Raw genomic sequence first — 113,286 nt, 5'->3', positions numbered from 1 at the left:
CGCATCGGGCTTGGCGCGGTCGAGGAAGGCGTCGAGCAAGGCCGGGCGGTCGCGTTCGGACACCAGCTGCGCGGCGTGGTCGACGCCGAGCACGACCACCGTAGTCGGCGCGGCCGCCGCGGCGTCCGCTGCGGCCAACGCCGCGGGCGCGCCGAGCGCGGACATTGCCAGCAATAGTCCCAGCCACCCACTCTTCATGCCCGCTCCGCTGCGCCGTTCGACGCCGCCACGATGGCACGGCCGGTTCTGTCTTACCCGTGCCTGTGGTTGTAGTCAGGCGGCCCAGGGCGTTGTTTCGGGGGAGGCAAGCGACGTCGTGCGGCTTGGCCGCCGCTCCTGGGCCGGACTCTCCACACTCGTCATTCCGGCGAAACCCTCACCCGTCATTCCGGCGAAACCCCCACTCGTCATTCCGGCGAAAGCCGGAATCCATTTCGCTGTTGCTGCTGCCTGCCGCAGGAAGGCAGACGCAAAGGCAAGATCAAGATGGATTCCGGCTTTCGCCGGAATGACGGGGTGAGGTTTCGTCGAGCGCCGTCGCGCGGCCTACTGCTGCCGCAGCGCCTCGATCGGATCCAGCTGCGAGGCCTTGCGCGCCGGGTAGTAGCCGAAGAACAGGCCGGTCGCGATCGAGAAGCCCGCCGCCAGCGCGATCACCTGCCCGTTCAAGGCCACCGGCAGCGCGCCGATGCGGCCGACCAGCAAGGTGCCGACGATGCCGATGGCGATGCCCAGCGCGCCGCCGATCAGCGAGATCAGCATCGCCTCGGCCAGGAACTGGCGCTGGATGTCGCCCGGCCCGGCGCCGACCGCCATGCGCAGGCCGATCTCGCGGATGCGCTCGGTCACCGACACCAGCATGATGTTCATGATGCCGATGCCGCCGACGATCAGCGAGATCGTCGCCACCGCGCCGAGCAGCAGCGACATCAGCCGCGTGGTCTGGGTGCGGGTGGCCACCACTTCGGCGATGTTGCGTACGCTGAAGTCGTCGTCGCTGCCGGGTTGGATCTTGTGGCGCTGGCGCAGCAGGCCCTCGATCTGCTCCTGCGCGTAGGACACGTCCTCGGCGCGGCCGACGCCGACCGCGATCTGCATCACCGCGCCGTTGGGCAGGCCCATCGCGCCGAGCATGCGCCGGCGCCCGGTTTCCAGCGGCACCAGCACGACGTCGTCCTGGTCCTGGCCGAAGCCGCCCTGCCCCTTCGGGTTGAGCGTGCCGATCACCGTGTACGGCACCCGGCCCAGGCGCACGGTCTGGCCGATCGCGTCCTCGTCGCCGAACAGCGAGCGGCGCACGGTCTCGCCGAGGATCACCGACTTGGCGCCGCTGCCGTAGTCGCGCGCCTCGAAGTTCGAGCCCGAACCGATCGTCCAGCCGTTGATGTCGAAGAAATCCGGCTGCACGCCCTGCCACTGGGTCGACCAGTTGTTCTCCGCGTACACCGCCTGGGTGCCGCCGCGCAGCGAGGCGGCGACGTACTGCACTTCCGGCACTTCGTTGCGGATCGCCTCGGCGTCGGCCTCGGTCAGGGTGAAGAAGCTCGACGAACTCAGGCGCACGCCGCCGGTGCCGCGCCCGCCGCCGCCGGAACTGATGTCCAGCCGGTTGGAGCCCAGGCCCGAGACCAGCTTGTCGATTTCCGACTGGGTGCCCTGGCCGACCGAGACCATCACGATCACCGCGGCGATGCCGATGATCACGCCGAGCGAGGTCAGCGCGCTGCGCAGCCAGTTGCCTCGCAGAGCGAACACCGCCGTGCGCAGCACTTCGAAGAAGTTCATCGCTCCAGGTCTCGCTTTTGCTGTTGCTCCGGCTCCCGCTCCTGCTCGTGCAGTTCGCCGTCGCGCATCACGAAGATGCGGTCGGCGTGCGCGGCCACGTCGGGATCGTGGGTGATCAGCACCACGGTGTGGTCGCGCGCCTGCAGGCTCTTGAACAGCGCCAGGATCTCCTCGCCGGTGCGGGTGTCGAGCGCGCCGGTGGGTTCGTCGGCGAGCAGGATCGGCGGGCGGTTGATCAGCGCGCGCGCGATCGCCACGCGCTGCTGCTGGCCGCCGGACAGCTCGCTCGGTCGATGCCCGGCGCGCTGGCCCAGGCCGACCGCTTCCAGCGCTTCTTGCGCGCGCTGCGCGCGTTCGTCGTGGCGCACGTTGGCGTAGCCCATCGGCATCGCCACGTTCTCCAGCGCGTTCATGCGCGGCAGCAGGTTGAAGCCCTGGAACACGAAGCCGATCTTGTCGCGGCGCAGGATCGCGCGCTCTTCCTTGTCGAGCGTGGCGACATCGACGCCGTCGCACAGGTAGACGCCGCTGGTGGGCGTGTCGAGGCAGCCGATCAGGTTCATCAAAGTCGACTTGCCCGAGCCCGACGGGCCCATGATCGCGACGAACTCGCCGCGCGCGATGCGCAGGTCGACGCCGTGCAGCGCGATCACTTCGGCCTCGCTGCCGGGCGAATAGACCTTGCCCAGCGCGCGCGTCTCGATGACCGCGGCGGCCGGCGTGGCGGCCACGGCGCTCATTTCGCGCCGCGTCCGGTGCCGACGACGACCTCGTCGCCTTCCTTGATGTTGCCCGAGACCTCGGTCCAGCTGCCGTCGCTGGCGCCGACCCGCACCGTCACCGCCTCGGGCTTGCCGCCGACCAGCTTGTACAGCGGCGCGCGGCGCGCGCTGACCAGGGCGCCGACTTCGCTGTCCCACTTCTGCTTCTGTTCGTCGCTGAGCAGCGCGCGGAACGCGCCGAACTGCTGGTTGAAGCGCTCCAGCATGCGCTGGCGCGCGGCGCCGGAGACCGCTCCGGCGGCGCGGTTGCGGTTGTTGTTGCCGCCGCCACCGCCCGGTCCGCGCCCGCCCATGATGATGTTGGGCGCGCCGCCCGCCGGCGGGCCGCCGCTGGCGCCGCCCGCGGCCGCGCCGCCGGCGCGCGCGGCCATGCGCTGCTTCATCTGCTCCAGCGCGGCGTCGAAGGCGGCGCGCTGGTTGGCGTCGAGCTTGAGCTGTTCGGCCACGCGCGGCAGGTCGCCGCCCAGGCCGCCGCGCTGTCCGCCGGCGCCGCCGGCGGGCGCGCCGGGCGCGGCCGCGGCATCGTCGTCGGGCTTGTAGCGCAGCGCGGCGTTGCCGACCCGCAGCACGTCGTCGCGGTGGCTGACCTCGATCTCGGCGTTGGCGGTCATGCCCGGCAGCAACACGCCGTCGGCGTTGTCGACCGCGACCACTACCGGATAGGTGATCACGTTGCTGGTGTTGGTCGCCGACAGCCGCACCTGCTGCACGGCGCCGCGGAACTTGCGGTCGGGGAAAGAATCGACGGTGAAGTTGACCGCCTGGCCCGGCTTGACCTGGCCGATGTCGGCCTCGTCGATCGCCAGCACGATCTCCATCTTCGACAGGTCTTCGGCGATCTGGAACAGCACCGGCGCCTGCAGGCTCGCGGCCACGGTCTGGCCGGGCTCGATGCTGCGGGTCAGCACCACGCCGTCGACCGGCGCGCGGATCACCGTGCGCTGCAGGTTCAGGCGCGAGGTCTGGGTCGAAGCCAGCTGCTGCTCGATCTGCGCCTGCGCGCCGTTGAGCTGGGCGCGGGCCTGGTCGAGCGCGGCGCGGGCCAGGTCGGCGTCGCTGCGCGCGATCAGCTGGTCCTTCACCAGCGAGGACTTGCGCTGGTAATCGAGTTCGGCGTTGCGCAGCGTCGCCTGCGCGGTGGCGAGCGAGGCGCGGGCGTTGGCGACCTGGGCGTTGCCCTGGTTGATCTGCGCCTCGTAGGTGCTCGGATCGATGCGCGCGATCACCTGGCCCTTGGTGACGTGATCGTTGTAGTCGGCCAGCACATCGATCACCTGGCCCGAGATCTGGCTGCCGACGTCCACGGTGGAGATCGCCGACAGCGCGCCGGTGGCGGAGATGGTCACGCGGATGTCGCCGCGCTCGATCTTGGCGGTGCGGTACGCGCCGGCCGCTTCCTCGGCGCTGCGCTGGCTGTAGAAATGCCAGCCGGCTCCGGCCAGGACCAGCACCGCCACGACGATGGCGGCGCGCTTGGGCCAGGGCGACTTGCGCGGGCGCAGGGAAGACGCGGGGCGGGGCGTGGACGGCTGGGCTGCGCTCATGGGTTCGGGACAGTGGGCTTTGCGGGTGCGAACGCGCGGGACTGAATGGGGTTGACAGCGAATGCGGCGGTTTCGCGGAGCGCGGTGCCGATGTTCAGTTTGGGCGAGGGCGCGAAGCGGCGGCAAGCGGCGTCGGTTCATGGATGCCGCGGCGAAGCGGAGCGTCGCATCGCTCTTGTGGGAGGGCCTTCAGGCCCGATGCTTTTGTGTCGGATCGCCGCGATCTGGGCGGAAAGCATCGGGCCTGAAGGCCCTCCCACAACAGCCGGCTGCGGCAGGCGGCGTCCCGTGCCCGCGCCCGAACTCAGGCCTCAGGCACCCGCGGCACCGGCGCGGGCGGCGTCATCGGCGCGAGCGGCGGCGGCAAGCCCGGCTTGAACCGGATCACCGCGGTCGTGCCCTGCCCCGGCGCGCTGGTCAGGGTCACCGGCCAGCCGAAGCGCTCGCCGAGCCGGCGCACGATCGACAGGCCCATGCCCTTGCCGTCGCCGGCGGAAAAATCGGCGCGGTAGAACGGGGTGAAGGCCTTGGTCAGGGTTTCCACCGACATGCCGATGCCGGTGTCGCGGATCTCGATGCCGTCGCGGCTCAGGCGCACGTCGATGCGGCCGCTGTCGGTGAAGCGCACCGCGTTGCTGAGCAGGTTGCCGATCATCACCCCCAGCGCGTGCGGCGGCGCGGTCAGGCGCGGGCCGCCCTCGTCGTAGAGGTGCAGCTCCACCGGCTTGCCGTTGAGCAGCGGCAGGATGCGTTCCATCTCGTTGTCGACGATGTCGCGCACCGCGAACTCCTCCGACTGCGGCTCGACATCGGATTCGCGCGCCAGGATCAGGAAGGCGTCGATGACCGCCTCCATGTCGCGGCCGGCGCGCTGCACCCGCAGCAGCGAGCGTTGCGCGCGCACCGGCGTGTCCGGGTCGGCCAGCATCAGGTCGGTGGCGACCCGGATCACAGTCAGCGGCGTGCGCAGTTCGTGGCTGGCGTCGCGGGTGAAATCGCGCTCGCGCTGGACGAAGTCGCTGACGCGTTCGGCCAGGCCGCTGAGCGCGCTCGACAGCCGGCGCACTTCGCTGCCGGGGTCGTAGGGGAATTTGATCGGCTCGATCAGGCTGGTGTCGGGATCGCGCGGGTCCCATTGCGAGACCACGTTGGCCAGCCAGCTCACCGGCGACACCAGCCGCTTGGAGGTGCGGTAGGTATGCCAGGAGATCAGGTACGTGGTCAGCAGCGAGAACAGCAGCGAGAACAGGCCGGTGTAGAGGATCGCCTCGTCGATCAGCGAGGTCGCATAGACGAGATAGAAGCTGCCGGCCTCGCGCCGGTCCACCAGCACCACCTTGCCGCCGCCGGGCAGGTTGTGCAGCCCCGAACCGACCGCGCGCATCTGCGCCGGCAGCACCGAGTCGCTGGCGCCGGTGGGGACGAAGTGGCCGCGCGTGGTCGAGGTGCGCGGCAAGGGGTACTCCGGGTCGCGCTTGCGCCCGTCCCAGTAGTCGTCGGCTTCGCGCTGCATGCGCTGTTCGAGGACCACATGGCGCACCGCCAGACCCGCCAGGAGGATGCCCAGCGTGATCGCTATGCTGCCGATCAAGGCCTGCAGAATGAACGCAAGCTTGATCTTGCGCGGTAGCCCTTGCGGCATGGCGGTGGCGGCGAACCGGTCCAATCAGTCCGGCGGCTGCGAAATATCCGCTACCCGGTACCCGGCGCTCTGCACGGTGTGCAGCAACTGCTTGTCGAAGGGCTTGTCGATGGTCTTGCGCAGGTTGTAGAGGTGGCTGCGCAAGGTGTCCGAATCGGGCAGGCCGTTGCCCCAGATCTCGCGCTCGATCTCCTGGCGGCTGACCACGCGCGGCGATTCGCGCATCAGGATGGTCAGCAGGCGCAGGCCGATCGGCGAGAGCTGCAGTTCGCTGCCGCCGCGGGTGACCCGCAGGCTGGCCGGGTCGAGCACCAGGTCGGCGACCTTGAGCACTTCGCCGCCGACCTGGCGGCGTTCGCGCCGGATCAGGGCGCGCAGGCGCGCTTCCAGTTCCTGGATCGCGAACGGCTTGGTCAGGTAGTCGTCGGCGCCGGCGCTCAGGCCGGTGAGCTTCTCGTCGAGGGTGTCGCGCGCGGTCAACATCAGCACCGGGGTGGACTTGCGGGCCTCTTCGCGCAGCTTCTTGCACACCTCGATGCCGTCCATGCGCGGCAGCATCAGGTCGAGCACGACCACGTCGTAGCTGTTCTCCGTCGCCAACCGGTATCCGTCGAGGCCGTCGGCGGCGTAATCGACCTCGAAGCCGCGGCTTTCCAGGTACTCGCCGACCATCTCGGAGATATTGCGGTTGTCTTCGACGATGAGGACCAGGCCCCCGTCTCTCGTACCCTGCATGCAGCCCCTCCGGCGTCCTTCAGTTTTGTGAAGAGTGCCCTCCACAAGGTGGACGGTTCGTGAAGGCGATACTGTAGGGCCATCACACACCACCCCTTCCGGCCCTTGCATGCCCGCCGATCGCCTGTCCGCCCTGGTCTACCCCGTCCTGCTCCTGCTCGGCTCCAACATCTTCATGACCTTCGCCTGGTACGGGCATCTGAAGTACAAATCCGCCCCGTTGACGGTCGCCATCGGCGTCAGCTGGGGCATCGCCCTGTTCGAGTACTGCCTGCAGGTGCCGGCCAACCGGCTCGGCAGCGCGGTCTACTCGGCGCCGCAGCTCAAGGGCATGCAGGAGGTCATCACCCTGCTGGTGTTCGCCTGCTTCTCGATCTGGTACCTGGGCCAGCCGCTGAAGTGGAACCACTGGGCCGGGTTCGGGCTGATCGTGGTCGCGGCCTGGCTGATCTTTCTGGAGTGATCTTCCTGGAATGACCTTCCTGTATTGATCGTCTGGATCGACCGTTCCGGATCGATCTTCCCGCGTTCCAACCCGGACGGACCCAGCCGACGATGGCCAACAAGGACGCTTCCATCCCGCCGCTGCGCACCGGCCTGAGCCTGCAGGCGGTGATCGAGGAATACCTGCAGCACGGCCGCCTGCGCTCGACCGCCGCGTTCGGGTTCGCCCCGGACCAGTCCCTGCAAGAGCTGGTCGCCGGCGATTTCAAGCATGCCGCGATGCGCCCGGCCGCTTACGAACAAATCGAACGCGACGTCCTGCTGCGCCATCGTGGCGGGGTGGTGCCGGCCAGCCTGCGCTCGACCTACCTGCGCGGCCGCTACCTCAACAGCGAACTGGACCTGTTGCCCGGCCCGCCGCTGGCCACGATCCTGCGCTGGCTGTCGCGGCGCCGGCCGGCGCCGCGGGTGGAACTGTTCGAAACCTTCAACGCCGAGTACGGCGCGGTGCTGGTCGACCGGTCGGTGAAGTTCTGCTTCACCCGCAACGGCGACCGCTATCGGGTGACCTCGCTGATGCCGCGCATCGTCGGCAGCGGCGACGACCGGATAGCGCTGGAGGAACTGGACTGCACCCTGGTCGGCATGCAGCCCTGCGAGCGCTCGGCCGATTGGCTCGCGCGGGCCGCGCAGAATCCCAAAGGCCGGCAGCGGCGCGCGGCGTTGCGGGCGGTCGAGGGGATCGCGACCTTGTTGCCGCCGTGACCGTGCCCCATTCGACCGCGCCGCCATCGCCAATCCCGCTGAGCCTGCACGCGCTGCTCGCCGAATTCGCCGACCACGGCCGGCTGCTCTCGACCGCCTCGTTCGGGCTCGACCCGCAGTGGGACCTCGACGCCGCCCTCGCCCACGGCTGGCAGCGTTCGAGCCTGCAGCCCGGGCCGGTCCAGCAACTCGAACGCGACGCCCGACTGCCGCATCGCGGCGGCTGGCAGGCGCTGACCCTGAAGCCGTTCTATCTGCGCGGGGCGTACCTGGCGGCCAGTCTCGCGCCGTGGCCGCGCACGCTGCCGCTCGCCACCGTGCTGCGCTGGCGGGCACGGCGGCGGCCGGCGCTGCGGATCGAGTGGTTCGAGTTCGGCGGCGCCGACCAGGGCGCGGTGTTGCTCGGCGGCCGGGTCGGCGTGCATTTCCTGCGTCGCGGCCGGCGCTACTTCGTCGAATCCGTCGAGGCCGGCGCCGCCGCGGCGGCCGACGATCCCGACCTGCCCGGCGGCTTGGACGCGGCGCGCTGGCTGCGTCGCCTGATGGCGCCGTGCGACGGCCTCGCCCGCTGGCGCGCGCTGGCCGCGCAGGATCGCCACCCGCGCGCCGCCGCGCAGGCGCTGCGCGAGATCGCACGCCATCTGCCGCAACGCTGAGCGCGGCGGTTCGGCGCGCGCTGCCGCGCAACCGGCCGCGCGGTCATGGGCCGCAGATCGAGACCACCTCGACTTCGCGCTCCCAGCGGCGGCCGCGCAGGTCCAGGCTGAGCCGGCCCTTCCAGACCGTGCGGGTCGGATCCTCGCCCTGGCGCGCCTGCGCGGCCCGCCCGGGCGACACCGGCCGCCAACCTTCGCCGGTTTCGACGTACAGACGCGGCGCCTGCAACAACAACCGCGCCGAAACCCGCTCCGCCGGCGCCGACCAGCGCAGCGCCGGGCCGCGGCGATCGCGCAGCGACTGCGCTTCGACGTCGGTGGCCGCGCCTTCGCGGCGCAGCGCCAGGGGCCGCCCGCCCAGCGACAGATACAGCGCAGGCCACGCGGACGGATCCGCTGCGTCGTCCTCGCGCGCGAGCCAGACGGTCGCCACGCGCGCGGACGGCGCGTTTGCGGCGCGTCCCGCCTGTCCGGCGGCGTCGACCCGCACATCGACCAACGGACAGGTCTTGCTGTCCATCGCCTGCTCCAGCCACGGCGAAACGCGCAGCGGCAGGTCGGGCGCCGCCGGCGCGACCGCGCCGGCCGGCCCGAAAGCGAGGAACAGGCCGGCGATCAGGCCGGCGAACGCGCCGACGAACGCGACGGTCTTCAGTGCGGCTTTCACGCGCGAGCGTCCTTGCATCGGAACCGGCGCCGCGCGGGCGCCGCCGGCGGGCTCAAAACTTGATCTTGCCGGTGAGGATGTCCTTGAACATCACCCAATCCCCGGCGAAGGAATACAGCGGATGCTTGAAGGTCGCCGGCCGGTTCTTCTCGAAGAAGAAATGCCCGACCCAGGCGAAGCCGTACCCGCATACCAGCGCGGCCAGCAACAGCCACGGCCGCCCCTGCGCGATCGCCAGCGCCAGCAGCGCCAGCACCCCGCAACTGCCGATGAAATGCAGGCGCCGGCTGGTGCGGTTGCTGTGTTCGCTAAGATAGAACGGGTAGAACTCGCGGAAGCTGGCGAAGCGGTTGGACATGGCCGAATCTCCCTGATCGCTGCGCGCCTCGCGGCACGGCCTTGCGCACCTTAGCCGGCGGCGCCGGCGCGGAATGTCGCCCTCGCGACACTCCGACCGCCCCGGTCGCGGCGATGCGCTCCAGACCTGCGATCCTCGCGCCGTTGCCGGCGCCGATCAAGCCGGTGGCCGGCACGGCCGCGCCGGCGTCAGCGTGAGCCGGGCACCGCGCCGTTCCCGCCGAACCATCCCTCATCTTTCAGCGCCGCCTGCTTCTTGAGCTCGAACAGCTCGCGCAGGGAGCTGCCGGTGAGGCAATACGCGCGGTCGCCTTCGATACGGAAATCCCGACGCGGATAGCTCTTCGCATCGAGTTCGCGCGGGCGCTCCGGGGACAACCGCAGATAGGCCTCCTCGGCGAACGCGACCGGCTGCGCCTTGGCGAGGTAGCGACGGCCTTGGTCGTCGCGATTGCGTACCGGGCCGCAGCCGTTCCATTCGCCGCTGCGGGTCCGGAATACCGGCACGTATTGGTACTTCAGCTGCACGAACCCATCGTCTTGTCGCAAGACGAACAACAGCGAATGCGGATACTCGGCGAATCCGGGGACGCCGAAATGATCGTAGGCATCGAACTCGATGACCTCATCGTCGTAGCGGCCGTAGACCACCTGGCGCACGCGGAACTTCGCCTTGAACACGGCGTCCATCATCACCGTGTTCGGCGGCAGTTCGGGCTTGAACTCGGCGACCGACATCTTTTCGCCGACGAAGACGAGCAGGCGTTCCTCTTCGCCCGCGTGCGCGGAGCCGAAGCCAAGAAGCGCCAGGGTCAACACGGCGATCCATCCGTTGAGCTTGCGCATGTCCGCCTCCTGCGTGCGATGCGCCATGCTGCAACGGCGCGACGGGCGCTTCAACTGTGGGAGGGGCTTCAGCCCCGACGCTTTCGGGTCCGGTCGCCGCGGACTGAAACAAGAGCGTCGGGGCTGAAGCCCCTCCCACAGGGCTCCGGTTGCAGCGACCTGGAGCGACAGCAGCGGGGCTGAAGCCCTCCCGCAGGGCTGCGGTCGCAGCGACCTGGAGCGACAGCATTGGGGCTGAAGCCGTCCCGCAACCACCCAGGCCGTGCGCGTCAGGCCGTGCGCGGCGCGAACATGATCACCGCCATGCCGGCCAGGCACAGCCCGGCGCCGAGCAGGTCCCATCGGCTCGGCTTGACCGCATCGACCCACCACAGCCAGAAGATCGCGACGGTCACGTAGACGCCGCCGTAAGCCGCATACACCCGGCCCGAGGCGGTGGGATGCAAGGTCAGCAGCCAGGCGAACAAGGCCAGGCTGGCCGCGGCCGGCAACAGCAGCCAGATGCTGCCGCCCTTGCGCAGCCACAGATACGGCAGATAACAGCCGACGATTTCGGCGACGGCGGTCAGCAAGAACAGCAACAGCGTCATGAGCATGGCGGCGACCGGAAAGGAAAGCGTCGGGCCTGAAGGCCCTCCCACGAAAGCGCGGGCCACGGGGGATGCATGAACCGGGCTGTCGTCGGGACTGAAGGTCCTCCCTCGAAAGCGCGGGCCATTGGGAATGCACGAACCAGGCTGTCGTCGGGCTTGAAGGCCCTCTCATAAAAGCGCGGCCCCGCGGGAAATGCACGAACCGGGCGGTTGTGGGAGGGCCTTCAGGCCCGAGGCCTTTCGCTCAGGTCGCCGCCCGCCGCGCCGCGCTCACTCGCCGCGCTCGGCGCGCTTGGCCTGTTCCCAATAGTCGTCCTGCCTCTCCAGCGGCAGTTCGGCCAGCGCCATGCCGTCCTGCGCGGCTTGCAGTTCCATCGCGCGGAAGCGGCGCTCGAACTTGAGGTTGGCGCGGCGCAGCGCGGCGCCGACGTCGACCTTGGCGTGGCGGGCGAGGTTGGCGCAGACGAACAGCACGTCGCCGATCTCTTCCTCCAACCGGTCGCGCGCGGCCGCGTCGTCGGGCGCGGCGGCGACCGCGTCGAATTCGACCCGCACTTCCTCGATCTCTTCGTGCAGCTTGGCGATCACCGGCGTCGGCGCCGGCCAGTCGAAGCCGACCGTGGCGGCGCGCTTTTGCAGCTTCACCGCGCGCTGCCATTCCGGCAGGCCGCGGGCGATGCCGGCCAGGGCCGAGGCGTCGGCCTCGCCGGCGGCCTCGCGCTCGCGCCGCTTGAGTTCTTCCCAGGCCGCGGTCTGCGCCTGCGCATCCTCGACGCTGGCCTCGCCGAACACGTGCGGATGCCGGCGCACCATCTTGTCGCTGATCGCCGCGACCACGTCGTCGAACCCGAACGCGCCCTCTTCCTGGGCCATGCGCGCATGGAACACCACCTGCAGCAGCAGGTCGCCGAGTTCGTCCTTGAGCGCCTCGCGGTCGCCGCGGTCGACCGCGTCGGCGACTTCGTAGGCTTCCTCGATGGTGTACGGCACGATCGTGGCGAAGGTCTGCTCGACGTCCCACGGGCAGCCGCGCTGCGGATCGCGCAGCCGCGCCATGATCTCGAGCAGGCCGGCGATGCCGGGCGGCAGGTTCAGCACCTCAGCCATCCTGCCAGGCCCTCCACGGCAGCGAGGCGTCGCCCAGGGCGATGAAGTCGCCGTTGAGCAGGCTGTCGCGCTGGTTGTAGCGGAACGGCCGGCCTTGCGGATCCAGCAGCTCGCCGCCGGCGGCCTCGAGCACGCACTGGCCGGCCGCGGTGTCCCACTCGCTGGTCGGGCCGAAGCGCGGATACAGGTCGAGCGAGCCCTCGGCGATGCGGCAGAACTTCAGCGACGAACCCAGGCTGACCATGGCGATGCCGCCGGGCGCCTCGCGGTGGGCGCGGGCGAGGAAGTCGTCGCTGCGCTGGCTGTGGTGCGAGCGGCTGGCGGCCACCCGCAGCGGCTGCGCCGGCGGCGTCTGCACCTGGATGCGGCGCTCCTGCTCGCCGTCGCGACGATAGGCGTGGCCGCCGCGCGCGCCGTGCCACAGCGCGCCGCCGACCGGCGCCAGCACCACGCCGAACACCGGTTCGCCGCGCTCGATCAAGGCCAGGTTGACCGAGAACTCGCCGTTGCGCTTGACGAATTCGCGGGTGCCGTCGAGCGGATCGACCAGCCACAGCCGTTCCCAGCCGCGGCGTTGTTCGACGCCGACTTCGTCGGCCGATTCCTCCGACAGCACCGGGATGTCCGGAGTCAGCCGGGCCAGGCCGGCGAGGATGGCGTGGTGCGCGGCCAGGTCGGCGGCGGTCAGCGGCGAGGCGTCGGCCTTGCGCTCGACCGCGAATTCGCCGTCGTAGATGTCCAGGATCGCCGCGGCCGCGACGCGGGCGATGGCGATGGCGCCTTCGACCAGGGCGGCGTCGGCATGGAAGGCGGGAGCGGCCGGCGCGTTCATGGCGCGATCTCCGCGCCGGCCGCCGGATCGACGGTCTCGGCCGGCGGCGGCGCGGGCTCGCCGTGGCGGAGCCACTCGCGGGCGATGAACAGCGCGGCGATGCTGCGGCCTTCGGAGAAGTCCTCGCGCAGGATCAGTTCGTGCAGGCGGTCGAGCTTCCACGGAATCACGTCCAGTTCCTCCGGTTCGTCGCCGGGCAGGCGCTCGGGATAAAGATCGCGCGCCAGCACCAGATAGGCCTGGTGGATCATGTAGGTCGGCGCCAGGCTCAGCGAACGCAGCACGGTCAGCGAACGCGCGCCGTAGCCGGCCTCTTCCTTGAGCTCGCGGTCGGCGGCCTCGACGGCGCTCTCGCCGGCGTCGATCCGGCCCTTGACCAGGCCCAGCTCGTAGCGGTGCACGCCGGCGGCGTACTCGCGCACCAGCAGCACGGTCTCATCGTCGAGCATCGGCACCACGATCACCGCGCCGGGGCCGGCCGCGCGCGGGCGGCCGAGCAGGCGCTCGTAGCGGCGGCGTTCGCCGTTGGAGAATTCCAGGTCGAGCGATTCCATCCGGTAGCCGGAGGCGTCGTGCTCGACGACGTTGTGGACGATCGGCAGCCGCCGGCTCATGGCGCGGCTCCGGGCCCGGACGGCGCGCACGGGCGCGCGATGAGCGGAAGGCGAAAAGGCACGATAATGGGAGGATGCGAGAGATCACTCACGACCCCCAGATGCTAGCAGAGCCCGGCAACGCTGCGGCGGACGCCTGGCGCGAACGCGACTTGAACGTGCTGTGGCACCCGTGCACGCAAATGCGCGAACACCCGCACACCCTGCCCTTGCTGCCGGTCGCCAGCGGCCGCGGGCCCTGGCTGATCGGCCAGGACGGCCACCGCTACCTGGACGCGATTTCCAGTTGGTGGACCAATATCTTCGGCCACGCCGAGCCGCGCATCGCCGCGGCCATCGCCGAGCAGGCGCGGACCCTGGAACACGTGATCCTGGCCGGCGTCTCGCACCCGCCGGCGGTGGAGCTGGCCGAGCGCCTGCTCGCCATCGCCCCGCGCCAGGCCGGGCGCGCGCCGCTGGCCAAGGTGTTCTACGCCGACAACGGCTCGGCCGGGGTCGAGGTGGCGCTGAAGATGGCGTTCCACTGGTTCCGCAACCGCGGCGAGGACCGCCGGACCAAATTCGTCGCCCTGGAGAACGGCTACCACGGCGAAACCCTCGGCGCGCTCGCGGTCGGCGACATCCCGCTGTACCGGCGCATCTACGCGCCTTTGCTGATCGAGTCGCTGTTCGCGCCCTCGCCCGACGCCTACGAGTGCGAACCGGGCCAGAGCCCGGCCGAGCGCGCGCGCCAGGCCGCCCAGGCTTTGCGCGAACTGCTCGAACGCCATGCCGGACAGGTCTGCGCGATGATCCTGGAGCCGCGCGTGCAGTGCGCCGGCGGCATGCGCATGCACGATCCCGAATACCTGCGGCTGGCGCGCGAGATCTGCGACGAGCACGGCGTGTTCCTGATCGCCGACGAAATCGCGGTCGGCTTCGGCCGCACCGGCACGATGTTCGCCAGCGAGCAGGCCGGGGTCATGCCCGACCTGCTGTGCCTGTCCAAGGGCCTGACCGGCGGCTCGCTGCCGCTGGCGGCGGTGCTGGCGACCCAATCCATCTACGACGGCTTCCTCGACGACTCGCGCGAACGCGCGTTCCTGCATTCGCACAGCTACACCGGCAACCCGCTGGCGTGCGCGGCGGCGCTGGCGAGCCTGGCGATCTTCGCCGAAGACGATGTGATCGAACGCAACCGCGCCACCAGCGCGCGCATGGCCGAGCTGGCCGCGCCGCTGGGCGCGCACGCGCACGTGGCCGAACTGCGCCAGGCCGGGATGATCGTCGCGTTCGAACTGACCCGCGGCGGCGACAAGCGCACGCCGTTCGATCCGGCCGCGCGCATCGGCCTGCGCGCCTACCGCGCCGCGCTGCAGCGCGGCGTGCTGCTGCGCCCGCTCGGCGACGTGCTGTACTGGATGCCGCCGTACTGCGTCGACGAAGACGCCCTGCAACTGCTCGCGCGGACCACGCGCGAGGCCATCGACCACGCCATCGCCGAGGCCGACGCATGAGACTGACCCGCGTGCACGTCGAAACCGATCTGGCGCCCGGGCGCGAGGTGGCGTTGCCGGAAGGCCCGGCCACCCACTTGGCGCGGGTGCTGCGCCACGAAGTCGGCGACGCCTGCGTGCTGTTCAACGGCGACGGGCGCGATTACCACGGCCGGATCAGCGCGATCGGCAAGCGCGAGGTGCGGGTGGCGATCGACTCGGCGCACGAGATCGCGCGCGAATCGCCGCTGCGGCTGGTGCTGCTGCAGGGCGTGGCGCGCGGCGAGAAGATGGACCTGATCCTGCAGAAGGCGACCGAACTGGGCGCGAGCGCGTTCCATCCGCTGTGGTCGCAACGCAGCGAGGTCAAGCTCGACGCCGCGCGCGCCGACAAGCGCCTGGCGCACTGGCGCAGCGTGGTCGCCTCGGCCTGCGAGCAGAGCGGGCGCGCGGCGGTGCCCGAGGTGGCCGCGCCGCTGGCGCTGGCGGCGGCGTTGACGGCGCTGGCGCCGGGCGGACTGCGGCTGATCCTCGACCCGGACGGCGAACTGGCGTTCTCGACCTTGCAGGTGGACACGACCGCGCCGGTGCTGCTGGCGATCGGGCCGGAAGGCGGCTGGTCGCCGCTCGACCGCGAACAATTGCGCGCCGCGGGGTTCCAGGGTTTGCGCCTGGGGCCGCGAATCCTGCGCACCGAGACCGCGGGGCTGGCGGCGATCGCGGCGTTGCAGGCACGGTTCGGCGATCTGGCTTGAGGGGCTGTCGCGCCTGACAGGAAAGCGTCGGGCCTGAAGGCCCTCCCACCAAGCGTGGGACTTGAAGTCGTCGCTGGGCGCGGCAGCGCCCTATGGGCGGGAATATCGCTTGGTGGGAGGGCCTTCAGGCCCGACGCTCTTCGCTCAGCTCTCCGCGAACCTCACCCCGGCGGCCACGCGATCCGCACCTCGGTCGAACGCCCCGGCACGGTCACCAGCGACACCCTCGCTTGCAGGCCGCGCAGCCGCTCGACCGCGTTCGGCAGTCCCAGGCCGTGCCCGCGCGCGCCCTCGGCCTGCATCGCCGTGGTGACGCCGGGTTCGAATACTTTCACGATCGCCTCGCGTTCGCTCAGCCGCGCCGCTTCGGCCGGCGTGCAGGCGCCGCCGCGGACCAGCGCGTCGCGCAGCCGCGCCAGGTCGACGCCGCGACCGTCGTCGCGCACGCAGAACAGCCAGCCCTCGCGTTCGTCGAAGCCCAACGTCAGGCGGACCGCGCCGACCGGGTCCTTGCCGAGCCGGCGCCGCGCCGACATCGGCTCGATCCCGTGCAGCACCGCGTTGGCGACCAGTTCCATGCCGACATCGCGCAGCATCGCCGCCCGCTCCGGCGGCAGGCGCGGGAACGGATCGAGCACGGCCTCCACCCGCACCGCCTTGCCCTGCGCGCCGGCGAGGCGCCGCGCCAGCGCGGCCCAATCGACGAAGGCGGCCCGGTCGGCCGGCAGCGCGGCCTCGCCGTCGCCCGACAAGGCCAGCAACGGCACCAGCGCGAACGGATCGGCGGCATCGGTCGAAGCGGCGGCGAGCGCGTCCATGGCCGGGGATGGCGATGCGGGAAGTTCTTCAGGCCCGATGTCGTTCGGCCCGCTCGCATCGCGATCGCCGCTGCGATTCGAAACGTGCGCGTGCATTTGCGCTGCTTCGCTGCGCTGCGGCGACAGCACCAGCGCAGCGATGGCCGCGTCGGTCAGCCGTGCAGGCGACGGCGAAACCGAAACAGGAACCGGTGCGGCGATCTTGCGTTCGGCGACCGGCGCCGGCGCGATCCCGGCGGCCGGCGCGGACGCAGGCCGTGGCGTCGCCGTTGTCGGCGCGGCTGAACTTGCCCGCATCGCGAGGGCGGGGGCGTCCGTCGTCGGCATCCGCCCGGTCGCCGGCGTCGTGTCGGCCTTCGCCACGACCGCCGTAGCGACCGCCGATGCCGACGCCGCCGTCGCGGCCGCCACACGTGCATCGTGCGCGACCGCCTGCGATCCCGGTTCGTCGGCGGGACGACGCAGACGTGCTACGAACGCGGCCGCCGGCCCGGGTTCGGCTACCGCCGCCGACGCTGTCGGCGCAGGCAGCGCCGCGGCCGTCCTCGGCGCCGGACGGGCGAGCGCCGCGCCGCCGGCTGCGCCGCCGTCCGCCGCACCGCCGTCCGCGCGCTCGCCACCGGCTTCGCCCGTGCGTTCCTCGGCATTCTTGCGCGCGGCGCGCGCGTCGAGGCCGACCACGAAATCGCGCACCATCGCGATGCGCTCGAACAACAGTTCCAGGTGCCCGGTCAGGCGCGCGCCCTCGTCGCCGGCTCGCGCCGCGGCCGCGCTTTCGAGCAGGTCGAGCAGATCCAGCTCCAGATGGTGGGCCGGCGTCTCCAGCAGTTCCAGTTCGATCTCGGCGGCTTCGTGCTTGATCGTGCGCGCCTCCTGCAACAGGCTGCGCAGCGAGGCCTCGCGTTCCGCCGCGCCGACGGCGGCGCACAGGCGCGGCAGGCGCACGCGCGCGCGTTCCAGCGCGGCGTCGGCGTGACCGAGGCAACTGCGGATCTGCAACCCGTCGCGCAAACAGGCGCGCAGCAAGCCGTCGATCTGCGCGCGCAGGCGCATCCGCGCGCCGGCCAGTTCGCGGGCGATGCGCTGGCGCTCGCCGATGTCGGTCGCGATCACCAACAGGTAAGCGACGCGTTCGCCGTGGCGCACCGGTTCGAAGCGGAACCCCCATTGCGATGGCCGCGACGGCGGCCCAGGAAACGTCGCCTCCTGCAGCGGGTTGCGCCCGGGCGCGGACGCGCCGGCGCGCGCCGCGAAACACTGGCGCAGGTACGCGCGCAGGGCCTCGACGGTCTCGGCGGCGAGCAGCGGCCGCAGCGTCTCGACCAGATCCATGCCCGGCCACAGCTTGCACCGCAGCGCCGCGGACAGCGACGGCGACACCGGTTCGCGTACGATGAAATCCGCATCGATCAGGCACACGCCATCGGGAAAGGCGTGCAGCAGGTCTTCGCAACGCGCGCGCCATTGCGCCCGTTCGGCCTGCTCTTCGCGCTGCCGGCGCAACGGCCCCAGCGCCAGGAACGCGACCGCGCCGACCGTCACGGCCGCGCCGGCGAGCGCGGCCAGTCCCAGGCTGTAACGCACCGACGCCAACCGCACCGCGCCCGCCAGGCCCTCGGCCGAGTACGCCGTCAGCGCCGCCGCCGTCAGCGCCAGCCCGAGCGCGGCGACGGCGAAGGCCGCCAGCGGCGGCCGCGAGCCGCCCTCGGGATCGTTCGCATGTTCGCTCATCGCCTGCTCCTTTCGCGCCGCGGCGACCGCGCGACGGCGGCGCGGCGGACGCGAGCGCCGCCGCAGCCGCTCTCCCGCTGCGACGTCCATCGCCGCGGCGCCACCGCCGCGACGCAGTCCACCAAAGCGCTCGCCGCGCCCGCATCAGATCGCGAAGACCGGCCCCGACCGCACCGCACGTTCCAACCCCGTTCGACGCGGCGCATCAGGGGGGATTCCACCCGCCGACGGGTGTGCGGCCGGAGCCGGCTCCGCGAAACCGCCCGCGGCTTATTCCAGCCGCTCGATATCCACCACCAGCGAAGCGCTGTAGGTCTTCCAGCTCACCATGATCACGTAGGGCCGCTTGCGCGAGCCGGAGCCGCCGATCGCGCCGGCCGCGGTGCGCGGCACCGAAATCTCCATCTCGCCGCCGAAGTGCTTGCGCGCGTTGCCGGCCAGGGTGTTGGCCAGCTCGCCGATGGTGTCGCGCAGGTTGGCGTCGGACTGGTCGCTCTCGTTGAGCGCCAGCAGCAGGTGGCGGATCATCGCCCGCGGCGCCGACACGGTGATGGTGCCGCGGAACTGGCCGCTGACCGCGATCTGGCCGCTGTAGTCGAACACCGGAGCGGTGCCGCCGTTGTCGTCGAGGAACGCGCCGCGCACGTTCGCCGGTTCCTGGGTCAGCTGGTTGAAGTAGTTGGTGACCGCGTCGATGAAGACCTTGATCTCGGTTTCGTTGAGGTCGCTCATGTAGGCAGCATCTCCAGCAGGGCCTCGACCAGTTGGTCTTCGGTGAAAGGTTTGTAGAGGAATCCGCGCGCGCCTTTCTTGAGCGCGGTGATCGCGGTGGATTTGTCGCTCAGCGCCGACACCACCAGGATGTTGACGTTGTCGTCGATGGCGACGATCTGTTCGGTGCATTCCACGCCGCCCAGCTCCGGCATGGTCAAGTCCATGGTCACCACGTCGGGGCGGTGGCGCACGAACAGGCTCAGCGCCTCGGCGCCGTTGCGGGCCTGGCCGACGATCTCCAGGTTCGGCAGCCTCGCATCGCCCGCCAGTCGCGCGATGCGTTGGCGGATCACGTTGGAGTCGTCGACGATCAGCAGTTTCATCAAGTTCTCCCGGTCAGAAAGTCAGCTGGAAGTCGCCGCCGTCGGCGGCGGCGGCCGGCGCCGGCTTGGCCTCGGCCACCGGCAGGCGGATGCGGAACTCGGTGTAGGCGCCGACCTTGGTCGACATGGAAATGGTCCCGGCCATCGCCCGCACCTGCTTCATCACCACATCCATGCCGACGCCGTGGCCGGCGTCGCGGTCGCCGCCGTCGGCCGCGGTCGACACGCCGGGCTCGAAGATCTTCATCATCGCGTCGCGGTCGCTGAGCGCTTCGATCTGCTCCTGGGTGTAGCGCCCCGACGCCGCCAGCGCCGCGCGCACCCGCGCCACGTCGATGCCGCGGCCGTCGTCGCGCACGCTGAGCTCGATCTGGCGGCTGCCGGCGTCGGCGCTGCGGAACGCGATCGCCCCGGCCGCCGGCTTGCCCAGCGCGGCGCGCTCCTGCGCGGGCTCGATCCCGTGCGCCACCGCGTTGCGCAGCAGTTGCAGGCCGATCGCGCGCAAGGCGGTAAGGGTTTCCGCCGGCACCCGTTCCAAGCCCTCGAGCTGCATCTGCAACCGCACCTGCTTGCCCTGGTCGTGGGCGATGCGTTCGGCCAGCCCGCTCCAGCCTTCGACCAGGCGCTGCGCCGGCGTCGTCGCGGCCGGCGCGCGCGCGGCGTCGCCGCCGATGCGGTCGAGGAACTCGCGGATCGTCGCCGCGCACTCGAACATGTCGTCTAGGTGCACGGTCATCTTGACCATGTCCGAACCCTCGACCTCGCCGCGGTCGCGCAGGCCGATCAAGTCGACCTCGAAGTTGTGCGCCAGCGCCTCCAGCATCTCCAGATTCAGCGCCGCCGCCTCGCTCTTGAGCGAATGCACGTCGCGGAAGATCGCATGCACCAGTTCCAGGTAGTCGGTGCCGCCGCGGCGCGCCGCGGCCTGGCGCAGATCGTCGTTGATGCGTTCGAGCACCACGCCGATGCGGTGCAGGAAGAAGCGCACCTCGGCCGAATCGCGGCTGAGCACGCGCAACAGGCTTTCCATCTCCTCGCGGGTGCGGGTCTTGGCGGCGGCGATTTCCTGGGTCAGGCGCACCCGCTCGGTCGCATCCGACACCGTCACCAGCAAGTGCACGGTGCCCTCGCCTTCCTGCACGCTGTTGAACTGGAAATTGAGGTAGCGCGGCTGGGCCTGGCCGCGTCCGTCGCTGCCGCCGGCCACCGGCACTTCCGACAGCGGGTTGAGGCTGGCGACCAGGTTTTCCTTGACCCGCTTGCCGAACAGCAGGCCGAGGTAGTCGCGGGTGGCTTCCAGGGTCGAGGCCGCGACCATCGGGCGCAGCACTTCGATCAGGCTCATGCCCGGCTCGATCCGGCGCTGCATCACCTCCGGCAACGCCCGCGACATCTGCGCGCCGATGGAAAAGTCGCTGGACACCAGGAACAGGCCTTCCTTCACCGTCGCCAGGATGTCGTCGGTCTGCTTGTGCGACTGGGCGACCGCGCGGTCGCCCGCGCGCAGGCGGCCCAGGGCGACGAAGATGGTGAACAGGAAGTTCAGCAGCAGCAGGCCCGCGCCCACGTTCTGGACCAGGGTCAAGTCGTGGCTGTCGACTTCGTTCTGGGTCTGGGTCTTGTCGACCAGGGTGGTGAACTTGCTCTGCAGTTCGACGATCGCGGTGCGGCCGTAGCTGATCGCCTCGGCGAGCAACGCCGGATCCGGGGCCGGCGCTGCGAGCACGCGCTGGATGCGTTCGTTGTAAGGCCGCCAGATCTTGTCGATCTCCTGGTTGGTCCTGACGATCTCGTCGGAGAATCCATCGGGCTCCAGCGGCTTCTTGCCCGCCTCTTCCGGGATCGTACCGCCCTTGTAGAAGGCGTTGATCGTGTTGTTGATGCGCGTGGTCCTGTCGCGCAGTTCCTTCATCAGGTCGGGCGAAGGAACCTCGCCGTTGCGCAGATCGCGCTCCATTTCCAGCATCACGCGCAAACCGATCTGCGACGCGGTACGCTGCTTGCCGCCGACGTCGCGGATCACCACGCCCTGGCCGATGCGCTCGCCCAGGCGCACGCTCAGCACAGTCATCACCGCGGCGATCAGCAGCGATACCGCGAGCGCGGCCAGCAACGCCGAATAACGCTTCCAGAAGCTGTCAGCATTCTTGTCTTTCATAGCCTCATCCCCCTGTGAATGCGCGTCGGCGGAGCCGGCGCGATAGCGCGCGACTCCCCGTCGGCTCAGAAATAGACTTGTGCGCGCAACTGCGCGATTTCCGGATCCAGCTCGACGCCGCGCCGCGCCGCGTCGGTCCACACGTAGTTGAACTGCAGCCTGAAGTGCTGGCCGATGTACCAGTTGGCGCCGAAGGTCCAGTCGCTCTGGCGGCCGCCGAGGGCGACGCCGGCGTCGTCGAGATCGATGCGCGAATAACGCGCGGCCAGTTCCACCGCGCCCCAGGCGCGGCTCGGCTTGACGTTGCCGAACGCGCCGCTCTTGTAGCCGCGCTTCTCGCCGGTCGCCACCCACGAGGCGGCGAGGTAGTAACCGTCGGCGCTGTAGTCGGCCACGCCGTAGCGGTCGACGCCGATGCGCAGGTATTCGCTCTGCAGCAGCAGCGGGCCGCGCTGCCAGATCGCTTCCAGCCCGTACCGCGAAATGCCTTCGACCCGGTTCAACGCACCGGTGTCGACCAGCCGGCGCGCGGTCAGGAACGCTTCCGGGCGCACCTGCAGGCGCAGGGTGTCGTCGTCGCGCTTCTCGTTGGAGGCCGACAGGCCCAAGTGAAGCACCTGGGCGTCGTCCTTGACCGGATTGAACACCGCGCGCGCGCCGAGGGTGCGCCCGTGGTTGTCGCCGAGCAGATCGCCGCCCGCCTGGACGGCGGCGTTGAGATACCAGTTCGGGATCTTCTCGTACGTCCAGTCCACCCCGAGGCGGCGGCCGGCGTAGAACGCGGTCACCGGCAGCGCGCGCTCCATGAACGTGGTCGCGGTGGTGCCGACCGCGCTTTCCTCGTAGCCCACCGGAGTCTTGAACTGGCCGATGCGCAGGTCGCCGGCGGCGCCGGAGACGCGCACGAAGTTGTCGAGCCAGACCTCGTTGTGCAGGTCGTAGCCCAGGGTCAGCTCGAACACGCCCGGCTTGCGCACGTAGGCGTTGAGCTCCTGCCGGCGCCAGGCGTCGCCGTCGGCGAAGCCGGGCGCACCGTCGAAGCGCGCGACGTCGTAGCTGAAATTGCCCTTGAGCCCGGCTTCGATCCCGGATTCGCTCACCACCTTGACCGGCCAGTCGCCCAGCACGCTGTAGCCGCCGTCGGCAGCCCACGCGGGCGATAGCGCCAACCACGACAGCGCGCCCCAACACACTCGTTCGAATCGCATGCAGCCTCCCGGGCCGTAACTGGAAATCGAAGCCGGCGGGCTGGAACGATCGCGTCGGGCGCCGCGTCGACCGGATCGACGCGGCGCCTTTCGCACGGTGCGGCCGACGTCCGTCGCCTGTGCGCCGTCGCCGTGCCGCTCCCCCTCCCCTTGCCCCCTGTGTTTCGCGATGCGTTCCGTGCTCCCCGTCGCATCGCGAGACATTTGCTTGCGGGGTCTTCGATAGCGAGGCGAAATCGCCTTGTCCAGCAGGAAAAAATCGCGATGCGCTGCGGATACGCAGGGTTGGCATCGTTTACGCGTGCGCGTACGGCATGCGTGGTGCCATCGGCACATCGGCGGCGTCGCGTCGGACTTGCATACTGCGGCGTGCGGTCGAGCGCGCGAAAAAAGGCCGAGCCTCAATGCGCCACCGCATCGATGCCGGACGCCGCCACGGCGCCGTGGCACACGGGCCCAACGCGGCCGCAGCGTATGCGGCACCCACGAATCCGCCGCCCGGCACGCGAAAGCGGTTAGGACGTGTTCGAGCGAAAAAATCTCTCGGCAATGGTTGCAGCGACAACCAAAGCGTGACGAAGATCACTTAGCGTTCATCTTGAGCGCGGGCTTCCGTGCCCGATTGCTCGCCCTATGGCACTCGCGATCAGTAGATCCGCCGCAGGCCGCGGCGAAGCGCGCGGCCTAGATCTTGAAGTAGATCCGTCGCGCATCCAGCGCGCGCACCACCAGCCACCACAGCGCGACGAACGCGAGCGCGAACGCCAGCGACGGCAGGTAGGGGCCGAACCGCGGCGTCATCCAGTCGGCGAAACCGTGGCGGTAAAGCGGCTCCAGCCAGCCCAGCGCCATCAGCAGGTACAGCAGCAGCGCCGAACCGGCGTACGCGGCGATCGCGTTGACGCCGAACGCGCGCCCCAGCGGCGGCCAGCCCCTGCGGTCGACCAGCACGTGGCACAGCGCCAGGATCCAGCACGACCAGCCGCCGGCCCACAGCACGTAGGCGGGCGTCCACAGGTTCTTGTTGATCGGCTGCAGCAGGCCGAGCGCCCAGCCCGCGCCGAGGCAAATCGCGCCGGCGACCCACAACTCGCGCATCCGGCCGCGACGCAGCCAATCGCCGGCGCGCAAACCGAGCAGCGTGGTCGCGAGCGCGCCGAGCGTGGAGACCAGTCCTTCCGGATCGTGGCCGCGGCCGCTGGCGGGGTCGATCTGGTAGACGTGCGCGCCGAAGATCGCGAAATCGATGCGGCTGGCGATGTTGACGAACGGTTCGTAGCTGCCGCCCGCGGCGAGCAGGCCGAAATAGCCCAACAGCAGCGCGCCCCACAACGCCCATTGTGCGCGCGCCGGCAGGTACAGGGCGATGCACGCGGCCGCGGCGAAGCACAGGCCGATGCGTTGCAGCACGCCGGGCACGCGCAGGAACTCGCGATCGACGACCCACATCGCGATCAGGTGCAGCAGCAGGCCCAGGCCGAAGATGCGCAGCGCGCGCCACAGCGCCGGTCGCAGCAGCGCCGGCCTCGGCGTGCCGGCGTCGAGACGCGGCAGCATCGCCAGCGCGATCGACACGCCGACGATGAACAAGAACATCGGGAAGACCAGGTCGGTCGGAGTGAAGCCGTGCCAGTCCGAATGCAGCAGCGGCGCGTAGACGTGGCTCCAGTCGCCGGGATCGTTGACCAGCAGCATCGCCGCGACGGTCAGCCCGCGCAGGGCGTCGACCGAGGCGTAGCGTTTGGGCGACGGCGCGCGCGGCGCGGCGGCGGACGCCGGGCCCTGCGCCGGCGCCGCGCTCACGCGGCTTGCGCGAGGGCTTCGCCGATCATCGCCTCGACCGCTTCCAGATCCGGCAGCAGCGCGGCGTCGTCGTTGAGACGCACCCGCGCCTGCACGCCCAGCGGCAGCGCTTCGTCCTCGCGGCTCTGCAGGTACAGGCCCGACGCGGACACGGTGACCAGGCGCGGGAAGCCCTGGGTCAGCATCGCGAAGTACGGCAGGCGCGAGGCCGCGCTGAGCGCCTTGAGCACGACCACCTTGCTGCCCAGGCCGCCAGGTTCGCGCGCCAGGCCCGACAGTTCGCCGAAGGCGATCATCGGCAGGCTCCAGCCGCGCCAGCGGATCTGGCCGAGCAGCCAGCGCGGCGCGTTGGCGATCGGCGCCGGCGGCGCGTACGACAGCACCTCGGCGATGGTGGCGTTGGGCAGCAGCAGGCGCGCGCCGGCCACCTGGATCATGACCCCGCGGATGTCGTTGGCGGCGCCCTGGGCGAGCGCGCCGTCGTCGGGCGCGCCGTCGTGGGCCGCGGCCTGCGCGACCTCGTTCGTGGCGGCCGGGTCGGCCGCGGCGTCGTCGCGATCGGGAGTTTCGTTGGACATCGCGCGGTTCCTCGCCGCGTCGCGCGCGGCCGTGTGGCTGAAGCTCCGCCGGGCGGAGCCGTGTGGACGGTAGCGGCGCGCGCGCGCCGCCGGGGTGTCGCCCGCGCGCCGCATCGCTGCGGCGGCGGTGAAGGCCGCAACGCGGGACGCGCGTCCCGCGTGGATCGCCGGCGGCGATCGCGGCCGGCGATGCCGGGCCCGCGCATCCGCGCGCCCGTCAGCCGGCGCGCGAACCCGCGCCCGCGATCACTGGCGCGACCAGCGCGCCGCCAACCGCGCCGCCAGTTCGGCCGGCTGGCCGCTGCCGGCGCCGCGCGCGATCGCGGCGCTGGCCGCGGCCGCGTCGTAGCAACCGTCCGGCGCCTGTCCGGCGACCATCGCGCCGTTCGCCGCCAGCGCCATCGCCGCGTCGACCTGGGCCGGTTCGGCGCCGCTGAACAACAGCACCGCGCTGTCGCCGGCCGGCAGGACCTCGAGCACCTCGCCGCCTTCGGCGAACTGGATGCCGCTGTCGGAGACCTCGATGCCGATCCCGGCGGGCAGGATGTAGATCACCCCGGCGATGGTGCGCGCACCGGCTTCGGCCAGCTTCACCAGCACCGGCGTGGCGCGCTGCATCTGCGCCACCAGCTTGTCGTAACGGCCGCCGTCCAGGCGCTGTTGCACCAGCACCGGACGGTCGAAGTTGTCCGGCAGCGCGCCGAGCAGCTGGCGCACTGCGTCCGGGCCGCCGATGCCGGCCAGCACCAGCACCGCGCCGCCGCGGCCGCCGCTGGCGACGGCGTCGGCTTCGGCCGGGCCGTCGGCGACCAGCTCCAGGCCGGAGATGCGCCGTTCGATCTCTTCCAGGTCGTGCCGCGGCCCCGGCGGCGCATGCGCACCGCTCTGGCCGGTCGCGGCTTCGACCAGGCTGGTTTCGTCGGCGAACGACCAATCCGGCACCGACGGCGCGACCGGGGCGGGACCCTTGGGCTGCGCCGGCGCGGGTTCGTCGCTGGCGAACTCCAGCGTGCTGTCGAAGCTGCGGGCGGGCGTCGCCGGCGGCAACGGCGGCGGCACGCTGCCGTCGTCGAAGTCCAGGCCGGCGCCGGCCTCGTTGCCACTCGCGGCGAACGTCGCGTCCAGATCGACCAGTTCCTGCACCTGGCCGGGCGCCGGCGCGCGCCACATTTCCATCTCGCCCAGACCGGCCTCGTCGAGCGGCGGCAATCCGGCGTCGGCGCCTTCGGCCTGCCAGTCGTGGCGCTGGCCGTTGAACGGCTGCGCTTCGCCCGGCACCTGGGTCGAGTAATCGCCGGCTTCCAGGGTCAGGTTGGAGAAGTCGAATTCCAGATCGTTGCTGTCGCGCGACGCGGCCGGCGCGCTCGCGCCGATGGATTCGTCGCCGGGGCCGAGCGCCTGGCGGGCGAAGAACTCGCGCGCCTCGTCGGGCAGCGGCGGCGGCTCGGTCAGCACGCGGTCGCCGGCCGAACCGGTCGGCGCGACGCGGTCGAGCTCGCCCAGCGATTCGCCGCCGAAGGACAGCGGATCGGCCGGCAATTCGGCCGAAACAGGATCGAAACTGGCGTGCGCCGCGGGCACCGGCGGCGGTTCGTCGCCGGGATCGAACGCGGGCAGCGCTTCGACCGCTTCGATTTCCTCGATCTCGCCGAAATCGGCGGCATCGAAGCGAGCAGCGGCGTGGCTGGAGGGCTCGCTGGCGGGCGCTTCGAAACCGGCGGGCTCGAAGTCGATCGAGTCGAGGCGGGCCGGGTCGAGATCGGCCGCGTCCAGATCGGCCGCATCCAGATCGGCCGCGTCGAGCGCGGTCGAGTCGAGCGCGCTCGCATCGAGCGCGCCCTGGTCGAAACCGATCGAGTCCAGGCCGGCGGCATCCGGGTCCGGCTGCGCCGCGGCCGCGGCCGCGGATTCGGCGGCGTCGAACTGCACCCGCGCGGCGCCGTCGTCGAACTCGACGTATTCGGCCGCCGGCTCGGCGATGTCCAGGGTGTATTCGGCGGCCGCGGCATCCTCGCGCGACGACGGCGCATCGACCGAGAACTCGGTCGATGCCGGCGCGAACTCGGCGGCGGCCAGCGCGGCCGCGGCGCCGGGGCGCACGAACGCCAGCACGTTGTCGCCGGCGGCCGGCGCCTGGGTTTCGGCCGGTTCCTGCGCCAGCGGCGAGCCTTCCTGCAGCGGCCGCTGGAATCCCTCGGCCTGCAGCGCAGGCGGCGCCGGCTGCTCGGGCTCGCGGCCCGGCGGCAGCACGTCGCCGTGGCGATGCAGCTTGGCGGTGAGGTGGCGCGCCCAGCGCGCCGCGTCCCAGCCTTCGCGCGCGGCGGCCAGTTCGGCCTCTTCGAAGATCACTTCGATCGAGGGATCGACCAGCAGGTTCTCGAACCGGTCCAGCGCATCCTCGGCGGCCGGATCGAGCACGACCACGACCACGTCGGGGTCGGCCGCATCCAGCGCCTTGGGGTCGAGCACGGTCGGATCGCCTTCCAGGACCAACTGCGCGCCGGCCTCGACCAGCGCATTGCGCAGGCGCTCGCAGGCCACGCCCGCGCGCGCCAACAACACTACACGACGATCGCCGTCAGCCATGGTGACGCGCGATTCCCAACAGTTCGAACACGTTCCGAATCAATTCCGGCTCCTGGTATGGCTTGCCGAGATAGCGTTCGACGCCGATCTCGAACGCGCGCTGGCGGTGTTTCTCGCCGCTGCGCGAGGTGATCATCACGATCGGCACGTTGCGCAGGACCGGATCGGCCTTCATCTGCGTGGCCAATTCGTAGCCGTCCATGCGCGGCATCTCGATGTCGAGCAGCATCAGGTCGGGCACGCGCTCGGCCATGCGCTCGAGCGCGTCGATGCCGTCCTTCGCCGCGACCACTTCGAAGTTGTGGCGCTCCAGCACGCGGCCGGTGACCTTGCGCATGGTGACCGAGTCGTCGACCACCATCACCAGCGGCACCTTGCGCGCCTCGACCGGCACCGCCGGCGGCGGCGCGCTCTGGGCGAAGTCCAGCAGCTGCGCGGTGCGGCGGCGCACCAGCGGGGCGACGTCGAGGATCACCACCACGCGGCCGTCGCCCATGATGGTGGCGCCGAAGATGCCCGGCACCGAGGCCACCTGCGGGCCGACCGGCTTGACCACGATTTCGCGGTTGCCCACGACCTGGTCCACCGACACCGCCGCGCGCAGGTCGCCCGAGCGGATCAGCAGCAACGGCATCTGCAGCTGGCCTTCGGCCTTGGCCGGCGCGTGGCCGACCAGCACGCCGAGGTCGTGGACGTGGTAGTCCTCGCCGCCGTAGCGGTAGGCCACGTCGCCCTGGTCGAGCAGGTCGCGCGAGAGCCGGCCGACGCCGCGCACGGAGGCGATCGGCACGGCGAAGGTGGTGTCGCCGATGCGCACGAACACCGCCTGGGTGACCGCGAGCGTCTGCGGCAGGCGCAGGGTGAAGCGCACGCCCTGGCCGGGCGTGGACTGGATGTCGAGCGCGCCGCCGAGCTGGCGCACTTCGCTGGCGACCACGTCCATGCCGACGCCGCGGCCGGCCAGGCGGCTGACCTCGTCGGCGGTGGAGAAGCCCGGCTCCAGGATCAGCATGTCCAGGTCGGAGTCGGACAGCACCGCGTCGCTGCGGACCAGCCCGCGTTCCTCGCCGCGGCGGCGGATCGCCGCGCGGTCCAGGCCGGCGCCGTCGTCGGCGACTTCCAGCACCACTTCCGAACCTTCGCGGCGCACCGCGATGCGCACCGTGCCTTCGTCGGCCTTGCCGGCGGAACGGCGCTTGGCCGGGGTTTCCAAGCCGTGCGCGACCGCGTTGCGCAGCATGTGTTCCAGCGGCGCGGTCATGCGTTCGAGCACGTTGCGGTCGAGTTCGCCCTGGGTGCCTTCCAGCTTCAGCGCGACCTGCTTGCCGAGTTCGCTCGAGGCCTGGCGCACCACGCGGCGCAGGCGCGGCAGCAGCGTATCGAACGGCACCATGCGCGTGCGCATGAGGCCTTCCTGCAGCTCCGAGCTGACGCGCGACTGTTGCAGCAGCAGGGTTTCGTACTGGCGGGTCAGGTCGTCGAGGGTGATCTGCAGGCTGTTCTGGTCGGCCGCCGATTCCGACAGCGCGCGCGAGAGCTGCTGCAGGGTCGAGAAGCGGTCCAGTTCCAGCGGATCGAAGGAATGCTCGCCGGCATCGCCCTCGCGCTGGTAGCGCGCGATGATCTGCGCCTCGGTTTCGATTTCCAGGCGGCGCAGCTGGTCGCGCATGCGCAGGTTGGTCTGCGCCATTTCCGCGATCGCGCCGCGGAACGCGCCGAGCTGCTGTTCCAGGCGGGCGCGGTAGATCGCGACCTCGCCGGCGTAGTTGACCAGGCGGTCGAGCAGGTCGGCGCGGATGCGCACCTGCTCCTGCGGGGCGCGCACGCCGATGTCGTCGTCGTCGGCCAGCGGCGCGGCGTCGACGATCGGCGCGGACAGCGGCTTGAGGCCGGTGTCGTCGACAACCGCTTGCTCGGGCGCGGCGACGGCGGCGGGCGCCTCGATCGTGCCCAGGTTCAGTTCGCCGCGCGAACGCGCCTCGAACATCGCGATCAACGCCGTCGGCATCGCGATGGCCTTGCGCTGGCCGACCCGGGTGACCATCGCATGCAGGCGGTCGAAGCCGCGCTCGAGCAGGACCACGCTGTCGCGGCCCAGTTCGGTGCGGTGGTCGACCACCGATTCCAGCAGCGACTCCATGACGTGGCCGAGTTCGCCCACGGCCATGATGCCGGCCATGCGCGCGCCGCCCTTGAGCGTGTGCAGGTCGCGCTGCAGGCCGACCAACAGTTCGCGCTCGCCCGGCGTTTCGCGCAGCTGCGCGAGCAGGCCGTCGGAGTGGTCGAGCAGGTCGCCGCCTTCTTCGACGAAGATGTCGACCAGTTCGGGATCGAGCTCGCTCAGGTCCAGCGCCTGGTCCGGATCCGGATCGGCGTTGGCGGCCTTGGCGAACGCCGCAGCCAGCGCGGCGGACACGCCGGCGACGGTGCTCGCGGCGACGGCGGGTTCGGCTTCGTCGTTGGCGGCGGGCGCCTGTTCGTCCAGGTGCGCGGCATCGTGCAGGTAGGCCGGCTCCAGCGCATCGGCCTGGGCCTGATCGCGGGCCAGGCGCTCGGCCGCGTACTGCGCTTCCAGGCGTTCGTATTCCTGGCGCTCGGCTTCGGCCTGCTCGGCGGCGAGACGCTCGGCTTCCAGACGTTCGGTTTCGGCCTGCTCGGCAGCGAGGCGCTCGGCTTCCAGTCGTTCGGCTTCGGCCTGCTCGGCGGCGACGCGCTCGGCTTCCAGTCGTTCGGCTTCGGCCTGTTCGGCGGCGAGGCGTTCGGCTTCCAGGCGTTCGGCTTCGGCCTGTTCGGTGGCGAGACGCTCGGCTTCCAGACGCTCGGCTTCGGCTTGCTCGGCGGCGAGGCGTTCGGCTTCCAGGCGTTCGGCTTCCGCCTGCTCGGCGGCGAGGCGCTCGGCTTCTGCTTGCTCCGCCGCGACACGCTCGGCGGCCAGACGTTCGGCCTCCGCCTTTTCGGTCTCGGCGCGTTCGGCTTCCAGACGCGCGGCTTCGGCCTCGGCGGCGTACTGCGCTTCCAGGCGCTCGTATTCCAGGCGTTCTTCTTCGGCGAGGCGGTCGGCCTCTGCCTTTTCCGCCGCGACACGCTCGGCTTCGGCCTGTTCGGCGGCGGTACGCTCGGCTTCCAGGCGTTCGGCTTCGGCCTGCTCAGCGGCAATGCGCTCGGCTTCGAGACGTTCGGTCTCGGCTTGCTCGGCGGCAACGCGTTCGGCTTCGAGACGCTCGGCCTCGGCTTGCTCGGCGGCAACGCGTTCGGCTTCGAGACGCTCGGCTTCGGCTTGCTCGGCGGCAACACGTTCGGCTTCGAGACGTTCGGCCTCGGCCTGCTCAGCGGCAACGCGCTCGGCTTCGAGACGTTCGGCCTCGGCCTGCTCGGCGGCAACTCGTTCGGCTTCGAGACGTTCGGCCTCGGCCTGCTCGGCGGCAATGCGCTCGGCTTCGAGACGCTCGGCCTCGGCCTGTTCGGCGGCAACGCGTTCGGCTTCGAGACGTTCGGCCTCGGCCTGCTCGGCAGCAATGCGCTCGACTTCGAGACGCTCGGCTTCGGCCTGCTCGGCGGCAACACGCTCGGCTTCGAGACGTTCGGCCTCGGCTTGCTCGGCGGCAACGCGTTCGGCTTCAAGACGCTCGGCTTCGGCGTGCTCGGCGGCAATGCGTTCGGCGTCCAGGCGCTCGGCTTCGGCCCTGCGCTCCGCCGCTTCGCGCTCGAGCGTCGCGTCGCTCTGGCCGAGCGACCCGGCGAAGGAGGCGAAGTCGATGGTGAACTCCGACGTGCCGCGGCCGTCGCTGCGGCCCTCCGGCACTTCGGCGCCGCCCGGGCCTTCGCCCTGGAACGCGCTGAGGTCGGTGGCGCTGAGCTCGCCCGCGACTTCGCTCGCCGGCTGGTCGAAGCCCGCGTCGAACTCGTCGGCGATCATCGGCAGGCGCGCGTCCGGCAAGCTGTCGCGCAACGCGGCGATGCGCTCGGGCAGGCCGAGGAACAGCGGCACGTGCGGCGTCGCCGACTTCAGCGCCTGGATGGTGGTGCGGATCGCCGCGGCGACCGCGTCCATCGCGGCCACGCCCTCGGCGCTGGCCGGCGCGCCGCTGGCGAGCAGGCGCTTGACGTAGGCTTCGGTCGGTCCGGTGACGTCGGTGATGACCGGCACTTCGGTCATCGCGAACGCGCCGTTCATGGTGTGGATGGAGCGCTGCAGCGCGTCGTTGGCCGGCTGCGGGCGCACGCGCGCCGCGGCCAGCCACGATTCGATCGTGACCAGGTGGCCGGCGACTTCGCCGTCGAGGATCTCCAGCAGCACCGGGTCGACCGAGGCCGGCACGTACGGGCCGTCGGCGACCGGCGCCGCGGCGGCTTCCTCGACCGCGGCCTCGACCGCGGGCACCGGCGGCTGATAGAAGGCTTCCTCGCCGCTGGCGAGCAGGTCGGCGTGCGCTTCCAGGCCGGCGACGTCGACGCTCAGCGGCGCCTCGTTGCGCAGCGCGGCGTAGAAGGCCGGCATTGCGCGGTAGGCCTGATCGACCAGGTCCAGCACTTGCGGGCTGGCGACGCGGCCATGCTCGCGCACGCGGTTGAGCAGGTTTTCGATCTTCCAGCTGAACTCGCCCAGGGTCTTGGCGCCGACCAGGCGGCCGCTGCCCTTGAGGGTGTGGAACACGCGGCGGACCGGCTGCACCCGGGTCAGGTCGTCCGGCGCTTCGCGCCAGGCCGGCAACAGCTGTTCGAGATTGCCGATCTCTTCCTCGAATTCCTCCAGGAAGATCTCGCGCACTTCGTCGTCGATGTCGTCGACCTGTTCGAAGCCGCCGTGGGCGCCTCCGGACGGGGTCAGGAACGACGGCGGCGCCGACGGCACCGCTTCGACCAGCGCGGTGTTGACCAGCCCGCCGGACACGCGTTCGGTGAGGTCGGCCGGTTCGGCCGCCGGCGCCTGCGAGGGCTCGGCGTCGAACGCGGACGCGTACTGGGCGGCGCCGTGTTCGGTATCGATCGACAGCGGCTCGCCGTCGGCGCGCTGCGGCGCTTCGATCTCGGCCAGGCCCCATTCGGGTGCGACCGGAATCTGCGGCGGCAGCGCTTCGGCGGCCGGCGGCTGCGGCGCGGCGGCGGATTGCGCCGGCGCGCTCGTGGCCGACGCGCTCGCGTCTGGCACGCCCGCGACGGTCTCGGCCGGCGGCTCGATCCGGATCACGTCCGGCAGCGGCCAGTAGCGCAGGGCTTCCAGGCTCTGGCGGGCGATGTCGAGGATGTCGTCGCGGTTCGGGCGCTGCTCGCGCAGCGCTTCGAGGTAGTACTCCAGGCTGGCCAATGCGTCGGCCAGGGTGTCGAGCTGCTGGCCGCTGGGCACGCGGCGGCGGCCGATCAGCTCGACTTCGGTGTAGCGCTTGACCCCGGTGAGGTAATCGGCGGCCAGCGGCAGTTCGATCATGCGCAAGGCGCCGGCGACTTCGTCGAGCACGCGCGGCACTTCGCTGAGTTCCTCGTGATCCCACTTGGTCTCGACGAAGGCGACGAAGGACTGGCGGGCGTCGCCGAAGTTGGCGATGGCTTCGCGCGCGACCACGTCGAGCACCTTGCGCGCCTCGCCGGCGAGCAGGTCCTCTTCGGCCTTGTCCTCGGGCAGGCCGAGACGGCTGACCTGATCGTCGAGCGAGGCGTCCACGTACAACAGCGCGCCGGCGACGTCGAGCAGGGTGCCTTCGTCGGCGGCGCGGCGGCCCTCGACGATCTCGTTCATGGCGTCGCGCTGCTGCAGCACGACGGTGCGGGCCATGCCCAGGCCCATCATGCCGAGGGTGTCGCTGACCCGCGCCAGCGCCTCGACCTGCGGACGCAGTTCGCCCGGGTCGGTCTGGTTGGTGCGCAGGTGCAGGTCGAGCGCGTCCTTGACCCGCAGCAGGTCTTCCTTGATCGCCGCCGCGACCGTGTCGAGCAGCGCGCGGTTGCGACCGCTGAGGCTGCCGCGGGCGTGTTCGAGTTCGGATTCGCTCGGCAGCTGCGAGGCCAGTTCGAAGGTCTGGCGCAGGTCGTCCAGGGCCGGATGACGGCCGTCGCTGTGGGCCACGTGGTAGAGCAGCTGGCGGGTCGGCTCGGCCGCGGGTTCGCCGCGCGGCGCGCTGAAGCCGTCGTCGGACAGCAGCTGGCGCGCTTCGCGCTCGACCCCGCCGAAGGCCTGGCGCAGCGCGCGGGTCGGCGGCAGCGCGCCGTCGCGCACCGCGTGGGCCACGGCCGAAGCCACCCACAGCATGCGCCGCACCGGTTCCAGCACGGCTTCGGCGAGCAGGCCGTCGATGGCCGAGGCCAGTTGCACGACCTTGCCCGGCGCGCCGTCCTCCGGCCACGCGGCCAGGGCTTCGCGCAGCGAGGCCAGGTGCGGCGCGCTGGCGTTGCGGCCGCCGGCCGCGCCGACCGGCAGCGGCGGCGGCAGGTGCGCCGGCAGCGGACGGTCGAGGTTGGGCGCGAACAGCACGCTTTCGTTGAGCCCGGACTCGCCGCGGGTGGCGCGCAGCTCGTTGAGCAGCGGCAGCAGCACGATCGGAATGTCGCGGTGGCCGCCCTGCAGGCGTTCCAGGTAGTCCGGCAGCAGCACCACGCCGCGCATCAGCGCCGCGCAGGCTTCGTCGCGGTCGTGCACGCCGCCCTGTTGCAGCGCCAGCGCCAGCCGCTCCATTTCCTCGGCGACCATCGCCGGGGCGTACAGCTCGACCATGCGCAGGGTGCCATGCACCTGATGCAGATGATTCGCGCACACGCGCATGCGCGCGGCGTCGGCGGGATCTTCGGCAAACGCCTCGATCTCCTGCCGCGCCTGGCGCAGGGTTTCGTCCAGCTCGGGCTTGATCCAGCCCAGCGTGGTGGTGTCGATGGCTTCGCGCAAGGCGGTCATGGCGCGCTCCGCCCGTCGGCGCGGCCGCGTCGCGGACGCGGTGCGTGGCTCAGCCAGCGATGTGTCGGACGCTTCATCCTCGGTACAACCCTTTCGTATGTCTGTATCGGAGCCGCTGTCTGCCTTGCAACAACCGTGCCCGCGCTTCCTGCGGCTCCTGCCCGCGTCAGGCCGGCAGCTTGAAGTCGGCCACCGAGCGGCGCAGGTCCGCCGCCAGCTGCGCGAGGTTTCCAATCGACGCGGCGGTCTGGTTGGCGCCCTGCGAGGTCTGCGAGGTGATCTGCTGGATGGTGTTCATCGTCTGGGTGATGTTCGAGGCCGCGCTGGACTGCTGCTGCGCGGCGCTGGAAATGCCCTGAATCAGGTTCGACAGGTCCGACGACACCTTTTCGATCTCGCCCAGCGCGGTGCCCGCGTCCTCGGCCAATCGCGCACCGGCGACCACTTCGGAGGTCGTCTGCTCCATCGAGCTGACAGCTTCGTTGGTGTCGGACTGAATTGTCTGGACCAGCGTCTCGATTCGCTTGGTTGCGTTGGACGCGCGTTCCGCGAGTCGCTGCACTTCGTCGGCCACGACCGCGAAGCCGCGGCCCGCTTCGCCCGCCGACGCCGCCTGGATCGCCGCGTTGAGCGCGAGGATGTTGGTCTGCTCGGAGATGTCGTTGATCAGTTCCACGATCGAGCCGATTTCCTGCGAGCTTTCGCCCAGGCGCTTGATGCGCTTCGAGGTCTCCTGGATCTGGTCGCGGATCGAGTCCATGCCCTGGATCGTCTGCCGCACCACGCCCGCGCCCTTGGTCGCGATCTGCACCGAGCGCTGCGCCACGTCGGCCGACTCGGCCGAGTTCTTCGACACCTGGTCGATCGAGGCCGCGATTTCGCTGATGCGGTCCGACGCCGAGTTGATCTCCTGCGCCTGGTGTTCCGCCGCTTCGGCCAGGTGCATCGCGGTGGCCTGGGTTTCCTGGGCGCTGGAGGCGACCTGCACCGAGGTGTCGGTGATCGTCTGCACCAGGCTGCGCAGCTGCTCGACCGCGAAGTTGATCGAGTCGGCGATCGCGCCGGTCATGTCCTCGGTGACGGTGGCCTTCACCGTCAGGTCGCCTTCCGCGAGCGAACCCATTTCGTCCAGCAGGCGCATGATCGCCTCCTGGTTGCGGTCGTTGAGTTCCTTGGTGGTCTGGTAGCGGCGCTGCTGGGCGTAGTTCAGCGAGAACAGCAAGCCGGCGATCGCGACCAGCGCGCCCAGGCCGGAGATGATCGACAGCCAGATGTTGCCGAGGAAGCTGGAGTCGCTGAGCGAGCCGAACGAGGTCAGCGCGGTGAACAGCGACTGGCTGTCGGCGAGCATCTTGTCCGAGCCGCCGGTGATCGATTCGGCCGCGGCCTGGGCCTGGAACAGGTCCTTGGAGCTGGCCGAGATCGCGTCGAGGTCCTTCTTCATCTCCAGCCACAGCGCCTCGGCCTGGCCGAGCGCGGCCAGCGCGCCGGAGTTGCCGAGCGCGTTGACGCCGAACGACGAGTCGCCCTTGCGCAGGCCGGTGAGGATGTTGCCGAACACGATCGCGTCGCGGCCGAGCGCCTCGCCGGCCATGCCGGCGCCGCTGCCGCCGGCGCGGATTTCGGTGATGCGGCGGGCCATCGTCGCCGACAGCACCACCTGGCGCAGGGCGATGTAGACCTGCGAGGACGGCGAACCGGAGGCCGACATCGCGCGTACCAGTTCGTCCAGGCGCGCCTGCAGCTGCGGCACGCGGCCGGCGAAGCTGTCGGCGTTGCCGGCCAGCGCCAGCACCGCCTTCTCCGAGGCCAGCACCTGGTCGGCGCTCTTGCCCATCGGCTCCCAGGTCTTGGTCGCGGTCTCGATCGGGGTGGCCACGCCGGTGGTGCCGCCGTAGTTGTCGTTGAGCGACTTGACGTCCTCGTCGATCGCCGCCTTGGTGGTCTTGAACGCGGCGAACGCGTCCTTGTTGCCGCCGACCGCTTCGCGCGCCTGCACCGCGAGCTTCTGCGAGTTCACCTGCAGTCGCGAGGCCGCCGAGCTGGCGCCGCCCAGGCGCGCGGCCTGCCAGGTCGCGTAGCCGGTGTTCACGCCGAACACGAGCACCGATATGCCCAGCACGATCAGCCAGGTATTGGCGCCCAGCATGCGGCTCTTGCCGGCGTTGTCCATCACAGTGCTCATGGTTCGGGAACCTCGGGTGTACGTGCGTGCGGTCTTGTTGGAGGAAGCGGCTGCGTCAGGCCGCTGCTTGTCGGAATTCGGGGGTGCGGGCCAGGCGGTCGAGATTGAACACGCCCCAGGCCTGGTCGTCGACGCGGTAGGCGCGCTCGACGAAATGGGCGTAGCGGCCGTGCACCAGCGCCTCGGCGTCTTCCAGCGCCAGCAGGTTGTGCTCGTGGAAGCTGCGCTGGCCGTAGAGCTCGTCGATCAGCACGGCGACGTCGCCGCCGGGCTGGCGCACCAGCAGGATGCGCTGGCCTTCGTGCAGCACGGTGCGCTCGCCTTCCAGGAACTGCTTGAGGTCGACGATCGGCAGCAGGCTGCCGCGCACGTTGGCCAGCCCGAGCATCCACGGCTGCGCGCCGGGCACCTGGGTGAGCTGCGGCAGCGACAGGATTTCCACCACCTCGGCGAAGGTCGAGGCGAGCCGGCGCGCGCCGATGCGGTAGCCGACCCCGCGCCACAGGCCCGGCGCGTCGAGCTGTTCGGGCAGACCGGCCACGTGCGCCAGCGAACGGCGCTCGTAATCGCTCAGCACATCGAACGGCGTCTTCAAGATCATCGGTTCACTTATCCAGCAGTTCTTTGATCCGCGCGATGAGGTCGTCCTCGCGCGGGGGTTTGACGATGTAATCGCGCGCGCCCTGGCGCATGCCCCAGGCGCGGTCGGTCTCCATGGCCTTGGTGCTGACGATCAGCACCGGGATCTGCTTGGTCTGCTCGTCCCGGCTCAGCGCGCGGGTGGCCTGGAAACCGTTCATGCCCGGCAGCACCACGTCCATCATCACCAGGTCGGGCAACTCGCGCTTGGCCGCCTCGATGCCGTCCTCGGCGCTGCCGGCGGCGAACACCTCGTGACCGTTGCGTTGCAGCAGCTGGGTCAGGACGGCGGTGTCCGTCGCAGAGTCCTCGATAAGCAGGATGCGTGCCATGGTGCCCTACCCCCCGGTCAGGCGTGTACGTGCTTGCGGATCGCGTCGAGGAGCTCCTCGCGCGTGAATGGCTTGGTCAGGTATTGCTCGGAACCGACGATGCGGCCCCGCGCCTTGTCGAACAGGCCGTCCTTCGACGACAGCATGATGACCGGCGTGCCCTTGAACAGATGATTGTTCTTGATGAGCGCGCAGGTCTGATAGCCGTCCAGACGCGGCATCATGATATCCACGAAAATGATTTGCGGCTGTTGGTCGGCGATCTTCGCCAACGCCTCGAATCCGTCGATGGCCGTGACCACCTCGCATCCCTCGCGTTTCAACAGCGTCTCGGCGGTTCGACGGATGGTCTTGGAATCGTCGATCACCATGACCCTGAGACCATCGAGGCTGCCGCTACGAACCTCGTCGAGCATTCTTTGTATCCCCCATTGCAAACGCCTTGAAATCCCCGGGGCGTTGCGAAGCCGTCTTTATTTCAAGCCGCACGCAGGCTGTCAAGCACGCATTCCGCGCCCGGAAACTGAATACGCAAGCCGATCGGATCGCAGGACGAACTTGCCGGCGGTCACGCTGTCGCCGGCGGCCGCTCCCTCGACCTAAGCCATCGTCCCCTTCCGCGCAAGGCGGTCGCCCTGATCGCTGCGTGTCGCAAATGGACGCTGCACGGCCGTTTGCGACCCCTACATCATGACAGATACCGGTGACCTGCCTGCTACCATCCCGTCAATCTTTGAGGATTCCGTTGCCATGCCGTTGGACATCGTCGTCGTGATGGACCCGATCGGGTCGATCAAGATCGCCAAGGACTCCACCTTCGCCATGTTGCTGGAAGGCCAGCGCCGCGGCCACCGCCTTTGGTACGTGAAACCCGGCGGCCTGAGCCTGGACGGCGGCCGCGCGCTGGCGAACGTCGCGCCGCTGCGCGTGCGCGACGATAAAAACGGCTGGCACGAATTGGGAGATTGGTCACAGATCGAACTCGGCAGCGCGCACGTGATCCTGATGCGCAAGGACCCGCCGGTCGACGCCGAGTACCTGCACGACACCCAGATCCTGTCGGTCGCCCAGCGCGCCGGCGCGTTCGTGGTCAACGATCCGCAGGGCCTGCGCGACTACAACGAGAAGCTGGCCGCGCTGCTGTTCCCGCAGTGCTGCATCGACACCCTGGTCAGCCGCGACGCCGGCGAGCTCAAGGCCTTCGTCCAGCGCCACGGCCAGGCCGTGCTGAAGCCGCTGGACGGGATGGGCGGGCGCTCGATCTTCCGCGCCGCCGCCGGCGAGCCCAACCTCAACGTGATCCTGGAAACCCTCGGCGACGGCGGCCGCCACCTGGTGATGGCGCAGAAGTTCCTGCCCGACATCAAGGACGGCGACAAGCGCGTGCTGCTGGTCGACGGCGTGCCGGTCGACTACGCGCTGGCGCGGATCCCGCAGGGCGACGAGTTCCGCGGCAACCTCGCTGCCGGCGGCCGCGGCGAAGGCCGCCCGCTGAGCGAGCGCGACCGCTGGATCGCCGCCCAGGTCGGCCCGGAGATGCGCGAGCGCGGCATGCTGTTCGTCGGCCTGGACGTGATCGGCGACTACATGACCGAACTCAACGTCACCAGCCCGACCTGCATCCGCGAACTCGACGAGCAATTCGGCCTCAACATCGCCGGCCTGCTGTTCGACGCCATCGAAGCCCGTCTGTCCGCCGCATGAGCGCCGGCGTTCCGCACCTGCCCGGCGGCGGCCTGGCCGAGCCGCAGCGCTTCAGCGCGACCATGGTGCTGTCGGTGCTGGTGCACGGCATCTTCCTGCTCGGTGTCGGCTACACCCTGGAAAAGGCCGCGCCGGTGGTGCCGACGCTGGACGTGATCCTGACCCAGACCCAGACCGCGCTGACGCCGAAGCAGGCCGACTTCCTCGCCCAGGCCAACAACCAGGGCGGCGGCGAGCACGATAAGAGCACCCGCCCGCGCGACAACCAGTCCGGCCCGTCGCCGCAGGCCGAGGCCGGCGTGGCGCAGATGGCGCTGCGCGCGCAATCGCCGGCGGCGCAGCCGCAGCCGACCGCGCGCGTGGTCAGCAGCACCCGCGGCGAGACCACGACCGCGCGCGAGCGCATCGCCCAGACTCCGGCCGAGCGGCCTTTGCCCAACGGCCAGCGCAAGATCGAGCACGACATCGAGATGGCGCGGCTGGCGGCCGAGATCCACATGCGCTCGGAGCGCTACGCCAAGCGCCCGACCCGCAAGTTCGTTTCCGCCAGCACCACCGAGTACGCCTGGGCCGGCTATCTGCGCGAATGGGTCGACAGGGTCGAGCGGGTCGGCAACCTCAACTACCCCGACGAAGCGCGCCGGCGCCGGCTCGCCGGGCAAGTGGTGATCAGCGTGGCGGTGCGCCGCAACGGCAGCGTCGAGCGCGCCGACATCGTGCGCAGCAGCGGCGTCCGGCTGCTCGACGACTCGGCCCTGCGCATCGCCCGCTTGGCCGAGCCCTACCCGCCGCTGCCGAAGACCGAAGAAAACCCGGACATCCTGCACGTGACCCGGACCTGGAACTTCCTGCCGGGCGGGTCGTTGGTCGACGAGTAAGCGCCGCGCGTTACCGGTCCGCCGCGTCCCGCGCGCGCGAGGCCGACGCGGCGCGCTTGCGTTCGCGCCGGGCGTCCCACTCGTCGGCCATGATCCGCAGGTGGACGCAGAAGCCGATCGGCACCAGCGGCAGCGCCGCCAGGATCAGCGCCGCGGCGACGATGGGCCAGGCCCGGGCGATGCAGAACGCGCCGGCGGCGATGGGAAAGAACGATGCGCCGATGGCGATGCCGAACCACCGGCTGGCGGCCAGGGCCCGCAGCCAAAGCCACCTGCGCTCGCTGACGTCCATGCTCCGGTCTCCGGTTCGCTCGCCCCGGACCACGTTATCGCACCCGCGGCGCGGCCGTAACGAAGCGTTCGGCGCGCGGCCGCGCGCAGGCCGGTTATTTCAGCGCCGGGCCCGGATGCTGTTCGACCTGCTTCCACGGCACCAGCGACCAGTCCGGATATTCGCAGGCGCGCGCGACCCGGGCGAAGTACGGGCCGAGGTAGAGGCCATCCGGGGTCAGGTACCAGATCGAGGTGCCCCACACGCCGGGGTCGGAGTAGTCGCAGCCGTCTTCGTCGTCGCCTTTCGGCGGCATCATCTCGCGCGGGTGCAGGCCGGCCAGGGTCTTGAGCGTCCACGGCACCAGGGTCGATTCGCGGTACTGGTCCAGGCGCTTGTAGCCGGGGCTGTCGTAATCGCCCGGACCGGTGCGGCGCGGCGGCGCGCCCTTGCCGAGCCACAGCACGTCTTCCAGCGCCAGTTCGCGGCCCTCGCGCACATCGATGGTCAACGGCGAGTCGCCGAAGTCCGGATGCGCGCCGCCGCAGTAGTAGCTCGTCATCAGGCTGAGGCTGAGGAAGCGGCGGTCGAACAGCCGCGGGGTGACGGTGAGGTCGAACTCGCTATTGGCCGCGGAGGTGCATTGCAGCGCGTCGATGGCGGTATGCCACAGGCGCTGGCTGAGGATGCGGTTGACGCGGGCGCGCGCCGGCTCGTCGAGGCCGGCTTCGACGGTGAACAGTTCCACCCCGGTGCGCGGTTCGCGCCACCATTGCAGGCGATGGCCCTGGAACTGCTGGGTCTTGGTTTTCTCCAGGTTCAACTCGCCGATGCGCAGCGCGTCGAACCCGGACACGTCGTCGCCGGCGCGGCGATAGCGCTCGCCGTCGCGGCCGGCGCGCAGAGCCTCGGCGTCCACGCGCTGCAGGCGCACCGGCAGCGTGCGCTTGCCGGCGCGCCACTGCCCTTCCAGGGCGCCGTCCTTTTCGCTCAGCTCCCAGCGCTCGGCGACCGCGTCGTCGCGGCTGCGCACTTCCAGGTGCAGGCCCTGGCCGTCGCGCTTGCCTTGCAGTTCCAGGTCGCGCAGGTGCTTGAGGTAGAAATACTGGCCGTAGACCTCGGCGCCTTCGCCGCGGCTCAGGCTCATCGCCACCGGCAAGGCGCCGACGGTCCCGCGCCAGACCTCGGCCGGCTCAGCGGCGGACGCGAGCGGCGCCAGCACGGCGCAACACAACAGCGGAAGCAGGCGCAGCGATTTCATGGTTCGTCCTCGGGGGCAGGATGCGGCCGGGAAATCCGGGCGACGACGCGCGGCGGCGATCGATGCGGCGCGCGCCGGGTTACGAAGAGCGCGCGCGCAGCGCGGCTTGTTCGGCGATGGTCAGCGCGACGTTGTTGCGCAGGTAGGCCGGTTCGATCCGCTCGGGCGCGATGCTTTCGCCGCGCGCGTACGCGGCGGCGGCCAGGCGGGCGAGATCGGCGGCGTGCGGCAGCGCCTCGGCGTCGATCGCGGCGAAGCGCGCGCCGAGGCGCTGGCGCAGGGCGCCGTCGGCGGCGGCGAAGCCGGTGCCGACGCCGAGCCAGCCGTCGGCGGGCGCGCCGTCGCCGGGCAGTTGCGCGGCGGCGGGCGCGAGCACGGCTTCGCGGTCGAGCGCGAACGGCTCGCCGTCGCGCAGTTCGAAGGCGGCGGTGTAGACCTCGCCCATGCGCGCGTCGATCGCGCTGAGCACGCGCTGCGGGCCGGCGCCGGCGGCCAGCGGTTGCGCGCGCAGCGCGAGCACGGCCAGGGTCGAGACCGCGATCGCCGGCACGTCCAGCGCCAGCGCCACGCCCTGGGCCAGGGCGATGGCCAGGCGCACGCCGGTGAACGCGCCCGGGCCGCGGCCCAGCGCCACCGCGTCGAGTTCGCGGCGCTTCACCCCGGCCTCGGCGAGCAACTGTTCGGCCCAGGGCAGCGAGAGTTCGGCATGGCGGCGCGGCGCCAGCTCGAAGCGCTCGCGCACCTCGCCGTCGAGCCACAGGGCGACGGAGCAGGCTTCGGTGGAGGTTTCGAAGGCGAGGAGTTTCATCGCGGCGATTATCGCGCGGATGGGCGCGTGTGGGAGGGCCTTCGCCTGGTGGCTTACTGTGGGAGGGCCTTCAGGCCCGACGCTCTTGTTTCAGGCCGCGGCGATCCGAGACAAAGGCTTCGGGCCTGAAGGCCCTCCCACAAAGGGCTCAGTACCCCGGCGCCGGCTGCCACAGCTCCAGCAGGCCGCCTTCCGGGTCCAGCGCATAGCCGAACTTGCCCTGCTCGGATTCCTCGTACCGGTCCAGCACCTGGCAGCCCTCCTCGCGCAGCCCCTGCAAGGTCGCCTGCAGGTCGTCGACGCGCAGGTTCAGCATGTAGGGCTTGTCGCTGGGCTTGAAGTACTCGCTGTCCTCGCCGAACGGCGCCCACACCGTGACCGCATCGCTTCCGCTGTCGGCGCGGCGCCAGCGCAGCAGCGCGCCGCCCCAGCCCTGCACGTCCAGGTCCAGATGGCGCTGGTACCACTGCGCCAGCGCGGCGGGATCGCGCGCCTTGAAGAACACTCCGCCCAATCCGTGCACGCGCGGCTTGCGCGCCGGCTCCTGCTCGCTCATGGCCCACCTCGTTGGCGACGACCGCATTCAGCGGTAGTAATAGTCCTCGCCGTCGGCCGGCGCGGACGAGGCCGATTCTAGGGCCAGCGGGCGGCCGGCGAAGAAGTCGGCCACGTCGTCGACCCGGCGCGTGCGCGGCAGCGGCGGCAGCGAGTCGAGGAAGGTGCGGCCGTAGCTCTTGCTGTGCAGGCGCGGGTCGCACAGCACCAGCACGCCGCGGTCGGTCTCGCTGCGGATCAATCGGCCGGCGCCCTGCTTGAGCGCGATCACCGCCTGCGGCAGCTGTTCGTCGCGGAACGGGTTGCCGCCGCGGCGGCGGATCGCGTCCAGGCGCGCCTCGAACACCGGGTCGTCGGGCGCGGCGAACGGCAGCTTGTCGATCACCACCACGCTCAGCGCCTCGCCGGCCACGTCCACGCCCTCGCGGAAGCTGGCCGCGCCGAGCAGCACGCCGTTGCCCGAGGCGCGGAAGCGCTCCAGCAGCACGTGCCGCGGCGCTTCGCCCTGGACGAACAGCGGCCACGGGCCGTCCTTGAGCAATTCGGCCGTCTCGCGCAGCGCGCGGTGCGAGGCGAACAGGACGAAGGCGCGGCCGCCGGATGCTTCCAGCACCGGCCGCAGGCGTTCGACCAGGGCCTGGTTGTAATGGCGCACCGCCGGGTCGGGCAGGCCCGGCGGCAGGTACATCAAGGCCTGCGTGGCCCAGTCGAACGGGCTCGGCGCGAGCAGGGTCTTGGGCTCGAACAGGCCGAGCTTGCGCGCGTAATGCTGGAACTGGCCGCCGACCGCGAGCGTGGCCGAGGTGAACACCCAGGCCGCGCGCGAACGCTCGCGGTGCGCGGCCAGCGGGCCGGCGACGTCGAGCGGGGTGCGGCTGAGGCGGAAGCCGCGCGCGGTCAGTTCGTACCACAGCACGCTGCCGTCGCGGCCTTCCTCGGGGATCGCCGCGGGGCTCGCCTCGGCCTGCGCATTCGCGTCCTGCGCGGCGGCGACGGCGTCCTGGTTTTCGGCCTCGGTCGCGACCTCGCGCCGCGGCGGCGCGAAATCGTCGTCCTCTTCCGGTTCCGGCGCCGGCCGCGGCACCGCCGCGCCGCGCCAACGGCGCAGCCGCTCGATGAATTCCTCGGCGCGCGCATGGCAACTGTCGAAGCCCGGCGCGGCGCCGCGCAGCGGCTCCAGCGCGTCGCGCAGGTTGGCCAGCGCGGCATCGAGGTTGTCGAACGCGTCCTCCACCGCCGGCACTTCGCCGGCGCGGCGGCGGGTGCCGCGCACCGGCAACTCGTCCATCGCCGTGCGCAGCGCGCGCACCGAATGCTCCAGGTCGCGCGAGGGCACCTGCAGGCTCGCCAACGCGCCGGTCACGCTCTTGCATTCGGCCAGCGCGTCGCGCGCCAGCTCGACCAGCGGGCGCGCGCTGATCGCCTCGCCGAAGAACTGCGCGGCCAGCTCGGGCAGCTGGTGCGCCTCGTCGATCACGAACGCCTGCGCGCCCGGCAGGATCTCGCCGAAGCCTTCCTGCTTGAGCGCGAGATCGGCCAGCAGCAGATGGTGGTTGACCACCACCACGTCGGCCGCCTGCGCGCGCTGGCGCGCCTGCACCACGAAGCAATCGGCGTAGAACGGGCATTCGCTGCCGACGCAGTTCTCGGCGGTGGACGTCACCATCGGCAGCAGCGGCGATTCTTCCGGCAGCGCTTCCAGTTCGGCCAGATCGCCGAGGCGGGTGCGCCCGGACCAGGCGACGATGCGCTGGAACTGCGCGGCGAGGTCGCGCGAAGAGAACTTCGGCTCGCCCTTGGCCTGCTCCATGCGATAGCGGCACAGGTAGTTCGCGCGGCCCTTCAGCAACGCGGTCTTGACCCCGACGCCGAGCGCGTCGCGCACCCGCGGCAGGTCGCGGTGATAGAGCTGGTCCTGGAGCGCGCGGGTGCCGGTGGAGACGATGGTCTTCAGGCCCGACAGCAGCGCCGGCACCAAGTAGGCGAAGGTCTTGCCGGTACCGGTGCCGGCCTCGGCCAGCAGGGTTTCGCGGGTTTCGAAGGCGTCGGCGATCGCCGCCGACAGGTCCTGCTGGGCGGGACGCGGGGCGAAGGTTTCGAGCTTGCGCGCGATCTCGCCGCCGTCGCTCAGCGCGGCCCGACTGGCGACGCCGAGGCGACTGGGTTGCATGGAAGCGTCAGTACCTGGCGGGCGCGGCGACGGTGCAGGCGTCGATCTTGTCCTGCGCCTGCTTGCGCGACCTGATCAAACCGTCGCGCTGCGGCACCAGGGCGTCGTAGTGGTCCTGGCGCTTGGCCAGCTTCATCGCCGCGTTGACGCCGTCGAGCCGGCCCTGGCGCGCCTGCGCGATCGCCGCCCAGTGGCGGCGGCACAGCGGGCCGACCTGGGAGCCGCCGTCGTAGGCCTTTTGCGCGAAACGCTCGGCGTCGTCGAGCCGATGCAGCAACAGCGCGGCCTCGGCGCGCTCCTGCAGCAGCGCCGGATCGTCGGCGTTGACCTGCAGCGCCTGGTCGAGCGCGGCCGCGGCCTCGGGGTACTTGCGCGATTTCTCCAGCACCTCGGCCTTCTGCCGCAGGTCCTCGACCTGGCTGTCGCGCAGCGGCTGCACGTCCAACTCGCGCGCGGCGGCGCCGCCGGCGGCGCGCACCTGCGCCACCGCGGCCTCGCCGTTGAAGTTGGCCTCGGCCAGCGCCGAGGGTTGCGGCGGCGCGACCGAACAGGCCGCGGCGAGCGCGGCCAGGACTGCGGCGGTCAGGGCCGCGAGGACGGCGCCGCGGCGAGCGGCGCGCTGAGTCGTGCGGATCATCGATTACTGCTCCGGAGACGGGGGAGTGGGCGCCGGCTCGCGCGCAGACTCGTCCTTGTCCTTGCCGATGCCGAACCATTCGCGCCAGCCGCCGCCGGATTCCTCGGCCTGCGGCTCCGGCTGCGGGCACGGCGCGTATTGCGGGGCGAAGCCCGCCACGAACGGGAACCGGCGCGCGCCCGGGCAGGCCGCGTCGGTGCTGTTGCTGCCGACCACCGGCTGCCAGTCGATGCCCTTGTCGGTGACCTGCAGCGGCGCGGTCGGCAGCCGCGAGAAGATCGCCGACCACACCCGCATCGCGCCGGTGGCGCCGTACAGGCCGGTGGTCTGGTTCTGGTCGTTGCCGACCCAGATCACCGCCAGGTGGTCGCCGGTCCAGCCGGCGAACCAGCTGTCGCGGCCGTCGTTGCTGGTGCCGGTCTTGCCGGCCGGCTGCAGCTTGCCGAGGCCGTCGCCGATCAGCTGGCGGCCGGTGCCGTTGGTGACGGCCTGTTGCAGCGCGATGGTGATCAGGCGCGCGGCGATCGCGTCGCCTTCCTGCGCCGGCGCGGGTTCCTTGTCGTAGCGCTTGACCGCCTTGCCCTGCGCGTCGAGCACGCCGCGCACCGCGTGCAGCGGCTGCACTTCGCCGCCGGACGCGAGGAACTGGTACAGCTGCGCCATCGCATACGGGCTTTGATCGACCGCGCCCAAGATCAACGAGGGATTGTTCGGCGCCTGGATGCCGGCGAGCTTCTGGGTCAACTCGCCGACGGCTTCCGGCGAGACCTGCATGCCGATGCGCACGGTGGCCTGGTTGTAGGACATCGCCAGCGCATCGACCATGCGCACCAGGCCGTGGCTGCGGCCGTCGGAATTGCCCGGGTTCCAGTTGCGGCCGCGGCCGAGCTTGACCGTCACCGGCGAATCGTCGACCCAGGTCGACAGGTTGAACTCGCTCGGCCGCGCCAGCGCCAGCAGGTACACGAACGGCTTGAGCAGCGAACCGACCGGACGCTGCGCTTCGACCGCGCGGTTGAAGCCCGGTTGGGTGAACTCGCGGCTGCCGACCACGGCCACCACTTCGCCGTTGTGCACGTCGGTGACCACCAGGCCGGCCTGCAGCGGCGGCCGGCGCTTGTTGTCCAGGCTCTTGAGCGTGCGCGCGACCGCGCCTTCGGCCTGCGCCTGCGCCGAGGGCTGCATCCCGCTCATCACGCTCAGGCCGGCGCCGGCGAGCGCGTCGGCCGGATAGTCGCGGGCGAGCTGGCGGCGGATCAGGTCGACGTAGGCCGGGAAGCGGTTGGCGGCGATGTTGCCCGGGTTCTGGCTGATCTCCAGCGGCGTCTTGATCGCGCGCTGGTATTCGGCTTCGGCGATCAGCCCGGTCTCGTGCATCTCGCCGAGCACGAAGTTGCGCCGCGACAGCGCGCGCTCGGGATTGCGCCGTGGGTCGTAATAGGACGGGCCGCGGACGATGCCGATCAGCAGCGCGATCTGCTCGGTGTTGAGGTCGCGCAGGTCGCGGCCGAACCAGAACTCGGAGGCCGCGGCAACGCCGTGGATGGCCTGCGAGCCGCGCTGGCCGAGATAGACCTGGTTGAAGTACGCCTCCAGGATCGTGCGCTTGTCGTAGCGCGCCTCGATCAGCAGGGCGTAGATGATTTCCTTGCCCTTGCGGGTCAGGGTCTGTTCCTGGCCGATGCCGAGCAGGCCGCTGCGCGCGAGCTGCTGGGTCAGGGTGCTGGCGCCCTGCTTGGCGCGGCCGGCGGCGACGTTCTTGAACGCGGCGCGCGCCATGCCCGACAGGTCGATGCCGAAGTGGTGGTTGAAGTCGCGGTCCTCGACCGCTTGCAGGCCGGTGACCAGCAGCTCGGGCACTTCCTCGATCCGCACCAGCCGCCGCTCTTCCTGCTTCTGGCCGTACAGCGTGGCGATGCGCGCCGGGTCGAGGCGCGCGGTGCGCAGCGCCTTCTTGCTGGTCAGGTCGCGCACCGCGGCGACGCGGCCGCCGGCGATGCTGACTTCGATCCGGCGCGGCTGCACGGTGCCGTCGACGTCGTCGAAGCCGCGGCTGGCGATGGTGAAACGGCCGCCCTCGCGGGCGTAGGTGCCCGGGCGCTCGCCGCCGTCCTCGCGATAGGAAGCGGCGTCGAGTTCGGTCTTGAGCGTGGCCGCATCCAGCGCCGCGCCGGGCGCGACTTCCAGCGGACGCGCGTAGACCCGGGTCGGGATCTGCCACTGCAGCTGGCCGAAGCGCTCGCCGACCTCGTGGTTGAGGTAGAGCGTGTACGGGATCAGGAAGCCCAGGCCCAGGCCGCCCGCGGCCAGGGTCCAGGTCACCAGCCGCCGGCGCCAGCCTGGCTTGGCGCCCTGCCCGTCGTTGTCGTCGCGCTCGTCTTCGTCGTAATCGATTCGGGCCACGGAGATGCTGTGTCTTGAGTCGCGGGCAAGTCTAGCGCAGGCGTCCGGAGCGCGCGCCGGCGGCGCCCGGGATGGGCGACCTGGGGTCAGACCCTGCGATTGGGGTTTGGTTCAGGCCAGGAGGCGGAATCGGCAAAGTCGGGGGTGGTCGGCTGCCGGGCGAGACGCATGGGCCGGGTGGCCGGTTGCGGCGCTATGGCGATGGCGGCGGCGCCCCTGTGCTCTGGACGGACGCCAGGATCGTCCTTCGCCGCATCGTCGATCAGTGCCGTTGCCTTTGCTGTTGCTGGCGCTCGCCTCCGAGCCGTAACGTCAGCCCCACAGCCCCGGAGGGCGCGCGCATGGATGCGCGCGTGCGCCATGGGACAGGATGTCCCTTATGGCGCAGCCCCGCGTCGGGTACTGGACTTAGTGGCTTTTGACCTTAAACAAGCGTTTTTCTTTGGCTGCTGGTCTCTAACCTCAAGTGCATCACCTCAGTGAGGCACTGTGAATGGGCCAGCAGTATTCGCATCTGAGCGCAGAAGAGCGCGGGGCCATCATGGTCTTGATCGCCCAAGGGGCGAGCGGACGGCAAATCGCCCAGACGTTGGGTCGGGCGCAAAGCACTATTGCTCGCGAGTTGCGCCGTAATGGGTTTCGGTCCCATTCGGGGCCGCCGCTGCGCGGACGCCCCCGTTTCGATCCTGGCTACGATGCGACCCGGGCGGGCCGGCGGGCCCAGCGACTGCGGCGACGGGCGCGGGTGCGCCGCAAGCTGCGACGCGACACCGTGCTGTGGCGACGCGTGCGCTATTGGCTGGAACGGTGCTGGTCGCCGCAACAGATTGCCGACAAACTGCGCGATCTGTACCCGGACCGGCCCTGGCTGCGCGTGTCGCACGAAACGATCTATACCGCGATTTATGCGATGCCGCGCGGCGAATTGCGCCGCCAGGTGACCCGTCTGCTGCGGCAGGGGCGCAAGTCCGGCCGCCGCACGCGCCAGGGAAGCGACGCCCGCGGCCATCTGCCGGATCTACCCAACATCCGCCTGCGGCCGCCGGCCGCGCATGAGCGCCTGATGCCGGGGCATTGGGAGGGCGACCTGATCGTGGGCGCGCACAATCGCTCGGCGATTGGGGTATTGGTCTGCCGCCGCACCTTGTACGTCAAGCTGGTCAAGCTCGCCGACGCGACCGCGCACACGGTGCTGGAGGCCTTCAGCTCGGCGTTCGAAGGCGTGCCGGAAAGTTTGAAGAAGACCTTGACCTACGACCAGGGCAAGGAAATGGCATCGCATCGGCAGTTGAGCGAACGCACTGGTTTAGCGATCTACTTCGCCGACCCCCATAGCCCGTGGCAACGCGGAACCTGCGAAAACACCAACGGCTTGTTGCGGCAATACTTTCCCAAGGGCACCGATCTGTCGGTGCATTCTGCGCAGCGCCTCAAAGAGGTGGCGTGGGAAATGAACAACCGCCCCCGCCGTAGCCTGGGCAGGCGCTCGCCCGTCGAGGTGCTCTATGAGGAACTCAAAAACCCGCGGGCGCAGGGTGATGCACTTGGACATTGACTCCGCCGCTACTTTCTTTTGTCGCGCTGACAAAAGAAAGTAGCTCGGCCGCTTGCGGACGAAAGCTTTGGATGGTGGCTTGTCGTCACACGACACATTGGTAGCGGCGAAAGCAGCAGCAACGTCAATATGGGTTCCGGCTTTCGCCGGAATGACGGTTATGAGGGTGCGTATCCGACTGTAGGAGCGGCGCGAGCCGCGACCGCGGCAACGCAACTACGACGCAACTTTCGTAATCGCCGCGATGGCGCGGTCGCGGCTTGCGCCGCTCCTACAGGGGGCGTGCCGCGGTGCGATTCGTCTTTACGTGTGCGTGCGCTTGACGACAAGCGAAACATCAAGAGCTTCCGTCCGCAAGCGGCCGGGTCACTTTCTTTGTCTTAAGCCACAAAGAAAGTAACCAAAGAAAAGGCCTTGTTTTTTCGGATCAAGAGCCACTAAGGCTCATCGTGGCGCGGGGCCGCGCCATAAGGGGCATCCTGCCCCATGGCGCGCGTGCGCATCCATGCGCACGCCCTCCGGGGCTGCGGTACATGGGCTTTGCGTGGGGTTTCGTCCCAGCGAACAGCAACAGCAACATCAGAATAGGTTCCGGCTTTCGCCGGAATGACGAAGCAGGTAAACGATCATCGCCCTGGACAGAGGAGTAGCCGCGTCGCTGCCGTGACTTGCGCAGGCGCGGAAATTCGAATCGAGTTTCGCGGCGCCATCGCTCAGCGCCTCAAGCGCTCAATCCCGCGGCATCGGCCCATCGCGCCCGGCGATGCCGTCGCGCAACCCGCGCAGCATCGCCCGCAGGTAGCCCAGCCGCGGCCGCAGGAACACCGCCGTGCCGACGAACTTCAGCACCAGCCGCGGCAGGTCCTGCGCGGCCCAGCGTCGCGGCACTTCGGCGCGGCGGTACAGCAGCACCCGGTTGCGCATCATGTAGTACAGCCGGGTCGGGCTGTGCACCACCAGCTTGCACGAGGGCAGCAGGCCGCTGATCGGCACCAGCTCGCCGATGCGGTGCTGCATCTGCGCGTCGCAGATGCCGTAGAGCTTGTAGCCGCGATGGCGGGCGCGCGAGCTCCATTCGATGTCGACGTTGTCGATGAACAGTCCTTCGTCCATGCCGCCGACGCGGTCGAGCGCGTCCAGCGGCAGCAAGGTGCCGGAGGTGATCAGGAAATCGCAGTCCACCGCCTGCCCCGGGCCGCCGAACAGCTTGCGGTTCATCGGGAAGGCGATGCGCACGAACGGCGCGATCTCGCCAGTGCGCTGGTCGCGGAACTGCGGGCCGACCGCGGCCACCGGCCCTTGCGCGCGCAGTTCGCGCAAGGCGCGCTGCAGGGTCGCGACCATGCCGGCGCCGACCTGGCTGTCCTGGTCCATCAGCAGGATCTCGGCGAAGCCGGCCTCGCGCGCCAGCCGCGCGGCGTGGTTGATCGCGCTGCCCAGGCCGACGTTGCGGTCGCTGCGCAGCACCTGCACGCCCTGCGCGCGCAGTTCCTCGAACAGCGCGGCGACGTCGGCGCCGGGGCTGGCGTTGTCGAAGATCTGCACCCGCCCGACCTGCGGGCGCACCGCGGCGACGACGTCGCGCAGCAACTCGATCTGCGGGTGATAGGTGACGATCGCCGCGCAGACATCGGCGCAGGCGGGAACGACGGGAGCGGTCATGTCAGCGCGGCTCCGCGGCGCGGCGGCGCTGGGTCGGGAAGGTGGGGATGGGGCGGGAGCGATGGGGCATGCGCGCATTATCGCCCAGGCGCGGGGGCAGGTCTTGGAGGCGTCCGGCAACCTGGGAGAAGAGCGTCGGGCCTGAAGGCCCTCCCACAAGCGCAAAAGCAGGCCGGTCAAGAGCCAAGGCGGCCCGGTCCGGCGAGGAAGCCCCCGCTGCTCGCTCTTGTGGGAGGGCCTTCAGGCCCGACGCTCGTGTACCCGATCGCCGCGAGCTACCGGTTCAATTGCTCGCCGCCCCCGCCGCCTGCACCCGCGCGGCCAGTTCGGCCAGCCCGGGCGCATTGCCGTCGAGCGAACGCGCCGCCTGCAGCGCGGCGCGCGCGGCGTGCAGTTCGCCCGCGCCGAGGCGTTCGCTGCCGACGCCGATCCAGCGCTGGGCCAGGCGCGCGGACGCCTCGCGCACCGCACCGCCGCCGCCCTCCAGTGCGCGGCGCGCGTCCAGGCATTCGCCGGCGCGCGAGAGCCGGTTGCCGCCGAGCTCGCGTTCGAAGCAACGCTTGGCCGCCGGCAGCAGCCGCGCGGCGGCGGCGCGCACCGCCGGGTCGGCCGGGGCGATGGCCTGGGCCGCGCGCAGTTTGTCGTAGGCGCTGTCGCCGGGCGGGGTCAGCAGGTCGCCGCGCTGTTCGGCGGCGGCGGCTTCGGTCAGCAGGCGCTGCAGCGACTGGCGCCGGCGCAGCGGGGTTTCCTGGTCGAAGCGCTTGCGCGATTCGCGCGCGCGGTCCAGGTGCTGGCGTGCCAAGGTCACGGCCGGCGCGGTCGGGGCGACTTCGCGCGCCAGCGCCAGTTCCTGCTCGGCGTCGGCGAAACGGAAATCCGCGGCCAGCCGCTCGCTGCGCTCGGCGTGCACGCCGGCGACCGCGAGCAGGCCCTCGCGCGCGGCGCCGTCGTCGGGCCGCACCGCCAGCAGGTCGCGGTAGCCGGCCAGCGCGGCGTCGGGCTTGTTCCGGCGCAGCGCCAGAGCGGCCTCGGCGCGGCGACGCTCCAGCCGCGATTCCAGCAAGGTCAGGCTGTCGGGCAGGTCGGCGTGGCCGGGGTCGGCCTCCTGGACGCGGGCGATGCCTTGCGCGCCGCGCACCAGTTCGCCGCCTTCCAGCGCCTGGCGCGCCTGCTGCAGCAGGTCGGCGAGGGTGTCGTCGCGGCCTTCCAGGGCGTCGTTGCGCTGCGGCTGCAGCTCCAGCACGCGCAGGTACAGCGGCAGCGCCGCGTCGGGCGCGCCATCGAGGCGGCCCTGTTCGCGCGCCGCCGCGGCGGCGACGATCATCCGGTCCAGTCCGGCGTGGACGGCTTGGCGCTGGCGCAGCAACTGCGCCAAGGGCTCGACCCGGGCGCGCGGCACCGCCAGATCGCGGGCGAGGTCGATGCGCTGGCGGGCGAATTCGAAATGGCTGCCGTCGATGGCCTGGCGCGCCTGCTGCAAGGCGACCTCGCCGGTGCGGGCGAGGCCGGCGCGGGCGTCGCTGCGGTCCGGGTCCAGGGCCAGCGCGGCCTCGTACAGCTCGCGCGCGCCGCGGCCGTCGGGCGAGCTCAAGCGGCCTTCGGACAGCGCCTGCCCGGCTTGTTCGCGCAGGCGCTGCAGGCGGGTTTCCGGCCACACCCATTCCGACAGCGGCTGGCGCCAGACCGCCAGCGCCGCGACCACGCCCGCGGCGGCCAGTCCGAGCGCGATGCGCAGCCAGTGCCGGGACAGCCACAAGCGCAACGCCGAGGGCGCGGCCGGCGTATCGCTCGCGCGGCGGGGGGCGTCGAAATCCAGTGCGGTCCAGTCGCCGGCCGCCGGCTCGATGCGCGCGCCGCCCGGGTGGACCGGGGCGAGTTCGGGCGTGGCGGGCGGGCGGGGATTCACGGCGCACAGGATAGCGCCGTGCGCATGACGATCGTGACAGGGGTCGCGCTTGTGGTGCGGGTTTTGAAGGGCGATGTCGGCGGGGCGCGAGGCGACCGGAGCGGAAAGCATCGGGCCTGAAGGCCCTCCCACGACAGCAGGGGCCTGAAGGCCCTCCCGCAGCAACCGCTATTTGCGTTGCGCGTACTCCACGCCGGGCAGGGACGACAGTTTGCCGAGCAGGTTCGACAGTTGGCCGTAGTCGCCGACCCGCAGGCGGAAACGCAGCCGCACCTGCGAGCCGTTGCGCTCGACGTCGCTGCGGATGCTGAGCACGTGCGCGTTGCCCTGGGCGATGACGTTGGTGACTTCCTTGAGCAGCCACTTGCGGTCCAGCGCCAGCACTTCGATGTCGACCTCGTAGCTGGAGCCCTTGCGCCCCCACTCCACCGGCAGCACCCGCTGCGGCTGGGTCGCGGCCAAGCGTTCGAACGCGGCGCAGCCGGGGCGGTGCACGCTGACGCCGCGGCCGCGCGTCAGGTAGCCGACGATGGGCTCGCCCGGCAGCGGCTGGCAGCAACGCGCCAGTTGCACCAGCAGGTTGCCGACGCCTTCGATGGTGAAGTCGGTGGCTTTGCCGGCCGGCTTGCGCGCCGACACCGCCATCAGGCTGGTCGAAGCCGGCGGCGCGGCCGGTGCCGCGGCGGCGCGCTCTTGTTCCAGCAGCGCGCGGCCGACCTGATGCGGGCCGAGGTAGCCCAGCGCGACCTGCACGTACAGATCGCCGTCGCTGGCCAGGCTGAAGCGCTCCAGCACCGGCGCCAGTTCCGCGCCGAGCAGGCCGAGCCGGCGCAGTTCCTTGTCCAGCAACTCGCGCCCGGCCGCTTCGTTGCGCGAGCGGTCGAGCTTGTGGAACCAGGTGCGCACCTTCTCGCGCGAGCGGTTGCTGGCGAGGAAGCCGTTCGCCGCCACCAGCCAGTCGCGGCGCGGCTCGCCGGTCTTCGCCGTCAGAATCTCGACCCGGTCGCCGCTGCGCAGCTTGTGGTCGAGCGGCACGATCCGCCCGTCGACCTTGGCCCCGCGGCAGCGATGGCCGACTTCGGTGTGCACGTGGTACGCGAAGTCCAGCGGCGTCGCCCCGGCCGGCAGATCGATCACCTCGCCCTTGGGCGTGAGCACGTAGACGCGGTCTTCGATCAGTTCGGTATCGAGTTCGCCGGCCAGCGCCTCGTCGCCGCCGCCCTCGGCCTTGGTGTCGAGCAGGCGGCGCATCCAGGCGATCTTGCGGTCGAACGCGGCGTCGGCGCTGTGGCTGCCGACTTCCTTGTACTTCCAGTGCGCGGCCACGCCGAGCTCGGCCTGACGGTGCATCTCGTGGGTGCGGATCTGCACCTCCAGGGTCTTGCCTTCCGGCCCGACCACGGCGGTGTGCAGCGAGCGGTAGTCGTTGCGCTTGGGCCGGGCGATGTAGTCGTCGAACTCGCTCGGGATCGGCGTCCACTGCGCATGGACCACGCCGAGCGCGGCGTAGCACGAGGCCAGGTCGTCGACCATCACCCGCACCGCGCGCAGGTCGTAGAGCTCGCCGATCGGCACGTCCTTGCGCTGCATCTTCTTCCAGATGCTGTAGATGTGCTTGGGCCGGCCGGCGACCTCGGCCGTCACTCCCTGCGCGTCCATCGCCTCGCGCAGCACGCGCTTGACGTTCTCGATGTAGCGCTCGCGGTCGACGCGCTTCTCGTCGAGCAGGCGCGCGATCTTCTGGTAGGTCTGCGGCTCCAGGTGGCGGAAGGCGAGGTCTTCCAGTTCCCACTTGAGCTGCCAGATGCCGAGCCGGTTGGCCAGCGGCGCGTGGATGTCGCGGGTCAGCGCGGCCAGTTCGCGCCGGGTCTGCGGCGGCAGCCGGTCGGCGTGGCGCAGCCGCGCGAGCTGCCGCGCCAGCAGGATCGGCACCACCCGCAGGTCGCGCACGATCGCCAGCAGCAAGCGGCGCAGGCCTTCGCTGCCCGAACGCCGGCCGGGCTCGGCGTGCAGCGCCCAGACCTGCTCGGCGGCGCGCTGGCCGTCGAGCAGCGCGGCCAGCACCGGATGCTCGCGCTCCCAGCCCGGCCCCAGCGCCGCGGCCCAGCCCGGATAGGCGTGCAGCAACGCCGCGGCGACGGTGTCGCCGTCGGCGCCGAGCAGGGCCAGCGCGTCCAGGGTCGCGGCGACCACCACCGGCGCGTCCAGCGCGGCGTCGCGCGCCTGCGGCGCGTGCGCGGCGGCCAGCAAGCCGGCGCGCAGCGGCGCGGACAGGGCCGCCGCCGCGGGCAGCGCCAGGAGGTCGGACAGGGGCGGTTCGGGCGGCTCGGCGGAAGCGTTCACTGCGTGGGGGGAGTGGAGAAGCGGGAGGAGCTAGCGTCTACACTAGCGAGCATCCGTCCCGAGGAACAGCACCGAGGAACCGCACGAATGTCCGCAATCGCCGTCCCCCTGCCGCGCCGGCTCGCCGTCGCCCTCGCCCTGACCGCCTGCCTGGCCGCGCCGGCCGCGCTGGCGCAGCAGAAGATCCAGCAACAGATGAGCGCCGAGCAGTTCAAGAGCGCCGGCCTGAACAAGCTCGACGATCAGGAACTCGCCAACCTGAACGCCTGGCTCAACCGCACCCTCGACACCGAGACCAGCAAGGCCGTGGTCAAGGCCCAGGAAGAGACCGCGCACGAACGCCGCGGCTTCTTCGACAAGAGCCCGTCGCGGGAACCGGTGGTGGCGCGCATGACCGGCCGCTTCGAGGGTTTCTCGCGCGGCCAGACCTACGTGCTCGACAACGGCCAGGAGTGGCGCCAGGACGACAGCGCCGACCTGCCGGGGGTGAAGCTGGATTCGCCGCAGGTGCGCATCGCGCCGAGCGTGATCGGCAACGCCTGGTACCTGTCGGTGCAGGGCTACAACACCCGCGCCAAGGTAGTCCGGGTCAAGTGAGTCCGTCCGTCCCCGCCGCTTTCCGTCATCGCCCTTCGCTCCGGAGTTCCGTCATGCGCGTGCTGTCCCCGTCGGCCCTGGCCGGCTCGCTCGCCCTCGCCGTCTCGTTCGCGGTCCTCGCTCCCGCCGCCCACGCCGCCGAGCGCCACTACGTTCCGCTGCAGCAGCGCCTGAGCGCCGAGCAGCTCAAGGCCACCGGCCTGGATACCCTGTCGCCGCAGCAGATCCAGTTGCTCGACCAGTTGCTGGCGCAGGACCAGGATGCGCAGGTGCAGGAGGCGGTCAAGCAGATCCGCGCCGAGCGCCGCGGCCTGCCCGAGGAAGCCGCCGCGCGCGAGCCGGTGGTCGCCCAGCTCAAGGACGGCGCCTTCCGCGGCTGGTCGGTGGGCACCGTGCTGGAGCTGGAGAACGGCCAGCGTTGGCGCGTGATCGAAGGCTCGCTCTATCTCGGCAAGCCGCTCGCCGCGCCCAAGGTCACCATCGCGCCGGGCATGGTCGGTTCGACGTGGTACCTGCAGGTCGAGGGCCAGTCGCCCAAGGCCAAGGTCAGGCGGGTGGAGTGAGCTGCGCCGCCGCATAACGGCGGCCGGCGGTATGCGACGAAGGCGGCCTCAGGGCCGCCTTCGTTTTTTGTGGGAGGGCCTTCAGGCCCGATGCTTTCCGCTCAGGTCGCCGCGACCTGAAAAAACAGCATCGGGCCTGAAGGCCCTCCCACAGCCGCCCTCCCACACCAGCTGTTCGGCAACGGCGCGGTTCAACCGCGCAACGCCGCCAGCCGTTGCGCCAGCTTCTTCGGCGACACACCGCCGCGCACGCCCAGTTCCTGCGCGAACAACGACACCCGCAGTTCCTCGATGTCCCAGCGCAGCGCCTGCCAGCCCGCGTCGCCGCCCTCGCCCGCCGCCGTCGCCGCGTCCAGCGCGTCGACGAAGGGCTTGAGTTCGAGCATGCGCGCCTGGTCGCGCACCGGATCGCGCAGTGCGCGCTCGCCGCGGGTCGCCAGCGCCTTGAGATAGCGCGGGTACTCGGCCAACACCGCGGTCGGCGCGTCGCGCAGGAAGCCCGGCGGAGTCAGCCGCGCCAGCTGCGCGCGCATGTCGTCGAGGTTGCCGCTGGCCCAGCCCATCAGCGGCGATTCCAGACGCGCGCGCACCTCGGCCACCGCCGCCAGGATCGCCTCGGCCTGGCGCAAGCGCTCCATCGCCTCAGGGAACAATTTGCGCGCGACCTCGTCGCGGCGTTGTTCGAACGCGGCCGCATCGCGCACCTGCACCAACTCGGCGTCCTCGCCGAGCAGCGACTGCACCGCGCCGTCGACCAGATCCTCGCGCAGCCGGTCGCCGTCGCGCGGACGGTCGAGCGCGGCACGGCCGGCGGCGTTGCCGGACTGGGCCCGACGCAGCAGCGAATCGCGCTCCTGGCGCGGCGCGGCCGATTCGATCGCCGCATACAACAGACCGATCTTGGGCTGGATCGGCAACTGCTTGCGTGCCTGCTTGAGCTTTTCCACCAGCGCCAGCGCCAGCAGGCGCCGCACCCCGCGCGGGTGCGCGCGCAGCGCCGCGTCGCGCTCGGCATGCACGCGCAGCGACACGCTGTCGCCGTCGTCGTGCAGCGCCGGGAATGCCGGCACGCCGGCGGCGCCGGGCACCGACATCGGAATCGGTTGCTCGGGGAACGTCGTCAAACCGCGCTGGCCCAGGCCGTCGGCGGCGCGCGCGGCGAACGCGCGCGCGGCGCGTTCGCCGAAGCGCGCGCGCAGCTCGTCGAGGTCGCGCGATTCGGCCAGCACCACCGGCTCGCCCTTGGGTTCGCCCTTGCCGCGGCGACCGTCGCCGCCGGCCGGGTATTCGAGCAGGCGCAGGTTCATGCGCAGATGCGCTTCGATCGAAGCGGCGTCGAAATCGGTCGCCGCAATCTCCACCCCGCCGAGCTTGCGCAGGAACCGCGCCAGCGTGCCGACGAAATCGTCGGCCTCGGGCTTGGGATGGGCCTCGAAGAACGCCTTGGCGAAATCCGGCGCCGGCACGAAGTTGCGCCGCAGCGCTTTCGGCAGCGACTTGATCAGCGCCGCGGCCTTGTCGGCGACGAAGCCCGGCGCCAGCCACGACAGCTGCGCCGGGTCGAGCGCGTTGAGCAGGTGCAACGGCACCGCCAACGTCATGCCGTCGTCGGGCGCGCCGGGTTCGAAGCGATAGCCCACCGCCAGCCGGGCCTGGCCGAGCTGCAGGTACGGCGGGAACCGCGCGGCCTCGCTCTCGCCGCCGATCATCAGATCGTCGGCGCTCCATTCCAGCGCGGCCTTCTCGTTCGCCGGCAGCTTGTTGTACCAGGCGTCCAGCGCCTGCGCGTTGTGCAGCTGCGCCGGCAAGCGGTCGAGGTACCACTGCGCCATCCATTCCTCGTCCACCACCAGCCCGGCGCGGCGCTGCTTGGCTTCCTCTTCGCGCGCTCGGGCCAGCGCGGCGAGATTGCGCGGCAGGAACGCGGCGCGGGTGTTGATCTCGCCGGTGACCAGCGCGTCGCGGGCGAAGATCGCCCGGCTTTCCTCGGGATACAGCGCGCCATAGTGGATCGGCCGCTTCGGCGCCAGCACCAGCCCGAACAGGCTGATCTGCTCGCTGCCGACCACCCGGCCCTGCGAACGCGACCAACGCGGGTCGTGGTGGCGGCGCGCGAGCAGGTGCGGCAGCTCCTGGATCGCCCACTCCGGCTCGATCGCGGCGTTGGTCATCGACCACACCCGCTCGGTGTCGAGCAGGGTCGCCGACAGCAGCCACGGCGGCGGCTTCTTCGCCAGCGGCGAACCGGGGAACAAGGTGTACTTGCGCCCGCGCGGGCCGTCGTAGACGCCCTTGTCGCCGCGGAAACCGATCTGGGTCGGCAGGCCGGCGATCAGCGCGCGGTGCAGGCGAGCGTAGGCCTCGGGACCGGGGACCGGGGACCCGGGACCCGCGGAGTCCGCGATTTCCGGTCCCGGGTCCCGGGTCCCCAGTCCCGTCTCCACGCACAGCAGCTTCAGCTGGCGATGCAGCTCGCGCCATTCGCGCATGCGCAGGAAGCCGAGGAAGTGCTTCTCGCACCAGCCGCGCAGCTTGGACTGGGTCAGTTCCTCGTGCGCCTGCTGGTAGGCGTCCCACAGCTTGAGGATGCCGACGAATTCCGAACGCGGATCGGCGAACAGCGCGTGCGCGTTGTCGGCCGCGGCGCGCTGGTCGGACGGACGCTCGCGCGGGTCCTGGATGCCCAGGAACGCGGCGATGGCGATCATCTCGCGCAGGCAGCCGTGCTGGTTGGCGGCCACCAGCATGCGCGCCAGCTTCACGTCCACCGGCAGGCGCGCCATCGTGCGCCCGGTCGCGGTCAGCTTGCGCTGCTCGTCGACCGCGCCGAGCTCGTTCAATTGCTGCCAGCCGTCGGCGATCGCGCGGCTGTCGGGCGGCTCCAGGAACGGGAAGGCTTCGATGTCGCCGAGCCCCAGCGACAGCATGCGCAGGATCACGCCCGCCAGCGCCGCGCGGCGGATTTCCGGGTCGGTGTACTGCGGCCGCGATTCGAAATCGGCCTCGCTGTAAAGGCGGTAGCAGGTGCCTTCGCTGATGCGTCCGCAACGGCCCTTGCGCTGGTCGGCGCTGGCCTGGCTGATCGGCTCGATGTGCAGGCGGTCGAGCTTGCCGCGCGGGCTGTAGCGCTTGACCCGGGCCAGACCCGGATCGACCACGTAGCGGATGCGCGGCACGGTCAGCGAGGTTTCGGCGACGTTGGTCGCCAGCACGATGCGGCGCTTGGGGCCCGGGTTGAACACCCGGTCCTGGTCGCGCACCGACAGCCGCGCGTACAGCGGCAGCACTTCGGTCTCGCGGTACTTGCGCCGCTCCAACGCCTGGTGGGCGTCGCGGATCTCGCGTTCGCCGGACAGGAAGATCAGCACGTCGCCGCGCGGGTCTTCGCGGCTGATTTCGTCGCAGGCGGCGACGATGCCGTCGTTGACGCTCAGTGCGGGACCCGGGACCCGGGATCCGGGACCGGAAGCGCTGCGGCGATCTGCCGGTCCCGGGTCCCCGACCCCCGGTCCCGCATCGTCCAACGGCCGATAGCGCACGCTCACCGGATACCCGCGCCCCTCCACGCTGACCACCGGCGCGCCGTCGAAATGCGCTGCGAAGCGCTCGGTGTCGATGGTCGCCGAGGTCACGATGACCTTCAGGTCCGGGCGCTTCTTCAGCAGCTGTTTCAGGTAACCGAGCAGGAAGTCGATGTTGAGGCTGCGCTCGTGCGCCTCGTCGATGAGGATGGTGTCGTAGGCCGACAGGAAGCGATCGGACTGGATCTCGGCCAGCAGGATGCCGTCGGTCATGAACTTGACCGCGGTGCGCTCGCCGACGTTCTCGTTGAAGCGCACCTGATAGCCGACCGCGCCGCCGAGCTCGGTGCTCAGTTCCTCGGCCACGCGCCGCGCCACTGCGCGCGCGGCGATGCGGCGCGGCTGGGTGCAGCCGATCAGGCCGGCGGCGCCGCGGCCGGCGGCCAGGCACAGCTTGGGCAGCTGGGTGGTCTTGCCCGAGCCGGTCTCGCCGGCGATCACCACCACCGGATGCTTGCGGATCAGCTCGACGATGCGCTCGGCTTCGGCCGCGATCGGCAAAGCCGGATCCACCGGCGCGTGCGGCAACGCCGCCGCGCGCGCCTGGCGCTGCGCGACCGAGGCCGCCAGCGCCTTGGCGAAGGCCTCCTGCGCGGCCGCGTCGGCGGGCTTGCCGCTCCAGCGCGACCACAGCCCGTGCAGGCGGCCGCGGTCGCGGCTCAGCGCGCCGTCGATGGCGCGGCGCGCCTGCCGTAACGCAGCGCTCGCATCGGCCTGCCTAGACTGTGGGGATTGGCTGGTACTCATCGATAGATCGCCTGCATTGCAGCGCTAAAAACAAACCATTTCACTTCCGCGGCGACTGCGCCTATTGTCGCCACAAAGTCCGGACCCCATCCAGGAACGGTCCGGATCGCCGGAACCACCTCCCCCAATGAAGGAGTCGCACATGGCCAAGTCCAACAAGTCCGACAAGACCAAGCCCGGCAAGGGCAAGAGCGGCGCCGAGGCGCCGGTGAACCCGGCGGCCTCGCCGGGCCCGAGCGACCGCGGCCCCTCGATCGATATCGGGATCTCGCCGGCCGATCGCAAGAAGATCGCCGAGGGCCTGTCGCGCTTCCTGGCCGACAGCTACACCCTGTACCTGAAGACCCACAACTTCCACTGGAACGTGACCGGGCCGATGTTCAACAGCCTGCACGTCATGTTCGAAACCCAGTACAACGAGCAGTGGACCGCGCTGGACGAGATCGCCGAGCGCATCCGCGCCCTGGGCTTCAACGCCCCGGGCTCCTACGCCGAGTTCGTGCGCCTGTCCTCGATCCCCGAGGAACCGGGCCTGACCGACGCCGCCGACTGGCGCGAAATGGTACGCCAGCTGGTGGTCGGCAACGAAGCGGTGTGCCGCACCGCGCGCAAGGTACTCGACCAGGCCGACGACGTCGACGACGCGCCGACCGAGGACCTGCTGACCCAGCGCCTGCAGACCCACGAAAAGTACGCCTGGATGCTGCGCTCGCTGCTGCAGTGACCGGCCCGGGAACCGGCGCGGCGCAGGCCGGCTCCCCCGAAGCCCCTCTCCCGCCCGGCGGGGAGGGGCTTTTTCGTGGGAGAGGCTTTTGTGGGAGGGCCTTCAGGCCCGATGCCTTCCGCTCCGATCGCCGCGACCTGAAAAAAGAGCGTCGGGCCTGAAGGCCCTCCCACAACCGCCGCCGGCAGCCCCCCGACCCACCGCCGCGACGGCGTCCGACCCCGCGCCCCGCGCATTCTCCGACCGCCGCGCGCGGCCGCGCCGCTAAACTAGGCCCATGTCGTCCCCCGCACTCGAAATCCTCCACCGCGTCTTCGGCCATACCGCGTTCCGCGGCGAACAGGCGCAGATCGTCCAGCACGTGATCGACGGCGGCGACGCCCTGGTGCTGATGCCGACCGGCGGCGGCAAGTCGCTGTGCTACCAGATTCCCTCGCTGGTGCGCGAAGGCTGCGGCCTGGTGGTCTCGCCGCTGATCGCGCTGATGCAGGACCAGGTCGAGGCCCTGCGCCAGCTCGGCGTGCGCGCGGCCTACCTCAACTCGACCTTGTCGGCCGACGACGCCGCGCGGATCGAGCGCGAGCTGCTGGCCGGCGAGCTCGACCTGCTGTACGTCGCGCCCGAGCGCCTGCTCACCGCGCGCTGCCTGAACCTGATCGACCGCGCCAAGATCGCCCTGTTCGCCATCGACGAGGCCCACTGCGTCTCGCAATGGGGCCACGACTTCCGCCCCGAATACCGCGAACTGACGATCCTGCACGAGCGCTGGCCCGACATCCCGCGCATCGCCCTGACCGCCACCGCCGACGCGCCGACCCAGCGCGAGATCGCCGAACGGCTCAACCTGGAAGACGCGCAGCGCTTCGTCAGCTCGTTCGACCGCCCCAACCTGCGCTACCGCGTGGTCCACAAGGACAACGGCAACCGCCAGCTGCTCGACTTCCTCGCCTCCCATCGCGGCGACAGCGGCATCGTCTACGCGTTCTCGCGCCGGCGCGTGGAGACGGTGGCCGAGCAACTGGTCGCCGCCGGCATCCACGCCCTGGCCTACCACGCCGGCATGCCGGCCGAATCGCGCGCCGCCAACCAGCGCCGCTTCCTGCAGGAAGACGGCGTGGTCATGGTCGCGACCATCGCCTTCGGCATGGGCATCGACAAGCCCGATGTGCGCTTCGTCGCCCACGTCGACCTGCCCAAGTCGATCGAAGGCTACTACCAGGAAACCGGCCGCGCCGGCCGCGACGGCGAACCCGCCGACGCCTGGCTGTGCTACGGCCTCGGCGACGTGGTGAGCCTGCGCCAGCTGATCCAGCAAGGCGAAGCCGGCGAAGAACGCAAGCGGGTGGAGCTGCGCAAGCTCGACTCGCTGCTGGGCTATTGCGAATCCACCGAGTGCCGGCGCAAGGGCCTGCTCGGCTGGTTCGGCGAACCGCATCCCGGCGAATGCGGCAACTGCGACAACTGCCTGGAACCGCCGCAGAGCTGGGACGGCACCACCGCCGCGCGCAAGGCGCTGTCGTGCGTGTACCGCACCGGCCAGCGCTTCGGCGCCGGCCATGTCATCGACGTCCTGCGCGGCCAGACCACCGAGAAAGTCTCGCGCTTCGGCCACGAGGACATCAGCACCTTCGGCATCGGCGCCGACCTCGACGCGCGCCAGTGGAGCAGCGTGTTCCGCCAACTCGTCGCCGGCGGCCTGCTGGAAGCCGACATCGAACGCCACGGCGCCCTGCGCCTGACCGCCGACGCCGGCCCGGTGCTGCGCGGCGAACGCAGCCTGCGCTTCCGCAGCGAGACCGCCAAGCCCGCGCGCGGCGCCGGCGCCAGGAAATCCCGAGGCAGCGGCGGCGGCGCGGCGGCGGCCGCGGCGATGGCCGACCTCGAGCCCGGGGCGCTGTCGCGCTTCAACGCCCTGCGCGAATGGCGCTCGACCACCGCGCGCGAACAGAACGTGCCGGCCTACGTGATCTTCCACGACAGCACCCTGCGCGCGATCGCCGAACAAGCGCCCGACGACCTGGACGACCTGTCGCGCATTCCCGGCATCGGCGCGAGCAAGCTCGACCGTTATGGCGAGGCGGTGCTGCAGCATTTGCTCGATCACGAGTGACGGCGCCGGGCCTGGCGGCCCATCGCCGGCAGGATTGCGCCTTGCGGTAAACGGCCTGAAGCGCAGCGGCGCAGGTACGGCTGCGGCATAGGCGAGCCTTCCGTGCAGAAGCGGCGACGATGGATCTTGCGTCGTCGTTGCATTACCGCGGTCGCGGCTTGCGCCGCTCCTACAGGAGCTGCGGCCGGTTTCGTTTCCGACTGCAGGAGCGGCGCAAAAGCCGCGGCCGTGAAAAATGTCCGTGCCGAACCTCAGCCCACCCACCGTCATTCCGGCGAAAGCCGGAATCCATTTCGCTTTTGCTGTTGCTGTTGCTGTTGCTGTTGCTGTTCGCTTGGACGTAACCCCAAGCAAAGCACACGCCCCGCAGCCCCGAAGGGCGTGCGCATGGATGCGCACGCGCGCCATGGGGCAGGATGCCCCTTATGGCGCGGCCCCGCGCTGCTGCGAGCCATAGTGGCTCTTGATCCGAAAAAACGAGGCCTTTTCTTTGGTTACTTTCTTTGTGGCTTCAGACAAAGAAAGTGACCCGGCCGCTTGCGGACGAAAGCTCTTGATCGTGGCTTGTCGTCACTCGTAGCGACAGCAAAGGCAAGCGCAACAGCAAAGATGCCTTCGGTACCGGTGAAGCGCTCGACGACGACGGCGTTCCGCTGCGCCGATGCGGGCAGCTGCAGCTTGATGAGCCGCGCCTGCTCGGACAGCCGCGCGGCGTTCAGGCCTTCGAGGCTCCATGGCGTGGCGCCATTCGACGTGCCTCATGAACCTCCCTGGCGTCAGTGCCGGCAGGGCGGGCCACTACTTATGTCGAACCCAGCCAACTTCACAACTAGGCTTGTTGGCCTTGGGCAACAGGCTTCCCAGGTCGCGAATCTCATGATCCAACCGATGCCATTGAAAGCTTGCCATCCTCAATGGCTTGCTTGTAGTCGTGTGTATTTCTGAGTTGCTCGGATGACACATTCAGAATGGGGACCTTCGGTGGCAACGTGAAGGTTCCTTCGCGCAACTCCTTCCGCTTCGCCGAAATCAGCTTCATACGCTTTCGCGACTCCACGAGCGAGACCTGATATTTGTTTAGATTGACTCTCTCTGGCGAGGAAAAACCGAGCAGGCGAAAAACCTCCGTGGAACGGGCAGAAAGTGTTCGCATGCCCTTGTTCGCCCACAGGGCGAGGCCACCGCAAAGCAACACAAGAGCCGCAACGATAAAGAGTTGGAACTCCCAAAAGCTCCAACTTCCCGCCCCCTGAAACCAACTCAGAAGCGTCAAGGGCACATACGCGAAGCCGAAGCACCATAGGGCAATTTTCCAGTTTGCGAGCATCTCTGCAGCGCCTCCCCACGGATGCTCAACCCAGACCAGCCCCTGCTTTTCATCCAAGATGCCGCGCGCCACGATCGCATCGCCATTCCGCTCTGCCGCGATCCGCACGCAGTTACCCTCTTTCAACAACCGAGCTCCCGCGAACTGGCCACAAACCACTTGCCCGTCAATGAGGCATGCAAAATTCTGCACGGCCTCCCCGTCGCACATCGCCAGCATGGCCGCATTCGCGGCTTGCCCGAACAGATCCCCAGCCCCTGCGGACGCCCCAGCAAGAGCGCTTTTCCCTCGATAGTGGCCGTCGATTTTCTGCAATAGGTTCTCGCGACCTTCTCCAAGATGAAGTTCACGGAGAACCCCTTCGACAAGGATCATCCTCGACTCGATGTCATCGCTTTTCCGGTCTCTCTTGGTCACAGTTGGCCTCCAGCACCAATAGCCTGTACGGCCTTCTCAGGTTCGGTCAACTCCTGTACTGCGCCCTCTTGGAAGCACTCACCCGCAACTGGGCGGCCTAGCCGGTTCTGCGATGTTTTTTCATCAACATGGATTTCGACTTTCGTCGGAACGACGGCTTGAACGGTTCGTGGCTTCAGGAATCGTCGGCGGAGCCGAGTCGCTTCGGTTGGTCCAGGAGCTTCGATCCCACCGCCCCACCTCTCACCAAAAACCGCCCCAGCCCCAAACTCAAGGCAACTGATACGCAAAGTTCAAATTCCATCGCGGCTTGCGATCGTCCGTCTCCAACGGCAAATCCGCCGTCGGCTTCGCATAAGCGAAATCCACGTTGTAATGCTTGCCGTCCGACAGCCGCACCCCCGCCGCCGCCGTCCCCAATCGATTCGGCGACGGCCGGCGCCCGTCGCTCAGCGACACTTGCGCATGCTGCACGCTCAAATACGGCGACACCGTCTTGAGCCAGCGCAGCTGCGGCTGGAAGTTGCGGCTCAGCTCCAGGCCCACGCCCCAGCCGCGGTCGCCGGAGGTCTCGCCCGGGTCGTAGGCCAGCGCGAAACGGCTGCCGCCGAAGCTGATCTGCTCCGAGGACGGCAGGCGCTCGCGGCTGTACTGCGCGGTCGCGCGCAGCACCGCGAGGTAGCGCTGGTTCTTCCACGCGCGGCTCTGCGCATAGCCCAGGCTGTACTTGGTGAAGGCCACGTCGCTGGCCGACGGCAGGATCGCGCCGCCGATGTTGGTCAGGGTCTCGGCCTTGGCGCCCCAGGCGTCGAGCCCGCGCGCGATCTGCACGCCGACCTGGCGCGCGCGGTCCTTGCCGGCGCGCGCGTAGTCGAGCCCGGCCTGCAGCACCCGGGTCTTGGATCGCTGCTCCAGGCTCGCGCCGTTGAGGGTGTTGAGATAGCGGTCGGACTGGTCGGCCGCGTACGCGCCCAAAGACAGGAACAGCGAGCGCTCGGCTTCCAGCTTCAGCGGATAGCGCGCGCTGAGCGCATAACGGTCCTGCTCGACGCGATGGTCGAGGAAGGCCGGCAGCGGCGTCTGCGTCGCCGGCACGCCGCGGTAGCGCGAACCTTCGGCGCGGCCGATCCAGCCGTCGCTGCCGAACAGTTGCGAGTAGCCGGCGCTGTAGAAGCGCTCGTTGCCGCGCCCGTCGGGATACAGCGCCGCCAGGCTCCATTGCTCGGCCAGCGCGGTCAACGCGTTGAGATTGAGCGTGGCCAGGCCCTGGGTGCCGGGGTGGTTGAACTCCAGCGCCCAGGTCGCGTCGTAGCGCTTGGCCTGGACGTTGATCTCCAGCGAAGTCGCGCCGTCGGTGGTGGTCGGCGCCGGCACGTTGAGGCCGATCTTGGCCCCGGGCAGGAAACCCAGGATCTGCGAATAACGTTCGAACGTCGCCTGGCGCAGCGGCCGGTCGTCGACGATGCGCTGGGCGATCGCGCGGATCTTGCGCTCCAGTCCGCCGACCTTGCCGTTGACGCGGACCTGGGCGACATAGCCCTCCACCGCGACCACCTTGACCGCGCCGTCGGCGAAGTCCTGCGAGGGCACGTAGCAGAACGACAGCGCGTAGCCGCGCTGGCGATAGAGTCTGGTGCAGGCCTCGGCGGCGGTCAGCAGCTGGGCGACGGTGATCCGCTGGCCGGCCAAGGGCTTGAACAGCGCGATCACATCGTCGAACGGCACCGACTTGACCCCGGACACCTCGAACCGCGACGGCACCAGTTGCAGCGCCAGGAACGCGGCCATCGCCGGATTCTGCTGCGGCGCCACCGTGGTCTCGACCTTGGGCGGCGTTTTCGGCAGCGGCGCCTGCGGCAAGGTCTGCAGCGGATTGCCGGTGGCCGGCAATCGCGGAACGGTCTGGGCGTGAGCCGGCAGGTTCGCGGACAAACACGCGGCCCATGCCAGCGCGAGCGGATAGCGCTTCCCCCAAAGCCCTGTGCCCATGCGCGGCCCCTCAAGTGTTCTTGCGTGCGATCGGGTGTTGCGCAAGCGGCGCCGCGGGGCGCCGCGACGCCGATGCGCGCGCGCCGTGGAGCCGGCGCGCATCGGCCTGTCCCATCCGGATGTTCGATCTGTATCTGCGATCTACGCTGCGAATCCGGGGCTTGGCGCCGCAGCGGGAACGGCGCATGGCCGTTCCCGCGCGGTCGATCGCACCATCGCCGCAGCGCAAGCCGCGCGGCGGCGCCGGCTTACGGCTTGGCGCCCTTCTTGCCGCCGAGCAAGCCGGTGCCGAGCAGGCCGCCCTTGCCGCCGTCGCCGCCGGCAGCGCCCACGCTGCCGACCACGCCGCCGAGCAGGCCGCCGTTCGCGTTGTTGAGCCCGGTCGCCCCGGCCACGCCGTTGACGACCGTGCTCAGCCCCTGAGTCACCGGCTGCAGCGGCCCGTTGACCGCCGCAGTCGCGCCTGTACCGACCTGATTCACGCCGCTGCCGATGCCGGCCACCGCGCCGCCGACCAGACCGGTCACCGGCGCCAACGGCGTGCCGCCACCGGCGCTGGCCAGTCCGGTGCCGACGCCGCCGACCGTGGTGCCGACGCCGGCCACCGCGGTGGTCGCGCCGGCCGCGGTCACCCCGACCGGGTTGGCGATCGAACCGGCATTGCCCAGCCCGGCGGTGATGCCCGCGCCGACCGTGCCGATGTTGCCGCTCAGACCGGTCACCGCGCCGCCGACCACGTTGGTCACGCCCGCCGCGCCGCCCGGGAGCGGCGCGCCGCCGATCGCCGCGCCGAGCCCGGCGCCGGCCGCGGCCACGCCGCCGACCACGCCGCCGACGCCGCGCGAGGCGTTCGCGACCAGATTGCCGCCGCCGCTGGTGCCGCCGGCGGTGCCGCCGTTGACCTGCAACAGGCCCGCCACCGGCGTGACGATCTGGCTGACCGCGCCGGTGAGCTGCTGCCCGGCCTGGCCTTCGAGCACGCCGCCGAGCTTGCCGCCGAGGTCCTTGACCCCGCCGCCGACGCCCGACACCAGGCCGCCGGCCGCGCTGGTCAACGGCTGGATCGGCGAGCCCTGGAAGGCGCCGACGGTGGCCACGGTCGCGCCGAGGTCGCCGACCGTGGTGCCGACGTTGACCACCAGGTTGTCGACGCCGCCGACGGTGGTGCCGACCGGATTGGGAATGTTGCCGATCTGGCCGAGGCCGCTGCTGGTCGCGGTGCCGAGGCCGCTGACGGTCTTGCCGAGGTCGTCGACGACCTTGGCCAGACCTTGCGTGGTCGGATTGTTGCCGCCGAGCAGGGCCTGGTTCGGGATCTGCGCGCCGAGCGAACTCACGCCGCTGCCGATGCCGGTGACCAGATTGCCGGTGGTGGTGATGATCGAGCCCAGCGGATTGCCCGCCGAGGCGCCGCCCGGGCCACCGGGGCCGCCAGGACCACCCGGATTGCCGGGGCCGCCGGGATTGCCCGGACCACCCGGACCGCCGGGGCCGCCCGGATTACCGGGACCGCCCGGATCGCCCGGGCCGCCGGGATTGCCCGGACCACCGGGACCACCAGGACCGCCCGGTTCGCCCGGACCACCGGGACCGCCCGGCTCGCCAGGGCCGCCGGGGCCGCCCGGATTGGGATTGAAGCTGGATTTGACCCCGCCCGAACCGGAGCACCCGGTCGTCGCCACCGTGACCGTCAAGATGCACGCAGCGAGCAGGCTGTAGGAAAGGGCCTTGCGAATGCCACAGGTGTCCATCACGTCCTCCGAATGCAGCCTTGCGCTGCTCGTGCCTGAGGTTGGACCGCTAGGCCTGCGTCCGCGGGGGCGACACCGGCTGAGCGCCGATAACACACTTTCGAGGTGCGGATCTCGTGTGTATCGCGGACAGGCTGCGCCTGTTTATCGTTAAGGGCGCGTGACGAAAACGCCCGCAGCGATGAGGCCTCGGAAGATTTCCGATAGCCGGCATTTCTGGTGAGAAACAGTGATTTTGGTTCATTGCGGCGGGCAGAAACGCGTCCTCCGGCAAGCAGCGGACAGGCCCGTCTCAAAATGTTTTGCGCCGGAGCGGCTATCGACCAGGCGACGCCCGAAATCGCAACCTGAAATTGTGACGAAGTCGATTAATCCGGCCCCGCCGTCCAGCCTCGCGCGCTACCCCGGGCGATGCCCTCGACCGACGGGCTTGCACGAGGCAATGGCCCGGCTTGGGCTCAAATCCCGTGCCGATTTATCCAAATTTGGACATATCCAGGCGTTTTTACGTAAACAGCGACGCGCGCATCATGCAAGTCCAAATTGGCAGTTCGCGCGCTCACCACTCCACGCTGCCGCGAATCACCGCCTGCACCCGTCCGCCGACCCAGACCGCGGCGTCCTCGTCGACGCGCAGTTCCACCCGTCCGTCGCGCCCGACCTCGCGGCCCTGGCTGGCGCAATAGCCCTCGCCGGCCCGCAACCGCCCGGCCTCGAGCAGGGCGCTGGCGATGGCGGCGTTGGCGCTGCCGGTCACCGGGTCTTCGGCGAAACCGTCGCCGGGGCAGAACGCGCGCACGGTGCGCGCGCAACCGGGCACATCGCCGGCGGCGAACACGGCCAGTCCCAGCGCATCGCCGCCGAGTTCGGCGATCGCGGCGAGCACCGCGGGATCGGGCCGCCATTCGCGCAGCGCGCGCGCGTCGCCGGCTTCGGCCAGCCACCAGCGCACGCCGTTGTCCCACAGCGCCGGCGCCAGCGCGCCGGTCGCGCGATCGGCCAACGCCAGGCCGCGCAAAGCCGCGTCCAGGCGCGCGGCATCGTCTTCGCCGGCGCGCTCGATCCGCCGCGCGCGCGGCGTGCGCACCGACACCCGCGGCCCGGTCGCGTCGTGCACGATCCGCACCGGCAATTGCCCGGCCGCGCATTCCTGCACCAAGGCATCGCGGTGCGGCGCGACCCGGCCCGCGTCGAGCACGGCCCAGGCCGCGCCGACGCTGGGATGGCCGGCGAAGTCGAGTTCGCGGGTCGGGGTGAAGATGCGCGCGCGATAATCCGCGCCGGGTCCCGGCGGCAGCAGGAACACCGTTTCCGGCAAATGCATCCACGCGGCGAAGGACTGCATCGCCGCATCGTCCAGCCCCTGCGCGTCGAACACCACCGCCAGCGGATTGCCGGCGCCGATGCGGTGGGCGAACACGTCCAGTTGCAGATAACGGCGCAAGCTCATGCCCGGATCGTAACCGCTGCGCGCGCGCCGACGATGTGGCTTTCGGCCTGTTGACGCGGCGCGCCGCAGCCGCCGCGCCGGGCCTGCCCGATACCGGCCCCTCGCCCTCGGTCGAAGGCGGCATCGGCAAGCCGGTGCCGGGCCACGACACCTTCATCAAGGACGCACGCCTGGGCGGCGTCGCCATCGCCGACGCGCGCGCGACCGCGCTCGCCTACGACCAGCCCGACGGGATCGGCATCATCGGTCCGAACAGCTTTCCCGGGCATTTCGTCGAGATGGACGGGCCTGGCAGCCGCCTCGTGCTGACGCCGCGCTCGGACGACAACGCTCCGGCCGGGACGGCGCTGCCGTCCCAGGCGGACAGGTTGCCCTCGGTCGTGCTCGATGCGCCAGCCGATTTTCTCGGCGCGGCTGCAAGGCTCGCTGTGCGTCGGGCCGCTGCGGCTGGAGCGCCCCGGGGTCCGTTTCATGGAAGCGGGCACCGCCGATATCGGTTTGGGAATCCTGCGGCGCTTGCGCGTGGTCTACGACGACACCGGCAAACGCGCATGGATACTGCCGAATCCCGCATCGCCGTCCGACGCGCCAGGCGCGGCCTGTCCCGATTCCAGCGGCGGCGGCCGCGAACCCGGATCGGACGCGGCGCGAGAATAATCCGCGAACCGCGCTGGCGTTCCGGCCGGCAACGCGCGACCTGCGAAGTCGCGCGGACAGATCGCGCCGGGATCGAGCCATCGACAGTTACAACAAAAAGGCCCCGTTTCCGGGGCCTTGGAAGCGCGCGCGCAGGACGATCAGTGCGGCACGACGATCTCCGCGCTGCTGGTCGTATCGTAGGTAAGGAAACCGAAGCGCGCGTGATGCGTGCATACGACCTTGACCGTGCGGAACTCGCCCTGCACCGAATTCGAGGCGAACTTCACATCGACCAGCGCCCCGTTGTTCTCTTCGTCGTAATCGCTGGTGTAGCCGGGGCCGTAGGGATCGTAGGCGTTGCAGCGAACGTTGATGTAGTGGGCATCGACGCGATCGTTGCTGGCGTCGGCCAGGCGCGAGTACGCGCGGATCTTGAGCCGCTTGCCTCCGGGCACGGCGCCTTCCGTGGTGTATCCCTCGTTCTGGATGACGCCTTGCAGTACATAACCCGGAGTACCGCCGCCGCCACCGCCGCCGCCCGGGTCGCCGCCGCAGCTCTGCGCGCTGTCTTGCGGATTCAGTTCGGGCAGGCAGATTTCCTGCGCCTGCGCCGGCGATACCGTCGCCATGCCGAGGATGAGCGCCAAAGCCACGGTCGCGATCTGATGTTTCATTGAGAATCCCCCTGATTCGTTATGGCGGAGTCCGTTATGGTGAAACCTCGATAATGCCCGCAGCCGCCTCTGCGCGCGTCGCGAGCGTAACGCCCCCGCCGCGGCCGCGAATATCCCCTGCGCCAGCCGCGCTGTGTTTATCTGTAGCGGCCTGACGGGGTATTCAACTCGCCCCGTTCCAATACGCTCGTTCGTTTCGCGAGAACGGATTCTCCGGCGCGGCCGGCCGCCGGTTCACAGGTTCGCCCCCGGCCGGCTTTCGATTGCGACGCCTCGTTCGCCGGCATCCGGCGCGATTTAAACCCGCCCCAAAGACCCACCCATTCTTGCCGCCGACGAGCGGCGACCGCCGCTCCGGCGCGAACGCGCCCCGCGGGCCGGCGGCGGCGTCGCTTGACAGCCCGATAGGCATGGCCGGACCCTTGGCGGATGAATATCGATATCGAAAAGCTCGGCCTGCGCGAACTGACCGCCCTGCTGAGCGCCGCGGAGCAGCGCAAGCAACTGCTGGCCAAGCGCCGCTCGCCCGCGCTAGTGCGCCGCAAGGCCGCCGCGCTGGCCGCCCAACACGGTTATACGATCGAAGAACTCTTTGGCGACCAGCCCGTCGCCGAGATCGCCGCCAAGAAGCGCAGCCCGCGGCGCAAGCCGAGCAAGGTGGCGGCCAAATATCGCGATCCCGACAACAAGCGCAATACCTGGTCGGGCCGGGGCCGGATGCCGCGCTGGCTGGCGCAGAAAACCAAGCATGGACGCAGCGCCACCGATTTCCTGATTCCCGGCCTCGCAAAGCCGACCGCGCGCAAGACCAATTCGATAGGCCGACGCACGCTCGTCAAGCAGGGCTGAGCTGCGCCGAGCGAGGCGCGCGGGTTAAACCGCCGGCGACCGCCTGCAAAACCCGAGGGCGGTTTCAAAGATCGAGTGCATCGCGCTCAGCCCGATGCCGCTGCGCTTCGTCCATTTACTCGCAGGCGTCGCCTGCAAGCGGGTCGGTGCGTCCGCGAGAAAACGCCGCTTTTCTTTCAGCGAACGCCGGCGAGCGCGCTTGCCGCCGACCGATAGCGCCGACGCAGACGAAAGTGAGGCATCGCACGGGCGAAAGGCGAAGTTTTTCACAGTTCCCGCGCAAGGCGGGGGCCGGCGATATTCAGCGCCATGATTTCCCATGTAATAAGTCGGAAGTGTCTTCGATCTAGAGTCCGATCGAGCAGACGACTTCGTCGTGACGCCGAAGCGATCGAAGGCTTCAATCTAATGACAATGGAGCTGTCATGGTAAGCCTCACGCCCCGCGCGCCGGATGGCGCGCAATGCAATGTCGCTCGCAGCGAGAACATGGACGACGCACTCGCGCAGGCGACAACGCAAAGCTCCGTGCGGAGTTCGCTTGGAGCGGATCGCGAACATCGTCGTGCTTGCATCGATGCGACGACGGCAGCCACCGGCGAACAGCGCCTTCTTCCGATCCAGTGGCGTTTTCTGCAGCGCGACCGCACCGAACACAGCCGCTACGTGCAATACGCCGACGTGCCGCTGGCCGACGGCATCGGCCGCGCGCAATTGCAGGCGGCGTTGCTGGCTCTCGTCGCCCGCCACGACGCGCTGCGGCTGAAGTTCCGCGAAAGCGCCGGCGGCTGGATGGCGCAGTACCGCGCCGAGGCCTTGTCGGCCGAGGCCTGGGACGACGCCATCGTCGAGATCGACGGCGACGCCGCGCAGGCGCCGGCGACCGCGCGCGAGCACATCCACGCCCAGGTCGACGCGGCGATGGCCGAGCTCGACATCAAGCAAGGCCGGCTGCTGCGCTGGCTGTGGTTGCGCGACGCCAACGGCTCGCGGCTGCTGTGGGTCATGCATCACTTGGTGGTGGACGTGGTGTCGTGGCGGGTGTTGGCCGAAGACCTCGCCACTGCGCTCGACCAGCTCGGCCGCGGCGAAGCGGTACGGCTGGCGCGCAAGGGCGCGACCGGGTATCAGGACTGGGCCGCGCGCCTGCACGATTACGCTTACAGCGGCGAGCTCGACGCCGAGAAGCGCTATTGGCTGGCGCAGCTGAGCGCGCCCGCTGGCGCGTTGGCCTTCGACGGCGACGACGAAGCGCCGGCGCAGTCGAGCAGCCGCCAGCACGAGCTGCGCCTGCCGTCGGCATTGACCCGGCGCCTGCTCGACCAGGCCACGTCGCGCCACGGCCTGCGCATCCACGAGCTGCTGACCGCCGCGCTCGGCCGCGCGCTGGGCCAGTGGCAATCGGTGGATGCGATCCGCATCGATCTGGAAAGCCACGGCCGCCCGGATCTGAGCGACGTGCCGGGCTTCGACGGCGTCGACCTGAGCCAGACCGTGGGCTGGTTCACCGCGTTGTATCCGCTGCGCCTGGAGCGCTTGCGCGACGACCTGCGCGGCCAGCTGCGCGCCGCCGGCGCGGCGCTGGCGGCGGTGCCGCACGCCGGCATCGGCTTCGGGGTGTTGAACGAACTGGCCCGCGACGAGGATCTGGAGCAGGCGCGCGAGGGCCGCGAGTCGCAGGTGCTGTTCAACTACCTCGGCGCGTTCGATCCGGATCGCGGCGGCAGCCGCATCGGCGCGCGTCGCCGCCGCAGCCACGCGCTCGGCGTCGAAGGCGGCGTCGAACACGGCGCGCTGACCTTGCGCATCGACTACAGCGAACGCCAGTTCCAGGCTGCGAGCGTCGCCGCGCTGGCCGCGCAGCTGGAGCGCGCGCTGGCCGAAATCGCCGACGACGAAGGCGGCCCAGGCGCCGGCGTGGACGTCGGCGCGGAGGACGACGGCACGTCCGAATCGGCGTGGTCGCTGGCCGACTGCACCCCGGCCGAGTTGCAGGATCTGCGCCGCCACTACCCGGCGTTGCAGGACCTGTACCCGTGCACCGGCATGCAGCAGGGCCTGTTGCTGATGAGCGACGGCGCCAACCCCGACGGCGTGTACCTGACCCAGCTGCGGCTGACGTTGGACGGCGCCGATCCGCAGCGCCTGCGCGCGGCCTGGGTCGAGTTGGTGCGGCGCCACCCGGTGCTGCGCACCGCCTTCCTCGACCGCGGCGGCGAGCGCCTGCTGCAGGCGGTGATGCGCGAGGTCGCGCTGCCGTGGCGCGAGATCGACCTGAGCGCACTGGCCGAAGACCAGCGCAATGCCGAACTCGAACGCGCGCTCGACGACGAACGCCGGCGCGCGTTCGCGCTCGGCGAGGCGCCGCCGATGCGGGTGCTGCTGGCGCGGCTGGACGCGCGCCGCCATTGCCTGGCCTGGACCCACCACCATGCGCTGATCGACGGCTGGTCGATGGGGTTGTTGGCGCAGGAGCTGTTCCAGGTCTACGCCGGCCACAACGAAGACGCAGCGCCGCCGCCGTACCGCGACTACATCGCGTGGCTGGAATCGCGCGACCATCAGGCCGCCGCCGATTACTGGCAACGCTACCTCGACGGCCTGCCGCTGGCCGCCAGCGCCGCGCTGAGCGCGCGCCTGGACGACGACGCCGATACCGACGCCACCGGCCCAAGCGAGCAGCGCGCGCACGTGCTGGAGCTGCCGGTCGCGCTGACCGCGCAGCTCGACCGCGCGCTCAAGCACGAAGGCGTCAGCCTGGGCACCGCGATCCTGGCCGCGTGGGGCCTGCTGCAAAGCAAGTACAGCGCCGAAGAGGAGGTGCTGTTCGGCTACACCACCAGCGGCCGTCCGCCCGAGCTCGACGGGATCGAGCGCATGGTCGGCTTGTTCATCAACTCGCTGCCGCTGCGCCTGCGCATCGATCCGGCGCAGACGCTGTCTGCGTGGCTGCGCCAGGTGCAGTCGATGCAGCTCGACCACGGCGACCACGGCTTCCTGCCGCTGGCGGCGATCCAGCGCGCCTGCGGCGCGCGCGCCGGCCAGGCGCTGTTCAACGCGCTGGTGGTGGTGGAGAACTTCCCGCTCGACCGCAGCCTGCCGAGCATGGACGGCGAGCAACTGCGCGTGCTCGACGCACGCGGGGTGGAGCGCAGCGATTTCCCGCTGAACCTGATCGTCTACCCGGGTTCGCGCCTGACCCTCAAGCTGGCCTACCAGAGCCGCCAGTTCGGCGACGCGGCCGCGCGCGCGATGCTCGACCGCCTCGGCCACCTGCTGGCCGGTTTCGCCCACGGCTTCGACCAGCGCGTGGGCCAGCTGTCGCCGCTGAGCGCGGACGAGCGCGAGCGCGCGGTGCGCGAGTGGAACCGCAGCGAGGTCGATTACCCGCTGCACGCATGCGCGCACGAGCTGTTCCAGCAGCAGGCCGAGGCGCTCGGCGACGGCGATGCGATCGTCTGCGGCGGCGAGCGCTGGAGCTGGAACCGGCTGTCGGCGCGGGTCGCCGAGGTCGCGGCGTGGCTGCGCCGCGGCGGCGTGCGCCCGGGCGACCGGGTCGCGCTGGCGTTGCCGAAGGAACCGGAACTGATCGCGGCGATCTTGGCGATCATGCGCGCCGGCGCGGCCTACGTGCCGGTGGCGCTGGATTGTCCGCCCGAGCGCCTGGCGTTCATCGCCGGCGACGCGGGCATCGGCCGCTTGCTGACCGTGCGCGCGCACGCGGCGCTGGCCGACGGCAGCGGCTTGAGCGCGTTGTGCCTGGACGAGATCGATGCGGCGGCGACGGACAGCAGCGCCGACGTCGAAGCGCTTCAAGACGCCGAACCGCAAAGCAGCGAGTCCACCGCCTATCTGATCTACACCTCCGGCACCACCGGCACGCCGAAGGGCGTCGCGCTGAGCCACCGCAACCTGGTCAACTTCAGCCTGTGGCTCGGCGGCGCCGGGTTGTACGGCCGCGGCCAGGGCTTCACCCAGTTCGCCCCGCACACCTTCGACGCGTCCATCGGCGAGATCTTCGGCGCGCTGCTGGCCGGCGCGACCCTGCACCTGCTGTCGGACGCACTGATCCAGGAACCGCGCGCGCTGGCCGCGTACCTGGGCGAACACGCCATCGCCTTCGCCGCGTTCCCGCCGCCGTACCTGCAGCAGATCGATCCCGCGCAGGTGCCGGCGAACCTGAGCATCCTCACCGCCGGTTCGGCGCCGACCGTCGAGCTGGCGCGCGCGTGGAGCGCGCGCTGCCGCTACGTCAACGCCTACGGCCCGACCGAGACCACGGTGCTGTCCTCGGCCTGGATGCCCGCCGCCGACGACGCCGAACTGGCGGCCGGGCGGCTGTCGATCGGCCGGCCGATATCGAACACCACGATGTACGTCGTCGATGCCGCCGGTCAGCTGTGCGCGCCGGGTTTGCTCGGCGAAATCTGGATCGGCGGCGCCGGCGTGGCCCAGGGCTACGTCAACCGGCCCGAGCTGACCGCGCAGCAGTTCCTGGACGATCCCTGGCGCGCGGGCGAGCGGGTCTACCGAACCGGCGACCACGGCCGCTGGCTGGACGACGGCCGGATCGAATTCATCGGCCGCCGCGACCGCCAGATCAAGCTGCGCGGCTTCCGCATCGAACTGGGCGAGATCGAGAACCGCCTGCGCGAACACGCCGGCGTGCGCGACGCCGCGGTGCTGGCGCACGGCGACGGCGCCGAGCGCCGCCTGCTGGCCTGGGTGGTGCGCCACGAGGATGCGCGCGCGCAGCCGCAGGCCGAGTTCCTGGCCGAACTGCGCGAAGGACTGCGTCGCGCGCTGCCCGAGTACATGCTGCCGCAGGCGACGATGGAGCTGGCGCAGCTGCCGCTGACCGGCAACGGCAAGCTCGATGCCAAGGCGCTGCCGAGACCCGAACTGGCCGCCGGCGCAGCCGGCACGGTCCACATCGCGCCGCGCGATGCGTTCGAACGCGCGCTCGCCGAAGTCTGGGCGGCGGTGCTCAAGCTACCGTCCGCCTCCATCAGCGCCGACGCGAACTTCTTCGACCTCGGCGGACAGTCGCTGCTGGCGATGCAACTGGCGCGACGGATCTCCGCCGAGCTCGGCTGCCAGATGCGCACCGGCGATGTATTCGCAGCGCCAACGCTGGCCAGGCAGGCCGAACGCATCCGTTACGGCGACGACGGCCGCGAGCGCGTTGTGTCGTTGCAACCCGATGGGTCGCTGGGCGACGATTTTCCCGCCGCGCCCGAGTGGCTAACCGCACAGCCGACGGACGCGACGGATGCCGCGATCCTGTTGACCGGAGCGACCGGATTCATCGGCCGCTTCCTGCTTCGCCAGTTGCTCGACAGCACGTCCTCGACGGTGTTCTGCCTGGTTCGCGGCGCAGACGAGCCCGAGGCTACGCTGCGCTTGCGTGCGATCATGCAGCGTTGGCGATTGTGGAAGCCCGAAGACGAGGCCCGCATCGTCGTCTGCGCGGGCGACCTGGCCAGCCCATCGCTCGGCTTATCCGCGCGGGACAGGGCGAGGATAACTGCCGAGGTCGGCATGGTGTTCCACAACGGAACAAGCATGAACCACCTCGAACACTACGCGAGCGCCAAACCCGCGAACGTCGACGGCGTACGCGAGTTGTTGCGTTTGGCGATGCGGGGCCGGCCGAAGACATTCCATCATGTGTCCACGCTCGGCGTCTTCAGCCGCGCGACGCCTCGGCCCGAGAACGCGCGAATAGACGAACACACATCGATCGAAAGCGAGCGGCATCCACACGCGGAAGGTTACGCGGCCAGCAAATGGGTCGCGGAGCGATTGGTAACGCTGGCCGGCGAACGTGGCCTGCCCTGCACCATTTTTCGTTTGGGCCTGGTCGCCGGCGACCGCGAGCAAGGGCGCTACGACGAAAGGCAGGGACTGCATCGCTTGATGCACAGCGCCTCGATAATGAAGGCCGGCTATATCGATGACGGAGCCGGCGTCGCGCTGCTGCCGGTCGACTACGTCGCCCAGGCAATCGTCGCACTCGCCCGGGCTCATCGGCACGCAGGCGGCATCTTTCATCTTGCCTCTACCCGGCCGGTGCCGATCGAACGATTGTTCCAGGCGTATGCGACGGCGTTCGGCGAACCGATCGAACTGCTTGCCCACGCGCAATGGCTGCGCCGCATCGCCGAGTTCCATGCCGCAGGCGTCTGTTTGCCGATCCTGCCCTTGGTTCAGGAGGCTATCGACGAAGCGGCCCGATCGACGAACACCGCTGCCGCGCCACCGCGGGATTCCGGCGTGCAGTTCGATTTTGCCGTCACCGAAGCCGCGCTTGCGGAGCTGGATCTCGCCGCGCCGACGCTCGACGACGCCACGCTGGCGATGTACTGGCGCGGCCTGCGCCGGTGGGCCTAGCCGAACATCGGGCGGATGGCCGTGCCGATTCGCCAAAGCCCGGAGCCGTGGCGGCGCCTACAACTTCGTGGGCAACTTAAAGCCCCGTCTCCCCGGCAAGAACCCAAGCGGCGCGTGGACGCTGCGCGCTGACTCAGGGCTGCGGCGGATAGCGGCCCCGCCTTCAACGCGATAGTCTGATCTCCCCGCAGCGCCGAGGCCGATCCCGATGCTGGAATGCACGCCGCACTCGGTTTTCTCCTGGAACTATTCGGTATCCGGCCTCCAACTCGGCACCGCCGAGCTGACATTCGAGGCGCTCTCCGATCGAGGCGCCATCGCAATCGACGGGGTCAGGTTCGACATTCGAAAGCAGGGCTGGCTCGATGCGAGTTGGACCCTGGAGCGAGACGGCAACACCGTCGCCATCGCGAAGAGGCGCGGCATGCTGGGTCGCTCGTTCGACCTGACCCACCCCAGGGCCGTCTTGCTCCTCAAGCCGCAGACCTTGCTGGTCCGGGACTATCACCTGCTGCTCGGCGACACCGTGGTCGGCACCATCGAACCGGAGCACCCGCTCACCCGCAAGGCCCGGGTGCAATGCGACGCCACCGTGGCCGAGATCGTCCAGCTGTTCTCGTTCTGGCTCGTTGCGATGATTTGGCGGAGCACCAGCGACGCATCGCCCACATGACGGACCTGCTCGCTGGCGCCACGGGTAAACGCCCAGTCGGCGGACGCGGCGCGATATTGCGCAGGACCGTCGCCGGCGCGCCGGCTCAGTCGCCGACCGAAAAATCGCCGCCGTAACGGAACAACTCGCCGAACAGCGGATGGGTCAGCGTCATGCGCATGCTGAAGCGCCCGGCATCTACCGGCCGCTCCTCGATATAGGCGCGGCCGAGCAGGAGCCCCAACGGCAAAGGCACGTCGACGCCGAACATCCGCCAGATATAGCCCTTGTCGCGGAACACGAGCGCACCGTCCTCGGCGGTCACCTTCAGCCGCATCCCAACGCCGAAACGGATGAACTCGATCACGTCGTTGCCGCCGACATGCTCCATGTAAGAGCGGAAATGGAACGGCGGGCGCCCGGCGAAATGGAACACGCGATCCCAATGAATCGTCCCGTCGTCGGGCCTGACGTTGTAGTGGACCTCGATCGGCACGTCCGTCCCGCGATAAGGCACCAACGCGCCGAAGACCCGCGCGGGCGGGATCAGGCACTTGGCGATCGCGCTGTGCCAGACCTCGCGCATCACTCCCTTGACGCAGATGGAGTCGTCGCTGAAAGCGCGCAGGAAATAGTGGCGCCTGATGACCCCGCCGAGACGATGCCAATCCTCGCCGAGCACCTCCTGAAAAATAGGCTCGCGCGCGGCCAACTCCGGGGGAGGAGACCCGGCCGTCGGATTCCGAGCCGCTGTTTTACTGGAACGGACCAATCGCTATCCCTCGCGTGAACAATGCGGCATCGCTGGTTCGCACCGTAGCCGAAACGGTCCGCCTCGTCAGCCCGCGCATCGCTTGCCCATCGCGCGCAAGCTCGCCATCGGCGGCGAAACGGTATCGGCCCGCGGCTCCAGCCGTTACACGGAACCGGCGGGCTTCATCGTCAGCCGAACTTCGCTGTACCGCATCCGCGACAGATCGCCTTGGAACTCCAGCAGCCCACGCGCCACCAACCCGGAAACGCGCGCGGCGTAGAAGCCATCGGGGATGCCAGGAACCCGGTCCGGGATGCAGCCCATCGCGCGGCCGACGACGCTGGCCACCTTGCGCCACTGACCATCGCAGGCGTTCATCAACACCGCATCGATCGCCTGAAGCTGTTCCGGCCGAAGCGCCGCGATCCGCTTGAGCGCGGCCTCGTCGGGCGCCGCATCGGCGGGCTCGTATTGCGAATCCGACATCGCAATTTCCCCGCAGCCGCCGGCACCGCCGAGGGAGCGATGCTGTATTCCATCACCACATGGACCGTTCCGGCCCTTGGCCGGAACGCTTCGACCTCTTTCGCGGCACCGCCGCGGGCGCCCGCGGGCCTGCAACGCTGGGCGGACTTCACGATGAGCCCATAACGCGCACACAATCGGTAAAGATACTCGCTTCAGACAAAAAAACCGTCGGTCCCATACATTACGCGCTCTTCGTGCAGATGCGTCGCTGGCGGCATTCTGCCCCTTCCTGCCGCGTCCGCGTTCAGTCGTCGGCGTCAGTATGTTCCTGCTTGCCGCACTGATCTTGAAGGATCTCCACATGACCGTATTGCTGTTTCCATTGAAGCACTTTGCGTCTGTCGACTGATCAAGATCACCCTTGAGCCCACAGCCAATGTCGGATACTAAGCCCGACACCACGCCTTTACGCGCCACCGGTACTTCAAGACGGTGGTATCTATGCCTCGCCGCGGCGGCGCTGCTGCTTGTGTTCGGTCGCCCGGCCGGGCACTACGCCGGCTTTTGCTTTGCGAGGTGGGAATTCATCAAAGAAGATGAGCGAAATCGTGCGGTTTACAGCTTCCTGCGCGAACGAAACATACAGCGCCTGACCGGTGTCGACGGAGCCGTCATACGCATTGAAGACAACGGCTTCCATTATTCCGACTACGCATCGTTCAAGCGCGCCAATCCAGATTGCTGCAGTTATTCCGAGCGCGGGCCCGAAAATATCGCGATGAAAACCTATGCTCAGCTCAGCGGCGGACAGCGCTACTTTGTTCGCGTGCAGTATTCGCCGGCGCACCCGGATCAGACCCGAATCCTCGGCGAGGAGCCGTACGTGTATCACCTGAGCATTTCCAATTGCGCCGAGGTCGGTTGGATCCGGCCGTGATCATGGCGAAACTTGCGTGATTCGACTCCGACAACGCCAATGCGTCCATGAGAGTCGAATAGAGCGCTGCTATGCCCCCATGCAGTAGCACTAATGCGGGGTGCTTTGGATTTCCAACGTGGTGGACGCCTATTTAGAGCGACCCGACGGGGACCAAGGCTCAACGGATCCGCGATTGTTCTGGCATAACGAATCCTCACCGTTAACAGACGCGTGCCTCGACCCGGGCGCGTACCCATGTCGTGATGACTCGGCATCATCCAACCGGTTGTTACATATCGTTTCGCGCGCTGCTCACAAGTGGAAAACGCGTGAGGGTGTGGGCTGTACGCACCGCTTAACGTGGAGACCTGTCATGGGCACTTCGACACAGAACGAAGAGATCGAGCGACTGGAGAAAGCCTTCTGGCAATCCATCTTGGACGGGCAACCGAACATAGCCGCCGAGTTGCTGACCGAACCGGCCCTCACGATCAGTACCCACGGGGTCATCAAATTCGACCGCGCGGCGTATATCAAAATGGCGAGCAGCGACCGAGTGAAGCTGGTCGACTACAGTTTCTCGGACATGGAGGTTCTGTTTCCGACGGATCAGGTAGCGATCATCACTTATCGCGTAGCGCAAACAGTGGAGATCGACGGAGAGACCAACGAGATGGACGTGTACGACAGCTCTACCTGGATTAAGGCCAGTGGCCGATGGCTATGTGTCATGCATACCGAAATCCCAGCCGCCTCTGCTCATGGATCCAGTTGAGCGCGCGCCCTCGTCTCGGGCGCATTCAAGGGCGCAGTGGATCATCACTGGCGACTTGCGAGATTTCGATGCCACGTCGGTCGCCGCATCCGGCCGACGTGTGGTCAGTGCGACTGCTGTAATCGGATACGTTCGTCGGTCGCTACCGCCGCTCCCGCTCAACGGGTAGGTCCCCAAAGGAAGGCGGCTCTTCTAACGTCGGAAGCGGACGACTTCTATGCGCTCAAGCCGAAGCAGTCGGCCTTCCATTCGACCCGCTGACGGTGCTGCTGGAGCATTGCGGCTCCCCGAAGCCACTGCGACCCTGTCGCACCCTGTGTTGGTTGGAGAGGACGGCAACATCACCTGCGGCTTCGTCGTATTTGTAGGAGATAACGAGCTAACCCTTGAGTGCCATACCTGGGGCGTGGTGGACGTTCCGAGTGACTTCCGAGACCACTTTGTTCACGTCAGCACGTCATCCATCAACGCTATCGACTTGCGACAGTCTGTAACGTAAAAAGCCATTCAAGCCGAGGCTACTTCTCGGCTCAATTTAACTCAGGCCCTTGTCACCTAGGGAGTCATGGAGGATTCGACTACATAGGTGTAGTTAGAGCTTTTTGCACCAGACCAACGGGGGGAGCGTACTCATCCCACTTTCACAAAAGCTACAGGCTTCACGTAGAGCTAGCCTCAGCGGCATGACAAAGCGCGATGCGAAGCTCAGTGAGGCGAAGTGCATCATGCAAGAGGCCACGTTCTACCATTGATATTATGCGCCACGGAAAGGCTCCAAGCTGCTCGCTGGACGTCGAGGCGAGTGGCGCTAGTCGATACTGGCGCCCCAGACTCGCGATGCCACTGCCCCTCGCTGAAACTACTTGTTGGCGCCGTCGCGAAGAATGCGCTTGCTCTGCGCCACCAGCTCTGGATCGAAAATTCTCGCGTTGATCCCGCGCGAAGTTCGCCCCTTCTTTCGTGGCACCCAATGGGTGATACAGCCGCAGTCTCTGCAGCGGAGGAAGTCCACATTTCGGCCATTCCACGCATAAGCGTCTGTAAGGCTGGGATCGGGAAGTTCCAACACCTGGTCAGTTTCGACGTAGGCCCAAAGCACGCCGTACCGGCGGCACAGCGAGCAATTGCATTCGGTGATCGTCGGCGGGAATGCGCTCAGGACGATTTCTACCGTGCCGCAATGGCAGGTGCCACGGATCGCCGATTCGGTCACGACATTTCTCGGAAGGGAGGCTCTTATCCTACCGGCGTGTCGTTAAATTGCCGTCGCATGACACCTGGCGCCCACCGGGCTGAAGCCGAGGCTGCTTGACAGGCGCATGGGCGGAGTTGGAATCTGGAAAGCATGAACTTCAATATCGACGAACTTAGCTTACGGGAGCTGACGTCCCTTCTTACTTCTGCGGAGAAGCGAAAGCAACTCCTATCAAAGCGTCGCCCTGCCGCTTCGGTGCGTCGGCAAGCGGTCGCTCTTGCTGCAAAACATGGCTACACGATAGAAGAACTCTTTGGCGAGCAGCCTACAGCCCCTCCGATCCGACGGAAGCGGGGAGCACGCCGCAAGCCAGCCAAGATCGCGCCCAAGTACCGCAACCCAGACAACGAGCGCAACACCTGGTCAGGCCGAGGGAGCATGCCGCGTTGGCTCGCCAAGAAGATCAGATTTGGACAGCATCCCAGTGACTTCCTGGTCCCAGGCTTGGCGAGGCCGACTGCGCGGAAAACAGATTCAATCGGTAAACGAACACTCGTCAAGCGAGGCTGACGCCGCTGTGCGCGGGGCGAGGGGCATGATGCAGGAGCCAATCTTCTGTTTACTGGTGGCTAAGCGCCCTCTAGCGCCCCAGATTGCTTGACGGCGCCAAGGTGGCCGGGTCTGCCTTCTGCAGCTAGCTGGAAATCGCCATGCGTCAATTGCACCGCGCATTCTCGTACCGAAATTCACGACCCCGGCCATGCCTCAGGTTGCGCTCCTATGCTAGCTAGCAGCTGATATCCCCTGGAAAATGCTTGGCACTTAGCTATTTCGACCTGGACGCCACGCCGGACTAGCGCGAAGATCACCGAGAAGATTGTCGAATGCGGCCGTACCTTTCAAGTTGAAGACAACATGCGTGTCGTGGAATTTTCCGGCCACTAGTACAAGAAGCTTTTGTGCGTTCTTGACCATCTCTTCTAGCTCACAAATCGAAATACCCGCCTCGCGGTACACATCTTCAACGCTTTCAATCATGGATTGGTGGCCGACAACCTTATTTCGAACTTGGACCACCTTTAGCCAGGTCTCTTTTGTAACACGCATCAGCGCATCTATTTCCTCCTTTATGCCCGAATCCATATCTTCCGGAAGCATCTTGATAAGCTGACGGAAATTCACGGTATCGGGACGGGTTTCGAACAACTTATACAGAATTGTAACTAAAGAATTAAAGAGACCATTTTCGGCTGCAATGTAGAATCGAGCATACCTTCGATTTAGCATCACAGTTACTTCGGGATCAGCTCGCGCATTACGCATTGCCTTCCACATTTCGAAGTCGATTTCTGCCTGAGTCAGCAAGGTGTGGAGCGACTGCCTGACTTTCTCGTTATCAGTCATCTCATACCCCAGAAATAAGAACTAGCGTCGTCTACCACGCCTTGTCTGCACCAAATTCGCGGCGAGCTTTCTTAGGAGTTGGAGGCGCGCTTGTCCAAGCTCAGCAAAAGATGCTCGCCAAATAAGGACAGCCCGTTGATTTGAACACTTAAATACACCTCGCCAATATCACCATCTCGCATTGAATCGATGCTCCGCGTGATGTGGTTAAAGGCCCCGCTCGCCTGACCATCGATAAGATCAAGCACATCTGAAAACTCTGAATCTCTGATGTGGAAAGTAAATGGACCTTTCTCCACCAACTGCAACAATTCGAGTAGCTCCATATCAACTCCATTCAAGTTTACTGACCAGACTGACTGTCAATAGGAGCTAGTTGCGTCCGAGCACGGCTCCCGTCCTGCTCGCGCTGTACGGCGTTTAGGATTCGGATTCCGTTGCACTCTCCGCCTCTTGGTCTAGGATGTAGTTCAGCGCGGCTATGCTGAGAGGGAAAAGCACCGAGTACAGAAAGTCAGTGTCGATGCTGCCTCCCTTATGGGCGACCAAGTTGCGTTGCGCGATCAATTTGCGACAGCAAGCCTCATCTACAAGGGTGGATATATTCAACCCAGCGACACTTGAACAGCCTATCTCATCAAGGATGCGGGAAAGTTTCACCGCTCGGCTCTCGCGAGTAGCATCCGGATTGTCCAGAAGGCTTTTTAGGCGCTGTAAAGCTGCACTGTCCAAGCGCACAACATCCCGCAGCGCTTCTTTTTGCTCAGGCTCAAACATCGGATTGAACAATGAGCGGAATTCCGTGCGTTTCTCCAGCTCCTCCAAAATGACGAACCAGAACAGGAACTTCGACTTTGGCTGTGGTGCCTTCATACCCTCCACGAACACGTCGGTGAGCGGAGACCAACGTAAGCCTGATAAGCGCTTGGAGTCGACGGGTACGCCATCCGTCGTGGTCATCTCCATCGACGTCCGTATGTCTATCGCACCGCTCTGTTGTGCTTTGAGCGGCTGCACGCCGGCCCATCGAATATCCACGTAGAGGTTGCCGTACCACGGATCAGGCTGGCCAACCGCCAACGAGGCCGACCACGCGTCAGCGAGTTGTTGAAGGAAGCCGTACGCATCGGCTTCCGTCTTGGCACAGTCGAATTTGATCGTCAGTAGCTGCTCATCATCACCTGCCGATTTCATGGTGAATTTCACCAGCGGGACCCCAAGGATGGTGAGACCTCGGAGGTCAATCTCAGCGGGCTGATCCTTGAACGATGCTCCTTTAGCAACGAATTTGCCGCGGCGCTCCGACTGGAAGCCGGGATTGGCTATGGCATGCGATGCCAGCAGTCGCAGCGGAGCTTCGAGCCCGTACACGGTTCTGTCGTCGGCATTCATATCTCCATCCCTGGTAGCTAGTTGCAATTCGTTACGACATTTTGATCGCGATAAAACTCGCTGAAAAGACCAGCCGTAACCCATTGATCCGTAACCCCGCCGAAACCCATCCATTGGTCTGCAGTCCACAGGAAGGGAGAAAACAGAGAAAACTTGGCGAAATTTTCGCCGAACCAGGGGCTATGGATGTTTGACGAGTCCACAGGCCCGCGACGAAAAGGCCGAAAACAAGGCCTTTCGTGAGGGGGTGTGGCGGACAGACGCGGTTGGACCGCGGGGAATGGTGGGTCGTGATGGATTCGAACCATCGACCAGCGGATTAAAAGTCCGATGCTCTACCGACTGAGCTAACGACCCGTTGCAGTGGCTGCAAGGCTCCGGACGCGCCGGAGCCGGGCATTCTAGCCCAGGACGGGGCCCGAGTCAGGCCCCTGCCCCGCGCCTGTTCAGACGTAGCGGGTCGGATCGGCCACGCCGGCGGCGTGGAAGCCTTCGGCGCGCAGGCGGCAGGCGTCGCAGTGGCCGCAGGCGCGGCCGGCGTCGTCGGCCTTGTAGCACGACACGGTCTGGCCGAAATCCACGCCCAGGCGCACGCCTTCGCGCACGATGTCGGCCTTGCTCAGGAACTGCAGCGGCGCGACCACGCGCAGCCCGGCGCCCTCGACCCCGGCCTTGGTGGCGAGGTTGGCCAGGCGCTCGAAGGCCTCGACGAACTCGGGCCGGCAATCGGGATAGCCGGAGTAATCGACCGCGTTGACGCCGCAGAAGATGTCGTTGGCGCCGAGCACCTCGGCCCAGCCGAGCGCGATCGACAGCATGATGGTGTTGCGCGCCGGCACGTAGGTCACCGGGATCGCGTCCTTGGCCGCGTCCTGGCCGACCGGGTGGCCGTCGTCGTCGAGCGGCACCTGGATGCTCTCGTCGGTCAAGGCCGAGCCGCCGATGCTGCGCAGGTCGACGCTGACGGTCTTGTGCGCGGCCGCGCCGATCGATTCGGCGATGCGCGCGGCGGCGTCGAGTTCGGAGGTGTGGCGCTGGCCGTAGCGCACGCTCAGCGCGTGCACGACGAAACCCTGTTCGCGGGCGATGGCGGCAACGACGGCGGAGTCCATGCCTCCGGAGACGAGGACGACGGCTTTCTTCATTTCGACAAGACTCCGGCAGCGGGTTCGGCGGCAGGTGCGCCACCCGGCATATCAGGTTGATCAATAACTTAGGTGTTCCGGGCGAAGGCGCCGGCTTGGGCACCAGGCTTCGGCCGGCCCTGCGCGGGCGCGCCGCGGCAGCGCAGGGCTCCGAGGCGTCGCGGCGAAGCTCGGGCCCGCCGCGGGCGGCCCCGCAGCGGCGCGATCCCAAGCCAGGGGCCGCCGGACGCCGAGGCGCACGGGCGCCCGATGTCCCGCGCAAGGTTACCGCAACCGCGCCCGCGGCGTTCATGCCTGCCTTGGCCGGCTGGCTGGCGGATTCGTGGCCGCTTGCGGGTGCGTGCTCGCGGCATCGGCGCATCGATGTCGCCCCGCCCGGAACCGGCTTGCCCGGGCGCAAAGCCAGCCGCGCCGCCGGCGTGGGAAGTCCGACGCGCTTGTTGTGTCGCGACGACCCGACCCGTAGCCGCGCTCGCTTCAAGCGACGCCGGCGTGCCCCTCGCTGTCGGCGCGGCGAGCAACCGCATCCGACCCGGCGCAAATGCGCGCACGCATCGCAGCATCCGTCCGCAACGCGCGAACCCGAGCCCGCGCAACCTGTAAGCTTCGTCACGAGCGACTACCGATGAACCTCTCGAATCCGCGCACGCGCACACGCGAGCGCGCGAATCGAAAACCGCGGCCGCCATCGTTCATTTGTCGATGCATGCGGAAAATTTCCGCTACGCCGCGCGCATTTCCTGCGTCGTTCGTCCATTGGAAAACTTTTTCATAGAAACCGTCGATAGCCTTCATCGGAACAATCAATTTTTCCCGATGGCCACGCGGGCCTAATCATGGCGCCCATTCGAGCGAACGCTCGATCCGACGCAACCAGGGGCGAGCGCATGAGGCGGTATCCATTGCCGGCGACGATGATGTCCATCGCCATCGCGCTGTTCCCTGCCGTCGCCTCGTCGACCGGACCGGCGGCGTCGGCGCAGGAAGGCAAACGGCATTTCATCCGCTGCGCCGCGTGCCATTCGACGAATGCCGCCGACCGCTCGGCGACCGGCCCGCACCTCAACGGCATCGTCGGCCGCGCGGCGGCGTCGCTGCCGCACTTCGCTTATGCGAGCGAACTGCGCGGCCAGGATTTCAAGTGGAGCCCGGCCAGGCTCGACGCGTTCCTGGAGTCGCCGCGGACCACGCATCCGGGCATGTGTCCGACCTTCAACGGCCTGGCCAAGGCCGAACATCGCGCGGCGCTGATCGCTTACCTGCAACAGCCGGCCGACTGACCCGCCGCGGCCGACACCGCGACGATCGCGAGGCCGCGACCGCGGCATCTCGCGGAATTTTCCTGCCTGAAGGAGGCAACCATGCGCCACCCAATCGCCGTATCGATCCTGGCTTCGGCCATCATCGCCGTGTCGTCGACGCCGACCCCGTCGCACGCTGCGGCCGCGCCGGCCCAGATCCCCGCGCCGACCGCGCCGGCGGCGATGGGCAACCGCGACTGGTGGCCGCAGACGCTGGATCTGTCCGCCCTGCGCCAGCACGAGACGCAGTCCAACCCCTATGGCGCGGACTACGACTACGCCAAGGAATTCGCCAGCCTCGACCTCGACGCGGTCAAGGCCGACATCCGCAAGACCCTGACCACTTCGCAGCCGTGGTGGCCGGCGGACTACGGCCACTACGGCCCGTTCTTCATCCGCATGGCCTGGCACAGCGCCGGCACCTATCGCGTCGGCGACGGCCGCGGCGGCTCCGACGGCGGCGAGCAGCGCTTCGACCCGCTCAACTCCTGGCCCGACAACGTCAGCCTCGACAAGGCGCGCCGATTGGTGTGGCCGATCAAGCAGAAGTACGGACGCAAGCTGTCGTGGGGCGACCTGATGGTGCTGAGCGGCAACGTCGCGCTCGAGGACATGGGCTTCAAGACCCTCGGTTTCGCCGGCGGCCGCGTCGATGCCTGGCAGCCGGACGTGGTGTTCTGGGGGCCGGAAACCAAGATGATGACCGACCGGCGCCGCGACGCGAAGGGCAACCTCAAGGGCCCGCTCGCCGCGACCCAGATGGGCCTGATCTACGTCAACCCGGAAGGCCCCAACGGCAACCACGATCCGATGTCCGCCGCCGCCGACATCCGCCGCGCGTTCGGCAACATGGCGATGGACGACGAAGAGACGCTGGCGCTGATCGCCGGCGGCCACACCTTCGGCAAGGCCCACGGCGCGCACAAGCCGGAGCAATGCGTCGGTGCCGAACCGTCCGCCGTGGGCGTGGAGAAACAGGGCCTGGGCTGGGAGAACAAGTGCGGCAAGGGCAATGCCGAAGACACCGTCAGCAGCGGGCTGGAAGGCGCGTGGTCGGCGAATCCGATCAAGTTCACCACCCAGTACCTAGACAATCTGCTCGGCTTCGATTGGGTCAAGACCAAGAGCCCGGCCGGCGCGACCCAGTGGATACCGACCGACGCGTCCGCGGCGCGGCTGGTGCCCGACGCGCACATCAAGGGCAAGACCCACGCGCCGATCATGTTCACCACCGACATCGCGATCAAGGAAGACCCCGGCTTCCGCAAGATCGCCGATCGCTGGCACGAGAATCCGCAGGAGTTCGCCGACGCGTTCGCGCGCGCGTGGTTCAAGCTCACCCATCGCGATCTCGGGCCGCAGGCGCGCTACCTCGGCAAGGACGTGCCCAGCCAGACCTTCGGCTGGCAGGACCCATTGCCCAAGCCCGGCTTCGCTGCGCTCGGCGAGGCGGACCAGCGCGCGCTCAAGGCGCGGCTGCTGGCCTCGGGCCTGACCGCGCCGCAGTTGGTGCGCACCGCCTGGGCCTCGGCGTCGACCTTCCGCGGCACCGACATGCGCGGCGGCGCCAACGGCGCGCGCCTGCGGCTGGAGCCGCAGCGCGGCTGGGCGGTCAACGATCCGGCCGAGCTGGCGCAGGCGCTGGACAAGCTCGATGCGGTGCAGCGCGAGTTCGCGAAGTCCGGCAAGCAGGTCTCGCTGGCCGACCTGATCGTGCTCGGCGGCAACGCCGGCATCGAGCAGGCCGCGGCCAAGGCCGGCTACACGGTGACGGTGCCGTTCGCGCCGGGCCGCGTCGATGCCGCGCAGGAGCAGACCGATGTCGCCTCCTTCGCTCATCTCGAGCCCAAGGCCGACGGCTTCCGCAACTACTACACGGCCGCGGCCGGGCTCGATCCGGCCGCGGCGCTGGTCGACAAGGCCGATGCGCTCGACCTGACCGTGGCGGAGATGACGGCGCTGGTCGGCGGCCTGCGCGCGATCGGCGCCAACGCCGGCCGCTCGACCGCCGGCGTGCTCACCGCTACGCCGGGGCAGCTCGACAACGCGTTCTTCGTCAATCTGCTGTCGATGGACACGGTGTGGTCGAAGTCGGCCGCGGCGCCGGGTCTGTACGAAGGCAAGGACCGCGCGTCCGGCGCGGCGAAGTGGACGGCGACGCCGGTCGACCTGGTGTTCGGCTCCAACTCCGAACTGCGCGCGGTGGCGGAGGTTTACGCGTCCGACGACGCCAAGCGCAAGTTCGTCGACGACTTCGTCCGCGCCTGGGCCAAGGTCATGAACGCCGACCGCGGCTGAGCGGGCTTGGGCGAAAGGGCTCGGTCGGGCGGTGCGCGCCCGACCGTGTCCGCGGGCCGCTTCGATGATGGCTTGTTTGAGGGCATCGCAGCGGGAGCGATGCGATGCGCGCGGAGTTTCGCGCCGTCGTCCTGTGCAAGGGGGGCGGCGGCGCGAGGATGGTCGGCGCGTCGTGCGGGCGTCGGTCGTGGCACGGCGATCTGGCACAAAGGCGTCGGGCCTGAAGGCCCTCCCACAAGAGCACGCGGCGCCGGGCGGCTCAAGGTCCTTCCACAGGAGCGCGCAGCGTCGGGCCGCTCAAGGCCCTACCACATGGGCGTGAAGCGCCGGGGCGCTCAGCGCCCGGGTTCGTCGTCCCAGAGGATCTTGTGCAGTTGCAGTTGGAAACGCACCGGCAGGCGGTCGGCGACGATCCAGTCGGCGAGGTCGCGCGGGCGCACTTGGTGGAAACTCGGCGAGAACATCACCGCGCACACCGCGGTCAGGCCGTGTTCGGCGACGATCGCCTTCGACCACTCGTAGTCCTCGCGGCTGCAGATCACGAACTTGATCTGGTCGCGCGCGCTCAGCAGCGCGAGGTTGCTCCACAGGTTGCGGTGCGCTTCCTTGGAGTCGGGCGTCTTGATGTCGAGCACGCGCGACACGCGCGCATCGACCGGGCCGATGTCGATCGCGCCGGAGGTCTCCAGCGAGACCTCATAGCCGGCGTCGCACAAGCGCTTCAGCAGCTCGATGCAGCGCTTCTGCGCCAGCGGCTCGCCGCCGGTCACGCAGACGTGGCGGGCGCCGTGGCTGGCGACCTCGGCCAGGATCGACTCGTACGTCCACCACTCGCCGCCGTGGAAGGCGTAGGCGGTGTCGCAGTACTGGCAGCGCAGCGGGCAGCCGGTCAGGCGCACGAACACCGTCGGCCAGCCGATGCTGTCGGATTCGCCTTGCAGCGACAGGAAGATTTCGGTCAGCCGCAAGCGCTCGGAGGACGGCGCGGCGGCCGTCTCGGAGACAACGGCAGCGTTCACGATGGGACTCAGTTGCGCAGCCGGCTCAGCTGGATCGCGTTGAGGCGATCGGCGGCCGTGCGCGCGGCGTCGGTACCGGGATACCGGTTGGCCACGTCGGCGAGCGTGCGCTCGGCGGCGTCGACCTGTTTCAGCCCGAACTGGGCCAGACCGACCTTGAGCAGGGCCCCGGCGGCCTTGTCGTGGGTCGGATAGCGGTCGAGCAGGGACTGGAACTGCTCCTGCGCGAGCTGGTAGTTCTGGGTGACGTAGTAGCTCTCGCCCAGCCAATACAGCGCGTTGGGCGTGTAGGTGCCGTTCGGGTGCGCGGCCAGGAATTCCTGGAACAGGCGCGCCGATTCGACGTACTGGCCGCCCTTGAGCGCGTTGAACGCGGCGTCGTAGGCCGCGCGCTCGTCGCCGCCCTGGGCCAGCAGGCCCGGATCGCCGTGCACGCTGGGCGCGCTGTCCTTCACCGCCGGCGACGGCGGCGAAGGCTTGGCGGCGGACGCCTGCGGACCCGGCGCGGCGGCGGCGGGCGCGCCGCTTTCGAGCCGGTTGAGGCGGTTGTCGGTGTCCAGGTACTGCGCCTTGCCCGATTCCTGCAGCTGGCGGTTCTGCTGCTGCAATTCCTCGACCTGCGCGCGCAGCGCCTGCATTTCCGACTTGAGCTGGTTGACCTGGTTGAGCAGGTCCATGTTGGCCTGGTTGTCGGACGCGCGCTGTTCCAGCACCGCGACCCGGTCGGCCAGGCTCGCGCGCTGGGCAAAAGCGGGCGTGGCGGCCGCAAGGGCCGCCACGACTGCCAAGGCTAGTACGAACTTGCGCTCTGCGGACTTCAGCATCGCGGGTCAGCCTCGTCTGGGTTGCTTCGGAAAGTCGAGCCGCCGATCACTTGGCGGTGTAGACGATCTCGACGCGACGGTTCTTGGCCCAGCAGTCTTCGTTCGAGTCGGTGCAGACCGGACGCTCTTCGCCGTAGGACACCACGGTGATCTGGCTGCCCGAGGCGCCGTTGGCCTGGATGGCCGACGACACGGCATTGCCGCGACGCTCGCCCAGGCCCAGGTTGTACTCGCGGCTGCCGCGCTCGTCGGCGTTGCCTTCCAGGGTCATGCGCGAGGACGGACGGTCGCGCAGGTACTTGGCGTGGCAGCCGACGATGGCCTGGAACTCCGGCTTCAGCGAATCCTGGTCGAGGTCGAAGTAGACCACGCGCTGGCGCAGGCAGGCGTCGGTGTCCAGGTCGTTCGGGCCGTAGGCGCCGGAGGCGACCGGGCCGGTGCTGTCGCCGGGCTGGGTGGTGGTCGAACCCGGGCCGGTATCGGTCGGCGCGGTTTCCTTGACCTTCTTCGAGCAGGCGACGGCCGCGGTGCAGAGCACGGCGGCGAGCAGGATGCGGGCAGCGTTGTTCATGGGTATTCCTCGTCAGTGTGTAACGTGGGGCAGGAGTCGTTCGGGGAGCTGTTGCAGGCGTGGTGCTCGGCGCTACCGGCGCGGCTGCGAGCCGGCGCGATGAGGGCCCGCCGGCGCGTCAGCGCGGCAGGCGGTAGGGCCCCCAGGCCGGTTCGCGCACGTCGCCGTCGGCGAGCACCAGGCGCTGGCGCACCCGGGCATCGGCGGAAACGGCATAGAGCACGCCACGGCGTCCTTCGCGCGCAGCATAAATGATCATGGACGCGTTCGGGGCAAAGCTCGGCGATTCGTCCAGCGAGCCCGGCGACAGGGTGCTCCACAGGGCGCCGCCGGTGCTGGAATCCATCATCGCGATCCGGTAGGTGTTGCCCGCGCCCTGGGCGGTGGCGATCTTCTTGCCGTCGAAGGACACGCTGGCGCTGGCGTTGTAGCTGCCCTGGAAGGTGACCCGGGTGGCGCTGCCGCCGCTGGTCGCGACGGAGTAGATCTGCGGCTTGCCGCCGCGGTCGGAGGTGAAATAGATCTTGTTGCCGTCGGCCGACCAGGTCGGCTCGGTGTCGATGCCGAAGTGGTTGGTCAGCTGGGTCAGCGCCTTGCTGCCGAGGTCCATCACGTAGATCTCGGGGTTGCCGCTGCGCGATAGGGTCAGGGCCAGGCGGCGGCCGTCGGGCGAGAACGCCGGGGCGCCGTTGATGCCGCGGAACTTGGCCACCAGTTCGCGGCTGCCGGTGCCGATGTTCTGGATGTAGATCGAGGAATTGCCGCCCTCGAAGCTGACGTAGGCCAGGCGGTTGCCGTCCGGGCTCCACGACGGCGACAGCAGCGGCTCGGGCGAGCGCACCACGGTCTGCGGGTTGTAGCCGTCGGAGTCGGCGACCATCAGCGCGTAGTTGCTGCCGCGGCCGACGCCGGTCGCGGTGACATAGGCGATGCGGGTGAAGAACGCGCCGCGCACGCCGGTGATCTTCTCGTAGACCGCGTCGGCGACCTGGTGGGCGACGTCGCGCATGGCGTTGGCGCGCGCGGTCAGGGCGAAGCCGAGCAGGCGCTGCTGCTTGCCCACGTCGTACAGCTCGTACTCGACCCGATAGCTGCCGGCGCCGGCGTCGAGCACGCGGCCGACCACGATGAAGTCCTGGTTGAGCGCGCGCCAGTCGGGGAAGCTGATCTCGCTGCCGCGGGTCGGCTTGGCCGCCATCTGCTCGACCGGCAGGCCGCGGAACTGGCCGGAGCGGTTGAGGTCGTTGCGGACCACTTCGGCGATGTCGGTCGGCGGAGCCGCGCCGCCGCCCTGGTAGGGCATGGGCACCACGGCGATCGGAGTGGCCGAAGCCAGGCCGCCGACGATGTCGATCTCCAACCCCTTCTGCTGGGCAGACGCGGCGAGGGGAAGCAGGACGGCGAGCAGCGTGGCCAGCCAGCGCAGGGGTCGTTTCATCGGCACTCCGTGAGAATCCAACGGGGGTTTGTTCAGGTTCGGCATTGTTAACGCTGTTGGGTGAACGTGGGCTCAAAACCCGGCGTCAATTTACGTTTCAGTGCGTTAGCGGCGTCCGGACGCCGGCGAATGGCGCACAAAACGTGCAGCGAACGCCCGCGATCGGCAGCAAGCGACGCGGCGGGGCAAGCGCCCTGCCCGCCCGGCCGCCCGTTCAGCCAGCGGCCCGAGCCGACACGGCGCGGCCGTGCGGCGGCGCGTTCGGCCGCCGCGTTCAGCGATCGCGCATGCGCTGCCACCAGCGCTTGAGCCGGCTCTCTTCCCGTTCCTTGGGATCGTCGGGTTCGGCCACGCGCAGGCTCAGCCGCAACACCGGCCGGAACACCTGCTGGTAGCCCTGGTACGGCAGCGGGCTGGCCGCGCGCGCGGCCGCCAGCAGGCTGTCGCGGTCGCCCGGGTCGAGGTCGCAGGGCTGGATCGTGCGCACCGACACCAGCTTGCCGCCCGGCGCTTGGGTCAGCTCCAGCGTGCAGGCGCTGTCGGCGGCGGCGCTGGCGGGCGCCTGCCAGTGCTGGCCGATGGCCTGGCGCAGCACTTCGTAGTAACGCAGTTGGTTTTGCGGCAGGCAGTGCTCGGGCGTGTCGCAGGCGCGGCCGATCTCGGCCGCCAGGGCCGGCATCGCGGCCAGGCCGGCGGCCACGGCGGCGATGCGCGCGAACGAGCGGGCCGCGGCGCGCATCAGCGGTCCTCGGCGCGGAAGTTCAGGATCAGGCTGCGCTGGAACACGCTCTCGAAGCCGGCGTAGGGCAAGGGCTGGGCCTTGAGCACCGCGGCCTCGACCGAGCGTCGGCCGGCCTCGTCGTAGGCGCACGGCTCGATCACTTCCACCGCGATCACCTGGCCGCCGGGCAACTGGCGGATGTTGAGCCGGCACGCCGCGCCGAGCGGAACCGAATCCGGGCGGGTCCACTTGTTCTTGATCGCCGACTGCAGCGCCGCCTGGTAGCGCGCGAGCAGGCCGGTGTCGGTGCCCTGGTTGCCGGCCTGCTGCGCCGGCGCGGTCGCCGCGGCGGTCTGGCTGGCCTGGCTGGCGCGACGGTCGGCGAGCTGCTGCAGCTTCTGCTCGGCCAGGTTCTGCTCGCGCTGCAGGCGCGCGCGCTCGCGGCGGATCTCCTCGAGCTTCTTCTGCCGCTCGGCTTCCTGCTGCTCGGCCAGGCGCTGCTTCTGCTGCGCTTCTTCCTGGCGTTTCTGCTCGGTCAGGTCGACCTGTTCCTGGCGCGCCTTGGCGTCCTGCAGCTTCTTGTCCTCGGCCGGATTCGGCGTCGGCGTGTCGACCACCTGCTCCTGGCTGGTGGCGTCGGGCACCGGGATGAAGTCCTGCGGCGACTGCTGCTGCGGCGACACCGCATCCTGCGGCTTGGGCTCGGCGACCGGTTGCGGCAGCGGCTCGGCCTCTTCGGGCTCCGGCTCGGGCTGCGGCTGCGGGACCGGCTCGACCTTGCTGCGCAGGGTGCGCTGCATCGCCGCCGACAGGTCGCTCATCTCGGCCAGTTCGGTCGACACCGGCGAGCCGGCGGCCGACACCGCGCCGCTGTTCCAGTTCAGCAGCGCACTGACGATCAACGCCGCGATCAGCAGGCCGTGCAGCAGCACGACCAGGATCGCGGCCTGGACCGAGTCGGCGCGGGTCTCCCTCATTTCCTGCCCTTCTCGGGCTGGCTGATGAGGCTGACTTTCTCGACGCCGGCGCTCTGCAGGATGTTCATCGCATCCATGACCGGCTGGTAGTTGGCGCGGCCGTCGCCGGCGATGTAGACCTGCAGCTTCTCTTTGTCGTTCTGCTTGACGATGGCGCCGACCTTGGCGGCCAGGTCCTGCGCGGTCACCGCTTCCTTGTTGCCGGCCTTGACCGTGAGGAAGAAATTGCCGGCTTCGTCGACCTGGACCACGACCGGATCGGTCTTGGTGTTGCTCGACTTGGCGTTGGACTTGGGCAGGTCGACGTCGACGCCGAGCGTCAGCAGCGGCGCGGTGACCATGAAGATGATCAGCAGCACCAGCATGACGTCGATGTACGGCACGACGTTGATGTCGGCCTTGAGCTTGCGCTTGTTGGGGCGGCGGATGGTGCCGGACATGGCGGGTTCCTCTGGTGGCGCCTGATCAGGCGGGGCGCGGCGCCGTCGTAGCGCTCGGCGCGCGCCCGCGGCGCGGGCTGTGCGGTGCGGAAGGGATCGCCCGCATCACTCGTCCAGGTGGGCCTGCCGCTGCAGGATCGAGGAGAACTCCTCGGAGAACGCGTCGTAACGCACCGCCAGCCGCTCCACGCCGGTGGCGAAGCGGTTGTAGGCCCACACCGCCGGGATCGCCACGAACAGGCCCATCGCGGTCGCCAGCAGCGCCTCGGAGATGCCCGGGGCGACGTCGGCGATGCCGACCTGCTTGGACGCGGAGACCAGCGAGTGCATCGTCACCATGATGCCGAACACGGTGCCGACCAGGCCGATGTACGGCGAGGTCGAGCCGATGTTGGCCAGCAGTTCCAGGTTGTGCTCCAGGCCGTCGACCTCGCGCGAGCCGGTCGCGCGCATGGCGCGCTGGGCGCCTTCGATCTGGGCGCGGGCGTCGACGCCGCGGCGCTGGCGCACGCGGTTGAACTCGCGGAAACCGGCCTCGAAGATCGCCTCCAGGCCGCCGATGTTGCGCGCCCGCTCGGTGGTGCCGGCATAGAGCTTGGACAGTTCGGCGCCCGACCAGAAGCGTTCCTCGAAATGATCGGCCTCGGCCTTGGCGCGGCGGATCACCTTCCACTTGCGGAAGATGATGAACCACGAGGTCAGCGAGGCGACCACCAGCAGCGCCATGATGAACTGCACCGGCAGGCTGGCCTTGATCACCAGGTCCAGCAGGCTGAATTCCGCGGCGGCCTGGCCGGCGGCGGCGGCGCCCTGGGTCACCGCCTGGGTGGCTTCCTCCGGCAAGGCTTGCACAGTCGTGGCCAGAAGCGCGATCAGCGATGACGTCATGCTCGGTTCTCCGTCGCCCGGCGCGCGGGCTTGTGTGGGGCGTGCGGCGCGTCGGGAGTCAACGGGCCGCAGGGTGTCGTGGGGTTGGAGCGCGTGGGGTTGGAGCGCTTGGGGTTGAAGCAGGGTGGGGGCGAAGCTGGGGATCGGGATGGCGCGGGTTTTACTACCGGGTGCGTGAAGCCGCCTGCAACGCGTCCGGTTGCGGCGCTTCCTGCGCCTGCAGCTGCGCGTGCAGCGCCGGCGGGATCGGGCACGGGCGCAGGTGCTGCGCGTCGACCGCGGCGACCTTCACTTCGGCCTCGACCAGCCGCTGCGCGCCGCGCATCACCCGCTGGGCGAAGACCAGGCTGGCGCGGCGGCAGCGCACGAGCTGCACGGTGACCTGCAGTTCGTCGTCCAGCCGCGCGGGCGCGAGGAAGCCGATCTGCATGCCGGCGACCACGAACAGCAGCCCGTGCTCGCGGCGCAGGCCGTCCTGGCCGTAGCCCAGGGCGCGCACCCATTCGCTGCGCGCGCGCTCCATGAAGGCCACGTACTGGGCGTGGTACACCAGCCCGCCGGCGTCGGTATCTTCCCAATAGACGCGTGTCGGCCAACTGAATAAGCCGGGAACCGCGCCGGAACCCGGCTCGGGCGCGCTCATGCGCGATCTCCGCGCGGGCCGGCCGCGGCGGGCGTCGAAACGGTCGCCATCAGAACAATTCTCCCGGCTCGCCCGGCCGCTCGCGCGGGTCCAGGCCGAGGTGGCGGTAGGCGCGCGAGGTGGCCATGCGGCCGCGCGCGGTGCGGATCAGGTAGCCCTGCTGGATCAGGAACGGCTCGATCACGTCCTCGAGCGTGCCGCGTTCCTCGCTCAGCGCGGCCGCCAGCGATTCCACCCCGACCGGGCCGCCGTCGAAGGACTCGATGATGATCTTGAGCAGGCGCCGGTCGAGGTCGTCGAAGCCTTCCGGGTCGACCTTGAGCATGGCCATCGCCGCATCGGCCACGGCGCGGTCGATGTGGCCCTCGGCGCGGACCTGGGCGTAGTCGCGCACCCGCCGCAGCAGCCGGTTGGCGATGCGCGGGGTGCCGCGCGAACGCTTGGCGATCTCGGCCGCGCCCTGGGCCTCGCAGGCGATGCCGAGGATCTGCGCCGAGCGGCGCACGATCTTGGTCAGTTCCTCGGCGTTGTAGAACTCCAGCCGCTGGACGATGCCGAAGCGGTCGCGCAGCGGCGCGGTCAGCAGGCCGGCGCGGGTGGTCGCGCCGATCAGGGTGAACGGCGGCAGGTCGATCTTGATCGAGCGCGCCGCGGGGCCCTCGCCGATCATGATGTCGATCTGGTAGTCCTCCATCGCCGGGTACAGCACTTCCTCGACCAGCGGCGAGAGGCGGTGGATTTCGTCGACGAACAGCACGTCGTGCGGTTGCAGGTTGGTCAGCAGCGCGGCCAGGTCGCCGGCCTTCTCGATCACCGGGCCGGAGGTCTGGCGCAGGTTGACGCCCAGTTCGTTGGCGATGACGTGGCTCAGCGTGGTCTTGCCCAGGCCCGGCGGACCGAAGATCAGCACGTGGTCGAGCGCCTCGCCGCGGTGCTTGGCGGCCTCGATGTAGATCTTGAGCTGCTCGCGCACCGGCTGCTGGCCGAGGTATTCGTCCAGGCGCTTGGGCCGGATCGAGGCCTCCAGGGCGTCGTCTTCGCGGGTGGCGCCGGAGCCGATGATGCGCTGATCGTTCATGCGGCTATGTTCGCATGGGACGGGGCGCGGGCGCAGTGGCGCGAGCCATCGGATCGACGCGGCGCGCGCTGTGGACAAGTGCGCCGCCCCGCCGCGGCGCGAACCGCCGGACGCCGGCCGCGGCTACTCCAGTTCGCCCCGGCGCAGGTCGGCGAAGAAGCGGTGGAAGTCGCGGGCGCGATAGTTCGCCACCAGTTCGCCGAAGTATTCGAAATAGACGACCTCGGGTTCCTGCTGCGGACCGCGCTCGCGGTAGTCCAGGCACAGCAGCCATTCGATGTTGTGCGAGGCCAGGATCAACAGGCGCTCGCAGCCGGCGTAGTTGCGGACGAAGCCGTACAGCGCATCGCTGCCCTGAAAATCTGCGGCCCAGTCGGCCAGCGTGCGCAGGTCGGCGAGCGCGGCCACGCTGTCGCCGGGGACGACGCTTTCCCAGTCGTACAGGTGCCAGGACGGCTGACGCCGCAGCGGCGCCCAGACGAATTCGGTGCTGCCGCCGTCCTGGCGCAGGTACAGCGCGCGCAGCAGCGCGGGCAGGCGCAGGCCCAGGCGCGCCTCGGCGGCGGCGAGCGCGGCTTCGTCGGCCGGCGCGGCGGCGTCGGCCCAGTAGCCCGGGCCGCTCCAGAACGTGTCCAGGCTCGGCGGGCGCGGATCGCAGCGCAGCCGTTGCCGCGGGTCGTGGCGCGCCTGCAGGGCCGGGTTCCAGTATTGGATTTCGACCAGGTCGGCCAGGAACGCAGTGTGATCGGGATACTCGCGCAGGCGCTGGCGCTGGTCGGTCAGCACGATGCGCGGTTCGCCGCCGGCGCTGTAGTCCAGGCAGAGAGTGCCGTTGTCCTCGCCCAGGGCGATCGCGATCAGGCGGCTGTCGTCGGCGGCCAGCGCAGCGAAGGCGTCGTCGCGGTAGTCCTCGCGCCGGCGCAGCTCCGCCAGCGAGAACCACTCGGCCAGCGGCAGCAGCCGCGCGCGCGGAACCAGCCAGTCGGCGTCGATCCAGTCCTCGCTGTGCAGCGACGCGGCCCGCGCCATCCGCACCGCGCCGCCGTCGTAGCGCGCGTACAGGACGCGCAGCCACGGCGGCAGTTCGATCCCCAGCCGCGCCTGGACCGCAGCGATGTCGTCGGCGCCGGCCGCGGCCCGGCCGAGATTGCCGGCCTCGTCCCAGAACGTGTCCAGGCTCGGCGCGCGGCCATAGACGCGCCAGTCCAGGACGCTGCCGGCCATCTCAGATCTCGACCTGCGCGCCCAACTCGACCAGTCGGTTGCCCGGTATGCGGAAGAACCCGGTCGCCGGCGCTGCGTTGCGGTGCATGAAGGCGAACAAACGGTCGCGCCAGATCGGCATGCCGCGGTGGCGGCTGGCGACCACGGTCTCGCGGCTGGCGAAATACGTGGTGTCCATCGGATCGAAGTAGATGCCGCCGGCGTCGCAGGAGCGCATCAGCGCCAGCGGCACGTCGGGCACTTCCATGAAGCCGAAGCGGATCAACACGCGGTAGAAGTCGTTGCCGATGGCCTCGATCTTGAGCCGCTTCTCCTTCGGCGCGTACGGCACGCCGAGGGTTTCCACGGTCAGGAACACGTTGCGCTCGTGCAGGACCTTGTTGTGTTTGAGGTTGTGCAGCAGCGCGTGCGGCACCACGCCCTTGTCGGCGGTCATGAAGATCGCCGTGCCCGGCACCCGCACCGGCGGCGCCAGCATCAGGCCCGGCAGGAAGCTGTCGAGCGAGATGCCTTCCTTGCGCACTTCCTCGTGCAGCAGTTCGCGGCCGCGGCGCCAGGTGCGCAGCAGGGTGAACACGATCAGGCCCAGCGCCAGCGGGAACCAGGCGCCGTCGAAGAACTTGGCGCCGTTGGCGATGACGAAGCCGACGTCGACCACGAAGAACAGCACGCACAGCGGCAGCACCCACTTGCGCCAGCGCGGCCACAGCGCGCGCGCGACCAGGGCCAGCAGCAGGGTGTCGATCAGCATCGTCGCCGACACCGAGATGCCGTAGGCGGTGGCTAGCGCGGTCGAACTGCGGAACGCCAGGACCACGGTGATGACCGCGATCGCCAGGATCCAGTTGATGTACGGCACGTAGATCTGGCCGATGGTGCTCGACGAGGTATGCTTGATCTGCATGCGCGGGATGTAGCCCAGCTGCATGGCCTGGCGCGACACCGAGTACGCGCCGGTGATGACCGCTTGGGAGGCGATCACCGCGGCCATCGTCGCCAGCACGATCATCGGGTACAGCGCCCACGACGGCACCGATTCGAAGAACGGGTTGACCACCGCGCGCGGATGGTTCAGCACGAACGCGCCCTGGCCGAGGTAGTTCAGCATCAGGCTCGGCAGCACCATGATGTACCAGGCGTAGCGGATCGGCTTGGCGCCGAAGTGGCCCATGTCGGCGTACAGCGCCTCGCCGCCGGTCACCGCCAGCACCACCACGCCCAGGATCAGCACCGACTGCGCGCCGTGCTCGATGAAGAAGCGCACGCCCCACATCGGGTTCAGCGCCCTGAGCACTTCCGGACCCTGGATGATGTTGTAGACGCCGATCGCCGCGAGCGACACGAACCAGATCATGGTGATCGGCCCGAACACCTTGCCGACCTTCTCGGTGCCGAAGCGCTGGGCCAGGAACACCATCACCAGGATCAAGACGGTGATCGGCACGATGAAGCGGTGCAGGCCGGGCGCGGCGACCTCCAGGCCCTCGACCGCGCCGAGCACCGAGATCGCCGGAGTGATGACGCTGTCGCCGAAGAACAGCGAGGCGCCGAAGATGCCGAGGATGCCGACCACGTACGCCGAGCGCCCGCCCTTGGCCAGCGTGCGCTGGGCCAGGGTCATCAGCGCCATGATCCCGCCTTCGCCGTCGTTGTCGGCGCGCATGATGATGGTGACGTACTTGACCGTCACCACGATCATCAGCGCCCAGAACACCAGCGACAGGATGCCGAGCACCGTGTCGTGGTTGCTGGTGAGGTGGAAGTGCGGCGAGAACGCTTCCTTCAGCGTGTACAGCGGACTGGTGCCGATGTCGCCGAAGACGACGCCAATCGCGCCGACGACCAGCCCGGGAAGCCCCTGTTTGGGCCCGTGATGGCCTGAGCCGTGTCCGTTCGCGCCGTCGTGGCCGTGAGCGTGCTTGGCGTGCTTGTCGGAAGAGGGAACGGTAGAAGACATTGTCGTCAGATTCCGGGCGGTGTCCGCCGTGGGCTCAACGCAGCGCGGACTGTAGCGCCTTGCGGATGATGGCGGCGGCATCGTCGCCGGCGGCGGTGGCCTCGCGGGCCATGCGCGCGGCTTCGGCCGGCTTGTAGCCCAGTTGCTGCAGGGCGATCACGGCTTCGCTCTGCGGATCGGCCGGCAGGCCGCCGCTGGGCAGGGTCGCGCCGGCGCCGATGAGGTCGGCGGCGCGGTCGCGCAGTTCCACCACCATGCGCTCGGCGGTTTTCTTGCCGATGCCGGGGATGCGGGTCAGCGCGGTGACGTCGCCGGCCTGGACCTGGCGCGCGAACTCGTCCACCGACACGCCCGAAAGCACCGCCAGCGCGATCTTGGCGCCGATCCCGCTGACCTTCTGCACGTCGCGGAACAGCCGGCGCTCGCTCTCGCGCAGGAAGCCGTACAGCGACACGCTGTCTTCCTTCTGCGCGTAATGGGTGAACAAGGCGACCTCGCGGCCGACGTCGGGCAGGTCGTAGAACGTGCTCATCGGCGCTTCGAGCTCGTAGCCCACGCCATGCACGTCGACCACCAGCCACGGCGGCTGCTTGTGCGCCAGGATGCCTTTGAGGCGACCGATCACGATGCGACTCCGAAAAGACCGTGCCGCGCGCCATGACCGGCGCGCGGCGAAACAAGGGAGAAAGAGGAAGAAACGCGCGGACGGCTACGAAGGACAACGCGGTCGCGCGCGCGGGTCCCTACCCCGCGCGCCGCGCACGACGCGGCAACGACCCGGACGGCGGCCATCTCAGGCGCCGCGCCTGCGCAGCTGGTGGGTGGCGATGCCGGTGCGCTGGGCCGTGGCGCTCATATGGGCATGGGTCAGCGCGACCGCAAGCGCGTCGGCGGCGTCGGCCTGCAGCTTCACTTCGGGCAGGTTCAGCAACAGCCGCACCATGTGCTGGACCTGCTGCTTGTCGGCGGCGCCGCGGCCGACCAGCGACTGCTTGATGACCCGCGGCGGGTACTCGCTGATCGGGATGCGCCGGCGCACCACCGTGGCCAGGGCGGCGCCGCGGGCGTGGCCGAGCTTGAGCGCGGAAGTCGCGGACTTGTCCATGAACACCGTCTCGATCGCGACCTGGGTCGGCGCGAACTCGTCCAGCGCCGCTTCCAGGCCCTCGCACAGCAGGCCCAGGCGCGAAGGGAAGTCCTCGGCGTCGAGCAGCTTGAGCGCGCGCGCGGCCACGTAGGTGCAGCGGCCGTCGGCGGCGACGTCGATCACGCCCAGGCCGGTGCGCTGCGAGCCGGGATCGATGCCCAGGATGCGCACGCTGGCCGCGGTGGGGCTGCGGGTTGTGGAAGTCGCCATCGGCTAGCGCTGGCGCAGCGCGGTGCCCGGGGCGGTCGCGCGCTCGGCGCGGCCGCGGCCCTGGGCGCCGCGGCTACGCATACGCGTCCTCGCCGAGGTCGGCGTTGGAATAGACGTTCTGCACGTCGTCCATGTCTTCCAGCCAGTTGAGCAGCTTGACCACCTGCTGGGCGGTCTCGCCGTCCACGGCGCTGGTGTTGTCGGCGCGGAAGGTCACTTCGGCCTGGCCGGGCGCGAGGCCGGCCGCTTCCATCGCCGCCTTGACCGCGGCGAAGGCGTCGGGCGCGGTCAGCACGTCGATCGAGCCGTCGTCGGGATAGACGATCACGTCGTCGGCGCCGGCGTCGATGGCGACCTCGGTGATCTTCTCTTCGTCCGAACCGGCCTCGAACCACAGCACGCCGCGCTTGGCGAACATGAAGGACACCGAGCCGTCGGTGCCGAGGTTGCCGCCGAACTTGCTGAAGGCGTGGCGCACGTCGGCCACGGTGCGGACCTTGTTGTCGGTCAGGCAGTCGACGATCACCGCCACGCCGCCGGGGGCGTAGCCCTCGTAGCGCACTTCCTCGTATTCCACGCCTTCCAGCGCGCCGGTGGCCTTCTTGATCGCGCGCTCGATCACGTCCTTGGACATGTTCGCCGACAGGCCCTTGTCGACCGCGGTGCGCAGCGCCGGATTGCCGTTGGGATCGCCGCCGCCGCGGCGCGCGGCCACGGAGATCTCGCGGATGATCTTGGTGAAGATCTTGCCGCGACGCGCGTCTTCGGCGTTCTTGCGTGCTTCGATCGACGGACCTCTACCCATGGCGTTACCGGCTTGTGTTTGGAAAGCGGGCGATTTTACCCGATCGGTCCTGGTCGCGGACTCGAAAACGCGTTCCGCCGGGCGGCGGCGAACGCCCGGGCGCCGGGCCGGCCGCTCAGTCGCCGAAGCGGCCGCGACGGAAGAAGGCCTCGGTCATGCGCGCGGCCTGCGCCGAGAACAGCAGGCCGCTGTGGCTGGCCGGGATGACCGCGTGCGCGGCCAGCCCCGCCAGGCGGGTCTCGGCGACCGCGACGGTGCCGTCGCTGTCGCCGTCGAAACGGCCGAACCAGCGCCCCAGCCCATGCGGGGTGCGGCCGGCGATCAGGCCGACCTGGGCCTGGCCCTGCCACGGCGGGCAGCCCTCCAGCAGCAGCGCGGCGGCGCGGCCGAGCATCGGCGCGCTCCAGGCGTGGCGCGACAGGCCGTCGGCGGCGGAGCTGCCGAGCAGCGGCGAGCCCAGGCACACCACCCGGCGCACCGGCAGGTCGGGGTGCTGTTGCAGGGCGCGCAGGGTCATCAGGCCGCCCAGGCTGTGGGCGAGCACGTGCGCGGGCGCGCGACGCAGGCTCTCGACCAGCTTGGGCACGACCGCGTCCGGGCCGGCGGCGGCGCCGGCATAAGCGAAGGTCTCGGGCTGGAAGCCGGCCGCGGCCAGGCGCGCGCCGAGCCAGGCCATCGACACGCCGGGCATCCAGATGCCGTGCAACATCACGATCCTGCGGAGATTCGGCGTTCGGGCCATGGCCTGCGGCGGTCAGCGGGGACCCGGTCACTATCGGGTCGGCGCCGGCGGGGGCCAAGGGGGGCCGGCGCGGGCGGCGGGCGGGCGCTCAGCTGCGGGTGGGCGGCGGTAGCGCGAAGCCAGGCTGTCACGGAAGTCGCGCGGGCAGCGCGGTTACAATCGTTCAGCCAAGCCGTACCGGCTTCACGGTTCGATGCGGCCCAACCAGGCCCGCGTCTCGACCCAGCCCCGCCCCGGGCAGCCGGGCGAGCCGCCCTGCCAGGGCAGTCAAGCCCTGTCGATGCGATATCCGTCATGAAAATGCGATGGATGTCATCGAAAGACAAATGTGAAACAGGCTGGCACTCATACTGTGACACCGTGCAAATATTGCACGGCGCCCGCATCGCAGGATGCGCGCCACCCGCCGCCGACGGTACCCCGCATGGCCCCGCGCTCCCCCGCCCTGCCCATCGCCAACGTGCTCGCCTCGGCGCTGCTCGCGGCGGTGGCGATGTACACGGTGGCGCCGGTGTCCTGCGCGCAGCCCGGCCATCCCGGACCGCTGCACCCGGTGCACATGTTCCTCGACCGCGCCGGCGCCCGGCTGGAGCGCAGCTACCCACAGTTGATGCAGTGGTCGCCGGCGCGCTGGGTCTCGCCGCGCCGGATCGACTGCCGCTGCACCCAGCCCGTCGCGCCGGCGGCGCCGGCCCCGGCCGCCGCCGCGCTGCGCTGGCCCGGCCCGCTGCGCCAGGCCGTACAGGCGCTGCCCTGGGCCGGCTGAACCGACGCGGCCCGCGTCGCGTTTCGCAGCGGCCGCGGCGCACATAAGCGCGAAACATCATGTAACCGCGGCGCGGACCGCGGCCGATCCGCGTGCGCTATCACGTTCGTGCGCGCGGGCGCCCCTCTAGATTCGCGCGGCGCCCGGCGTGGGCGCGCACCATGGAGCGGTTATGAATCGATCCTCGTGGTTCCTGGCGCTGGCAGTGGCGCTCGCGCCGATGCTGGCCGCGCAGGCGGCCCCGCCGCGGGTCAGCAACGGCCTCGTCGGCGAATGGCACCTGGACCTGTCCGGCACCAGCGCCCCCGACACCAGCGGCTACGGCCGCAACGGCAGCGTGATCGGCGGCGCGGCCTCGTCCTGGGGCTGGCTCGGCAGCGCCGCCGACCTCAGCGGCGGCAAGTACATCGAAGTGCCGAACTCGGCCAACCTCAACGTCGGCACCGGCAGCTTCACCGTCGCCGCGTGGGTGCGGCTGGCCGCGCCGGGCTCGTCGGGGGTCAAGACCCTGATCGAGAACCGCGGCGACGGCAGCGGCCGCGGCTATTCGTTCGGCATCGACCAGGGCCGCAACGTGCTGTTGCAGCTCAACGACGGCAGCACGTGGGGCAACTACGTCTCCGATGGCAGCGTGAGCCTCGCGGCGAACCGCTGGCACCACATCGCCGCGGTGGTCAACCGCAGCAGCGCGCCGTACACGATCTCGTTCTACGTCGACGGACGCCGCGCCACCGGCCAGCCGACGCCGATGGCCGGCAACCTCGACAACACCACCCGGCCGTTCATGATCGGCGGGCACATCAGCTCGCCTTCGTACCGCTTCAACGACCGCGCCGACGAAGTGCTGGTCTACAACCGCGCGCTGCCGGCCGACGCCAGCGGCGGCCTGGGCGACATCATGTTCCCCGGCCGCACCAACTATCAGCCGACCTACTGGAACGACGGCGGCACCCGCCAGCGCTACAACAATTGCTACAACTACGCCAACGGCCGCGCCACCAACACCTTCGCCCAGCCCGGCCGCGCCGCCAGCGCGCAATACAGTTCGCTGAGCTGCGCGGCGGTGCGCGCCGCGGCCGAGCGCGACGGCCTGGAGCCGGTCGCCGACACCGCGATCAACGCCGCCAGCTACAAGAACATCGCCGCGCTGGTGGTGGCGCCGGGTTACGACTATCACTGGTACCGCCGCGACGCCAACGGCAAGTGGACCCACAAGCCCGGCCAGACCGCGGCCACCAACCGCGACAATTCCGGCAACGAGATCGGCGATCCGCGCACCGCCAACCGCGGGCCGTACTCGGATTTCTGCGGGTTCTACCGGGTCTGGTCGGACAGCATCGAGGGGAGCGGCCATGAGCAGATCAACTGAGTCCGTCCCCGCGTCCATCGCCCGCGGTCAAGGAGGAATCATGCGCACGCGTTCTTTCGCCACCCTGTTCGCCGCGGCCTTGCTGGCCGCGCCGCTGTTCGCCCAGGCCGCCGACGCGCCGGGGCTGCGCATCACCTACCTGGTGTATTCGGGCCGGCCGAATCCGGAGCTGACGGTGACCGATCCGTCCCAGCTGCGCGCGATCGAAAGCCGCCTCGGCGATGCCATGTCCGCGCCGGCGCGCGCGGGCGCGGCGGCCGAACCGGTGCTGGGCTACAACGGCATCCTGATCGAACACGTCGGCGGTTCGGCCGCGAAGGCCCGGCCGCAGGCGGTCACGGTCAAAGGCCGCAGCCTGAGCGTGGACACGGCCGCCGCCACCGAGTTCAAGTCGGCGACCGCGGCGACGCGGGTGTCGGCCGCGGCCGGCGACCTGGAATCGATGCTGCTCAAGCTCGGACAGAAGCGCGGCGTGCTCGATGCGACCACGTTGAACGTCTTGCTCGACGCGAAGTGATGCGGCGTCGGCGTAGCCGCGCGTCCGCGCGGCTGCGCCGCCTTGCCGTGGCAGCGGCGCGAGCCGCGACCGCGAAACCGCATGCGTCGGCGCGGGCATTCCCGGGCGGGCAACGTCCGGGGACCACGACGGTGACGGCGGCGTTCGTATCGGCGCGGTCGCGGCTTGCGCCGCTCCTACGGGCAGCCCATGCGGTTATCGCGGCGCGGCGCCGCGGCGCAGGATGAACTCGTGGTCGCGGGTCGCGCCGACGACGAACTCGTAATGCCCCACCTTCTCGAAGCCGTGGCGCGCGTAGAAACGCTGCGCGCCGTAGTTCTCCGACCAGACCCCGATCCACAGCGTGCGCGGGCCGTCGCGCTCCAGCCAGGCCAGCGCGGTTTCGAACAGCCGCCCGCCCCAGCCGCCGTTCTGCGCCTCGCCCAGCACGTACAGGCGCTTGAGCTCGCCGTCGCCGGGCGCGACTTCGGCGTGCGGCAGGCCGCACTCGCCGGCCAGCGCGTGGCCGACCGCGACGCCGTCGCGCTCCAGCAGCCACGCGCCGTAGCGCGGATCGGCCAGCAAGGCGCCGATGGCGTCGTGCGAATAGGTCCCGGCGAGAAAGCGCGACAGGTCGTCGGGCGGATAGGAATCGCCGAAGGTCTCGACGAAGCTGCGGGCGGAAATGTCGGCCAGGGCGGCGGTGTCGGCCGGCGCGGCGCGGCGGATGCGGAAGTTCGCTGACATGGCGGGCGTTCGGGCGAGGTTGCGGCGGATTCCGAATGTGGAAGGGGCTTCAGCCCCGATGCTTTTCGGTCAGATCGTCACGACCGGATCGGAAAGCATCGGGGCTGAAGCCCCTCCCACGACAACTGAAGCAGCGGCCCGGCGTTCGCAGCGGACCGCCGCGGGTGGATCAGGCCGGATCCTTCGGCCGCACCATCACGTGCACTTCGGCCAGCTGCGCGTCCGGGATCGGCGACGGCGCGCCGGTCATCAGGCACTGCGCGGTGGTGGTCTTGGGGAAGGCGATGACGTCGCGGATCGATTCGGTACCGGCCATCAGCGCGGCGATGCGGTCGATGCCGAAGGCGATGCCGCCGTGCGGCGGCGCGCCGTACTTGAGCGCGTCGAGCAGGAAGCCGAACTTGGCTTCGGCCTCTTCCGCGCCGATGCCGAGCAGGTCGAACACCGCCGACTGCATCTGCGGACGGTGGATGCGGATCGAACCGCCGCCGATCTCGTTGCCGTTGAGCACCATGTCGTAGCCGCGCGACACCGCGGTCTTGGCGTTGGCGCGCAGGTCGGCGATGTCGTCCACGGCCGGCGCGGTGAAGGGGTGATGCAGGGCGACGTAGCGCTGCGCTTCCTCGTCCCACTCGAACATCGGGAAGTCGGTGACCCACAGCGGCTTCCAGCCTTCGCCGACCAGGCCGAGATCCTTGCCGAGCTTCAGGCGCAGCGCGCCCATGAAGTCGCTGGCGGTCTTGTAGTCGGCGGCGCCGAAGAAGATCGCGTCGCCGGTTTGCGCGCCGGCGGCCTCGACGATCGCGGCCAGGGTGGCGTCGTCGAAGAACTTGGCGATCGGCGAATTGATGCCTTCGCGGCCCTTGGACGCGTCCTCGATCTTCATCCACGCCAGGCCCTTGGCGCCGTGCTTGGCCGCGTGCGCGCCGGCCTCGTCGATCTGCTTGCGCGACCAGCCGGCCGCGCCCGGCGCGCGCAGCGCGATCACACGGCCGTCGGCGTGGTTGGCCCAATCGGTGAAGACCTTGAACTCGCAGCTCTTGACCAGTTCGGCGATGTCGGCGAATTCCAGCCCGATGCGCAGGTCGGGCTTGTCCGAGCCGTAGCGGCGCATGGCTTCGGCGTAGGTCATGCGCGGGAACTGCGCGTCGAGCTCGACGCCGATGGTGTCCTTGAACACTTCGCGGATCATGCCTTCGACGGTGTCCTGCACATCGCGCTCGGACACCCAGGCGAACTCCATGTCGAGCTGGGTGAATTCGAGCTGGCGGTCGGCGCGCAGCGCTTCGTCGCGGAAGCAGCGCGCGATTTGGTAATAGCGGTCGAAGCCGGCCACCATCAGGATCTGCTTGAACAGCTGCGGCGACTGCGGCAGCGCGTAGAACTCGCCCGGGTGCATGCGCGCCGGGACCAGGAAGTCGCGCGCGCCCTCGGGCGTGGCCTTGGTCAGGATCGGGGTCTCGATGTCCTGGAAGCCGCGCTCGTCCAGCCAGCGGCGCAGCGACTGCACCAGGCGGATGCGGGTGCGCATCATCTTCTGCATCTCCGGACGGCGCAGGTCCAGGTAGCGGTAGGTCAGGCGGGTTTCCTCGCCGGCGTTCTCGTGAGCGTGGAACGGCAGCGGCTCGGCCTTGTTGAGCACTTCGATCCGCTCGGCCAGCACTTCGACCTTGCCGCTGCGGATCTTGTCGTTGGCCGCGCCGCGCGCGCGCACGCTGCCGGTCACGCGCACGCAGCTTTCCACGCTCAGATCGCCGGCGGTCTTGAACAGCTCGCCCATGTCGGAATCGACCACGATCTGGACCACGCCCTCGTGATCGCGCAGATCGGTGAACACCACGTGGCTCTGGACACGGTTGGTGTTGACCCAGCCGCACAGGGTGACGGTCTGGCCGATCAGCGCCTCGTCGACGAGGCCGCAGAAGTGGGTACGCATGGAAGCTCCGGATTGATCGATCGGCCGGGCCGATCGTTGGATCGTGGGGGTTTGCCGCAAGCGGCTCGCGGGGGCCGCGGCGGAGCCGGGCTGCGAGCGCCTCGCCGGCCGGGGGCCGGGACCGCACATTCTAGTCCAGGCGCCGCGGCGATTGGCTCAATGCGAGAGGCGCGCAAGCGATTGCGGGAGGGCCTTCGGGCCCGACGCGTTTCGACCGGATCGGCACGATCGGGCCGGAAAGCGTCGGGCCTGAAGGCCCTCCCACAACGACGAAGGGCGCCTTTCGGCGCCCTTTGGCTATCGTCCGGGCCCGGTCAGCCGCCGCCCGCCGCGGGCTTGCTCGCCGGGGCCGGTGCGGCCGCCGCTGGCGCCGGATCGGCCTTCTTCTCGGTCTTTTCGGCCGGCTTGTCCGCCGCGCCGCCGCTGCTGCCCTCGCCGGCGAGGTTGCGCTTCTTGTCGCCGTCCTTCTTGAAATCGGTCTCGTACCAGCCGCCGCCGGCCAGGCGGAACTGCGGCGCGGTCAGCTGGCGCCCGACCTGCTCGGCACCGCATTCGGGGCACACGGTCGGATCGGGATCGGAGAGCTTCTGCAGACGGTCGAAGGTATGGCCGCAGGCATTGCACTGGAACGCGTAGATGGGCATGGCGGGAAACGTGGGGAAGCCGACTCAGGCTGGCTAGTTTGGGGCTCGCGGCCGCCGATGCAAGCGCGCGGGCGTCCCGGCCGCCCGAAACGCCCGCAGCGCCGGCGGGTCAGCCGCCCGGCGGGTGCGGATCGGCCCGGGTGGCGGTCGCCGGGCCCGTGGCCGCGGGCGCCACAGCGGCCGCGGGGACAGCGGTCGGTTCCGGCTCGGCCGCCGCGTTGCCCGCCGCCGCGGCGCGCCGGCGGCGGTCGCCGGCGTCGTCCGGATGCACCGGGCCATGGTCCTCGGCCGGGTCCACGTCGAACGGGGTGCGGAACACCAGCGACGGCAGGATCGTGGTCAGGGTCGCGTACAGCAGCAGCGCGCCGAACCAGGCGTCCGGCAGGGCGAAGCGGTCGCGCAGGATCGCCGCCAGCACCAGGGTGAAGATCAGGGTCGGCGCCAGCGCCACCGACACCCGCAGGCTGGCGCCGTGCTTCTCGCCGAACAGCGCGCGCCGCTGCAGCCAGATCACCCCGACCCGCAGCGGCAGCACCACCGCCGTCAGCAGCAGGCCCAGCCCCAGCGCCTCGAAGCTCAGCGCGCCGCTGGGCACCTTGGTGCCGGCGTTGAAGAAGTAGAACGGGACGAAGAACGAGGCGAACAGCCGCACCGCGTGCAGGTTCTCGTGCGAGGCCAGGCGCGGCATGCGCTCGCGCAGCAGGCGCGCGATCAGGCCGGCGACGAAGGCGCCGACCAGGTAGTAGACGCCGAGCTTGGCG

The 113,286-nt window shown here is 69.7% G+C and carries 101 protein-coding genes, 1 tRNA gene and 7 pseudogenes (2 of these 109 cut by a window edge); 31 read left to right on the top strand and 78 right to left on the bottom strand.

Going from position 1 to position 113,286, the window contains the following annotated elements; genetic code table 11:
* The 5 genes from JHW41_RS06290 to JHW41_RS26510 all read right to left on the bottom strand — a co-directional run.
* Positions 1-165, bottom strand: partial view of a hypothetical protein gene (locus JHW41_RS06290; RefSeq protein WP_250449372.1) — the 5' end (the start) only. Its footprint begins 1,014 nt before the window's first position; 165 of the gene's 1,179 nt are visible here — the first part of the coding sequence; it begins with the start codon at positions 163-165; the stop codon falls past the left edge of the window.
* A 381-nt stretch (positions 166-546) separates the two neighbouring features.
* The gene (locus JHW41_RS06285) at positions 547-1,785 is read right to left on the bottom strand and encodes an ABC transporter permease (RefSeq protein ID WP_250449371.1); all 1,239 of its coding nucleotides are present in this window, start codon (positions 1,783-1,785) and stop codon (positions 547-549) included.
* Entirely contained in the window at positions 1,782-2,525 is a 744-nt protein-coding gene (locus tag JHW41_RS06280) for an ABC transporter ATP-binding protein (protein WP_057948656.1), read from the bottom strand. The genes JHW41_RS06285 and JHW41_RS06280 overlap by 4 nt, the downstream gene beginning before the upstream one ends.
* On the bottom strand, positions 2,522-4,111 hold the full coding sequence (locus tag JHW41_RS06275) for an efflux RND transporter periplasmic adaptor subunit (RefSeq protein WP_250449370.1): 1,590 nt from the start codon (positions 4,109-4,111) through the stop codon (positions 2,522-2,524). Before JHW41_RS06275 ends, JHW41_RS06280 begins: the two co-directional genes overlap by 4 nt.
* A gap of 137 nt (positions 4,112-4,248) precedes the next feature.
* Positions 4,249-4,371, bottom strand: coding sequence for a DUF6053 domain-containing protein (locus tag JHW41_RS26510; protein WP_428995464.1), 123 nt, complete (start codon positions 4,369-4,371; stop codon positions 4,249-4,251).
* On the opposite strand from JHW41_RS26510, the gene JHW41_RS26505 reads away from it, so the two are divergent.
* Complete coding sequence (locus JHW41_RS26505) at positions 4,316-4,489, top strand: DUF6053 domain-containing protein (RefSeq protein ID WP_428995463.1); 174 nt, start codon at positions 4,316-4,318, stop codon at positions 4,487-4,489. The genes JHW41_RS26510 and JHW41_RS26505 overlap by 56 nt on opposite strands.
* Here the strand turns inward: JHW41_RS26505 and JHW41_RS06270 are convergent.
* The gene (locus JHW41_RS06270) at positions 4,416-5,753 is read right to left on the bottom strand and encodes a sensor histidine kinase (protein ID WP_078997600.1); all 1,338 of its coding nucleotides are present in this window, start codon (positions 5,751-5,753) and stop codon (positions 4,416-4,418) included. The two genes, JHW41_RS26505 and JHW41_RS06270, sit on opposite strands and share 74 nt — an antisense overlap.
* Before the next feature lie 24 nt (positions 5,754-5,777).
* Positions 5,778-6,488: a response regulator transcription factor gene (locus JHW41_RS06265; RefSeq protein WP_057948657.1), complete on the bottom strand. Its 711-nt coding sequence runs from the start codon at positions 6,486-6,488 to the stop codon at positions 5,778-5,780.
* A 109-nt stretch (positions 6,489-6,597) separates the two neighbouring features.
* On the opposite strand from JHW41_RS06265, the gene JHW41_RS06260 reads away from it, so the two are divergent.
* The 3 genes from JHW41_RS06260 (at position 6,598) to JHW41_RS06250 (ending at position 8,353) form a co-directional block, all read left to right on the top strand.
* Positions 6,598-6,951, top strand: coding sequence for a DMT family protein (locus JHW41_RS06260; RefSeq protein ID WP_057948658.1), 354 nt, complete (start codon positions 6,598-6,600; stop codon positions 6,949-6,951).
* Between the two features lie 92 nt (positions 6,952-7,043).
* On the top strand, positions 7,044-7,697 hold the full coding sequence (locus tag JHW41_RS06255; protein ID WP_250449369.1) for a hypothetical protein: 654 nt from the start codon (positions 7,044-7,046) through the stop codon (positions 7,695-7,697).
* Positions 7,694-8,353, top strand: a complete 660-nt coding sequence (locus JHW41_RS06250) for a hypothetical protein (RefSeq protein WP_250449368.1) — start codon at positions 7,694-7,696, stop codon at positions 8,351-8,353. Before JHW41_RS06255 ends, JHW41_RS06250 begins: the two co-directional genes overlap by 4 nt.
* 43 nt (positions 8,354-8,396) lie before the next feature.
* On the opposite strand, the gene JHW41_RS06245 is transcribed toward JHW41_RS06250, so the two are convergent.
* The 5 genes and pseudogenes from JHW41_RS06245 to JHW41_RS06230 form a co-directional block, all read right to left on the bottom strand.
* Complete coding sequence (locus tag JHW41_RS06245; protein ID WP_250449367.1) at positions 8,397-9,020, bottom strand: hypothetical protein; 624 nt, start codon at positions 9,018-9,020, stop codon at positions 8,397-8,399.
* A gap of 52 nt (positions 9,021-9,072) precedes the next feature.
* Positions 9,073-9,378 (bottom strand): DUF962 domain-containing protein, encoded by a 306-nt coding sequence (locus JHW41_RS06240; RefSeq protein ID WP_057948662.1) that lies wholly within the window; start codon positions 9,376-9,378, stop codon positions 9,073-9,075.
* A 188-nt stretch (positions 9,379-9,566) separates the two neighbouring features.
* Positions 9,567-10,223 (bottom strand): hypothetical protein, encoded by a 657-nt coding sequence (locus JHW41_RS06235; RefSeq protein WP_250449366.1) that lies wholly within the window; start codon positions 10,221-10,223, stop codon positions 9,567-9,569.
* A gap of 58 nt (positions 10,224-10,281) precedes the next feature.
* Positions 10,282-10,452 (bottom strand): annotated as a pseudogene (locus tag JHW41_RS26500) (DUF6053 domain-containing protein); the annotation flags it as partial.
* A gap of 40 nt (positions 10,453-10,492) precedes the next feature.
* Positions 10,493-10,819, bottom strand: coding sequence for a YnfA family protein (locus tag JHW41_RS06230; RefSeq protein ID WP_250449365.1), 327 nt, complete (start codon positions 10,817-10,819; stop codon positions 10,493-10,495).
* On the opposite strand from JHW41_RS06230, the gene JHW41_RS26495 reads away from it, so the two are divergent.
* Positions 10,812-10,892, top strand: coding sequence for a DUF6053 domain-containing protein (locus tag JHW41_RS26495; protein ID WP_428995514.1), 81 nt, complete (start codon positions 10,812-10,814; stop codon positions 10,890-10,892). The genes JHW41_RS06230 and JHW41_RS26495 overlap by 8 nt on opposite strands.
* A gap of 194 nt (positions 10,893-11,086) precedes the next feature.
* Here JHW41_RS26495 and mazG read toward each other — a convergent pair whose 3' ends face one another.
* The 3 genes and pseudogenes from mazG to nudE form a co-directional block, all read right to left on the bottom strand.
* On the bottom strand, positions 11,087-11,923 hold the full coding sequence (gene mazG, locus JHW41_RS06225; protein ID WP_250449364.1) for a nucleoside triphosphate pyrophosphohydrolase: 837 nt from the start codon (positions 11,921-11,923) through the stop codon (positions 11,087-11,089).
* On the bottom strand, positions 11,916-12,755 hold the full coding sequence (gene cysQ / locus JHW41_RS06220; RefSeq protein WP_250449363.1) for a 3'(2'),5'-bisphosphate nucleotidase CysQ: 840 nt from the start codon (positions 12,753-12,755) through the stop codon (positions 11,916-11,918). Before cysQ ends, mazG begins: the two co-directional genes overlap by 8 nt.
* Positions 12,756-12,823: 68 nt before the next feature.
* Positions 12,824-13,369 (bottom strand): annotated as a pseudogene (nudE, locus tag JHW41_RS06215) (ADP compounds hydrolase NudE); the annotation flags it as partial.
* A 101-nt stretch (positions 13,370-13,470) separates the two neighbouring features.
* Between nudE and bioA the strand changes: the two are divergent.
* Positions 13,471-14,865 carry an adenosylmethionine--8-amino-7-oxononanoate transaminase gene (gene bioA, locus JHW41_RS06210; protein ID WP_217497715.1) on the top strand — a complete coding sequence of 465 codons (1,395 nt, stop codon included), beginning with the start codon at positions 13,471-13,473 and terminating at the stop codon, positions 14,863-14,865.
* Complete coding sequence (locus JHW41_RS06205) at positions 14,862-15,599, top strand: 16S rRNA (uracil(1498)-N(3))-methyltransferase (RefSeq protein WP_250449362.1); 738 nt, start codon at positions 14,862-14,864, stop codon at positions 15,597-15,599. Before bioA ends, JHW41_RS06205 begins: the two co-directional genes overlap by 4 nt.
* Positions 15,600-15,760: 161 nt before the next feature.
* Here the strand turns inward: JHW41_RS06205 and JHW41_RS06200 are convergent, their stop codons facing one another.
* From JHW41_RS06200 to pilG, 13 genes are all read right to left on the bottom strand, one after another.
* Entirely contained in the window at positions 15,761-18,148 is a 2,388-nt protein-coding gene (locus JHW41_RS06200) for an ATP-binding protein (RefSeq protein ID WP_250449361.1), read from the bottom strand.
* A gap of 270 nt (positions 18,149-18,418) precedes the next feature.
* Complete coding sequence (locus JHW41_RS06195; RefSeq protein WP_057948670.1) at positions 18,419-18,880, bottom strand: chemotaxis protein CheX; 462 nt, start codon at positions 18,878-18,880, stop codon at positions 18,419-18,421.
* A complete protein-coding gene (locus JHW41_RS06190; protein ID WP_057948671.1) occupies positions 18,877-19,245 on the bottom strand; it encodes a response regulator in 369 nt (122 codons plus the stop codon). The genes JHW41_RS06195 and JHW41_RS06190 overlap by 4 nt, the downstream gene beginning before the upstream one ends.
* A gap of 13 nt (positions 19,246-19,258) precedes the next feature.
* Positions 19,259-21,403 carry an ATP-binding protein gene (locus tag JHW41_RS06185; RefSeq protein ID WP_250449360.1) on the bottom strand — a complete coding sequence of 715 codons (2,145 nt, stop codon included), beginning with the start codon at positions 21,401-21,403 and terminating at the stop codon, positions 19,259-19,261.
* 65 nt (positions 21,404-21,468) lie between these two features.
* The gene (locus JHW41_RS06180; protein ID WP_158229858.1) at positions 21,469-22,611 is read right to left on the bottom strand and encodes an OprO/OprP family phosphate-selective porin; all 1,143 of its coding nucleotides are present in this window, start codon (positions 22,609-22,611) and stop codon (positions 21,469-21,471) included.
* Positions 22,612-23,295: 684 nt separating this feature from the next.
* On the bottom strand, positions 23,296-24,414 hold the full coding sequence (locus JHW41_RS06175; RefSeq protein WP_284499533.1) for an acyltransferase family protein: 1,119 nt from the start codon (positions 24,412-24,414) through the stop codon (positions 23,296-23,298).
* Positions 24,411-24,851, bottom strand: coding sequence for a chemotaxis protein CheW (locus JHW41_RS06170; protein ID WP_123647086.1), 441 nt, complete (start codon positions 24,849-24,851; stop codon positions 24,411-24,413). Before JHW41_RS06170 ends, JHW41_RS06175 begins: the two co-directional genes overlap by 4 nt.
* Positions 24,852-25,238: 387 nt before the next feature.
* The gene (locus JHW41_RS06165) at positions 25,239-27,578 is read right to left on the bottom strand and encodes a chemotaxis protein CheB (RefSeq protein WP_250449359.1); all 2,340 of its coding nucleotides are present in this window, start codon (positions 27,576-27,578) and stop codon (positions 25,239-25,241) included.
* On the bottom strand, positions 27,571-34,461 hold the full coding sequence (locus JHW41_RS06160) for an Hpt domain-containing protein (protein WP_250449358.1): 6,891 nt from the start codon (positions 34,459-34,461) through the stop codon (positions 27,571-27,573). The genes JHW41_RS06165 and JHW41_RS06160 overlap by 8 nt, the downstream gene beginning before the upstream one ends.
* A gap of 166 nt (positions 34,462-34,627) precedes the next feature.
* Positions 34,628-36,646 (bottom strand): methyl-accepting chemotaxis protein, encoded by a 2,019-nt coding sequence (locus JHW41_RS06155; protein WP_057948676.1) that lies wholly within the window; start codon positions 36,644-36,646, stop codon positions 34,628-34,630.
* Positions 36,647-36,701: 55 nt separating this feature from the next.
* Entirely contained in the window at positions 36,702-37,241 is a 540-nt protein-coding gene (locus JHW41_RS06150) for a chemotaxis protein CheW (RefSeq protein WP_057950245.1), read from the bottom strand.
* Positions 37,242-37,251: 10 nt separating this feature from the next.
* A complete protein-coding gene (locus JHW41_RS06145) occupies positions 37,252-37,617 on the bottom strand; it encodes a response regulator (protein WP_057948677.1) in 366 nt (121 codons plus the stop codon).
* Positions 37,618-37,634: 17 nt separating this feature from the next.
* Positions 37,635-38,033 carry a twitching motility response regulator PilG gene (gene pilG / locus JHW41_RS06140; RefSeq protein WP_057948678.1) on the bottom strand — a complete coding sequence of 133 codons (399 nt, stop codon included), beginning with the start codon at positions 38,031-38,033 and terminating at the stop codon, positions 37,635-37,637.
* Positions 38,034-38,367: 334 nt separating this feature from the next.
* Between pilG and gshB the strand changes: the two genes are divergently transcribed.
* Positions 38,368-39,321 (top strand): glutathione synthase, encoded by a 954-nt coding sequence (gene gshB / locus JHW41_RS06135; protein ID WP_057948679.1) that lies wholly within the window; start codon positions 38,368-38,370, stop codon positions 39,319-39,321.
* Positions 39,318-40,199, top strand: a complete 882-nt coding sequence (locus JHW41_RS06130; protein ID WP_078997594.1) for an energy transducer TonB — start codon at positions 39,318-39,320, stop codon at positions 40,197-40,199. Before gshB ends, JHW41_RS06130 begins: the two co-directional genes overlap by 4 nt.
* 10 nt (positions 40,200-40,209) lie before the next feature.
* Here the strand turns inward: JHW41_RS06130 and JHW41_RS06125 are convergent, their stop codons facing one another.
* From JHW41_RS06125 to tsaB, 3 genes are all read right to left on the bottom strand, one after another.
* Positions 40,210-40,491, bottom strand: coding sequence for a hypothetical protein (locus JHW41_RS06125; protein WP_250449357.1), 282 nt, complete (start codon positions 40,489-40,491; stop codon positions 40,210-40,212).
* A 94-nt stretch (positions 40,492-40,585) separates the two neighbouring features.
* Complete coding sequence (locus JHW41_RS06120; protein ID WP_250449356.1) at positions 40,586-41,731, bottom strand: hypothetical protein; 1,146 nt, start codon at positions 41,729-41,731, stop codon at positions 40,586-40,588.
* Between the two features lie 79 nt (positions 41,732-41,810).
* Complete coding sequence (gene tsaB / locus JHW41_RS06115) at positions 41,811-42,539, bottom strand: tRNA (adenosine(37)-N6)-threonylcarbamoyltransferase complex dimerization subunit type 1 TsaB (protein WP_250449355.1); 729 nt, start codon at positions 42,537-42,539, stop codon at positions 41,811-41,813.
* A gap of 19 nt (positions 42,540-42,558) precedes the next feature.
* On the opposite strand from tsaB, the pseudogene JHW41_RS26490 reads away from it, so the two are divergent.
* A pseudogene (locus JHW41_RS26490) lies at positions 42,559-42,645 on the top strand (DUF6053 domain-containing protein); the annotation flags it as partial.
* A 42-nt stretch (positions 42,646-42,687) separates the two neighbouring features.
* Here JHW41_RS26490 and JHW41_RS06110 read toward each other — a convergent pair.
* Genes JHW41_RS06110 through mrcB form a run of 4 tightly spaced genes read right to left on the bottom strand, consistent with a single transcriptional unit; the run spans position 42,688 to position 48,304 of the window.
* Positions 42,688-43,095, bottom strand: coding sequence for a VOC family protein (locus JHW41_RS06110; protein WP_057948684.1), 408 nt, complete (start codon positions 43,093-43,095; stop codon positions 42,688-42,690).
* 27 nt (positions 43,096-43,122) lie between these two features.
* A complete protein-coding gene (locus JHW41_RS06105) occupies positions 43,123-45,264 on the bottom strand; it encodes an ATP-dependent DNA helicase (protein ID WP_250449354.1) in 2,142 nt (713 codons plus the stop codon).
* Positions 45,265-45,271: 7 nt separating this feature from the next.
* Positions 45,272-45,901, bottom strand: a complete 630-nt coding sequence (locus JHW41_RS06100; protein WP_250449353.1) for a hypothetical protein — start codon at positions 45,899-45,901, stop codon at positions 45,272-45,274.
* Positions 45,902-45,904: 3 nt separating this feature from the next.
* Entirely contained in the window at positions 45,905-48,304 is a 2,400-nt protein-coding gene (gene mrcB, locus JHW41_RS06095) for a penicillin-binding protein 1B (protein WP_101943847.1), read from the bottom strand.
* Positions 48,305-48,797: 493 nt separating this feature from the next.
* Here mrcB and JHW41_RS06090 point away from each other — a divergent pair, with 493 nt between their 5' ends.
* Positions 48,798-49,859, top strand: coding sequence for an IS30 family transposase (locus JHW41_RS06090; RefSeq protein WP_057945874.1), 1,062 nt, complete (start codon positions 48,798-48,800; stop codon positions 49,857-49,859).
* 729 nt (positions 49,860-50,588) lie between these two features.
* On the opposite strand, the gene JHW41_RS06085 is transcribed toward JHW41_RS06090, so the two are convergent.
* Positions 50,589-51,521 (bottom strand): glycosyltransferase family 2 protein, encoded by a 933-nt coding sequence (locus JHW41_RS06085; protein WP_250449352.1) that lies wholly within the window; start codon positions 51,519-51,521, stop codon positions 50,589-50,591.
* A gap of 47 nt (positions 51,522-51,568) precedes the next feature.
* Here JHW41_RS06085 and JHW41_RS26485 point away from each other — a divergent pair.
* Positions 51,569-51,667, top strand: a pseudogene (locus JHW41_RS26485) (hypothetical protein); the annotation flags it as partial.
* A gap of 30 nt (positions 51,668-51,697) precedes the next feature.
* On the opposite strand, the gene JHW41_RS26480 reads toward JHW41_RS26485, so the two are convergent.
* Together JHW41_RS26480 and JHW41_RS06080 are read right to left on the bottom strand one after the other, a co-directional pair.
* The gene (locus JHW41_RS26480) at positions 51,698-51,787 is read right to left on the bottom strand and encodes a hypothetical protein (RefSeq protein WP_428995513.1); all 90 of its coding nucleotides are present in this window, start codon (positions 51,785-51,787) and stop codon (positions 51,698-51,700) included.
* A 17-nt stretch (positions 51,788-51,804) separates the two neighbouring features.
* Positions 51,805-53,427, bottom strand: a complete 1,623-nt coding sequence (locus tag JHW41_RS06080; protein WP_250449351.1) for a hypothetical protein — start codon at positions 53,425-53,427, stop codon at positions 51,805-51,807.
* Positions 53,428-53,500: 73 nt separating this feature from the next.
* Between JHW41_RS06080 and JHW41_RS26475 the strand changes: the two genes are divergently transcribed.
* The gene (locus tag JHW41_RS26475) at positions 53,501-53,575 is read left to right on the top strand and encodes a DUF6053 domain-containing protein (RefSeq protein WP_425606396.1); all 75 of its coding nucleotides are present in this window, start codon (positions 53,501-53,503) and stop codon (positions 53,573-53,575) included.
* A 20-nt stretch (positions 53,576-53,595) separates the two neighbouring features.
* Here JHW41_RS26475 and JHW41_RS06075 read toward each other — a convergent pair whose 3' ends face one another.
* Positions 53,596-55,770, bottom strand: a complete 2,175-nt coding sequence (locus JHW41_RS06075; RefSeq protein WP_250449350.1) for a RelA/SpoT family protein — start codon at positions 55,768-55,770, stop codon at positions 53,596-53,598.
* Between the two features lie 87 nt (positions 55,771-55,857).
* Between JHW41_RS06075 and JHW41_RS06070 the strand changes: the two genes are divergently transcribed.
* Both JHW41_RS06070 and JHW41_RS06065 read left to right on the top strand, forming a co-directional pair.
* A complete protein-coding gene (locus tag JHW41_RS06070; protein ID WP_057948689.1) occupies positions 55,858-56,367 on the top strand; it encodes a hypothetical protein in 510 nt (169 codons plus the stop codon).
* A gap of 53 nt (positions 56,368-56,420) precedes the next feature.
* On the top strand, positions 56,421-56,930 hold the full coding sequence (locus JHW41_RS06065) for a hypothetical protein (protein WP_078999881.1): 510 nt from the start codon (positions 56,421-56,423) through the stop codon (positions 56,928-56,930).
* Between the two features lie 191 nt (positions 56,931-57,121).
* On the opposite strand, the gene hrpA is transcribed toward JHW41_RS06065, so the two are convergent.
* Positions 57,122-61,258 (bottom strand): ATP-dependent RNA helicase HrpA, encoded by a 4,137-nt coding sequence (gene hrpA, locus JHW41_RS06060; RefSeq protein ID WP_250449349.1) that lies wholly within the window; start codon positions 61,256-61,258, stop codon positions 57,122-57,124.
* 142 nt (positions 61,259-61,400) lie between these two features.
* Between hrpA and JHW41_RS06055 the strand changes: the two genes are divergently transcribed.
* Complete coding sequence (locus tag JHW41_RS06055; protein ID WP_250449348.1) at positions 61,401-61,982, top strand: Dps family protein; 582 nt, start codon at positions 61,401-61,403, stop codon at positions 61,980-61,982.
* Between the two features lie 119 nt (positions 61,983-62,101).
* Here JHW41_RS06055 and JHW41_RS26470 read toward each other — a convergent pair.
* Positions 62,102-62,218, bottom strand: a pseudogene (locus JHW41_RS26470) (DUF6053 domain-containing protein); the annotation flags it as partial.
* Positions 62,219-62,259: 41 nt separating this feature from the next.
* Here JHW41_RS26470 and recQ point away from each other — a divergent pair.
* A complete protein-coding gene (gene recQ / locus JHW41_RS06050; RefSeq protein ID WP_250449347.1) occupies positions 62,260-64,092 on the top strand; it encodes a DNA helicase RecQ in 1,833 nt (610 codons plus the stop codon).
* Positions 64,093-64,966: 874 nt separating this feature from the next.
* Here the strand turns inward: recQ and JHW41_RS06045 are convergent.
* From JHW41_RS06045 to JHW41_RS06025, 5 genes are all read right to left on the bottom strand, one after another.
* On the bottom strand, positions 64,967-65,794 hold the full coding sequence (locus tag JHW41_RS06045) for a hypothetical protein (RefSeq protein WP_250449346.1): 828 nt from the start codon (positions 65,792-65,794) through the stop codon (positions 64,967-64,969).
* A gap of 312 nt (positions 65,795-66,106) precedes the next feature.
* Complete coding sequence (locus JHW41_RS06040; RefSeq protein ID WP_250449345.1) at positions 66,107-67,768, bottom strand: ShlB/FhaC/HecB family hemolysin secretion/activation protein; 1,662 nt, start codon at positions 67,766-67,768, stop codon at positions 66,107-66,109.
* A 305-nt stretch (positions 67,769-68,073) separates the two neighbouring features.
* Positions 68,074-69,576, bottom strand: coding sequence for a collagen-like triple helix repeat-containing protein (locus tag JHW41_RS06035; protein WP_078999951.1), 1,503 nt, complete (start codon positions 69,574-69,576; stop codon positions 68,074-68,076).
* Positions 69,577-70,135: 559 nt separating this feature from the next.
* Positions 70,136-71,026 (bottom strand): PhzF family phenazine biosynthesis protein, encoded by an 891-nt coding sequence (locus tag JHW41_RS06030; protein WP_250449344.1) that lies wholly within the window; start codon positions 71,024-71,026, stop codon positions 70,136-70,138.
* Complete coding sequence (locus JHW41_RS06025; RefSeq protein ID WP_250449343.1) at positions 71,023-71,499, bottom strand: hypothetical protein; 477 nt, start codon at positions 71,497-71,499, stop codon at positions 71,023-71,025. Before JHW41_RS06025 ends, JHW41_RS06030 begins: the two co-directional genes overlap by 4 nt.
* Here JHW41_RS06025 and JHW41_RS06020 point away from each other — a divergent pair.
* Positions 71,498-71,683 (top strand): hypothetical protein, encoded by a 186-nt coding sequence (locus tag JHW41_RS06020; protein WP_250449342.1) that lies wholly within the window; start codon positions 71,498-71,500, stop codon positions 71,681-71,683. The two genes, JHW41_RS06025 and JHW41_RS06020, sit on opposite strands and share 2 nt — an antisense overlap.
* A gap of 140 nt (positions 71,684-71,823) precedes the next feature.
* Here the strand turns inward: JHW41_RS06020 and JHW41_RS06015 are convergent, their stop codons facing one another.
* Positions 71,824-72,339 carry a hypothetical protein gene (locus tag JHW41_RS06015; protein WP_250449341.1) on the bottom strand — a complete coding sequence of 172 codons (516 nt, stop codon included), beginning with the start codon at positions 72,337-72,339 and terminating at the stop codon, positions 71,824-71,826.
* Between the two features lie 429 nt (positions 72,340-72,768).
* Between JHW41_RS06015 and JHW41_RS06010 the strand changes: the two genes are divergently transcribed.
* The gene (locus JHW41_RS06010) at positions 72,769-73,188 is read left to right on the top strand and encodes an H-NS family nucleoid-associated regulatory protein (protein ID WP_057948700.1); all 420 of its coding nucleotides are present in this window, start codon (positions 72,769-72,771) and stop codon (positions 73,186-73,188) included.
* Between the two features lie 266 nt (positions 73,189-73,454).
* On the opposite strand, the gene JHW41_RS06005 is transcribed toward JHW41_RS06010, so the two are convergent.
* Positions 73,455-73,844: a hypothetical protein gene (locus JHW41_RS06005; RefSeq protein WP_250451432.1), complete on the bottom strand. Its 390-nt coding sequence runs from the start codon at positions 73,842-73,844 to the stop codon at positions 73,455-73,457.
* On the opposite strand from JHW41_RS06005, the gene JHW41_RS06000 reads away from it, so the two are divergent.
* Together JHW41_RS06000 and JHW41_RS05995 are read left to right on the top strand one after the other, a co-directional pair.
* Positions 73,761-79,580 carry a non-ribosomal peptide synthetase gene (locus JHW41_RS06000; RefSeq protein WP_250450798.1) on the top strand — a complete coding sequence of 1,940 codons (5,820 nt, stop codon included), beginning with the start codon at positions 73,761-73,763 and terminating at the stop codon, positions 79,578-79,580. The genes JHW41_RS06005 and JHW41_RS06000 overlap by 84 nt on opposite strands.
* A 208-nt stretch (positions 79,581-79,788) precedes the next feature.
* A complete protein-coding gene (locus JHW41_RS05995; protein ID WP_250449340.1) occupies positions 79,789-80,253 on the top strand; it encodes a hypothetical protein in 465 nt (154 codons plus the stop codon).
* Positions 80,254-80,338: 85 nt separating this feature from the next.
* Here the strand turns inward: JHW41_RS05995 and JHW41_RS05990 are convergent, their stop codons facing one another.
* Together JHW41_RS05990 and JHW41_RS05985 are read right to left on the bottom strand one after the other, a co-directional pair.
* Positions 80,339-80,944 (bottom strand): DUF4166 domain-containing protein, encoded by a 606-nt coding sequence (locus JHW41_RS05990; protein ID WP_250449339.1) that lies wholly within the window; start codon positions 80,942-80,944, stop codon positions 80,339-80,341.
* 204 nt (positions 80,945-81,148) lie between these two features.
* Positions 81,149-81,472: a DUF3658 domain-containing protein gene (locus JHW41_RS05985; protein ID WP_250449338.1), complete on the bottom strand. Its 324-nt coding sequence runs from the start codon at positions 81,470-81,472 to the stop codon at positions 81,149-81,151.
* 418 nt (positions 81,473-81,890) lie between these two features.
* Between JHW41_RS05985 and JHW41_RS05980 the strand changes: the two genes are divergently transcribed.
* Both JHW41_RS05980 and JHW41_RS05975 read left to right on the top strand, forming a co-directional pair.
* Positions 81,891-82,391 (top strand): hypothetical protein, encoded by a 501-nt coding sequence (locus JHW41_RS05980; RefSeq protein WP_250449337.1) that lies wholly within the window; start codon positions 81,891-81,893, stop codon positions 82,389-82,391.
* Between the two features lie 355 nt (positions 82,392-82,746).
* A complete protein-coding gene (locus JHW41_RS05975) occupies positions 82,747-83,148 on the top strand; it encodes a nuclear transport factor 2 family protein (protein ID WP_078995436.1) in 402 nt (133 codons plus the stop codon).
* Between the two features lie 859 nt (positions 83,149-84,007).
* On the opposite strand, the gene JHW41_RS05970 is transcribed toward JHW41_RS05975, so the two are convergent.
* The gene (locus JHW41_RS05970) at positions 84,008-84,361 is read right to left on the bottom strand and encodes a GFA family protein (protein WP_250449336.1); all 354 of its coding nucleotides are present in this window, start codon (positions 84,359-84,361) and stop codon (positions 84,008-84,010) included.
* A 132-nt stretch (positions 84,362-84,493) separates the two neighbouring features.
* Here JHW41_RS05970 and JHW41_RS05965 point away from each other — a divergent pair, with 132 nt between their 5' ends.
* Positions 84,494-84,913, top strand: a complete 420-nt coding sequence (locus tag JHW41_RS05965; protein ID WP_250449335.1) for an H-NS family nucleoid-associated regulatory protein — start codon at positions 84,494-84,496, stop codon at positions 84,911-84,913.
* A gap of 252 nt (positions 84,914-85,165) precedes the next feature.
* Here the strand turns inward: JHW41_RS05965 and JHW41_RS05960 are convergent, their stop codons facing one another.
* From JHW41_RS05960 to JHW41_RS05935, 6 genes are all read right to left on the bottom strand, one after another.
* On the bottom strand, positions 85,166-85,747 hold the full coding sequence (locus JHW41_RS05960) for a hypothetical protein (RefSeq protein WP_250449334.1): 582 nt from the start codon (positions 85,745-85,747) through the stop codon (positions 85,166-85,168).
* A 71-nt stretch (positions 85,748-85,818) separates the two neighbouring features.
* A complete protein-coding gene (locus tag JHW41_RS05955) occupies positions 85,819-86,073 on the bottom strand; it encodes a hypothetical protein (protein WP_250449333.1) in 255 nt (84 codons plus the stop codon).
* A gap of 94 nt (positions 86,074-86,167) precedes the next feature.
* Positions 86,168-87,139, bottom strand: coding sequence for a hypothetical protein (locus JHW41_RS05950; RefSeq protein ID WP_250449332.1), 972 nt, complete (start codon positions 87,137-87,139; stop codon positions 86,168-86,170).
* 281 nt (positions 87,140-87,420) lie between these two features.
* Positions 87,421-87,496: transfer RNA gene (locus tag JHW41_RS05945), tRNA-Lys, on the bottom strand.
* Between the two features lie 89 nt (positions 87,497-87,585).
* A complete protein-coding gene (gene queC, locus JHW41_RS05940) occupies positions 87,586-88,284 on the bottom strand; it encodes a 7-cyano-7-deazaguanine synthase QueC (protein WP_057948739.1) in 699 nt (232 codons plus the stop codon).
* A gap of 609 nt (positions 88,285-88,893) precedes the next feature.
* Positions 88,894-89,079, bottom strand: coding sequence for a hypothetical protein (locus JHW41_RS05935; protein ID WP_250449331.1), 186 nt, complete (start codon positions 89,077-89,079; stop codon positions 88,894-88,896).
* 92 nt (positions 89,080-89,171) lie between these two features.
* On the opposite strand from JHW41_RS05935, the gene JHW41_RS05930 reads away from it, so the two are divergent.
* The 3 genes and pseudogenes from JHW41_RS05930 to JHW41_RS26465 form a co-directional block, all read left to right on the top strand.
* Positions 89,172-89,564 (top strand): c-type cytochrome, encoded by a 393-nt coding sequence (locus JHW41_RS05930; RefSeq protein ID WP_250449330.1) that lies wholly within the window; start codon positions 89,172-89,174, stop codon positions 89,562-89,564.
* 204 nt (positions 89,565-89,768) lie between these two features.
* The gene (gene katG / locus JHW41_RS05925) at positions 89,769-91,883 is read left to right on the top strand and encodes a catalase/peroxidase HPI (protein ID WP_250450795.1); all 2,115 of its coding nucleotides are present in this window, start codon (positions 89,769-89,771) and stop codon (positions 91,881-91,883) included.
* Positions 91,884-91,982: 99 nt separating this feature from the next.
* Positions 91,983-92,111, top strand: a pseudogene (locus JHW41_RS26465) (hypothetical protein); the annotation flags it as partial.
* A 107-nt stretch (positions 92,112-92,218) separates the two neighbouring features.
* Here the strand turns inward: JHW41_RS26465 and queE are convergent.
* The 16 genes from queE to JHW41_RS05845 form a co-directional block, all read right to left on the bottom strand.
* Positions 92,219-92,902 (bottom strand): 7-carboxy-7-deazaguanine synthase QueE, encoded by a 684-nt coding sequence (queE, locus tag JHW41_RS05920; RefSeq protein ID WP_250449329.1) that lies wholly within the window; start codon positions 92,900-92,902, stop codon positions 92,219-92,221.
* 8 nt (positions 92,903-92,910) lie between these two features.
* The gene (gene ybgF / locus JHW41_RS05915) at positions 92,911-93,726 is read right to left on the bottom strand and encodes a tol-pal system protein YbgF (protein ID WP_138885277.1); all 816 of its coding nucleotides are present in this window, start codon (positions 93,724-93,726) and stop codon (positions 92,911-92,913) included.
* 46 nt (positions 93,727-93,772) lie between these two features.
* Positions 93,773-94,297 carry a peptidoglycan-associated lipoprotein Pal gene (pal, locus tag JHW41_RS05910; RefSeq protein WP_057948743.1) on the bottom strand — a complete coding sequence of 175 codons (525 nt, stop codon included), beginning with the start codon at positions 94,295-94,297 and terminating at the stop codon, positions 93,773-93,775.
* A 118-nt stretch (positions 94,298-94,415) separates the two neighbouring features.
* Complete coding sequence (tolB, locus tag JHW41_RS05905; protein ID WP_057948744.1) at positions 94,416-95,735, bottom strand: Tol-Pal system beta propeller repeat protein TolB; 1,320 nt, start codon at positions 95,733-95,735, stop codon at positions 94,416-94,418.
* 274 nt (positions 95,736-96,009) lie between these two features.
* Entirely contained in the window at positions 96,010-96,474 is a 465-nt protein-coding gene (locus tag JHW41_RS05900) for a TonB C-terminal domain-containing protein (protein WP_250449328.1), read from the bottom strand.
* Positions 96,474-97,433: a cell envelope integrity protein TolA gene (locus tag JHW41_RS05895; protein WP_057948746.1), complete on the bottom strand. Its 960-nt coding sequence runs from the start codon at positions 97,431-97,433 to the stop codon at positions 96,474-96,476. Before JHW41_RS05895 ends, JHW41_RS05900 begins: the two co-directional genes overlap by 1 nt.
* Positions 97,430-97,873 (bottom strand): protein TolR, encoded by a 444-nt coding sequence (gene tolR / locus JHW41_RS05890; RefSeq protein ID WP_057948747.1) that lies wholly within the window; start codon positions 97,871-97,873, stop codon positions 97,430-97,432. Before tolR ends, JHW41_RS05895 begins: the two co-directional genes overlap by 4 nt.
* Before the next feature lie 105 nt (positions 97,874-97,978).
* Positions 97,979-98,761 (bottom strand): protein TolQ, encoded by a 783-nt coding sequence (tolQ, locus tag JHW41_RS05885; protein WP_057948748.1) that lies wholly within the window; start codon positions 98,759-98,761, stop codon positions 97,979-97,981.
* A gap of 163 nt (positions 98,762-98,924) precedes the next feature.
* The gene (gene ybgC, locus JHW41_RS05880; protein WP_250449327.1) at positions 98,925-99,404 is read right to left on the bottom strand and encodes a tol-pal system-associated acyl-CoA thioesterase; all 480 of its coding nucleotides are present in this window, start codon (positions 99,402-99,404) and stop codon (positions 98,925-98,927) included.
* Between the two features lie 49 nt (positions 99,405-99,453).
* Entirely contained in the window at positions 99,454-100,482 is a 1,029-nt protein-coding gene (gene ruvB, locus JHW41_RS05875) for a Holliday junction branch migration DNA helicase RuvB (protein ID WP_250449326.1), read from the bottom strand.
* Between the two features lie 123 nt (positions 100,483-100,605).
* Positions 100,606-101,706 carry an SMI1/KNR4 family protein gene (locus JHW41_RS05870; RefSeq protein WP_250449325.1) on the bottom strand — a complete coding sequence of 367 codons (1,101 nt, stop codon included), beginning with the start codon at positions 101,704-101,706 and terminating at the stop codon, positions 100,606-100,608.
* A gap of 1 nt (position 101,707) precedes the next feature.
* The gene (locus JHW41_RS05865) at positions 101,708-103,663 is read right to left on the bottom strand and encodes a potassium transporter Kup (protein WP_078995538.1); all 1,956 of its coding nucleotides are present in this window, start codon (positions 103,661-103,663) and stop codon (positions 101,708-101,710) included.
* A gap of 34 nt (positions 103,664-103,697) precedes the next feature.
* Complete coding sequence (gene ruvA / locus JHW41_RS05860; RefSeq protein WP_057948752.1) at positions 103,698-104,288, bottom strand: Holliday junction branch migration protein RuvA; 591 nt, start codon at positions 104,286-104,288, stop codon at positions 103,698-103,700.
* 168 nt (positions 104,289-104,456) lie between these two features.
* The gene (gene ruvC, locus JHW41_RS05855; RefSeq protein ID WP_250449324.1) at positions 104,457-105,020 is read right to left on the bottom strand and encodes a crossover junction endodeoxyribonuclease RuvC; all 564 of its coding nucleotides are present in this window, start codon (positions 105,018-105,020) and stop codon (positions 104,457-104,459) included.
* 73 nt (positions 105,021-105,093) lie between these two features.
* Positions 105,094-105,825 (bottom strand): YebC/PmpR family DNA-binding transcriptional regulator, encoded by a 732-nt coding sequence (locus JHW41_RS05850; RefSeq protein ID WP_057948754.1) that lies wholly within the window; start codon positions 105,823-105,825, stop codon positions 105,094-105,096.
* Positions 105,826-105,940: 115 nt separating this feature from the next.
* On the bottom strand, positions 105,941-106,534 hold the full coding sequence (locus JHW41_RS05845) for an alpha/beta hydrolase (RefSeq protein ID WP_250449323.1): 594 nt from the start codon (positions 106,532-106,534) through the stop codon (positions 105,941-105,943).
* 457 nt (positions 106,535-106,991) lie between these two features.
* Here JHW41_RS05845 and JHW41_RS05840 point away from each other — a divergent pair, with 457 nt between their 5' ends.
* The 3 genes from JHW41_RS05840 (at position 106,992) to JHW41_RS05830 (ending at position 109,219) form a co-directional block, all read left to right on the top strand.
* On the top strand, positions 106,992-107,333 hold the full coding sequence (locus JHW41_RS05840) for a hypothetical protein (RefSeq protein WP_057948756.1): 342 nt from the start codon (positions 106,992-106,994) through the stop codon (positions 107,331-107,333).
* 172 nt (positions 107,334-107,505) lie between these two features.
* Positions 107,506-108,702, top strand: a complete 1,197-nt coding sequence (locus JHW41_RS05835) for a LamG domain-containing protein (RefSeq protein ID WP_250449322.1) — start codon at positions 107,506-107,508, stop codon at positions 108,700-108,702.
* Between the two features lie 40 nt (positions 108,703-108,742).
* Positions 108,743-109,219 carry a hypothetical protein gene (locus JHW41_RS05830; RefSeq protein ID WP_057948758.1) on the top strand — a complete coding sequence of 159 codons (477 nt, stop codon included), beginning with the start codon at positions 108,743-108,745 and terminating at the stop codon, positions 109,217-109,219.
* Between the two features lie 195 nt (positions 109,220-109,414).
* On the opposite strand, the gene JHW41_RS05825 is transcribed toward JHW41_RS05830, so the two are convergent.
* Entirely contained in the window at positions 109,415-109,945 is a 531-nt protein-coding gene (locus JHW41_RS05825; RefSeq protein ID WP_250449321.1) for a GNAT family N-acetyltransferase, read from the bottom strand.
* On the opposite strand from JHW41_RS05825, the pseudogene JHW41_RS26460 reads away from it, so the two are divergent.
* Positions 109,884-110,036, top strand: a pseudogene (locus JHW41_RS26460) (hypothetical protein); the annotation flags it as partial. The gene JHW41_RS05825 and the pseudogene JHW41_RS26460 sit on opposite strands and share 62 nt — an antisense overlap.
* 78 nt (positions 110,037-110,114) lie before the next feature.
* On the opposite strand, the gene aspS reads toward JHW41_RS26460, so the two are convergent.
* The 4 genes from aspS to JHW41_RS05810 form a co-directional block, all read right to left on the bottom strand.
* Positions 110,115-111,881 carry an aspartate--tRNA ligase gene (gene aspS, locus JHW41_RS05820; protein ID WP_250449320.1) on the bottom strand — a complete coding sequence of 589 codons (1,767 nt, stop codon included), beginning with the start codon at positions 111,879-111,881 and terminating at the stop codon, positions 110,115-110,117.
* 130 nt (positions 111,882-112,011) lie between these two features.
* Positions 112,012-112,146: a DUF6053 domain-containing protein gene (locus JHW41_RS26455; protein WP_428995462.1), complete on the bottom strand. Its 135-nt coding sequence runs from the start codon at positions 112,144-112,146 to the stop codon at positions 112,012-112,014.
* A 49-nt stretch (positions 112,147-112,195) separates the two neighbouring features.
* Positions 112,196-112,525, bottom strand: a complete 330-nt coding sequence (locus JHW41_RS05815) for an FmdB family zinc ribbon protein (protein WP_250449319.1) — start codon at positions 112,523-112,525, stop codon at positions 112,196-112,198.
* Between the two features lie 109 nt (positions 112,526-112,634).
* Positions 112,635-113,286, bottom strand: the 3' end of a protein-coding gene (locus JHW41_RS05810) for a cation:proton antiporter (RefSeq protein WP_250449318.1). Its footprint extends 656 nt past the window's final position; the window shows 652 of its 1,308 coding nt (coding positions 657-1,308); its start codon lies beyond the right edge, outside the window; its stop codon occupies positions 112,635-112,637.

This window comes from Lysobacter enzymogenes, assembly GCF_023617245.1.
Lineage (GTDB): Bacteria > Pseudomonadota > Gammaproteobacteria > Xanthomonadales > Xanthomonadaceae > Lysobacter > Lysobacter yananisis.
This window is presented reverse-complemented; position numbering and strand designations above follow the sequence as displayed.

Coding starts and splice junctions, on each gene's coding strand:
- JHW41_RS05975 (WP_078995436.1), top strand. CDS start 82,747: ATGGGCACTTCGACACAGAACGAAGAGATCGAGCGACTGGAGAAAGCC.
- queC (WP_057948739.1), bottom strand. CDS start 88,284: ATGAAGAAAGCCGTCGTCCTCGTCTCCGGAGGCATGGACTCCGCCGTC.
- pal (WP_057948743.1), bottom strand. CDS start 94,297: ATGAACAACGCTGCCCGCATCCTGCTCGCCGCCGTGCTCTGCACCGCG.
- JHW41_RS06160 (WP_250449358.1), bottom strand. CDS start 34,461: ATGACCGCCTTGCGCGAAGCCATCGACACCACCACGCTGGGCTGGATC.
- JHW41_RS06030 (WP_250449344.1), bottom strand. CDS start 71,026: ATGAGCTTGCGCCGTTATCTGCAACTGGACGTGTTCGCCCACCGCATC.
- katG (WP_250450795.1), top strand. CDS start 89,769: ATGGGCAACCGCGACTGGTGGCCGCAGACGCTGGATCTGTCCGCCCTG.
- JHW41_RS06145 (WP_057948677.1), bottom strand. CDS start 37,617: ATGGCACGCATCCTGCTTATCGAGGACTCTGCGACGGACACCGCCGTC.
- JHW41_RS06090 (WP_057945874.1), top strand. CDS start 48,798: ATGGGCCAGCAGTATTCGCATCTGAGCGCAGAAGAGCGCGGGGCCATC.
- JHW41_RS06195 (WP_057948670.1), bottom strand. CDS start 18,880: ATGAGCGACCTCAACGAAACCGAGATCAAGGTCTTCATCGACGCGGTC.
- JHW41_RS05840 (WP_057948756.1), top strand. CDS start 106,992: ATGGCCCCGCGCTCCCCCGCCCTGCCCATCGCCAACGTGCTCGCCTCG.
- JHW41_RS06180 (WP_158229858.1), bottom strand. CDS start 22,611: ATGCGATTCGAACGAGTGTGTTGGGGCGCGCTGTCGTGGTTGGCGCTA.
- JHW41_RS05960 (WP_250449334.1), bottom strand. CDS start 85,747: ATGACTGATAACGAGAAAGTCAGGCAGTCGCTCCACACCTTGCTGACT.
- ybgF (WP_138885277.1), bottom strand. CDS start 93,726: ATGCTGAAGTCCGCAGAGCGCAAGTTCGTACTAGCCTTGGCAGTCGTG.
- JHW41_RS05845 (WP_250449323.1), bottom strand. CDS start 106,534: ATGTTGCACGGCATCTGGATGCCCGGCGTGTCGATGGCCTGGCTCGGC.
- JHW41_RS06010 (WP_057948700.1), top strand. CDS start 72,769: ATGAATATCGATATCGAAAAGCTCGGCCTGCGCGAACTGACCGCCCTG.
- JHW41_RS06275 (WP_250449370.1), bottom strand. CDS start 4,111: ATGAGCGCAGCCCAGCCGTCCACGCCCCGCCCCGCGTCTTCCCTGCGC.
- cysQ (WP_250449363.1), bottom strand. CDS start 12,755: ATGAACGCGCCGGCCGCTCCCGCCTTCCATGCCGACGCCGCCCTGGTC.
- JHW41_RS06190 (WP_057948671.1), bottom strand. CDS start 19,245: ATGAAACTGCTGATCGTCGACGACTCCAACGTGATCCGCCAACGCATC.
- tolB (WP_057948744.1), bottom strand. CDS start 95,735: ATGAAACGACCCCTGCGCTGGCTGGCCACGCTGCTCGCCGTCCTGCTT.
- JHW41_RS06035 (WP_078999951.1), bottom strand. CDS start 69,576: ATGGACACCTGTGGCATTCGCAAGGCCCTTTCCTACAGCCTGCTCGCT.
- gshB (WP_057948679.1), top strand. CDS start 38,368: ATGCCGTTGGACATCGTCGTCGTGATGGACCCGATCGGGTCGATCAAG.
- JHW41_RS06185 (WP_250449360.1), bottom strand. CDS start 21,403: ATGAAAGACAAGAATGCTGACAGCTTCTGGAAGCGTTATTCGGCGTTG.
- JHW41_RS06130 (WP_078997594.1), top strand. CDS start 39,318: ATGAGCGCCGGCGTTCCGCACCTGCCCGGCGGCGGCCTGGCCGAGCCG.
- JHW41_RS05930 (WP_250449330.1), top strand. CDS start 89,172: ATGAGGCGGTATCCATTGCCGGCGACGATGATGTCCATCGCCATCGCG.
- JHW41_RS06045 (WP_250449346.1), bottom strand. CDS start 65,794: ATGATCCTTGTCGAAGGGGTTCTCCGTGAACTTCATCTTGGAGAAGGT.
- JHW41_RS06070 (WP_057948689.1), top strand. CDS start 55,858: ATGTCCGCAATCGCCGTCCCCCTGCCGCGCCGGCTCGCCGTCGCCCTC.
- JHW41_RS06100 (WP_250449353.1), bottom strand. CDS start 45,901: ATGATCCGCACGACTCAGCGCGCCGCTCGCCGCGGCGCCGTCCTCGCG.
- JHW41_RS05850 (WP_057948754.1), bottom strand. CDS start 105,825: ATGGGTAGAGGTCCGTCGATCGAAGCACGCAAGAACGCCGAAGACGCG.
- JHW41_RS06170 (WP_123647086.1), bottom strand. CDS start 24,851: ATGATCCAGGTGGCCGGCGCGCGCCTGCTGCTGCCCAACGCCACCATC.
- JHW41_RS05995 (WP_250449340.1), top strand. CDS start 79,789: ATGCTGGAATGCACGCCGCACTCGGTTTTCTCCTGGAACTATTCGGTA.
- tolR (WP_057948747.1), bottom strand. CDS start 97,873: ATGTCCGGCACCATCCGCCGCCCCAACAAGCGCAAGCTCAAGGCCGAC.
- JHW41_RS06200 (WP_250449361.1), bottom strand. CDS start 18,148: ATGAGCGAACATGCGAACGATCCCGAGGGCGGCTCGCGGCCGCCGCTG.
- JHW41_RS05815 (WP_250449319.1), bottom strand. CDS start 112,525: ATGCCCATCTACGCGTTCCAGTGCAATGCCTGCGGCCATACCTTCGAC.
- JHW41_RS06265 (WP_057948657.1), bottom strand. CDS start 6,488: ATGCAGGGTACGAGAGACGGGGGCCTGGTCCTCATCGTCGAAGACAAC.
- JHW41_RS06015 (WP_250449341.1), bottom strand. CDS start 72,339: ATGAAACATCAGATCGCGACCGTGGCTTTGGCGCTCATCCTCGGCATG.
- ruvC (WP_250449324.1), bottom strand. CDS start 105,020: ATGGCGACTTCCACAACCCGCAGCCCCACCGCGGCCAGCGTGCGCATC.
- ybgC (WP_250449327.1), bottom strand. CDS start 99,404: ATGAGCGCGCCCGAGCCGGGTTCCGGCGCGGTTCCCGGCTTATTCAGT.
- JHW41_RS06205 (WP_250449362.1), top strand. CDS start 14,862: ATGAGACTGACCCGCGTGCACGTCGAAACCGATCTGGCGCCCGGGCGC.
- JHW41_RS06025 (WP_250449343.1), bottom strand. CDS start 71,499: ATGAAACGGACCCCGGGGCGCTCCAGCCGCAGCGGCCCGACGCACAGC.
- JHW41_RS06120 (WP_250449356.1), bottom strand. CDS start 41,731: ATGAAATCGCTGCGCCTGCTTCCGCTGTTGTGTTGCGCCGTGCTGGCG.
- hrpA (WP_250449349.1), bottom strand. CDS start 61,258: ATGAGTACCAGCCAATCCCCACAGTCTAGGCAGGCCGATGCGAGCGCT.
- JHW41_RS05825 (WP_250449321.1), bottom strand. CDS start 109,945: ATGTCAGCGAACTTCCGCATCCGCCGCGCCGCGCCGGCCGACACCGCC.
- JHW41_RS06105 (WP_250449354.1), bottom strand. CDS start 45,264: ATGCAACCCAGTCGCCTCGGCGTCGCCAGTCGGGCCGCGCTGAGCGAC.
- JHW41_RS06155 (WP_057948676.1), bottom strand. CDS start 36,646: ATGAGCACTGTGATGGACAACGCCGGCAAGAGCCGCATGCTGGGCGCC.
- JHW41_RS06280 (WP_057948656.1), bottom strand. CDS start 2,525: ATGAGCGCCGTGGCCGCCACGCCGGCCGCCGCGGTCATCGAGACGCGC.
- JHW41_RS05835 (WP_250449322.1), top strand. CDS start 107,506: ATGAATCGATCCTCGTGGTTCCTGGCGCTGGCAGTGGCGCTCGCGCCG.
- JHW41_RS06230 (WP_250449365.1), bottom strand. CDS start 10,819: ATGCTCATGACGCTGTTGCTGTTCTTGCTGACCGCCGTCGCCGAAATC.
- JHW41_RS06020 (WP_250449342.1), top strand. CDS start 71,498: ATGGAAGCGGGCACCGCCGATATCGGTTTGGGAATCCTGCGGCGCTTG.
- JHW41_RS06285 (WP_250449371.1), bottom strand. CDS start 1,785: ATGAACTTCTTCGAAGTGCTGCGCACGGCGGTGTTCGCTCTGCGAGGC.
- JHW41_RS06055 (WP_250449348.1), top strand. CDS start 61,401: ATGGCCAAGTCCAACAAGTCCGACAAGACCAAGCCCGGCAAGGGCAAG.
- JHW41_RS06085 (WP_250449352.1), bottom strand. CDS start 51,521: ATGACCGCTCCCGTCGTTCCCGCCTGCGCCGATGTCTGCGCGGCGATC.
- JHW41_RS05870 (WP_250449325.1), bottom strand. CDS start 101,706: ATGGCCGGCAGCGTCCTGGACTGGCGCGTCTATGGCCGCGCGCCGAGC.
- aspS (WP_250449320.1), bottom strand. CDS start 111,881: ATGCGTACCCACTTCTGCGGCCTCGTCGACGAGGCGCTGATCGGCCAG.
- JHW41_RS06260 (WP_057948658.1), top strand. CDS start 6,598: ATGCCCGCCGATCGCCTGTCCGCCCTGGTCTACCCCGTCCTGCTCCTG.
- ruvB (WP_250449326.1), bottom strand. CDS start 100,482: ATGAACGATCAGCGCATCATCGGCTCCGGCGCCACCCGCGAAGACGAC.
- JHW41_RS06240 (WP_057948662.1), bottom strand. CDS start 9,378: ATGTCCAACCGCTTCGCCAGCTTCCGCGAGTTCTACCCGTTCTATCTT.
- JHW41_RS05895 (WP_057948746.1), bottom strand. CDS start 97,433: ATGAGGGAGACCCGCGCCGACTCGGTCCAGGCCGCGATCCTGGTCGTG.
- JHW41_RS05900 (WP_250449328.1), bottom strand. CDS start 96,474: ATGCGCGCCGCGGCCCGCTCGTTCGCGCGCATCGCCGCCGTGGCCGCC.
- JHW41_RS06125 (WP_250449357.1), bottom strand. CDS start 40,491: ATGGACGTCAGCGAGCGCAGGTGGCTTTGGCTGCGGGCCCTGGCCGCC.
- JHW41_RS05965 (WP_250449335.1), top strand. CDS start 84,494: ATGAACTTCAATATCGACGAACTTAGCTTACGGGAGCTGACGTCCCTT.
- JHW41_RS06235 (WP_250449366.1), bottom strand. CDS start 10,223: ATGCGCAAGCTCAACGGATGGATCGCCGTGTTGACCCTGGCGCTTCTT.
- JHW41_RS26495 (WP_428995514.1), top strand. CDS start 10,812: ATGAGCATGGCGGCGACCGGAAAGGAAAGCGTCGGGCCTGAAGGCCCT.
- tsaB (WP_250449355.1), bottom strand. CDS start 42,539: ATGAAACTCCTCGCCTTCGAAACCTCCACCGAAGCCTGCTCCGTCGCC.
- JHW41_RS06065 (WP_078999881.1), top strand. CDS start 56,421: ATGCGCGTGCTGTCCCCGTCGGCCCTGGCCGGCTCGCTCGCCCTCGCC.
- tolQ (WP_057948748.1), bottom strand. CDS start 98,761: ATGACGTCATCGCTGATCGCGCTTCTGGCCACGACTGTGCAAGCCTTG.
- JHW41_RS06270 (WP_078997600.1), bottom strand. CDS start 5,753: ATGCCGCAAGGGCTACCGCGCAAGATCAAGCTTGCGTTCATTCTGCAG.
- JHW41_RS05865 (WP_078995538.1), bottom strand. CDS start 103,663: ATGTCTTCTACCGTTCCCTCTTCCGACAAGCACGCCAAGCACGCTCAC.
- JHW41_RS05950 (WP_250449332.1), bottom strand. CDS start 87,139: ATGAATGCCGACGACAGAACCGTGTACGGGCTCGAAGCTCCGCTGCGA.
- JHW41_RS06165 (WP_250449359.1), bottom strand. CDS start 27,578: ATGGCTGACGGCGATCGTCGTGTAGTGTTGTTGGCGCGCGCGGGCGTG.
- JHW41_RS06255 (WP_250449369.1), top strand. CDS start 7,044: ATGGCCAACAAGGACGCTTCCATCCCGCCGCTGCGCACCGGCCTGAGC.
- JHW41_RS05980 (WP_250449337.1), top strand. CDS start 81,891: ATGTCGGATACTAAGCCCGACACCACGCCTTTACGCGCCACCGGTACT.
- JHW41_RS05985 (WP_250449338.1), bottom strand. CDS start 81,472: ATGTCGGATTCGCAATACGAGCCCGCCGATGCGGCGCCCGACGAGGCC.
- JHW41_RS05955 (WP_250449333.1), bottom strand. CDS start 86,073: ATGGAGCTACTCGAATTGTTGCAGTTGGTGGAGAAAGGTCCATTTACT.
- JHW41_RS06110 (WP_057948684.1), bottom strand. CDS start 43,095: ATGAGCGAGCAGGAGCCGGCGCGCAAGCCGCGCGTGCACGGATTGGGC.
- mazG (WP_250449364.1), bottom strand. CDS start 11,923: ATGGCTGAGGTGCTGAACCTGCCGCCCGGCATCGCCGGCCTGCTCGAG.
- recQ (WP_250449347.1), top strand. CDS start 62,260: ATGTCGTCCCCCGCACTCGAAATCCTCCACCGCGTCTTCGGCCATACC.
- pilG (WP_057948678.1), bottom strand. CDS start 38,033: ATGCTCGACGAGGTTCGTAGCGGCAGCCTCGATGGTCTCAGGGTCATG.
- JHW41_RS05830 (WP_057948758.1), top strand. CDS start 108,743: ATGCGCACGCGTTCTTTCGCCACCCTGTTCGCCGCGGCCTTGCTGGCC.
- bioA (WP_217497715.1), top strand. CDS start 13,471: ATGCTAGCAGAGCCCGGCAACGCTGCGGCGGACGCCTGGCGCGAACGC.
- JHW41_RS05935 (WP_250449331.1), bottom strand. CDS start 89,079: ATGAAGGCTATCGACGGTTTCTATGAAAAAGTTTTCCAATGGACGAAC.